We start from the raw sequence: 115,042 nt of genomic DNA, 5'->3' as shown, positions 1-115,042 counted from the left end.
CATTGATTTTCTTGCCATCGATGATTCACATTAGGATTTAAAATCTCCATTGGCCCACAAGGACACGCCGTATGAAAAATGGGTTTACCATGCCCAAGCCCCTCTAAAATGACTAATGGTAGTCCTTCAATACTCGATAAGCTCACCACTGCATCTAGTGATGGATAGATGATTTTTACATCATCAACATAACCATAAAATTGAATCACATTCTGTGCTAAAAATCCTGCAGCGTAATCTTTCAATCGCGCATACTCTGGACCATCACCATAAATTTTTAATGTTAAAAATCCTGCCGGATATTGCTTTGCAACAGCAGCAAACACCTTAATTAAAACATCAATATTTTTACTTTCATGTAAGCGTGCGATACATCCAAATGAAAACTGCTTCTTTTGTACTGGTCCTTGCCCATTGTTTTCCATAGGATCAATAAACTCATCCACTAAATTATAAATGGTCAGCACATCACTTAAATTAAAATAGGTTTGTGCACGCTCTGCTGCCTCATAAGAGACAAAAACCATTTTTTCATTTCGAATACAATGGATCAGTAATCGTAAAACACCTTTTTTAAACCATGAACACTGCTGATAAAACCCTACGAGATCCGTATGGATCACATTAATTTTGCATGATTGCAATCTCATAATGCGTAAGCAAATGCCCATTAAAATTGCAGGAAAATGCATTAAAATCAATACATCAAACTTCCGCAATGTTCTAAAAAACCTCACATAGCTTTGTAAAAAACCAAACTTCCCAGAGGGGATATAAAATGCTGTAGCATTTTCCCCCTGCCCCACTAGTGCAGTGGTTAATCTTTCAGTAGATTTTGCTAAGCCGCCATATCCTTCTGAGTCAGCAATGAGTGCAATTTTTTTGATCCCCTGACCCATTATAAATGTCTCCACTTCTTAAGAGCATAGGCAAATATTCTGGGCATGAGTAAAAATGCAACGGACACTATGGTGTATTTAGACATCAAACCGTAATGATGAATGATATTTTTTATCGAAATCAATCTTGTCTCTAATTTCATGAGAATATCATCTCGATATACACGAGCATCACCTTTATAATGACACACTTGTAACGCCATACTATACAGACAATACTTAATATAACCTCGTTGATAATAATCCTTATATTGATCGAACAATCCTTCTCTCACTAAGAACTTGTGATATTGCCCATAAATATATTGCAAACTGTTCAGCGTATTTTGATGATAAGAATTCATGATCGATCCTGTGCGCTGCACATAACAATACAGCGCTGTTTTTAAAACCACCATTTTCTTATGATATAACAAGATGCCCATCAGCTCTTTGTCTTCATAAATCAAGCCTGTCACAAATCTACGATGCTGCCAAACACTCTGTCGATACATTTTATTCCATACCGAGAAATTAATGGTTTCATTGAGCAACAATATATCTTGTTGAGCATAATATGCCTGTAGATCTGGCATCATATGGTGCTGAATATTTCCCTGCTCATTCACAACCTCTATGCCGAATAAAACAACGTCTACATCTGGCTGAAATGCTGTGCAACATAATTGAAACGTTGTGGGTTTTAACCAATCATCTGAATCTAAAAAAGCAATATAATCACCCGTTGCGTGATCTAAGCCATAATTTCGGGCACTGGATAATCCACCATTTTCTTTTTCTAAGAAAATAAAACGCGGATCATTCCCCACCATTTCTTTAGCAATGTCAATCGATCGATCAGGACTGCCATCATCCACAATTAAAGCTTCAAAATTGGTATGGGTTTGATCTAATAAACTTTGTATGCATTTGCCAATATATTTTTCGACCTTATAGACAGGCACAATCACCGATATTTTCATATTTTCACCCGCTCAACCCCAACCGCATCGAGCACTGCATAAATGTCTCGATCAATCGCATCAACATCAATGGCATATGTTTTGACAAATGGATAATGGGCAACATTGACCAACACAGAGCTGAAAAATGAATAGACATTGATCACCGCCACATCATGGGTTTGATACAAATTTGCAACGTACGCTTCAAAAATGAGCGGCGAATCCATCACATTAACCATATGATTCAAAACATAGTTTTCTCTCGGGTGCGGAAAATAGTATTCAATCTTTAAGGCGTCAATCACCTGTTCCATAAAGGCTTGATCACATTGCGGATACATTTCATACAATGGTTGCCCAAGCAAAATATTGATCTGCCCTGTGCGTGGCTGATCATCCATTTCAATGGGAAATAATGTCAATGGCTCAATCTTCTCAATAATGTTCGGATGATTTGCATAAATCGTCCAATGCTTTTTACTCAATGCCCGCATTTCGCGCGTTGAATGTTTGCCCACTAAATATTGCCACACTCTTTTTTTATAGCCCTGCGTACAATCATCCGCGTAATAATGGGAATGCGGATAGATGTTTGCTAAACCATCATCAAACGTATGTAAAGCCTCAAAAGGCAGACGGTACACCAATGCTTGTAGATACGGATGGCTAATCGATGCCAAATAGAGCGTATCAATCGTATACATTGACAATGCTTGCAGCATCTTTTGTCTAAAGGCTCGCACGGCACGAATCACCGACAATCCATGCAATCCTGTGGGCTGTACATAATGGTGATGCCAGATTGCATTCTTTGTTAAACGCTCAAAATAATATTTATGCTTCGATTCATCTGCAAAAATGCCAAGCACGCCATAGCGCTGAATGTTATTGTTACGAATGATGGCTTCTGCAATCACCATCTGTAATGGCGTCAAACAGATGAACACCGCTTCTAATGTTTCTTTACGCATCGCACTAAATACCCAATTAAAAAGAGGTTACTGAAAATCAAAGCAAACGGAATCCATTGCATGGAAAACTGTCCAAAAATCAGCAGCAATCCTAAGTACACCACCGCGCTCATCAAGCTACCGGCGGCGATCTGTTTATTTAAACCTAAATAAAATAGATAATTGACCACAATTAAGTAAGGCACCGTCAATCCATATCCTAAAAGATAAAATACGGTGTAATATTGGCTCTCGCCATAATGCTCCCCTAAAAACCATAGATACAAACTGTTTGGCAGTGCCGCAGCAATCATTGCTGGTAAACATACGCCGCCTAAACTGATCACAAAATAACGAGGGAGTTTTGCCCGCACGGCAGCTTGATTACGTTTAAGGCTGCCATAAAAATGGGGCAATAATGCCTTATTCACGGCCATCAATAAAATGGGGAGAATCGCAGCAAGTTGTACACCTGCTGAATAAACCCCAAGCTCAGAGGACTCATAATGTTGATAAATGAAAAAGCGATCCACCTGCCCTTTGACAAAAAAACTCAGATGATGAAAAATCAACGGCACACCAAATGCCAAAATGTATTGCAAACCTAAGCGCAATTGCCGAAAGGATGGACGAATGCGCATGTTTAATGTTTGCCTGCCCCATCTGATCGCCACCATAAAGGCAATACCATTGGCCAATAACATTGCCAACAAACGATCATTGACGAGCGTTGCTGTCGGTTGCCACACATGCAAGAAAAACAGCGTCAGTGCAACATTGCTGAGAGAAAATAGACTTTGAATGGTAATGTAAGCCACGCTTTGTCGCTGGCATTGCCGCAAAGAAAGCTGCACGCCCAATGCCGTTTGCAATAAAGCGATCAGCGTTAAATAAATGCCAACGGCTGAGCCATAACTGATGGCGATGATCATCAGTACCAATGCCGCAGCCCCGCTCATTAAGTAGCCCGCCCACATCACCATCGGCAGTGCACGACGCCCATAAAAATAGTAATACCGAGCAATCGCACCCTCTTGACTCATGCTCATGCCAATAGTGATGAGTGCTAACCACACCATGTAATAAGAGAGCTCACCAAATCCTTCTGTGCCAAGGGCGCGCGTTAAATAGGGCAACAATAAAAATGGCAGCGCTTTACTGATCAATTCTCCGCCTAAATAAATGCTGCTCTCTTTCAATAAAGTAGACTTCATGGCACCGCCTGCTGCAATAAAAACTCTGCATATGCCAGATCCAATGGCGTGTCGATGTCCACGCTGCTCAGTGCATCCATCTCATAAATGGCCAATGGCTCTGCAAAAAAGCTCTGCGCCTTTAAAAAAGCAGCCACTTGGCAGATATATATGGCACCATTGATGTGATGTGTCTCGGGCAATTGTTGCCTTGGCATGCTCAAATGCGCCCAATCAAACAACGGCTGATAATCATCCCCAACCTTCACCAAACATTTATGAGGCGGATGCGTTGTGGCACATACACTCACCAAAACTGCAGCTGATTGACTCTGATAACACTCAATGGCGGCACAAATATGCGCCGCTGTACGTAGGGGTGATGTGGGTTGAAGCAGCATAAAATCTTCTGTCTCAGGAATTTGGCAAGCAGATAAAACATGTGCAACCGTATCAACACTGCTTGCCGTGTCCGTGGCCAGTAATGCAGGACGCAACACCACCTCAACAGGATATGCTGCACACACATCCGCAATGGCAGCACAATCAGTGGACACAATGATGCGCGTGAATGCATCAGCATCGATTGCTGCTTGCAATGTATAGACAATCAGTGGTGTGCCGGCTAAGGGCGCAATGTTTTTTTGTACAATGCCTTTGCTGCCGCCACGCGCAGTGATGATGCCAATCATGCTATCCCTCCACCATGACATCATGAAACACTTTTTGCAGCGGCATTTGCCACATTGCCTCATCGGTTAGCATCTGACAAAAGCGTGCCTGACTGTCCCCGGTGCCAAAATACTCACACGCTGCAAAGCGTTCCGTCAATTGATTCACTGTAGCAATCGCCTGCATAATCTCCCTTTGATCATAATCACAATCGATGATGGATTCACTCTTAAAGCGCAAGCTTTGACGCGTGCCAATATTGATGGAAGGTACACCAAAAATCGGCGCTTCCCGAATGCCCGCACTTGAATTACCAATGATGGAAACCGCATGATGAATCAATGTTAAAAAATATTCAAAACGCACAGAAGGATAAATTTTAATGCGTGGATTGCCTTGTAAACGCTCGTATTCACGTAAAATGTCATGGGTGCCATTGTCATTGTTTGGATAAATCACAATGAATGCATCGCTAGATGCCAATAATGCATCCACCAATGCCCGCGCATGTTGTGCCATCTGCTCAACTTCTGTGGTCACAGGATGAAAGAGAACTATGTGATAGCGATCAAAAGGAATGTCATAACGATCTTTGACTTCTGTTAAGTTGGGCAATTGCTCAGGATTCATATAATCAATGTCCGCAGAACCCATCACATAAATGGATTTCGCAGCTTCACCTAACTGTATCACGCGTGCTTTTGCCTCTGCATTGGCCACGCAATGTACATGGGATAACTTAGTAATGGCATGGCGCAATGAATCATCAATGGTGCCACTTCGCTCTCCACCTTCAATGTGAATCACACGGATGTTGCTGATGCTGCCCACAATTGCGCCTGCAAGCGCTTCCACACGATCCCCATGAATGACAATGGCATCTGGCCGCATCTCATGCACATAACGCGACAAGCCATTGATGGTATTAGCTAAAATGAGATCCATCGGCTCATTGGGGTATTGATTACAATATTTTTCCATTGTAAAGCCAGATTTTTCGATCTCCCGATACGTATGACCATAACGTGCCATCATGTGCATGCCCGTCACAAATAGACGATACTCAAACCCTTCTAGCATGTCTGTGGCTTGAATAAGGGCTTTTAACTTGCCAAAATCTGCACGCGTACCAGTCACAAATAAGATGACTTTAGCCATCGATGTCACTCCAACGCAACTGCTCATCCAAGGCAATGTCACGCGTTGCTTTTTTACCCAGTAAACTTTTAAAGTGCTCTGCTTTAATGTCACCCGTACCAGGACGCTTGACCCATACATTGTCCATCGTCAATGTTTCACCTTTAGCGATGTTACGAATGCTGACAACCGTGGCAAAGGCAAAATCAATGGTCACTTGCTCTTCAGGTACCGCTTTTTTCTCCCCGCCTCGCATTTGATGAATGAGGCGACTGCCATGAATGAGTTCAGACAATTCTTGGGCATCCATCGAATTGATAATGTCTGGCCCAGGGCGTGACTTATGATCCGTAAAGTGGCGCTCTAACAGCGTAGCGCCCAGTGCCACCGCAGCAAAACAAGCCAAATTTGAGGTGGTGTGATCAGAAAGCCCAAACGGTGCATTGACAAATGCATCGGCCAGTACCTCCATCGCCCCTAAACGCACCAGATGTGCAGGCGTTGGATACAAATTGGTGGTGTGCAGCAAAGCATACGGCACCCCATGGGCCTCAAAAATTGCCACAGCTTTTTGCACACTTGCCAAATCATTCATGCCCGTACTTAAAATGATGGGCTTACCAAATTTTGCAATGTGTTCAAGCAATGGATAATTATTGCATTCACCTGACCCAATTTTATACGCGGGCACATTCATACGTTCTAAACGATCAGCGGCCGCCCGTGAAAAAGGCGTGCTGATAAAGACCATCCCCTTAGATTCCACATAATCTTTTAATGCCCGCTCATCTTGCTCATTGAGCGCACAGCGCGCCATAATGTCGTAAATTGACACATCTGCATTGCCAGGGATGACAGATTTAGCCGCTTGACTCATCTCATCTTCCACAATATGGGTTTGATGTTTGATGATTTGTGCACCTGCCTGATGGGCGGCATCCACCATTTCACAGGCTGTACGTAATGAACCTTCATGATTGATGCCAATTTCCACAATCACAATCGGCTGACTCGTGCGACTGATCTCTAAATGACCAATTTTCATAATGATTCCTTGGAAAATAAAAACAAAAAACGGTGACACATACAATCATTATATCTCTTTAAACTGAATCATTAAGTGATTAATAGAGTGGTAAAAATTGTATGTGTCACCGCCATTTGGTGGCATTATAAACAAATGTTATAATCCAGGGATATTAATTTATTTTATTGTCAAACATTTATCCATGTCAAACCACCTAAAATCCTGGCAGCCCTTCCTACAATCAGAAGGCAAAAAGCCCTATTGCCAACACATTTATGCATATTTAAATGCTGAATTAAATGCCGGAAAAACCATCTATCCAACAGAGGCTAAGCGCTACAGTGCCTATCAACTGACGCCGCCTGATCAAGTGAAAGTCGTGATTTTAGGGCAAGATCCTTATCATGGGCCGAATCAAGCCAATGGCCTTGCTTTTTCTGTGCATCATGGCATTAAAGTACCACCTTCGCTTCGCAACATCTATCAAGAGCTCAGCACAGACATTGAAGGATTTACGCCGCCCGCTCATGGCTCACTCATCAATTGGGCAAAGCAAGGAGTGTTTTTATTGAATACTTCTCTATCTGTTGAAGCTGCAAAAGCCGCTTCCCATGCGCACATTGGCTGGCAGCAATTAACGGACGAAACCATCCGCATGATCAATCAAAACTGTGAGCATGTCGTATTTATCTTATGGGGCAGCCATGCGCAAAAGAAACGCGCCCTCATAGATGAGTCAAAGCACTGCGTAATTGCCTCTGTGCATCCCTCACCTTTGTCGGCATATCGTGGATTTTTTGGCTCGCGCCCATTTTCCAAGGCAAATGCCTACCTCATCGCACATGGGAAAACGCCGATTGATTGGGCAGACTTAAGCTAGTTTTTTCACCATATGAATGTGCGGCTCGCCATCTTCTAGATAAATCTCACCTTCCGCCACAAAGCCTAATTTTTCATAAAAGGCAATGGCATGCACTTGTGACGAGAGCGCAAGTGATGTGATGGGCAATTGTTTTGCCTGCGTCATGAGCGCCTGCATCAGAAGCAATCCTATGCCCTGCCCACGATGAGACTTTAACACCGCAACGCGCCCTATTTTACCAATATTCCCCAAAGGAATGAGGCGCGCTGTGGCAATGGCTTGATCACCCTGATACACAATCACATGATGGGCAATGTCATCATAATCATCGATGTCAATCTCTGCGGCGTAGCCTTGCTCTTGTGTAAATACAGCATCACGAATGGCAAAAGCCTCCGCAATCGTTGGGTCTGTGCGACCCTTAATGATGATGTGGTGCATAATTTCCTGAAAGTGATAAATGTTCAGCTAAATAACGAGCTTCCGCCTCAGAGACATCTAGCCAACCGCGGCGCAATAAAAAATGAAGCATCACCCAAGCTGTGTTTGGTTTAAATTGATCAGGCTTTTTCAAAATTGCCCATAATTCTGGCAAAGGCAAACGCATAAAGCGTGCCACTTCACCATCTTGATTGTGGGGCATAAAATCAATGGGCAGCTCAATGTCAAAGGCATGAAGCATGTCATTGCGAATGCCAAAGCCATCTTCAGCGGGCGTTAGATATTGCAAGCTGCCAAAGGGTTGAGCAGTACGCGCCACCACTTCAGGAATGCCGGCTTCTTCCCCGGCTTCTTTACAAACATTCTCAAGCAACGTGAGATCGGCAGGCAAGCCACCTGCCACCAATTGATCCAACTTTAAAGGGGCAATCGGGCGCGTTGCTGAGCGCTCTGCAATCCAAATGTGCGGCTCACCTTCGATGAAAGTGAAACCATTTAAATGCACACCGTGCGCTTGTAACCCAAGCACTGGCAACACACCCCGCTCGATTTGAAAGAGTGGCAAAGTGCGCGCAGCATCTAAATACACAGTAAAGAGTTCATCTCGCCAATTAGGCACCACATGATTCGCCTTTAAATCATGACTGACGATCTCAAGCAATGCAGAACGCTTTGCAATGTCGAGCGCTAAAAACTCATCCGTAAAGCGCATGGATTGCCCATCCACATCTTGAAAAATATGTGGATATTTTGCCAACAATGGCACAATGCGCGCATGCATACAGCCCACAGCATGATGTTGCCACTTTAACGGCACAAACTCTGAAAAATCTGGCGCGGGCAACGCCTCAATGATGTGTTGATACTGCATGATGGCCTTTATGATTGTGTCGTAATATCGCGGATGATCTCTGGCAATAAACGCGTTAACGCTCTGTTATAAGCCGCAACGCCGCCCTCTGCATTTAAGCTTTCGACAGGCTCTTTAATGCTGTATTTTTTCGAGAACACCAATTTTTGCTGGCTGTTATTGAGTAAACGCACCATCAAACTCAACTCCACATAACTGTGGCCATTGTCAAAATATTGCTGCATTTTTTGAATGGTGGTGTCCACTTTATACGCGCCCGTCAATGACGTCGGTGACACCACCACATCACGATACGCATTCGATGCCATCAAACCATTGGCAATTGCCACTTGAATCTGCTGAACAGGCGGCTCGACCCATGCACTTTTCGTATAGACCTCCACTGTATTGGCATCACGTGAATAGGTCATGTCCACATTGTTGCCCATGCCAAAACTTTTCACATCACCCACCACAATGCCATAAGGCTTTTGATGCGCTGTTTCAACAATGTTTGCGCCCTCAGTGGCTAAGGTGTATTGCGTTTTATACGGCGCAGAAGAACACCCTGCCATCACAAGCATTGCCGCCATTAAACCTGTTAATTTCATCTTCATCATCACTCCTTATTCACCTGGGCCTGGTTTTGGTTTGCCTTTACCCATGATCAATGAGTTCGGCTGATTGTTCAGTTGCGTGATCAACAATGACATTTGATACAACACATTGTTGAGCTCTGTAAATGTTGAATTTAAATTTGGCACTTGCGAGCGCACAGATTGCCCAAAGTTACGCCATTCCACCGCTGTTGCACCCCATGCTTTTAAGGTGCTGTCTGCATTGTCAAGCGTTGAGGTTAAGCCATCGGAGGCTGTTTTCACATTTTCTGCAATGGCACTGAAAGAATCAATCGCTGACAATGCTCTGTCAATCTTCGGCTCTAAACCACGGAAGAATTTACTGGCATCATCTACCATCTCTTTTAAATCTTCTGAGCTTTCTGCAAAGTTACTGGTGACCACATCAAGGTTACGCAAAATATTGTTCACATGCTCAGCATTTTGTGTGGTGAGCACCATGTCCAACTTTTCAGAAACGCCGCTCAATGCGCGTGTGGCATCATTAAATGCCGTGTCTAAACGCTGCGATAACGAAGGGCCATTTTTGATCTCTGGCACAGGATCACTTTCAGTGGGCACCACATTTGGCGCACTCTCTGTGCCACCACGCAAGCTCACGCCCACCAATCCCGTGATGCCGCGGCTGGTTAATACGGCTTCTGTATCCGATTTAATCGGTGTGCCTGCCGCAATGTCAAGGGAGATGATCACATAACGGGGATCTAAGTCATTGAGCTCAATTTTACGCACAACGCCCACATCCACGCCTTTATAATCCACCACAGAATTGACAGATAGACCAGACACTGACTCATTGGTCACCACTTTATAAGGCAGATATTTGACCTTATCGGTTCCCACGGTGAGCCACACCACAAGCGCTAACAGCGCAATGCTAAAGCCCACCACAAATACGCCAACGGCGGCAAAACTGAATTTATTTTCCATAAGCTTCCTCTGTTGCTCGGCCCCTTGGCCCTTGAAAATACTTTTGAATCAATGGATGTGGGTCTTTCACCAACTCTGGCATCGGTTGATAGGCCAAAATTTTCTTTTCACCCAAAAATGCCACTTTATCCGTCACAGCCCACAATGAATCAAGGTCGTGTGTCACCATCATGATGGTCAATGAAAGCGAGTCTTTGAGCTGATTCATCAAATCATCAAACTCCCCTGCCCCCACAGGATCAAGCCCTGCGGTCGGTTCATCTAAAAAGAGTAATTGCGGATCAAGTGCTAATGCACGCGCAAGGGATGCACGCTTAATCATCCCGCCTGACAACTCACGGGGATAGAGATTGGCCGCATGGGCAGGCAAGCCAGAGAGCACAATTTTAAGCTCTGCCAGCTCCTTCATCTCCGCTGTTGAGAGCTTTAAATGTTCTTTCATCGGCACCATGACATTTTCTAACACCGTTAAAGAGCTGAACAACGCCCCACTTTGAAAGAGCATGCCAAAGCGCTTACGCAGCTGCATTTGTTGCTGATTGCTGATGCCCCAAATCGGCTCACCAAACATATACACTTGCCCTGAATAGGGTTTTAGCAGCATGATGATCGAGCGCAGCAACGTGGTTTTCCCTGAGCCTGAACCGCCCACCAATGCCACCAATTCACCCTTTTGCACCGTCATATTGAGATCTTCATGCACTGAATGGGTGCCAAAGCGGTTATAAAGGTGCTCAATCTCGATGGCAATGTTATTGTCTACTGTTTCTGTCATTAGATCGGCACATTCCTTGTAATAATGGAGAAAATCGCATCGCAAATGATCACTAAAAAGATCGATTGCACCACAGAAATGGTGGTTTGTTGCCCAACGCTATCTGCGCCACCACTGACGCGAAAGCCTTGATAGCAACCCGTCAATGAAATGATGATGGCAAACAACGGTGTTTTCGCTAAGCCCACCAATAACGTATCCACCGTCATCACTTGCGGAATGCGCTCGACGAAGGTGCTAAAAGAGACATCTAAATAAGTATTCGCGAGCACCATGCCGCCAAACACGCTGCACACGTCTGCAAATACGGTTAAAAATGGAAGCGCGATGATGAGCGCTAACATCTTTGGCACCACCAATTGATCGAGTGGATTAATGCCAATGGTGCTCAGTGCATCCACCTCTTCATTGACCACCATGGTGCCAATTTGCGCCGCGATCGCAGAACCTGTCCGCCCGGCTACAATGATGGCCGTCATCAATGGTGCCAATTCTCTGAGCATCGAGATCGAAATCAACTCAACCACAAAGATGTTCGCACCATATTGCTTTAACAACGCACCGCCCTGATAAGCAATCACGATGCCGATCAAAAAGTTCAATAAACCGATGATAAAGAGTGCTTGTACGCCGCCCGTTTGCACATTTGACCACATGGTTTTCCAGCGGATCGACCAAGGATGGGCGAGATTTTTAAACGTCACCATCGCCACTTGGCCAATAAAGTCAAAAAAGCGATAGGTTTGATCTTTCGCCAAATAGGTGCGCTTCCCCACCGCCACAAAGAAAGGATCTTTTTTCGGATCATCTAAAGCATCGGGCTCAAAGGCATTCATCTTATCGGAGATGAAATTCACCAAGTTCGCAAATTCACCATGAAACGCAGTTAAATTTGCTTGACCATTTTTGGCTTTTAACGCTTTGACAATCGTGCCCATCCAATAAGCACCGCTTGTGTCTAATGAGGTTAAAGCGCTGCCATTGATCTCAATGGCATTGGATAAGTCGAGCTTCGTCCAATCAATCGCCGCAATGGATTTTTCAATGACGGGCGTATTGCCAATTGTCCATTCGCCCTCAAGCATCAACTGATTATTGTTTTGCGTCAGCATCATCATTTTTCATTCTCAACAACGCATGTGGTCAAAGCTTCAGGCATTTTGATGGCGGGCAAACGTGCCGTTAAACCACCAGAAGCCTGAATGATCAATGTCCCCACATCCATGAATCGGCTCAGGAAGCCTTTTTTAATGTGAAAGGCATCCACATGTAAACGCGGAAATTCAACGCGCTGTGGGCGAAAAAGCCCTGTCACCACTAAAATGCGTTGATCTGTCACCATCACTTTAGTGGTTAAAAATGTTAACGTTGCTCGCACTAAGCGATACAACGCATAAAGCAGCACCAATTGGCTGAGCCACTTGCGCGGATGCAAGCGGATGCCATTTAAAAATTCATACATCGAGTGTGGTAGATGCGCTTGCACCACTTCTGATCCCATCGCAAGATAGCTTTGCACCGTATAACTGAGCCCTGTGCCACTTTGTGGCGCTGGCCACATCAACAACGAATAAAGAGAAAACGAGCCATGGAGCGCAGCATTCAATGCTAAATAAATGCCTGCCAACAGCCATAAACCTGGCACGACAAAAATCCACCAATGTGTGTATTGTGACAAAAGGAGGGATTCGTTGTGGGCTAATTCTTCTTCTCGATGATTTAAAAACATATCTATACCAAATGATTTACGGATGCAGCCGCCGCCATTGTTCGGGTTGTTGTTGCGCGCCAGCTGTTTGCCAAATGCCTAATCGGGACATTTTAGCGCGTTTTTGTGCATTTATGTAGTCTTGATCATGATTATAGCGTGCATAGACCACCGCAGCGCCTGCTTCCACCATCTCAAGCCCCACATCCTGCGCTTGAATAAACAGTTTAGCCAATAATCGGCCATATTGATCTTTTGCCATCACCTGAAGTTCAATCGATCGATGTGCACCGATGATCTTTGTCAGGGTTTGCGTGGCCATTTTACCCCACGGCTTTTGCCCTGTTTCTGGGGCATCAATCCCCCAGATGCGCACAGAGCGGCGCGATGTTTCACGTGGATCATGGGCTTTTGGGCATTGCATAACGACTGTATCCCCATCAATGATGCGCTCTAATTGGCAAGTGATAACAATGGGATAAACATCATACGCTTCATCATCATATCTCTGCCCTTTCGGCACATAAAAGCTGGAGATGATGAGCAGCGCAATGCAGCAAATTGGCACCAATAAATGCTGATAAAAGCGCGGATTGCTGCGCGCTTTACCGATTCGCCATCGAACATAACGCCCGATGCGTTTAGCTAAGCACCGCATAACCCCAAAGGATCAAATGAATGCTGATCAATGCCATGATGCCAGCTAATACATCGTCCACCATGATGCCAATGCCACCTTTCATCTTTTGATCCACCCATTGAATGGGCCAAGGTTTGATCACATCAAAAATGCGAAAGAGCACAAAGCCCAAAATCGCCGTATAAATGTTCACAGGCACTAAAAACATCGTAATGAAAAAGCCCACAAATTCATCGATCACAATGCCGCCATGATCATGCACATTGAGCTCACGGCTCGCTTGATCACTGACGATGCAACCTAACACAAAAACAAACGCTGTGATCACGGCATACCATAAATCTGGTAAATATGTCATCGCAAACCAAAATGGCACCGCTGCCAATGTCCCAAAAGTGCCGGGCGCCACCGGTGCACAGCCTGAACCAAAACCGGACGCTAAAAATTGCGCGGGCGTTTTAATCGTCATCTTGACAGAGTGATCATGTTTGCTGTGCATCGTGCGCTCCTCGATTAATGTTGTTGTAAATAATGGGTGCGGTAGAACTTCAATTCGCCAATCGATTCACGGATGTCATCTAAGGCTTTGTGTGTATTTTGTTTTTCATACATCGCGCCATCCGGATACCAACGCTTGATCATCTCTTTAAATGAGCTCACATCCACATTGCGATAATGCAGATATTGATCAATGTGGGGCATGTAGCGCTTTAAGAATCGGCGATCAGTGCCAATGCTGTTGCCACACAAAGGCGATGAACCTTTTGCGATCCATAAACGTAAGAATTCATACGTCATCTCTTCGGCTTCAGCAAGGCCAATATTGCTTTCACGCACGCGCTCAATCAAGCCAGATTCACCATGCGTTTTTTGATTCCAGTCATCCATCAAATCCAACACATCATCCGGCTGATGAATGGCGATCACAGGACCTTCGGCCACAACATTTAAGTCGCTGTCCGTTACGATGGAGGCAATTTCTATGATGTGATCTAGGTTCTCTTCTAAACCGGTCATCTCTAAATCTACCCAAAACAAATAACGATCTGACTGCATGTTCTACCTTTTCAATAATTGATTCAATAAAGCTGCCATTTTATCACGGCTGCTTTGTGCTGTGTGCCCTTGCGTGATGGTTATTTTTTATCAAGCACCGCCAAAACATCCTCAACAGAATCCACCATGTGCAGCCAATCAAATGTATCTGTGCTGATGAGTTTTTTATCCAGCAATGTGGTTTTAAACCATTCAAACACAGGCGCCCAAAAGCCACTGTCATACAAAATCACCGGTGAACGCTGTAATTTACCTGTTTGCACAAGCGTCATCACTTCAAAGAGCTCATCGAGTGTGCCAAAACCGCCCGGCATACAAATGTACGCACATGAATAATTGAAAAAACTCATTTTACGTGGATAAAACTGAGAAAATCGCAATGAGCGGGTTTGATAAGGATTCGGGTGCTGTTCACGAGGCAAGATAATGTTTAAACCCACAGATTCTGCGCCACCTTCCACCGCGCCTTGATTTGCCGCGGCCATGATGCCAGGGCCACCGCCAGAAATAATGGCGTAACCTTGTTGTGCGATCGCTTTGGCAACATTGACCGTTGCCACATAATAAGGATCATCCTCAGGAATGCGTGCAGAGCCAAAAATGGTAACCGCGCGCCCTAAATCATTGAGTACACGTTTTGCTTCTTTCAATTCCGAATCGATTTGATGCACATCCCACAACATGTTTGCCCTCTTCTTTTGATTTTGTCTGTTCACGGGCGGGGAATTATAACAGACCATTTTCATTAATGTTATAATCGATTTTTTTGGATGAGATCAGTGGGCATGCAATTTCAAGATTTACGAGAATTCATCGATTATTTAGAAAAAAACAACAAACTACAGCGTGTTACCCATGAAATGGACACGAATTTAGAGATGACAGAATTCTCTGATCATGTGCTGCGCCAAGGTGGCCCTGCCCTGTTATTTGAACATCCAAAAGATCATACCATTCCTGTGCTGACCAATTTATTTGGCACACCTGAGCGCGTTGCCCTCGCCATTGGCGAAACAGATCCTGCCCGTTTAAGAGACATCGGCAAATTGCTCGCCTTTTTAAAAGAGCCCACACCGCCCGAAAGCCTACGCAGCATGATCAAGCAGTTCCCAATCTTTAAAAAAGTGCTCGCCATGAAATCAAAAACCTTATCATCGCCGCCTTGCCGCGATGTGGTGATTGAAAAAGAGGATGTGGATTTAAGCACGCTGCCCATTCAAAAATGTTGGCCAAAAGATGCAGCGCCCTTGATCACTTGGGGATTGACCATCACCAAAGGTCCGCATAAAAAACGTCAAAACATCGGGATTTATCGTCAGCAGGTGATTGGTAAAAATCGCATCATCATGCGTTGGCTCGCGCACCGTGGTGGCGCATTGGATTTTCGTGAATTTCAACTGAAAAATCCAGGTAAACCGTTTCCGGTTGCCGTGGCTTTAGGTGCAGATCCTGCCACCATCATTGCTGCCGTCACACCCATTCCAGACACTTTATCTGAATACGCATTTGCAGGTTTGTTGCGCGGTAAAAAAACCTATGTGGCACCCTCGCTCATCTCCGATGAATTGACCGTGCCCGCTTATGCTGAAATCGTGTTAGAGGGTTACATTTATCCTGATGACATGGCGCCAGAAGGTCCTTACGGTGATCATACCGGTTACTATAATGAGGTGGATCATTTCCCTGTGATGACGGTCGAGCGCATCACGCATCGTAAAAATCCCATTTATCACTCCACATATACAGGACGCCCACCGGATGAGCCTGCTATGCTTGGCGTTGCTTTAAATGAAGTGTTTGTGCCCATCATCCAAAAACAATTTCCTGAGATTGTGGACTTTTATCTACCGCCCGAAGGCTGCTCTTATCGCATGGCGGTGGTGAGTATTAAAAAACAGTATCCGGGGCATGCCAAACGCGTGATGCTCGGTGTATGGTCATTCTTGCGTCAATTTATGTACACTAAATTTGTCATCATTGTGGATGAGGACATCAATTGCCGCGATTGGAATGATGTGATGTGGGCGATCACCACACGCATGGACCCGATTCGCGATACGGTCATGGTGGACAATACACCCATCGATTATTTAGATTTTGCCTCCCCCATTTCTGGGCTTGGCTCTAAAATGGGTTTAGATGCCACCAATAAATGGCCGGGCGAAACGGATCGTGAATGGGGCGAACCCATTGAAATGACGCCAGAAGTGGTGGATAAAGTGAGTACAATTTTAAAAGAGTACGGATATGAAAGATAACATCATTGCACAAATTGAAGCATCGATTGCCACAAAAGCTGCCATTTTAGAAGATGCCAATCTCATTGCCACCCTAGAAAACGTGGCTGAAACATTGATCGACGTCTATCGCGAGCAAGGCAAAATCCTCATTGTGGGCAATGGCGGCTCAGCGGCTGATGCTCAGCACATGGCCGCAGAATTGGTCGGGCGCTTTGAGTTAGAGCGCGAAGGTTTACCGGCCATTGCGCTCACCACAGACACCTCCATTTTAACAGCCGTTGGCAATGATTATGGTTACCATTATACCTTTGCCCGCCAAGTTGAAGCCCTCGGGCAACCAAATGATGCATTGATTGCCATTTCCACCTCCGGCAACTCTGAAAGCATTGTCAATGCCGTAAAAGCTGCCCGCAAAAAAGGCATTTACACCATCGGCTTAACCGGCAGCCGAGCCTGTACGATGGATGAATTGTGTGATGTGATGATCAAAATTCCCTCAACGCACACGCCACGCATTCAAGAATCCCATTTACTGGTGGAACACATGCTCTGCCAATTGATCGAAACGGCGCTCTTTGCCCCATCATGATAAGAACGAGAGAACCATGAAAAAAATCTTCCAAATTTTACCTTTAACATTCGTATTAGCGGCGTGTTCATCCACGTTTGGCTCTGCGGCAAAAGATGCTTTAACGTATGAAGCGGCCGTTTCACAGCCAGCAAAAGCCATTTTAGGCAAAAAAATGATTGTGGGCGGCCCTGTGATTGCGTATCAATATTCGCCCTCACAAACACAAATTGAGATCGCAAGCGCACCACTCAATGAAGAGTCCGCGCCGGCTAAGATTGCCAACAACAAAGATCGCGCGATTGTCATCGTCAATGGTTACATTCCGCCAGAGGAACTCGATAACGTGCGTTTTTCTGCCATTGGCCGCATCACCGATGTTGCACAGATCGAACGCTATGGCAAAAGCACTGTCATCATGATCACCGCCGATGATTATCGCATTTGGCGTGCCTCTCAGCCGATGTTCAGCCCAAGCAGCAAACCACGCTATGGGTATAAATACGATCTCTAACCCTTTCTCATGAAGATTCTGCAAATTCTGCCCGCCCTCAATCAAGGGGGCGTGGAATATTATGTGCTCGAAAACTGTGCCCACATTGCCACGTATGCTGAAAGTTACGTGATTTCAAGCGGTGGGCGCTTGGTTTCACGCCTAGAAAAAGCCGGTTCAACGCACTTTACTTTACCCATTGAAAAAAAGAATCTGCGCTCAGTGCTGCAAATTGGCAAACTTGCCAAGCTCATTGATGAGATTGCGCCGGACATCATTCACATTCATTCACGTTTGCAAGCATGGCTGGTGCATTTTGCATTAAAGCGCGTCAAGATTCGCCCGCACATTGTCACCACTGTGCATGGTTTCAATTCCATCAGCCGCTACAGTGAACAGATGCTCAAGGCTGATCGCGTGATTGTGGTGTCGAAAGCGCTAGAAGATTATTTAATCAATGCTTATCCACGCGCGGATGTGAATCGCTTTGCCATCATCACCCAAGGCATTGACCCAAATATCTTTCATCGAAATGTTAAAGTGCCAGATGCAATGAAATCGCATCTTCAAACCCTTGGCATCACTGAGCAGGATCAAATTTTGCTGCTCGCGGGGCGCATCACTCGCATTAAAGGCATTCCCCTTTTAATTGAGCTCATGGCAAAGCTTAAGGATAATGGCATTTCGCATGTTAAAGCCTTAATTGTGGGCGGTTATGATGCACGCAATCGCCCATTTTATGAAGAGATGAAGGCACTCATTGCCGCAAAAGGGCTCACAGAATCCATCCTTTGGTATGGCACTTGTGATGAGATGGCTGCGATTTATACACGGGCCAACATCACATTATCCCTCACCACAAAGCCTGAATCGTATGGACGAACGGTGCTCGAAGCCCTTGCCTGCGGCACGCCCGTGATTGGTTTTAATTATGGCGGCGTTGGGGAAAATTTATCGCGCTTTTATGAAAATGGGCGCATTTCACCCAATCATTTGCCTGAACTTTATCACAAAGTCCTAGAGATTCTGAGCACACCGAAAGATCAAGCCCAGATTGCACCGATCACCGATACCATCGAATTGAGTCAGGAAAAATTACGCGACTTATATCAATCCCTCTAACGATCGTTTTCTTTTAGATGTAGAATGGCGTAAAATTTGCTAAGATATGCAACTTTTACGAATTCACTCTTTCTATTATTCAAACCACCAATGACAGTAATAGCTCTCGGCATCAATCACAAGGCTGCTCCCGTTGAAATTCGCGAGCAAGCTTCCGTATTGCCTGAAAAAGTGCCACAATTTTTACACACACTCAAAAATAATGGGTGGGCGACCGGCGCTGTCATTCTTTCCACATGTAACCGCACAGAATTTTATATTGATGATTTAACTGTGCCCGTGCAGGACTTTTTTGCCCTCTGGACAGAGCATGCAAAAATCTCCATGGAAACCATCGAACAGTATCACTATTACTATGAAAATAACGACGCTGTGGCGCATTTGTTGCGCGTCACCGCTGGGTTAGACTCCCTTATTTTAGGCGAGCCGCAAATCATGGGGCAGCTTCGCAATGCTTTTGAGTACTCAAAGCAAGCCGATGCCTTATGCAAAACCCTCAATCGGCTCTTTCAGCTCGCTTTTCAGACGGCTAAAAAAATCCGCACAGAAACCAACATTGGTGCATACACCATTTCTGTTGCGTACACCGCTGTGCAAATGGCAAAGCAGATCTTTGATCTCTCTGAGCAGCGCGCGCTCTTAGTTGGCGCTGGTGAAACCATTGAATTAGTCGCAGAGCATTTGATTGAAGCGAACATTCAATCCTTAGCCATTGCCAACCGCACAGAAAGCCGCGCAAAAGAGATGAGCGCACGTTTAGCGATTCCCTCCACCGTGCATCCTTTAGAAGCCATTCCCGAATTATTAGAAAAGGCGGACATTGTCATCGCCTCAACAGGCGCGCCTTTTTCCCTCATTTCTAAAGAGATGGCAGCACGTGCTTTAAAAGCCCGTCGCAATAAACCCATTTTAATGGTGGACATTGCTGTGCCCCGCGACATTGATGCAAACGTCAATGAGCTCGATGACATTTACTTATATTCCGTTGATGATCTCAATAAGATCGTTGAAAAGAACTATCAATCACGCGAAGCTGCGGCAAAAGAAGCTGAAACCTACATTCAACGCAGTGTGTCTGAATGGGACGATTGGCTGCAACTGGCAGACTTATCGGTTCATTTACAAGCCATCTTCCACTATGTGGATGAGCAAAAAGGCGTCACGTTGCGTAAAGCGAAGCAACTGACTCACCGTGAACAGACTCAGCCGATGGACGATGTGATTGACCAAGTGGTCACACAAATGAGCAATCGTGTCCTGCATCCTCTGATCAACCTGCTCAAAACTCTTGAGCAAGAAGGCGACAGCGAAACCGTCAATAAAATTTTGGCGCACTACACCGCTGCCCCGAAACACAAAATTCGTTAGTTTAATCATCTAAATAGGTAAAATTCATGTCAAATCCCGACAATAAGGCGCAACAAATCCTTGCGAACTCCGAAGAAATCATCTCAGCTCAAGCGGTTAATGATGCGCTTGATCAAATGGCTGTGGTGATCGAAAAAGATCTCCATGATGCAGATCCTGTGGTGTTAGTGGTGATGAATGGTGCGCTGATTCCGGGCGGTTTATTGTTATCTCGTTTAAATTTCCCATTTAGAATTGGTTATTTACATGCCACCCGTTATCGCGGTGAAACCACTGGCGGTGAATTACATTGGGTAGCACCGCCAAGCATTCCTGTAGCAGGTCGCCCTGTATTGCTCGTCGATGACATCTTTGATGAAGGCAATACATTAGAAGCGATCACACACGCTTTAACAGATATGGGCGCAACAAAAGTGTACACTGCCACATTATTTAATAAAGTGCACACTCGTAAACCTAAAAACTTTAAAGTAGACTATATTGGATTAGATGTGCCGGATCGCTACGTTTTTGGTTGCGGTATGGATTGCCACGAATACTGGCGCAATCTCAGCAGCATCTGGGCTCTTAACGAATCATAAAATCATCTCAAGGGGTGTAACAATGAAAAAACATGTCGTCAAACTCTCATTTTGGTTGTTCTTCTCGCTGTTATCTTTGATCACCTTAAGTCATGCCCAATTAAAAATTCAGGTGACGAAATCAGCGAGTAACGCCATTCCGATTGTGCTTTACTCAAATGATCAACTCGGTAACTTTGTTGAGCAAGTGGCAGGTGGTGACTTAGCACGCTCTGGGCGCTTCATTGCATTGCCTTCTAAAAACTCACCGGAACCCACAGCCGGCCCTGCGGCCATCAATAGCGAAGCTTGGATGCAGCGCGGCGTGCAATATGCAGTGTTTTTAACGGTGCGTGGCAATCAGATTTCTGTGGATTTAGTGAATACATTCTCTAAGCAATCGATGCTTCAGCGTGTATACACAGTGGGTGCAAACAATGAACGCCAATGGCGTAAAACCGCACACCAAGTGGCCGATGCCATTTATGAGAAGATCTTAGGTGTCAAAGGTTCCTTTGATACGAAAGTGGCGTATGTTGCGAAAAATGGTCGTCAATATCAATTGATTGTTTCAGATGCAGATGGCGCATATCCAAGCACCATCTTTAACTCTAACGAACCCATTTTATCGCCTGCATGGTCTCCTGATGGTCGCTCAATTGCTTACTCTTCATTAGAAGGTAAGAAAAGTAAAATCGTGGTGCAAGATGTTTACTCAGGCAAGCGTCACGTTGTGTTAGATTTACCGGGCATCAATGGTGCACCTTCATGGTCGCCAGATGGTTCACGTTTAGTATTCACTTTGTCTAAAGATGGTAACCCTGAAATTTACACCTCTGACATTTATGGTAAAGGTTTAACACGTTTAACCAACAATGCAAGCATTGATACAGAACCAGTTTGGGGTAAAGACAACATGATTTACTTTACTTCCGACAGAACAGGCGCACCACAAATTTATCGCATGACGCCAAATGGTGGCACACCGACACGTGTTTCCACTTCAGGCAACTACAATGCGAGCCCTTCCATTTCCAATGATGGTCGCTATTTAGCAGTGATGAATCGTGGCAGTGGCGGCAATGGCTTTGGGATTGCCATCATCGACTTACAAACCGGCGCAACCAAACGCTTAACCAATGGCGGCAAAGATGAAGCACCAAGCTTCTCTAGCAATGGTCACATGATCATTTATGCCAATGGTGTGGGCGGTTTGAACGCTGTGTCTAACGATGGCAGTGTCACGCAAAAATTCTCAAGCAACGCTTCAGATGTTCGAGAGCCAGCTTGGTCTAATTAATCACGAAAATGTACCGATCAATTATTTAATTGGGAGAAACCATGAAAAAAAGTAGTCTCAAGCTTTTGGGCATCGTTTGCCTTTCTACCTTCATTGCTGCTTGTTCTTCCACATCAGGCAGTGGTGAGAATGGATATGGCGATGGTGGTTATGGCAGCGTCAATGGCGGCGCTGGCACAGGCTACAATGGCGAACAGGCAAGCACCTACTATGATTCTATGTATGGTAAACGCGGCACAGAAGATCGCATCATCTACTTTGACTTTGACTCCGACCGTTTACGCCAAGAGTCTTACAATGTCGTGAGTGCGCATGCAGCTGAGCTTCGTAAAAACCCATCACGTGGCATTATCTTAGAAGGCCACACCGATGATCGCGGATCCCGCGAATACAACATCGGCTTAGGTGAACGCCGTGCAAAAGCGGTGTCCACATTGATGACGTCAGAAGGCGTCAATCCCAACCAAATCCGCATCGTCAGCTATGGCAAAGAGCGCCCTGCTGTGGGTGGTTCAGGTGAAGGTTCTTGGGCACAAAACCGCCGCGTAGAGATCATCTACTAAGCCTTTTTGCACAATTTCAAGCAAAATCAAAGCGCACCGGAAGATTCTTTCAGTGCGCTTTTGCTATCTGTGGCATAATTATTTTATTTTGATGCCCCAGAATTATGCAAACCTCGAGTCTTCAACTATATAAACGCTTATTGACCTACACCAGTCAGCGCAAAGGCATTTTGATCTTCGCATTGGTGGCCATCGCTTTATCCGGCATGCTCGAAGCGGGACTTTTTGCCCTTTTAAAGCCCATTTTAGATCAAGGTTTTTTTGATAAAGACCCTGAATTCATTAAAATGATGCCGTTCATTTTAATCGGCGTTTTCCTCATTAAAAGCGCCTTTGGCTTTTTTGGGAATGTCGGGATGCAATTCATTGCCCAAAAAGTGATTAAAACGCTGCGCCAACAGATGTTTGATCGCCTGATCACCTTACCGATTGCCGAATACAATAAAACAAGCTCAGGCGCCCTACTCTCTAAACTGACGTTTGACGTCAATCAGCTTTTGACCATCAGCTCCTTTGCTTTAGTGACGCTCATTAAAGACAGCGCTGCGATCATCGGTTTACTCTTTGTGATGTTTTATAACAGCTGGCAGATCAGTTTAGTGATGTTCATCGTTGCGCCCTTCATTGCCATTACGCTTCGCATTGTCTCTAAGCGCTTGCGTAAACTCTCTCACCGCGCGCAATCTGAAATGGGCGAACTCAATCACATCACCGAAGAGACCATTCGCGGCAATAAAGAGATCAAACTGTTTAACGCTTATGATTTTACGCGCGAACGCTTTGAGAAAACCAACGAGCAGTTGCAACGCGTGAATGTGAAAATCATGGTGGCTTCTGAAATCGCAAGCCCACTTGTGCAGCTACTGATTGTGTTTTGTATTGCATTCATCATCAGTTATGCGGCGCATCAAGTGAGCCCTGATGGTTTAACGCCCGGTGCATTTTTAACCACCCTTGGCGCAATGGTGGGTTTACTCAACCCGATTAAACGTTTAACGCGCTTAAATGAATCGTTACAACGCGGTTTAGCGGGTGCAGAAAGTGTCTTTAGCCTCATTGATGCACCAATTGAAAAGGACGTAGCGACTCATCACAATCCTGAGCATTTGCCGTTACACATCTCTGGCGACATTCGCTTTGATCATGTGGGCTTTCGTTATGGGGATGATTTGGCGCACATCTTTAAAGATCTTTCCATCAAAATTCGCCCGAAAGAGACGGTTGCCCTTGTCGGTGCTTCTGGCAGCGGAAAAAGCACCTTTGCCAATCTCCTTGCCGGCTTTTATACACCAACGGAAGGTAAAGTCTTGGTGGATGGTTATAATGTGGCTGAACTCTCTTTACGCGATTATCGTCAACACATCAGTTATGTGAGCCAGCATGTGGTGCTCTTTGCCGATACATTAGCAAACAACATTGCCTTAGGTGATCCTAATCCTGATTGGCAGCGCATCGAAGCAGCGGCTAAAAATGCCAATGCTTGGGGATTCATCAGCGCGATGCCAGAAGGTTTACACACACATGTGGGTGAAAATGGCGCCAAACTCTCTGGCGGGCAGCGTCAGCGCATTGCCATTGCGCGCGCCTTATATAAGAAAGCGCCGATTTTGATCCTCGATGAAGCCACAAGCAGCTTAGATACGAAGAGCGAATTTGACATTCAAGAGAGCATTAAAGTGCTCAGTGAAGATACAACCACCATCATCATTGCGCACCGTTTGAGCACCATCGAACAAGCCGATCGGATTGTTGTTTTTGAACAAGGTAAAATTGTCGAAATGGGCACACACCAAGAATTGTTGGAAAAAAACAACATTTATGCGTCACTTTATCGTTTAGGAGAAGAATCGGCGTAAAACCAATAATTCACTGAAAACCATACAAATTTTATAAAATCATGCCATTCTACTGAAAAGTGATTCTAAAAATTTGTATGATTCAGGATAATATATTTTCATTTTTGACACAAAAGTGTATTTTTTTTNTCAAAAATGCGGTATCATTCTGACATCAGTTGTGTTATTCTTGCGCTGAATATATTTACACTTATAACTAGTGTTGATTTTTTATTTAGTTTAAGTCCTTATTGGAGGTTAAATATGAAAAAGCAATTAACTACATTAGTAATTGCTGGGCTTGTTGCTTCTACATCAGCAATGGCTCAACTAGAAGGTTTGGTTGACAGACAAGGTGATTTCGTAAGAGATCGTCAAGGCGAATGCGTATTAGTATTAGATGGTACTCCTGGCTGTGGTGCTAGAAGTGTTTCTTTAAGCGCGGATACTTTCTTTGATTTTGACAAAGCTGTATTAAAACCAGCGGGTAAAGCAGAATTGAACAAATTAGCAGCTCAAATCAAACAAGATGGCGCTAAAGTTAGATCAATCTCTTTAGCAGGTTACACAGACGGTATCGGTAGCCAACAATACAACTTAGGTTTGTCTGAGCGTCGTGCTAAAGCTGTTGAAGCTTACTTAGTAGAAAATGGTGTTTCTCCAAGCATCATCACTACAAAAGGTTACGGTAAAGAAAACCCAATCGCTACAAACGAAACAGCTGAAGGCCGTGCGAAAAACCGCCGCGTTGACGTTGTGATCAATGGCGTTGTTGGTAAATAACTGAGTTTTTCAGTTATTTAAAACACCTAGCTTGCTAGGTGTTTTTTTATGTCTGTCATTTGGTGGAAAAATCTATAATTCCACTTGGAGAAATGAAATAATCCATCGGCACATCATGTGCTTGACGCTCAATGGTTTCGCTCACCCTTTGGCAATCAAATCCCACCCCTATTTTAATGATGGATGCGGGAAGATTCGCTAAATAACGATCATAATAGCCTTTGCCCATGCCAATGCGCGTTCCCCATTGATCAATCGCCACCAGTGGAATGATGAAGGCTTCAGGCAATATTGCCACCTCTTTTGAAGTCGGCTCAGGAATACCAAATGCGCCCTTTGCCCACAATTCATCTGCTTGATCTGCCACAAACACCAATTGATTGTGAGAATTAATTTTAGGTAAGGCAATCGCTTTATCAGTCGCCCTTAACACATCCACCGAAATTTCCCCACGCACAGCACAATAGATGCCAAGGGATGAAAATCGTTGACAAAATGATGATAAATGTTGATTAAATGCCACTTGCTGCTGATGCCGAGTGTTGGCATCTAAGTGGTTGCGCTCTTTGATGATTCGCGCACGAATCGTAGCTTGCTGATTCATAGATTGGAGTGGATCCCAAAGTACCGTTAAGTATGTCATACCCTTGAACCGAACGGTTCAAATGGATATAAGTTTAAATGCCTTAGGCTTCTGATTCGAGATCAGCCTGCTCACCGGCATCTAGTAATATATCTTCGATATATACTTAGGATCAAGGGGACTTAGACATATTGAACACGAATGCTCCAGAAATCCACCCACCAACAAAGTATACCATTTTTTCATGCTTTCGCAATCACCAATGCGGTTACAGTTTGCGCACCGGCATCTTTTAATGCACGCGCCGCATGCTGCAAGGTTTTCCCTGTGGTCATCACATCATCGAGGAGCAATAAATGCCCACTGACTGCATTTGCAGACAATGCATCGGTTAAATTCGTCAAACGCGCCTGCCGATTGAGCCCACTTTGCGGAATGGTCAATGCACGTTTATGGAGTACATTCGATAAAATCGGAGCTTGTAACGCAGGCTGCAGTGCTTTGGCAATCTCATGGACTTGATTAAAGCCCCTTCCTGCTAAACGCACGCGATCAACTGGCATCGGCACAATGGCATCAACGGTTGATAACCAGCCTTGATGCATCAAAATCACGCCATTCATCCATTCACTGAGTGCTCTGACCATATAGAGCTGACGATTGAATTTTAAGCCCACAATCGCAGTGCGCACCGCATCCTGATAATGATAACCCATGATGATGTGATCAATGGCGGGCTGCGACTCATCACTACAGTGCAAACAACCAACATCCGCAATTAAATCGCCGCCGCAAGTCGTGCAATAATCTGCAACTGGCCACAACGTGCCATGGCAAGATGCGCACACATAGCGCTCTAATGTCATTGTTTCATGACAGATCAAACACCGTTTCGGATACAGCCCATGAAATATTTTGGCAACGCGTGACATTTAAACATCCTTCACCTGCGAATAATTTGGAATGACCAAGCGCCCATCAGGGTCTTTAAGACGCAGCGGTAAATCCGCCTCAAATGCATCAGGATTTAAGCGCTGCACCGCTCTGACAATATCATTGATGTGCACGCCATAACTGTTTGCTAAACTTTGAAACACCGGCACAAGTTTTTCATCAATGTCGAATGCTTCCACAATGGGTACAGCACGCTCACCGATCATGCGCCGCGGACGCAAAATCATCTCGGTACTGTAACGGCTGCTGTTGAGCATTGGGCGATAGCCAACCAATCCATATCGATTAAGCTGCAATGGTAGCGTCACAAACGTGGCTTTATAGCTTGGTGCAGATGCCACATGATGATTCTCTTCAGTGATCTTTTGCACCTCTTCTTGAATGATGGTGATTTCACCTTCAGAGTTGAGACGCTCAATGCGATCAATCGGTTTTGGAATGGGTGTTTCTCGCGCGGCAATGCGCACATTATTCGGCAACAACCAACCGATAGAGACTTCATACTCCATCAAGCCTTCTAACATCTTTTGGGCAGACTCAGAACCTTTCTCTAAATCCTCTTTCGTCAATTTTGTGGCCAAAGCATCACGATACGCCACCAAATCACTCGCGCCATGGCGCGCTGCAATCACAGACCAAGCATACGCTTCACTCATGTCTTTTGCTTGCCCGATGCCTAAACGCAACAGTGTGGAATAATTAAAGGCCGCATCCACGTGCCCAGCTGCCGCTGCTTTTTGATAGAGCTCTGCCGCCTTGACATAATTGCGTGGCACACCGCGCCCTGTTTGATAAAGCGTGGCAAGATTATTGCTTGCATCCACATGCCCAAGGGCGGACAATTCACTGAACAAATGCGCGGCTTCCACATCATCATGGCGATCATAAGCGGCGATGGCATCCTCAAAGCTATCTGCATAGCTGATGCCAAGCGCGAGCAGCAATGTCATCATCACTTTGAACATAATTGCCCCGTCATTAAAATCGGATCGTGGTCGCTGTAGCGGCGTTCATTCATTGGATCAGTATTGATGTGTGCAATGGCACCTTCGACATCCGTAAAATGTTCATTGTACAAAATATAATCGAGTAAAATCGGTTTTTTCTGATACTTATATGTATAGATTTGATATTTCAATTGTGCATGCACACTCTCAAATCCAAGCTTTGCGATCGCTTGCACGGTTTTACTGTTAAATGTGTCATTCATGTCGCCGGCAATGATCAGCGGATGGGCTTTGAGATCATGGGCTTCTATGAATTCTGCCACCACTTTTGATTGCTGATTGCGCTGCTTTTTTGCCTGCTTTTTCGTTTGATTTTTTAAGCTCATGGATTTGAGGTGGCAATTGATGATGTAAATCACATCATTTTGATACACAAATTCGCCCACAAGCGGTAAACGCGATGCCACACAATCGAGTTCATCACTGCCAATGAAAAAAGGTGAATCCGCGCCAATTTGCTGCAAACTTCTGAGCTCCACAGGTGCGCGATACAAAAAGCCACAGCGAATGTTCATATTTTCAGCGCCGCCCGTGGTTTCTGGCATTGGGGCAATGTCCGCATAATGATACGTCCATTGATGGGCGGCTAATTTTTGAATGATGGTATCGGCAACCAGCGCTTTGACCGGTTCATCACCCATTGCCGCTGCCCCAATCTCTTGAATGGCGATGATCAAAGGTGCGCCTAAATCCATCACCATCGACGTCACAAAGGCATCAATGCGCGATTCATCAGACCATTCACCTAAATTTGCCGCATTGATGGATGCAAAAGAAAATTCACTCATACATCATTCAAAATATAACGAGCGGCAATCGGCCAGCAGCTTCGATTTCACAGGATCATTCGCATATTCAGCGACTTTAGCCGTGTACACAGCTTGCTGTTCACAAAGCGTGCGCTCACGGCGTGCATCACAGTACGCTTCCCATTCTTGATACTCTTCACTCGTTAAGCTCATCGGAAAGTTTTTTGCACGATACAAAAAGAGCAACGGCGCAATGCGTGCATCTTTAAATTGATAATGGCTATTTTTCAACGCTTCTTCGGATAAATAAGGAATCTCTTCCATGATTTTTTTATCGCTGAATTCAAAAAAGCCATCATACAACATCGATTCTACACGGGACAATAACGGCTGATCATCATAAGAGGGCGCAGTTGTTGGCGCAAAAATTTCGCGCGCTTTTCGTTCAAGCTCCGCATGGTGACCATTGACAATGGCGACTTTATCAAGCGCGGCATTGAGGTCTAACCCATATAAATTTTTTGTGTATTTTAAAACATTCACAGGTGAAATGATCGGGCATTTATTAAGATGAATGAGCTTTAATGGCACGCGGCTTCTGCCTTCGCCAAGATCTTCATTCGCTGTGTACATCGCCGCTTTAATCTCTTCAGCGCTGTAATTGAGCAACTCATCTAAATCGCCGCGTAAATCCACAACCACAACAGCATTCTTATTCCAAGGATGCATAGTAAGTGGCACAACGACAGAGAGATAACCATTGTGTTCCCCAAACATGCCAGAAACATGCACCAACGGTCGCCCAAAATGCTGCTCAATGATGGGCACGAGATCTTTAGCGCGGCGGTGCTGATAGAAATAATCATAAAAGCGCGGCTGCTTCTCTTTGATGAGCTTGAGTACATCAATCGTGGCATAAACATCACTTAAGGCATCGTGAGCATTGTCATGATTTAAACCATTCGCTTTTGTGAGCGATTCTAATTTTAAACTGGTTTTACCATCAATCTTTGGCCACTCAATCCCTTCAGGACGAAGGGCATACACACCACGCACTAAATCTAAAGCATCCCAGCGGCTGTTGCCATTTTTCCATGCATATGCATAGGGATCAAAAAAGTTACGATAAAAGAGATAACGGGTCATCTCATCATCAAAGCGGATGGAGTTAAATCCCATCACGCAAGTATCAGGCTTCATGAACTCATCATAAATCCTGCGGGCAAATTCATGTTCAGGCAAACCGTGCTCATTACAATAATCTGGCGTAATGCCCGTGATTAAAATGGCTTCAGGCGAGGGGACATAATCGTCCGCTTGCTGACAATAAATATTGATGGGTTCACCAATGATGTTGAAATTGCTGTCCGTGCGGATTGCCGCAAATTGCGCAATGCGATCATATTTTGGTGAAATCCCGAAGGTTTCATAATCGTAAAAGAGAAATTCAGCCATGATTACAGTGAGAAATTATCCCCTAAATAGGCAGTGCGCACGATCTGATTGTCTAAAAGCTCAGCTGTTGAACCTTCGGCAATCACCTGCCCACCGCTTAAAATGTACGAACGCTGACAGATACTGAGCGTTTCACGAATGTTATGATCTGTGATCAAAACCCCAATGCCGCGCGCGGACAGCTCTAAAATAATGGTCTGAATGTCCGCAACCGATAAAGGATCAACCCCGGCAAAGGGCTCATCTAACAGTAAAAATTTGGGATTGAGCGCAAGGCTTCTTGCGATCTCCACGCGGCGACGTTCCCCGCCTGACAACGACATGCCAAGCGAGTTGGCAATGTGCGTCACTTTAAAATCTTCCAGCAACTGATCGGCCAATTCGTGCTGTTCTTTTTTCGTCAAATCTTTACGGGTTTGGCAGATGGCTAAAATATTATCGCGCGAGGTCATTTTACGGAAAATGGAGGCTTCTTGTGGCAAATAACCAATGCCACGATGGGCGCGCTCATGCATCGGTAATTTTGTGATGTCGTGCTCGCCTAAAAATACATGCCCTTCATCGGCAACAATCAACCCAACAGTCATGTAAAAGCTTGTGGTTTTCCCTGCACCATTTGGGCCAAGCAAACCCACAATCTCACCGCTGTCCACATGGAATGAAGCCCCATTGACCACGGTGCGTTTTTTAAAACGCTTAACGAGTTCTTTGGCTCTCAATTGCATGCTATTTTCCTTTTGGCTTGATTTCAAAGAAGACGCGATCAGATTTTTGATTGCTCAATGCGCGCACTTTTTTATTGACAGTATCATATTCAATGCGATTGGCTTCCACCACATCATCTTCTTGGGTGAGTTTTGCGCGTTGGCTAAGCACCAATAGATTTTTCTTAGGATAATATTCTAAGCGCTCACCTTCCCCAAACACCCAAGGTTTATTGGCTTCAGGGAGATATTTAATTTTGATGAGATTGCCTTTAGCAATCACCTCTTCAAGTTCATCATTGACCATTTTAAACTGAGCATGATCGGCATGAATCTCTAATGTGCCTTGCACCATCACCACATTGCCATCATAAAAGCCTTCGTTGATCTGATGATCATAACCGCCCGTATCTGAGGTGATTTTAATGGGTTCAGCACTGTCTTCTGGCAAGGCATGCGCCATCGTGCACAATCCAAAAGCCACGAGCAAACTACTGAGTGTTTTCATCTTGAATGGTTTCATAATAACTGTGAACATCCTTTAATAAGTTGAACTGCCCGAGATTCGGATAGCCAATGAGGCCAATGCCTTCGATGGTGTTGTTCGGATAAGAGCGGATTTTGGTCCACACATCATTGGTGACTTTTTCGCCCTTATTATGGACATACAATTGCGAGGTGTTCAATACGGTGGTTTTCGCATTCTCAGCATTGTATTTTGTGAGCACCACGTTTTCATTCATCGTAATCAAGGATTGATCTTCATTGACGATCGCTTCATCGCTGCGCGCCGTCCAATCAATGCCACCTTGATCAGTAAAATGGGTTAAAAACGGATGCTGTAATGTCGAGCCCCGATCATCGTCATAATGCTCTAACTCAGGGCCCTTAATCGTATAAATGCGATCACCTTTTGCATCAAAACGCACCAAATCATACCCTTTGATCTCAAAGAGTGGAAACGGTGATTTTTCCGAAGTCAGCGCATTGTTTTCGTTGTACAACGTCATCGAAACATAGGCTAAACCGCCAATGGCCACCACAAAAAATGCGTTTTGAAGAAAAGATTTGGGTAGCACTTATTTTGCCTCAATCACTTGAACGCCATTGTCAGTCGCTAGTACTAACACATCTGCTGGGCGATGGGCAAAAATACCGTTGGTCACCACGCCCACGATTTGATTAATGTGGGTTTCAAGGGCAACGGGATCTGTAATCTCTAAGCCAAACACATCAATGATCGGATTGCCATTGTCTGTGATCACGCCTTCACGCACGCGCGCATCACCTAATTTGTTCAACTCGCGTTGCACATGGCCAAGCGCCATCGGAATCACTTCCACAGGCAATGGGAATTTACCCAATACATCCACATATTTAGATTGATCGGCAATACAAATGAAGCGATCTGCATGCGCTGCCACGATTTTTTCACGCGTCAAAGCGGCACCACCACCTTTGATCATCTGTAATTTGTCATTAATTTCATCGGCGCCATCAATGTACAATGTGAGCGATTCCACATCCGTCATTGGCAACACTTTAAATCCTAATTCAAGCAATTGTTCTGTTGAGCGTTCAGAGCTTGAAACCACCACATCAATGTGATGACGAACCTCTGGTAATAACGCAATTAAGCAGTCAACAGTGGAGCCTGTGCCCACACCTAAACGCTCGCCTTTTGAAATGTATGTCAACGCTTTTTCGGCGGCTAACTGCTTTAATGTTTTTTGACTCATTGATAATCCCCTACACAAAAACTATTGCCATTATAGGTGTTTTTATCCCTAAAAGGGAGCTTATTTATGACAAAAAGCAACGATTGCATCTAGTTGTTGGCAACTGTTTGCTGTATAGTGAGAGACTTATAAACCGAAAAACTGAAAGGATTTTATAATGAGCATTGCACCGAATAAAGTGGTATCTGTTTTCTATACATTAACAGACGACCAAGGTAATGTGATCGACAGCAACAAAGGTCAAGAGCAACCATTAACTTACATCCACGGCGCTGGCATGATGATCCCTGGCTTTGAAAAATCTTTAGCCGGTGTAGAAGCTGGTCAAAACATCGCATTTAGCGTGACACCTGAAGAAGGTTACGGGCTTCGCAGCGATGAAAACGTATTTGTGATCAGCCGCAGCCAACATTTTAAAGATTCTGATGACATTCAAGCAGGCGGCATGATCGCAGCAGAAGAAAATGGTCATCAACGTCATTTTGTGATCTTAAGCGTAGAAGGCGATGACATCACTTTAGATGCGAACCATTTCTTAGCGGGCAAAACATTGAACTTTGACGTTGATGTTGTGGATGTTCGTGATGCAACAGAACAAGAATTGGCACATGGTCACGTCCATGCAGGTGGTCACGATCACTAATTAGGATTTATTCTTCATGTCTAAACCTTGTTTTCAATTGAAGGGCGGTCTATTCACTTTGACCGTTCTTCATTTACAGTCAAACGACTTAAAAGATTTTGAACAGTCTCTGAATGCAAAAGTTTCAGAGTCTGCTGAGTTTTTTCAACAATTGCCCATCATTGTTGATTTAAGCCAATTACCGGAAAACACGCACCACTTAGATTTTGCGTGGCTCAAGAATTTATTGACGAACCAAGGCATCATTCCGGTGGCACTCCATAACATTCCAAAAAATTTGCTCGCACAAGCTAAACGCAGCGGCTGGCCCATTTTCCCGAACATTCAACCAAGATACGACAAAGCCGAACAAGATAAAAAAGCGGCACAAGAAAAGGTTGAAGCGGCTAAAGTGGCAGAAAAAACTGTTGAAGTGGCGACTGATCCTGTTAAATTGATCTCAAGCCACATTCGTTCAGGTCAGCAGGTGTATCACCATGGTGATTTAGTGATCATCAATACCGTCAATACAGGCGCTGAAGTTCTAGCAGATGGCAACATTCACATTTATGGCCCTTTGCGTGGCCGCGCATTAGCGGGCGTTAAAGGCAACACTTTGGCTAGAATTTTTTGTCAATCGTTAGAAGCTGAGCTTGTTTCCATCGCCGGAAAATATAAAGTGATCGAAGAACTCACCGAAGATTGGCGTGGCAAGGCGGTACAAATTTATTTGGATAAAGATGAATTGATCATTGAACCATTGACCAAAGAATTTTAAACATAAAACTTAGGAGTAAAAACGTGGCACGTGTAATAGTTGTAACTTCAGGTAAAGGTGGCGTTGGCAAAACCACAACAAGTGCTAGCATCGCAGCAGGTTTGGCAAAACGCGGTCATAAAACAGCGGTCATCGATTTCGATGTGGGCTTGCGTAACCTTGATTTAATCATGGGCTGTGAGCGTCGCGTTGTTTATGACTTTGTGAATGTGGTCAATGATGAAGCGACCCTTCAACAAACCCTCATTAAAGATAAGCGTCTTGAAAATCTTTTCATTTTGCCAGCTTCCCAAACTCGTGATAAAGATGCTTTATCCACAGAAGGCGTAGAAAAAGTCATCAATGGCTTAAAAGAGATGGATTTTAAATTCATCATCTGTGATTCGCCTGCGGGCATCGAAAAAGGTGCGCAACTTGCGATGTATTATGCAGATGATGCCATTGTGACCACAAACCCAGAAGTTTCCTCTGTGCGAGATTCTGACCGCATCTTAGGCATTTTAGCAAGCAAAACCAAAAAAGCTGAAAATGGTGAAGAGGTCAAACAACATCTTGTGTTAAACCGCTACAGCCCTGAGCGCGCAGAATCTGGCGACATGCTCTCTGTGACCGACGTGTTAGAAATTCTTGGCATTCCACTCCTTGGCGTTGTGCCAGAGTCAGAAGCCGTATTACAGTGCTCGAATGCGGGTACACCTGTCATTTTAGAAACTGAATCCGATGCCGGACAAGCGTACGAAGATATCGTGGCACGCTTCCTTGGCGAAGATAAGCCCCATCGCTTCATTGAAGCGACGAAAAAAGGTTTCTTCCAAAGACTGTTTGGAGGTTAAAGCATGTTCAGCGCGTTATTTAAAAGAAGAAAGAAAACAGCCTCAGCATCCATCGCTAAAGAGCGTTTACAAATCATCGTCGCCCATGAGCGCAACCAAAACTCACCGTCTCAGCAACCGGATTTCTTAAAAGCGTTGCAGCAAGACATTTTAGAAGTGGTGCGTAAATACATGTCCATTGATGGTGATCAAATCAAAGTGGCAATGGATAAAGAAGATGGTTTTGATGTCCTTGAACTCAACATCACTTTGTCTGAAAAAGAAGAAGAGGCATTAGAAGCGCAAGCAGCTGATGCTGAAGAAACTTCTTCACAAGCAGAGCCGAGCCATGAGACTCGATAAATGGTTATGGGCGGCGCGTTTTTATAAGACGCGTCGTTTAGCAGTCGAAGCGATTGAAAAACACCAAGTGAGCGTCAATGGTGACAATGCCAAACCTGCCCGCCTGATTAAAATCGGGGATACGCTTGTCATCGAAAAAGCGGGCGAAACATTTGTCATCATCATTGATGATTTGAGTGAAGTGCGCGGCCCTGCCCCAAAAGCTCAGCTTTTGTATCACGAAACCGAAGAGAGTTTAGCCAAACGCTTAGCTGATCGTGAAATGCGTAAGCTTGTGCACACGCCAAAGCCTGACAAAGCCCCGGATAAAAAAGATCGTCAATTGTTGCGCAACATGCGCCACAGCTATGAGTAATTTACAGCTTACCATTGATGATTTCTTAGCCAAGTTTGCCCAGCGCTACCGCGAACGTAGCGTTGAGGCGAAAGCCTTAGCACTCCATCAATTAGCGCGCCATCTAGAAGATCAAGGGCTGACAGAATGGGTGCAATGCGACCAGCAATTATTGCAAAAGTACATCATCTACCGCAACAAAGGCGATAAAAAGCATGAGTGTTTTCAGCGCCCTTTAGCCTTAACGAGTTTAAAAACTCATTTAGCGGGCATCCGTGTCTTTTTTGACCATTTAGTGGAGGAAGCCATTCTCACGGCCAATCCTGCACGCTTAGTGAAAATGCCAAAAGTACAGCAATCGCTGCCCAAAGTGATTGCGGTAGATACCATCACGCAAATGCTCGATCAAACAGCAGAGACTGAACTTGAAACCCGTGATTTTGCCATCTGTGAGCTTTTTTACAGCACCGGTTTGCGTTTATCTGAATTGACGCAATTAGATCTCAATCATGTCTCTTTAAGCAATCTTGAGGTGAAAGTCATCGATGGTAAAGGCGGCAAAGGACGCATTGTGCCCCTTGGCTCAAAAGCGAAAGAGGCAATTGAGCAATGGTTGATGCTCAGAGCCACATGGAAAAACTTAGATGAAGCTCTCTTCATCACCAAACGTGGCACACGCATGACTGCCCGCCAAGTGAGCAATCGGGTCAAACACATTGCCGATAAGATGGGGAAAAGCCTGAAAGTCCATCCGCACATGTTTCGTCACTCCATGGCGACCCATGTTTTAGAGTCAAGCCAAGACATTCGCTCTGTGCAAGAGCTCCTTGGGCATGCGGACATCTCCACAACGCAAATCTATACCCATTTAGATTTTGGGCATTTATCGAAAATCTTTGATGCGGCTCATCCACGGGCGAAAAAAAAGCCACGCAAATAGCGTGGCTCATATTCAGTGTGGAACGAAAACTTATAAAGTTTCGCCGCCCACTTGACGGTTACATGGGCATAATTCGTCAGTTTGTAACGCATCTAAAATACGTAAAACTTCTGAAGGGTTACGACCTACGTTCAAACCGTTTACAGATACGTGTTGGATAACGTTGTCAGGATCTACGATGAAAGTTGCGCGAAGTGCAACGCCAGCTTCTTGATCACGAATACCTAACATATCAACCAATTCACCTTTCACATCAGCGAAAGAGTAGTGACCTAATTTGTCTAAATCTTTATGATCACGTCTCCAAGCGAGTTTACAGAATTCGTTGTCTACGCTACCGCCCATTAATACAGCATCACGGTCTTCGAAATCTTTTGCTAATTTGTCAAAAGCAACGATTTCAGTTGGACATACGAATGTAAAATCTTTTGGATAGAAATAGATCACTTTCCATTTACCTGGGAAAGATTTTTCATTGATTGTTTCAAAAGCAGATACGCCGTTTTCTTCGTGGTGGTTAAAGCCTGGTTTTACGCCAACAACTTCAAACGCATCTAAACGATCACCAACAGTTTTTGAGTTACCAAAAGTGAAATCAACATCCATGTTAATACTCCTTTTAAGTTAATTGAAAGAACATACTTGACGCATTCATACTATATATTTACGGCCATATATTCAAGGATATTACCCATTAAAATACTAAACTCGAACCATTAATATTTTTAATTGCATGAGTTACTTAATGTAACTTCGTGGCGCACTATCTTTGCTATCGCCTTCATAATTATAGTATACACGGTTTATGATTGCGGCGTACCTTTTGATAAATTTATCACCTTCTCAAAAGTCTTACGCAATAACAACGGCACAGATCGCATGCCACGCAGCCTTGCGTGATCACACACAGCAATGGCCAAATCTGGCTTTGATGTTTTTTGCACCGCCCTTTGAATGATCTCATGCACGGGTTTATCCACAAAATCATCAGAACCATAAGCAATCTCTTTGTACACGCGGCTAAAGCCCTTTTGAAAGAGGAAATTTTCAATGTCTCGCGCAGGCAATCGCGTCACATGGCGGTAATACTCATCTTTATTTTTACAGTGCGTGCGCACCAATTTTGCATAATGTTTACCGGCCGCATCGCCATCAGCCATCACATACCATTCAATGCCCATCGCTTGTGCATACTCCACAAGCGGCATTACACCACATTGGGCAAATTCCACCAGCGTAATGCCTTCTGCACTGAGATTATAGCCGCACACTTCAGCCAATTCTTTTAAGAGCCAAATTTCTGTCTCGCCTTCCACTAAAAACCAACAACGGGCAAACAGCGCAATCGGGCGACGATGAAAAATATGAAACGTCACTTTGCGCTGCGTGCTTTTTGATAAAACATTTGGCAGCACTTGATTGACCACGATTTCATTGTCCGCACGAGAAATCCTCAACACATTGTGCAAAGAGACAATCGGAATTAAATCACTGCTGTTGCTCGTTAGAATTTTCTGAATGGGCAAATTGCCAAGCAAGCGCATGCCCACAGACATGATGGTCGGATGAATGCTGCCACCAAAATCTTTTAAAAACAGAATCGGCAATGCATGTTCAGACAATGAATAACCCATGCGATGGAAAATTACGCTCGTAAAAAAGCGCATCATCACATTGCGCGCCGCCGAGTTATCAAGTTGATCCAATAAATCATTGATTTTATCCAGCACCTGCCAATCTTCTAACGTCGGTTTACGGATGTGCTCTTCTGTACTTTTGTGACTCACCAAATAATAGGTTAAAAGAAGCGTTGCGGCATATAAGCCCTGCTCTAACTCGCGATCGGTCAATTGATGAGTGTCTTTCGTCAATTGCTGCACCAAAAGATTGTAATACGACTCGATGCGCTCATTATCTTTACGCGTCACCGCTTCATAGGCCGCGCTGCCTCGCAAAATCAACAATGGATTGAGGTCAATCAAACATTGCAAACGCGCTTCAAAATCATCCACCACAATCGGTTCACGCATGCCATCGACAAAACAATGCTGCGTGATGACAGTGTCCTGCATTTTACGAGCGCTCACTTCATAACAGATGCGTGGCGCGTCGCCTTCGTCTAGATAACTGATGGCTTTAAGCTCAGGATAAATCGGCAAAATCGGCTTTTCTGTCGGATGCTCTTGATAAATAAAACGCACGCGCAGGCAATCATTTGGGCAATCGCGCTCCTCAAAAAAGTCATACGGTTGGCATTGATAGAGAAAGTTCTCTTTTGTGATCATGGCAAGGGCTGAAATGAGGCTCGATGACCCCCAGCTATTTTCGCCAATTAAAACGCTCACATCATCATTGAGGTTGATCGTTAATTCACGAATCCCTTTGAATCCTTGGATTTCGATGGAATGCAGTAACATTCACGCTCCTTTATTATCATCATAATGATTCATCTTTAAAGAATATAGGAAAGTGACCGTTTCCCAAAGTCTTATTGTATTGAAAGCTTCAGAAATGTCCCCATCATGGTAGGATATAAGATCATTTTTTTTAACACACGGACACACTTATGCTCTCTATTTTTAACAGCTTAACGCGCCAACAAGAAGATTTCATCCCCATTGAGCCCAATAAAATTCGCATGTACGTGTGCGGCATGACGGTGTATGACTATTGTCACATTGGCCATGCGCGCTCTTTGATCGCCTTTGACATGATCCGCCGTTACTTGATGCACAAAGGGTTTGATGTGCACTTTGTGCGTAACATTACAGACATTGATGACAAAATCATCAAGCGTGCGAATGAGCGCGGCATCACCATCCATGAATTGACCGATGAATTCATCAACGCAATGCATGAAGACTGCGCAAAACTCAATGTATTAACGCCAGATTCAGAGCCGCGTGCCACAGATGCCATCGCAGGCATGATTGAACTCATTGAGGGATTGATCAGCAAAGGGCTTGCGTATGCTGTGCCCGATGGCGATGTGTATTATCGCGTACGTAGTTTTAAAGATTACGGCAAATTGTCCAACCAAAACATTGATGAATTGCGCTCAGGTGAACGCGTTGAAGTGCAATCTGACAAAGAAGATCCTTTAGACTTTGTGCTCTGGAAACGTGCTAAAGCTGGTGAACCTTACTGGGATTCGCCTTGGGGACAAGGTCGCCCAGGTTGGCACATTGAGTGTTCTGTGATGAGTAAAGAGACTCTTGGCAACCATTTTGACATTCATGGCGGCGGCATGGACTTAAAATTCCCCCATCATGAATGTGAAATCGCCCAATCTGAAGGTTACCATGAAGAGCCCATGGCCAATTACTGGATGCACAATGGCTTTATCAACATCAACAACGAAAAAATGAGTAAATCCCTTGGGAATTTCTTCACCATTCGTGATGTGCTCAAATATTTTCCGGCAGAAGTATTGCGCTTTTTCATGCTCAACAGCCATTATCGCACCCATGTGAACTATTCAGATGATTTGCTCAATCAAGCTTGGAATGGTTTACGCCGTTTATACACAGCCCTGAATGATGCACCTGAGGAATTGCCAGCCTTTGACCCAAATCATCCAATTGCTGTGCGTTTTAGCAAAGTGATGGATGATGATTTCAATACACCACAAGCCATTGATTTATTGTTTGAAGCGGCCAATCTTTATAATAAACATCATGATCCTAAAGATTATGTGGTGCTCAAAACTTTAGGCAATGTACTAGGCTTATTAGAAGCAAACCCGGATCACTTCTTAAAAAGTGCCCCTAACCAAAGCGATGATGACACTGATTTAATCGAAGCCTTGATTGCTGAACGCAATGAAGCCCGTGCCAATAAAAACTGGGCAGAATCAGATCGCATCCGCGATGAACTCAAAGCGCGCAATGTTGTCCTTGAAGATAAGCAAGGCAAAACCACATGGCGCCGCGAAACACAATAATTGAACAATAGGAGATACTGATGATCAATCCTGAAACCAAACAACCGTTGGTGGATTTTCCAACGCACTTTTTATTCAAAATTACGGGTAAAAATGAGCCAAACTTTGAGTCAGACATTATTGCCTTACTTAAAAAAGTTGATCCGACGATTGATGACTCTAAAATCACACGCAAATTAAGCTCATCGGATAAATATTTATCTTTATCCGTCAATGTGTGGGTGACAAAGCAAGAGGAGATTGATGAAGTCTACTCACTGTTAAAAGCTGAACCGCGCGTTGTGTGGGCACTGTAAACATCGATCCCTTAGCATGCTAAGGGATTTTTTTTGGCATTTTGTCACAATTAGATTATAGTGATTGAGCCATCATTAACCATTGATAATAACGAGGATACCTATGAAAATACTAAAATTTTCTTCTCTATTGATCGCCGGTGCCATTTTATCTGCCTGCGCCACAACGCCTGCGGAAAAAGCTGCCCAACAAAAACAGTTATTAGACACACAAGTAAGTTTAGCGCAGCAATGTAATCCAAAAACCGCAGAGTTAATGGCACAATTGCCCGCAGCACAAAACTTGCCAGAGGCTGAGAAAAAAGCCTTTGAAAAAGCTTATGTCAAACAAGTGAATAACCCTGTGTTCCAAGCCTGTTATAAGATGGCGTGGACAAGCTACAAAGAGCAAAATCAATTAGAAATTGCGCGCATGCAAGCGTGGGATGCTGAAAATGCTTGGGATTGGGACAATGGCTTTTTCTACAATGATCCATGGGCATTTAACATCTACGATTAACGATAATAACGCGTTTGCGTCGTCGATTGTCGCTCAGCAGCTTGGCGCAACGGTTCGTTGAACAAGCCGCCTAACAGCAAGAGCACCAATAAAATCAGCACACCGTACCACGGTCCTTGTGGTACGGGTCTGCCATACTCGTTTTCTTCACTTGAGCCTGGCATCAGCATCACAAAGAGTAAAAATGCGACATTGAGCGCTGGAATAAAATAAAAAATCACCCACCAACCGCTTAAATTAATGTCGTGCAAACGCAACACCATGATGCGAATTGAGGCAATCATCGTCAGCACAAGCAAAACTAAGATGAATAACGTTGGTAAAAAGAGCATGCTCACCACCATTGCGAGCATCAATACGCCATAAAAAATCACCCATGCATTGATGAAGTTTAAGCGGCCATAACGGCCATCAAAGGATAAAGAAAAGAACTCTGGCACCGCATCTTGCCCATCTTCATAACGATCAATGCGCTGTGGCGCTAGGCTCTGTTTACGCTCAATCTCTGCCTGCATGCGCTCGATGCGCTGATAATCATAGGGATCTTTTTCTGTCGTCACCGGTGAAGGCTCAAGCTTTGGCGGCGGTTCTGGCACATCAAAAGAGAGGTTCATCATGGATTCAGAGCTCATCTCCATCATGAGCCCCAAATTCTCTAAACGATTTTTGAGCGTCAATGCATCATTCATCGAGAGATGCTTTTTCAATGGAATGGTTTTGCCTGAAAAAAATGCAGGGATTTGCTCCGCTGGCACTTTAAGTTTTTGCTGAACATCTCGCTTGACGATGTCAATGTCAAATCCCGGAATCACTTGACCGGTAAAAGAGACCGTATATTGATCCTGCATTGCTTCTCCTTGATGATTTATCGTTATTATTCATGTACAAAACGACTACATGTTATACAAGAAACGTGATGGAAAATCAAAATATTCAATGAAGTGCAAAGATAAAAAAGCCGCCCGAAGGCGGCTCTGTCTTTAAAGGCTCCACGGCTTATTTGTGCGCTGCATCCTCATGGTTTTTCTCATAAATGGCATGCTCTTTTTGACCAAAGCGCTTGCCGATTAAAGAGAAGAAGACCGGCGCATAAAAGAGCACCAATAATGTCCCGCCGATCATCCCGCCAATCACGGTACGACCCACAACGTTCTGTGCACCAGAACCTGCACCATTGCTGAGTGCCATTGGCAATACACCAAAACCAAAGGCAAGAGACGTCATGATGATCGGACGCAAACGAAGATGCGCCGCTTCCACTGTTGCTTCCACAATGTTTTTGCCTTGTAAGAGCAAATCTTTGGCAAACTCAATGATCAAGATGGCATTTTTCGAGGTCAAGCCCAGCACCGTCAATAAGCCCACTTGGAAATAGACGTCATTTTGAATGTCCACCAAGTTTGCAGCCGCAACCGCGCCAATGACACCCACTGGTAATGTGAAGATCACCGCAAATGGAATCGACCAAGATTCATACAATGCAGCCAAGCTTAGGAAGATTACGAAAATGGAGATGATGTAGAGATAAATCTGCATGTTCCCTGTTTTGCGCTCTTCATAGGATGTGTCTGTCCATTGCACTTGTACGCCATCTAAATATTGCTGCGTGAAGGCTTCGATCTCATTCATCACCTCACCCGTACTGAAACCATGTTTTGCTTCAATGGAAAATGGGAAGGCAGAATAACCATCAAAACGATTCAATTGAGGCGAACCTTGTGTCCAACGAGTGCTGGCAAAGGCGCTAAATGGCACCATTTGACCCACTTTATTGCGCACATACCATTTATCAAAGTCTTCTGGCTGCATGCGATACTCTGCATCCCCTTGCAATAATACTTTCTTAATGCGACCACGATCCACAAAGTCATTCACATACAAACTCCCCCATGCAATGGCTAATGAGCTGTTAATGTCACCCACCGTGATTTGTAACGCACGCGCTTTTTCTTGGTCAATGTCCACATGCAATTGTGGCCCATCAAACTGACCACTTGGGCGCAATGTTTGTACATTCATGGTTTTCGATTGCGTGGCCACAATGCCCATAAACTTCATCACTTCACCCATGAACTGTTCATGCGGCAATCCCGTCACATTTTGCAATGTGAACGAAACACCAGATGCTGTGCCTAACTCAATGATGGCAGGGGGTGCAAAGACGAAACCTTGAGTGCTTGGAATGGTTTGCAAATACTCTGCTAAGCGCTTTTGAATCGCCGCTAACTTCTGCGCCGGATCCTTACGCTCACTCCAATCTTTAAGCTTTAAGAAGAATAAGCCATGCTGACCACCGCGACCACCAAAACTAAACCCGGAAATCGCCATGATGGCATCAATGGAGTTTTTCTCTTCCGTCAATACATGATTTGAGATTTGCTCTAAGATCTCGCTTGTGATGTCAAGCGCTGTACCATCTGGCCCAATGGTCATCCCGATCAAAATGCCTTGATCTTCATCGGGTAAAAAGCTCGTTGGTAAACGAGAGAAACCATAATAGATCAACGCAAGCATGGCAAAAAATGCCACCAAATAACGTTTAGGATGCGTCACCGCATGGGTTGCCCCGCCACGATAACGTTGATTCATGCGATCAAACCAGTTGTTAAACTTCGTCACTGGCCAATCCACAACACGACCCACCGCGGCAAAAAGTTTGCCAATGCCTTTAGGTTCAGTTTTGTCATGTGGTGATTTTAAAATCGTGGCACACAATGCAGATGTGAAGATGATCGCACACACCACAGATAAAGACATCGCTGTAATGATGGTGATGGAGAACTGACGATAAATTACGCCCGATGCACCACTTAAGAAGGCCATCGGCACAAATACCGCCGACAATACAACCGCAATCCCCACCAATGCACTGGTGATTTGATCCATCGATTTACGGGTTGCTTCAATTGGGGATAACCCCTCTTCTTCCATAATGCGCTCAACGTTTTCCACCACAACAATCGCATCATCCACCAGCAAGCCGATGGCGAGCACCATCGCAAAGAGCGTCAGTGTATTGAGGGTAAAACCAAACACATCTAACACTGCAAATGTGCCGAGCAACACCACAGGAATCGCCAACGTTGGGATGATGGTGGCGCGAATGTTACGCAAAAAGAGATACATCACCACAAACACCAAAGCCACCGCTTCAATCAATGTTTTGACAACATTGTGAATGGAGATCTCAACAAATGGTGTGGTGTCATATGGGAATGCGTAATCAATGCCTTCTGGCAATAACACAGATAAACGCTTTAAAGTGTCTTTGACATCATGCGCCGTATCTAAAGCGTTCGCACCAGAGGCTAAACTTAAACCAAGCGCCGCTGACGATTGATTATTATATTTAGCATCAAATGCGGTGGACTCTGCGGCCAGTTCAATGCGCGCCACATCCGCTAAACGCACTTGGCTACCATCTTCATTCACTCGCAATTGAATGTCTTCAAACTGCCCAACCGATTCAAGCTGTGTTTGTGCGGTGATGGTAAAGTTAATCTCTTGACCAGGCACTGTGGGCGTTGCCCCTAATTGCCCAAATGCCACCTGCGTATTTTGCTCTTTAATCGCCGATAACACATCCATCGGTGTCATGCCATATTTATTGAGCAAATAAGGATCGAGCCAAACACGCATCGCATATCCTGAACCAAAGAACTGAATATCCCCAAGCCCATTAATACGACTGATGGTATCTTTAATGTTGGTGTTGATGAAATCGCCAATGTCCGCATTACTGTATTTGCCATCTTTAGAGTAGAAACTCACCACCATAAAGAAGGAACCGGAGGATTTTTGTACCGTCACCCCTTGGCGCTGTACATCCTCTGGCAATGTGGATAAAGCCGTTTGAATCTTATTTTGCACCTGAACCTGTGCCATGTCAGGATCGACCCCTTGATTGAAGGTCAATGTGATCTGAAAGCTCCCTTGGCTCGTGCTCGATGAGTTCATGTAACGGAAACCATCTAAACCCGATAAGTTCTGCTCGATCACCTGCGTGACGCTGTTTTCAATCGTGGTGGCATTAGCCCCAGGATACATCCCGACAATGGAGACTTGAGGCGGTGCGATCTCAGGATATTGTGCCACTGGCAAGGAGCGCAGCGACAAAATCCCTAAGAACATGGTTAAGATCGCAAGCACCCATGCAAAGATGGGTCGATCTATAAAAAAGCGAGCCATATGTATTCCCTTCCCTGTTAGTGAGTTTGTGTCGGTGCATCATTGGCAATGTTGAGCGGCACTTTATCCGTACGGCGCATCATACTTTGCACTTGTTGAATGCCTTCAACCACCACTTTTTCACCGGCATTTAAACCTTTAGAAATGAGCCAGTTATTGCCATTGGCATGCTCAATTTCCACAGGACGCACCTCAGCAATGTTGCCTTCGCCCACCACAATCACAAACGATTGTCCTTTAGGATCACGGTAAATGGCTTTTTGTGGAATCTGAATGGCATCTTTTTGAACGCCTTGATCAACAATTGAACGCACAAACATGCCGGGCAATAATAATTGATCAGGATTGGGGAATTCCGCTTGAATTAAAATCGAGCCTGTTGTGGGGTCTACGGTTCGATCCGAGAACTTCACAATACCGGCTTGAGGATAGATTGAGCCATCATCCATCACTAAATGAACCGTAAAATTATTGTCATCAATGGCGCCCGGCACAGGATTGATCAATGTGCCATCGCGGAATTTTTTCTGCATGCGGGTAAAATCTTTTGCAGAATAGGTAATGTCCACACGCATCGGATCATTTTGCTGAATCACCGCCATTTCCATTGCTTGACCTGCCGTCACCAACGCACCTTGCGTATAGTTAGAGCGACCAATTTGCCCACTGATCGGCGCCAACATTTTGGTGTAATTTAAGCTGATTTCAGCATTATTGACTTCTGCTTTTGCAGCGGCAACTTGTGCATTTGCTTGGATTAATGCTGCATTGGCATCATCAACATCTTGTTTGCTCACCGCTTTAGACGAGGACAATGCATTGATGCGTTTTGCTTTTTCAGCGGCGGCATATTGATTCGCTTTTGCTTGCTCTAATTTTGCTTCGGCAATTTGTAAAGCCGCATCGTAAATGGCCGGATCAATTTGATACAGGGTTGTGCCCTCTTCAACATAAGAGCCTTCCACAAAGTGACGATTTAAAATGATGCCGCCCACTTGTGGACGCACTTCGGCAATTTTTGAGGCTTTTGTGCGCCCCGGCAATTCTGCTTTGACCAACACATCTTGAGCTTGAGTGGTATAAGTCACCACTTTCACAGGCGGTACGCTCGCAGCTTGCTGAGCACTTTTATCGTCAGAACATGCCGATAGCGCCAATGCGCCCGCCATGACCAACAGCCATTTCTGATTGGACAACAATTTTCTCATCATATCTACAGTCTCGATTAATAGTACTAAAGCTTGGTTAAGTGAATCATGATCTTCATGGCATTTTCGATCTCAGCATTGCTGAAATCTTTCATTGAATTGAGCATCCATTCCCCGTAGATCTCATCAAGCACACGCTGACACAATGCCTCGCCTTGATCGGATAAACAATAATAAGGGGAACGTTTGTCGCTCTCATTCTCTTTAATGCAGATTAAACCTTCATCTAACAATGACTTCATGTGCTTTTGGACAGCTTGGCGAGTAATGAGTAAATCTGCGGCCAACGCAGCCGTTGTCATGCCTTGTTTTTCATATTTTTCATGCGTGGCAATGTGAATGACCAATTGCCAAGACGGAAAATTCAGCCCTGTTGGCTCAATCAACCGTTGGTTGATCTTCATTAAATTGGTTCGGGCTTTAAAATAATAAGTAAAAAACTCATGAATTGTATCGAAACGCTCTGCCATCATGACCTAAATAACACACAAAAGAAGATGACCTATATTAATGTTCGACAACAAGGTTGTCAAACATTAATCGAGACTATAAATTGTTTCTATAAGGGGGGAAATTAGACTTTCACCACCAATACATCGCACGGTGAATCATTGATGATTGAACCGGATGTTGAGCCTAATAAAAGCGCTAAGCCTTGGCGTGTGTGTGCACCGACCACCACCAATTCAACTTGCAAGGATTCTGCTGTTTTGATGATGCCCTCTTTGGTTGAAAAAGCAGAGACCACATGTGTATCGGCATCCGGAATGCCTAAGCGATCGGCTAAAGCACGAGCATTTTTCTTCGCTTCTGCCACCACTTCTGAATCTGTTTGCTCAGAGATGATCGGCATCAATTCATAGCCAAGGGCAATGTTAATGTCTTCTAACACATGCAGTAATGTGATTTTTGCATGGTTACGTTCTGCCACCACCATCGCTTGTTTAACGATTTTCTCTGAATCGGCAGAGTGATCAATGGCCACTAATACATGTTTATATTCATTACTCATAATTATTCCTCTAGGGTTAGGGTTTGATGCTTTAGATTTATCATAACATTCTATGACCGAATGGGATAAAATAGCCATTTTATTATTAATCTAAATCATGGCAAGTCTCTTTTTTATTGTGCCAGCAGGTGGTGTTGGCGCACGCATGCAAGCGGATCGTCCGAAGCAATATTTGATGCTGACAGAGTCGCAATCTGTCCTTGCAGCCACGTTATCGCTCCTTAAAAGCCAAGGTGAGCATACGATTGCTGTAGGGATTTCTGCCGATGATGGTTATTTTAAGCGCCTTACTTTACCCAAAGATTTACTGCGCTATGATGCTGGCCCTAATCGCTCTGATACGGTGCGTTTAGGCTTACAAGCCATTGAGCATTTAGCACAAAATGATGATTGGGTGATTGTCCATGATGCAGCGCGCCCAGGTTTAACGCCAAAAGAGCTTCAGCACTTCATCCATCAAGTGATGACAGAACCTAATTCCATCGGCGGCATCATGGCATTGCCTGCGGTCGATACCGTTAAACACGTCAATGCTCGCCAAATCACACACACCATTGATCGGAACACCATTCATTTAGCACAAACGCCGCAAATGTTTCGCTATGGTGTTTTAAAAGCAGCTTATGAACATGCGTTGAGACATGATTTAGCAGTGACAGATGAAGCCTCTGCCGTGGAAGCGCTTGGGCATCATCCATTTGTGTATCAAGGTTATCCCCATAATTTTAAAATCACGCATCCGACCGATTTACGATTGATGCAATTTTTATTTTCAGAGAGGACGTTATGCGAGTAGGCATTGGTTTTGATGTTCACGCCTTTACAGAAGGTGATCATGTCATTTTAGCGGGTGAAAAAATCCCCCATCACAAAGCATTTTTAGCCCATTCTGACGGCGATGTGGTTTTGCATGCATTAACCGATGCCATTTTAGGCGCGGCAAAATGTGGTGACATTGGCATGCTCTTTCCCGATACAGATCCTGCCTATAAAGGCGCGGACAGCATGATTTTATTGCAAAAAGCGTACGAAAAAGTCCAAGCAAAAGGCTGGTGCATTGGCAATATTGACATCACCATCATGGCAGAGCGCCCCAAACTGATGCCCCATAAAGAGAAAATGGCCGCAAACATTGCCAAAGCTTTAAATTTACCGGAAGATGATGTCAATGTGAAAGCCACCACGATGGAAAAACTCGGCTTTGTGGGCCGTGAAGAAGGCATCGCTGCACAAGCCATCGTGCTACTGAATCCTTGTCAAGATTAAAGTTAATATAAGTCGTGTAGAGTGCTACACTATTTCATTCGTTTTATTTTTCATTGAGAGCAAAACAACATGTCGATAGAGAAACGCAAGTTATTCATTACCAATGCACTTCCGTATGCCAATGGCGATATACACTTAGGTCATTTGTTAGGTTACATCCAAGGTGATATTTGGGCGCGTTTCCATCGGATGTGTGGCTCTGAAGTGCATTTCATTTGTGCAGATGATGCCCACGGCACGCCCATCATGATCCGCGCACAAAATTTAGGCATCACACCTGAAGAGCTCATTGCCAAAGCACAAAAAGCGCACTTAGAAGATTTCGTGGATTTCCACATCGAGTTTGATAATTATTACACCACAAACAGCGAAGAAAATCGCCAACTCGTTGAAGACATCTATTTGAAATTAAAAGATGCAGGTTTGATCGAAACCCGTGAAATTCAGCAATTTTTCGATGAAGAGAAACAGATGTTCCTCCCTGATCGCTTCATTAAAGGCGAATGCCCAAAATGTCATGCCAAAGATCAATACGGGGACAACTGCGAAGCCTGTGGCGGCGTGTATCATCCAACTGAATTGATCAATCCATTCTCTGTTGTGTCTGGTAAAACACCAGTGATGAAAGGCTCTGAGCACTTCTTCTTTAAATTATCGGATGAGCGCTGCGTGACCTTCTTGCGTGATTTCTTAGCAAACAGTGATCGCTTACAACCTGAAGCTGCCAACAAAATGAAAGAGTGGCTCGGCACTGATGAAGACAATAAACTCTCTGATTGGGACATCTCTCGCGATGCACCTTATTTTGGCTTCCCGATTCCAAATGCGCCCAATAAATACTTCTATGTATGGTTAGATGCGCCGGTTGGTTACTTTGCTTCATTGTCTAACTACATCTCGCGCCATCCTGAATTTTCTTTAAATGATTTCATCGAGCGTGATGCAGCAGAACAAGCGGGCACAGAAATGGTGCATTTCATTGGTAAAGACATCATGTATTTCCATACATTGTTCTGGCCTGCGATGCTCAATTTCTCCGGTTATCGCTTGCCCACACAATATGCGGTCAATGGTTTTATCACCGTCAATGGCGCAAAAATGAGTAAATCACGCGGCACATTCATCACAGCGCGCTCTTACTTAGATGAACAATTGAATCCTGAATGGTTGCGCTATTACTTTGCCGCAAAATCATCAGGCGCGATTGATGACCTGGATTTAAACCTAGAAGATTTAGTCAGCCGCGTCAATTCTGACTTGGTGGGTAAATTTGTGAACATCGCTTCTCGTACGAGCCGCTTTGTCTCTAACTTATTCAACAATCAGCTCAGCACTTTTGCCGAAGACACCACAGAGTTATTGGCAACGATCCGCACAATGCAAGCGAACATCATCAATCATTATGAAGATCGTAACTTTGCGGCTGCCATGCGCGAAGTGGCACGCGGTTGTGATTTGGTCAATGAACACTTTGACACCACAAAACCTTGGGAATTGGCGAAAAATGAAGCCGATCATGCACGCTTACAATCCTTGTGCACAAGCTATCTAGAAGCCTTTAGATTATTAAGCATCTATTTGTACCCCATCTTGCCACAAACGGTGAAAAGCATTGCCGCTTACCTTAATAGCGATCTTTCTACGTTTGATGCCACGCGCAAAAACCTCGAAAATGCCACCATCAACAATTATGAACACTTGATGAAACGCGTTGAGATCAAGCAGCTCAATCAATTGGTGGATCGCAATAAAGCGTCCCTCAAAGCCGCTGAGCCACAAAAGACAGCAGAAAAAACTGAGAAAAAAGAGAAGAAAAAAGCTGACGTGATCGTGCCTGAAGACTGCATCAACATCGATGATTTCTCTAAAGTGGATCTGCGCTTAGGGAAAGTTTTAAGCTGCGAATTTGTGGAAGGCTCGGATAAATTGCTCGCCTTTACAGTGGATTTAGGTGAAGAGAAGCCTCGCAATATTTTCTCTGGCATTCGCTCTGCTTACGGTGAACCCCATTTATTGGTGGGCAAATATGTGATTGTGGTGGCAAACTTAGCGCCACGCAAAATGCGCTTTGGCGTCAGTGAAGGCATGATTTTATCAGCATCCATTGATGGCGATTTAGCATTATTGACCACATTGAGCGAATTAAAACCGGGTGCGAAGATTTCTTAATGCACATCAACAAAGCTTGGGTTTCCCCAAGCTTTTGTTTTATTTATCATCATGCTTTGCTATATTAAAGATGCACCATAAACATTTTCATCAATAAAGGAGATAACAATGAACGAACATAAAAAAGATATTCATGAATTAAAATCCTGGGCAAAAGCACATGAGTCCACTTCTTTAGAGATCGCTGAAGCCATTTTTGAGTTGGCAAAAGGTGATGATGCTTTAGCAGAAAAAATCTGGAGCGAAGCACAAGATGAAGTGTTACCTTTAGCATTCTCAAAAACCGATGCAGACCATTTGTTCTGGGGTTTACAGCGCATCGATCGCAAAGATGTTTAAAAGCAGCGAATAACAAAAATCCCCGCTCATGACGGGGATTTTTTATGGCCATCTGTCCACTATTTTTTCTGTGCGGCTTTTGTGATCTTCACCACAATGGTGGAAAGTAAAATCAACGCTAAAATATTCGGCAATACCATTAAACCATTGAACATATCCGCCATATCCCACACCAAATCCACTTTAAAAAATGCGGCAATGAAAATACATGCCACCACCATCATTTGGAAAATGCGGATCGCCACTTCAGAGCCAAAGAGATAGCGCACATTGGTCTCGGCATAATAATACCAACCCACAATGGTGGAAAAGGCAAAGCACAGTAATGCAATGCTCACAAAATAGCCGCCAAATGCACCAAAGACCGATTGATAGGCTTGTTGCGTCACGGCAATGCCCTTCACTTGATAAATCGACAAGAAATTGCCCTGCCCAATCACATTGCCAAGAGCCGCCCAATCTTTGAGCGCAGATGTGATGATCACAAAACCCGTCAATGTCACAATCGTACACACAATGAAGACACCCATCATCGCTAAAAAGGCTTGTTGTTCTGGCGCTGTATCTTTAGCCACCGCATGAGCATGTGGCGTTGAACCCATCCCTGCTTCATTCGAGAATAAACCACGGGCAATACCAAAACGCGCCGCTTGTTGAATCGCAATCCCCGCGCCTGCACCTAACACAGCTTCAGGATCAAACGCCGCCACAAAAATGACGCGGCAAGCATCCCATAAATACGCAGAATTGATGGTTAAAATCACCACAACGCCCAAGAGATAAAAGAGCGCCATCAATGGAATCAATTTTTCCACCACCGCTGCAATGTTCTTAATGCCGCCCATGATCACTAAACCTGTGACGCTCGCTAAAATTAAGCCCATTAACCATGTTGGCGTATTAAATGAGTTGCTAAAAGCTTCGACGATGGAGTTACTTTGCACCATGTTGCCAATTAAGCCTAATGCCATGATGATGAGCACAGCAAACAAGACCGCTAACCACTTCATGCCAAGCCCGCGCTCAATATAATAAGCAGGCCCGCCCACCACTTGTCCATTACGATCTTTAGTTTTGAAATGAATGGCTAAAATGGCTTCTGCATAAATGGTGGCCATGCCTAAAAATGAGGAGACCCAAATCCAAAAAAGTGCACCGGGCCCACCTAAAATGATTGCGGTTGCAGGCCCTGCTAGATTCCCTGTACCCACTTGACCAGCAATCGCTGTTGCCACTGCCTGAAATGAGCTCATCCCGTTTTTCCCAGCTTTTTCACCCTTTAAGGAAACGCCTGAAAAAAACATCTTCATCCCCGAGAAAAACCCTCGCACCTGAATGAATTTTAATCTGAATGTGAAAAAGATACCCACGCCAACGAGCAGGTAAATCAGAATATTGTTCCACAAAATTCCATTAACGGCATTCACGACCGTTTCTAAAGCATGCATGTTACCTCCTTAATACAGCCGTATAGTGTATAATTTTTTTCACAGGTTGTATGGGAATAATTCAAAAAATCTACTACTCTATTCGCTTTATTTCCATTAGAATGTCGCTCTTTTCTCAGCATATTTGAGACCATACATTTCATGATCAACATCGCACGCTTTTTCTTACAGCAGTGACGCACTCACAGAATCTCTAGGTTAGAGATAGGCTCGGGTGTTAATCGTTGATCGCGTGTTGATTGTTAGCACCCGTCTTTTGTCGACCTCAAAAAACAAGGACAGGGTTCAACATGACCACATGGCACACTTTTAAACAAAAATATCTGATTCAATTTTGGAATCCCGTAGCAGCTGTTATAGCGGCTGGGATTTTAGCCACATATTATTTTGGCATCACCGGCACTTTATGGGCTGTCACAGGCGAATTCACGCGCTGGGGCGGACACATTTTGCAAGCCTTTGGCGTGGATCCAAGCGATTGGACCTACTTTAAAATGATTGGCTTTCAAGGCTCGCCTTTAGATCGCACCGATGGTTTATTATTGATCGGCATGTTTGGCGGTTGTATCGCCGCAGCGCTTTGGGCAAATAATATCAAATATCGCAGCTCCCCCCATAAAATCCGCATTTTCCAAGCATTGGTGGGCGGCATCATCGCGGGCTTTGGCGCACGTTTAGCGATGGGTTGTAACTTGGCAGCATTTTTTACTGGCATTCCGCAATTCTCCTTACATGCTTGGTTTTTTGCCATTACAACAGCCATCGGCTCCTATGCAGGCGCTAAAGTGGCATTGCACCCCATTTTTCGCATTCCACTCAAAGTGCAAAAAGTCACCGCCCAAGCACCCCTTAAACAAAACCCAGCCCAAGTCAAACGCCGCTTTATCATTGGTTCCATCGTGTTTGCTGCATTATTCATCACAGGGATTGTGTTACTTTTCATCAAACCATTATTTGGCATCGCATTGATCTTTGGGACAGCTTTTGGCTTACTCATCGAACGTGCACAAATCTGCTTTACTTCAGCATTTCGTGACTTATGGATCACAGGGCGCACACACATGGCTAAAGCCATCATCATTGGTATGATTGTGAGCACCATCGGCACATTTGCATTCATTGAAGCAGGCATTGCACCAAAAATTTATTGGGCAGCGCCAAACGCAATTTTAGGCGGCTTACTCTTTGGCTTTGGCATCGTTTTAGCGGGCGGCTGTGAAACCGGCTGGATGTATCGTGCCGTTGAAGGTCAAGTGCATTATTGGTGGGTGGGCGCAGGTAACATCATTGGCGCCACTGTTTTGGCTTATTACTGGGATGATTTATCCCCTTATTTGGTGGCAGATTTCGATAAAATCGACCTACTCAAATCCATGGGCACTTATGGCGGCTTAATCTTTAACTATGCGCTGATGATGATTTCCCTTGGTCTTATTTTGTGGTGGGAACGCCGCTTTTTCAATCGACGCACCAAAGCGGCTCAAGCTGCCATTACGCGCCCCATTAATGTTGTGAACTCATAAGGATCAATCATGGACAATTCTATTAAAATCGAAGACATCGTACCCACATTACGCCTTGATATGGTGGGCGAACCTTGCCCGTATCCTGCGGTGGCAACCCTTGAAGTAATGCCGCAACTCAATGATGGGGATATTTTAGAGGTGATCAGTGATTGCCCACAATCGATCAATAACATCCCAATTGATGTGAAAAATCATGGCTATGAAGTGCTCTCCATTGAGCAACATGGCCCTACGATTCGTTATTTGATTCGTAAGTAATTTATATTATTAAAAATACATACATAAAAAATAGCCATCTATCGAGATGGCTATTTTATTCATATTTCATGTCTTGAGTATTCTATTCTTTTTCAAAAAAACCTTTCTTAGACAGATTACTTTTAACACCTTCAGAAACATTTCGGGTAGCATCTGCTTCCGATTGTAAAACATCACGTCGTGTTCTCTGTGCTGCTAGTTCTTCTTCAATAAAGGCATCTGCTTGTTTTAACCTTGCTTTTTCAATTGCCGCTTGTCTTTCTGCCTGTGCAGATTCAACTTGGAAATCTAAATCATAATTACGCGCTTTCTGTTCTAGCTCTTTCTTTCTAGCCATCAACTCCATGCGTTTAATTTCCATCTCTAACTCATAGTTTTCATCATCTCGATGATCCATTTTGATTTTTCTTGCTTCATTTTCGGCATCAATTTTTGCCTGACGAGCTGCTCGTTCTGCATCAATCTTTGCTTGCTTCGCAGCCCGTTCTGCATTGATTTTTGCTTGACGCGCAGCTGCAGCTTTTTGTGCTTGCTGTTGTTCGCGATACTTTTGGTTTTGAATACGCTCAATCGCAGCAATATCGTCATCAAGAAACTGAGCATGACTCATGGAAAACATAGAAACCATCGTCAATATGACCACTTTTGTTTTTAGCATAATGCTCACCTTATGTATTTTATTTACAACCACCAGGATTATTTGGTTGGATACGTGTTTCATTCTTACGTGCCGCAATGACCATGGCTTTACCTTTTTTAAATTCACAAGGTTTACCCACTTGAACAGAATTTAAGATATTATTACTATTAGCTTTTTTATAGGTTAAAGACACGCCACTGACAATCGCCTCATCTGAAACCATAGAGCCACCTATTGCACCGGCAGCACCACCAATCACGCCACCTGATGTTGCACCATAACGACCATGATTATTACCGATTAATGCCCCACCTATTGCACCTAATAACGTGCCACCTAATTGAGCTCTTTTTTTGTTCTCTGAATTATCTACAGCAACTTTCGCTGGTGTCACACTTAAAATGGTTACCACTGCAACATTTTGTACTTGGTTCACATCTCCCGCCCTGTAAACATCTGCTCTAAGATTTTCGCCAGTCGTACAAGCGGTTAACAATACGGCTGATGCCGCAATCAGTGACGTCAATTTAAAAGACTTCATTATATTCCTTAATACTATTATTATATTGTTAAATGAGAAATTTATTATTTTCAACCATAATATGGTTTTTACTACACCAGACTTATAATTTTAATATAAATTGTTCCTAAGATTATTTTATCTGAAAAAAAATATTTTCATAGCTTATCTGTATCAAGAATTGTATATAATATTTAATCAAATGTTAATATTTAAAATAAAAAAGCCACTTTCGTGGCTTTTTATTATCGAGGTTTAAACCTGCGTCAATGCATAATCAATGGCATCGGTTGCGATATTCACCATCCATTTGATCTGCTCTTCTGTCACAATGTAAGGCGTATTGAAGTAGACAATTCCGCCCAATGGACGAATGAGTAAACCATGCTTCATGGCATAATCAAACATTTTAAGCCCAATGCGGCTTTCCCATGAAAATGGCGTGCGCGTGGCTTTATCTTTAACCACTTCAATCGCCGTAATCATCCCGGTTTGGCGCACTTGTGCAACATTTGGATGATCTTTTAACGGCGCCGTGTATTTCGCAAAAGCTTGAATCAATTTTTGGTTATTGTTGATCACATCATCCTCTCTAAAAATGGATAATGTTGCCAAAGCCGCACTGCATGCCAGCGCATTGCCCGTATAACTGTGAGAATGCAAAAAGACCGATTCAGGATGATATTCACGATAAAACGCATCATAAACTTTTTTGCTCGTCATACACACAGACATCGGCAAATAACCGCCCGTCAATGCTTTAGATAAGCATAAAAAGTCTGGCACCATATCCGCTTGCTCGTGGGCAAACATTGTGCCTGTGCGCCCAAAACCCACAGCAATTTCATCTAAAATAATGTGCACATTGTATTGATCACACAATGCACGCAATTTCGTTAAATATAAGGGTGAATGCATGCGCATGCCACCGGCACATTGCACCAAAGGCTCGATGATCACCGCTGCGATTTCATGATGATGATCGTGGATTAAGGCTTCCATCTCCGCAAAGCGCTTTAATGTATACGCTTCCTCCGTCTCATCTTCGGCTTTTTCATACAGATCTGGCGCAGTCACTTTAAAGGTATCAAAAAGCATTGATTTATAACTTTGCGTATATAAAGGCGCATCCCCGACAGACATTGCCCCCACAGTTTCACCATGATAACTGTTGGTAAAGGTGACAAATTTATTCTTCGTCGGCTCGCCCACATTGCGCCAATAATGCATGCTCATTTTAAGCGCGGATTCAATGCATGATGAGCCATTGTCCGCATAAAAGCAGTAATCTAGACCATCACGCGTGATGCTGACTAACTCTTCAGACAAGCGAATCATGGGCTCATGGGTAAAACCTGCCATGATCACATGTTCGAGCTGATCTAACTGATCCTTCACCGCTTGATTGATTTTAGGATTCGCATGGCCAAACACATTGACCCACCATGAGCTGATGCCATCTAAATATTTGTTGTCATCAAAGTCATACAGCCAAACCCCTTCCCCCCGTTTAATCGGCACTAAAGGATAGGTTTCATGATCTTTCATTTGCGTACACGGATGCCACACCACGGATAAGTCGCGTTGCATCCATTTTTGATTTTCTGTCATTGTTTATGCGTCCAAAGGAAGGGATAAATAATCGGCGGCGCTTTCATCTGCTTGTAAAAATGGCACCACGCCTAAGCAAGGCGCCGGCATGTGCGCAATGAGGTAATCTAAATTTTCTTGTTGATAAGGCATGTCAGCATCCACGCAATTTGCCACCCAACCTGCCACCGTTAAACCTGCGCGCTCAATCGATTCCACGGTCAATAATGCATGGTTAATGGCACCTAATTTAACGCCCACCACCACAATGACGGGCAAACCTGCTGCTTTGACCCAATCTGAGTAACACTCCGTTTGATTTAATGGCGTGTGCCAACCACCTGCGCCTTCCACTAAGACAAACTCCGCAGGCTCTGATAATGCAGGCTTTAAAGCTTCTGTAATGGTGGCAACAGTGAGGGTAACTTTCTCTTGCTCTGCCACAATGTGGGGCGCAATCGCAGGGGCAAAGCAAAAAGGATTGATGATGTCATACGGGCAAGGATAAGAAGAGGCAGCTTGATGAGCTAACGCATCTTCATTGCGAAGGCCATCGATCGTCATGTCACTGCCACTTGCCACAGGCTTAATGCCCAAAGATTGCAAGCCTGAACGCGCAGCTTTTTCCAATAATCCTGCGGTGATGCGTGTTTTACCAATTTCTGTGTCCGTTCCGGTCACAAAAAAGCGTTGTGCTGTTCTCATATTCACTCTGTTTTGGTTAATCAAACAGGTAAAATTGTAACCCCACAACGCTTTATGTCAAATAATTAAAATAATTTATGGTTTACATAACCACTTAACCAATTGTATTATTTAACTTATTATCGTTCAGATTGATGCACCAAGCTCATAGCAACTGACCCAAAATCGCTGATCCCAAAGGCAACCTTCGCGGTAACTCGCCATCATTGCTTGTTGTAACTCCGTCGATGCATGTGCACCATAATCATCACACACTTCACGTAATTTATGCACAGATTCAGCATGCTCAATGCCTGCATACATGTCAATCCATGCGGTGTACGGATTATTTTCCCGCGCATGATTCGCATAAATGTATTGCCCAAGGCGCTGATACACAATGAAACAAGGTAAAATCCCTGCCAATGCAATCTCGATGGGCGCGTTGCACAATTGATCATAAAAGTTGAGAAAACCTATAAGCGTTTCACTCGCGGCAATGCTAGATAAATCCCGCGTGAGATATTGATCATGCAGCGCTTGCTCACCGGCCATATTTTCCGCCACAAAGCCTTCAAAATAGCGTTGATAACGCGGTTGATCCATGCGCTGTGCAAAGTGCAACAGCACCGTAGAAAAACTCCGTAAATACAAAGCATCTTGCTCAATGTAAAAGGCAAAGCGCTCTTTTGCCAATGTGCCTTTCATCAATTGCTGAATAAAAGGCAACTGCTTTGTGGTTTCATACACAGGCAATTGCGCTTGCCATGCGGCTTCACTCCAACCCATTATTTCGGTTTATACGCACAAATTGCCACGTAATCGCCTTTATCAAAGCCGCTGATGGGTTCTTCAATCTGTAAATCTGAATACACAGGATGCGTGGTTAAGGTTTGATAAAATTCAAAATCCACAAAGCCCACTTTTTCCATGAGATCGATTTTCTCGCCCGTGGTGCGCCAATTTGCTTGATCCACCAATTCAATGGGATAAGGATTGCGTGGATAAACGCCCGTCAATAAGGGATGATCCCAAGATTTCACCGCTTTTGCCAAGTTATACAATAAGCCATAACCGCTCTCTTTTGGGATGTCGATCACGATCACTTTGCCGCCGGGATTCAGGGCATTGAAACTATTGGTCAACGCTTTGCCTAAATCGGTGATGTAACCTGNGCAACCATTGTACAAAATGGTGTCATAGGTGCGGCCAAGATAATCATAATTTTCTGCCGTTTCAATCATCACTTCTAAGCCACGTTTTGCCGCAATCGCCGCCATGTCTTTTGAAGGTTCAACGCCATCTGTGATGTGAATGCCAAACTCTTGGCGCAAAATGGATTCAAATAAACCGCTGCCACAGCCGACAGACACAATGTTCTCACAACCTTCTAAGGTTTTGGCCACCAATTTAACTTCAGACATCAGCACATTGCTGTTGTCTAAAAACCAACTGTCATATTTTTGTGCATATTGATCAAAACTTTTTTTCATGATTATCGTCTCTTAATGGGATTCTGATGGGGCGATTGTAGCATGCACAAAACTGATGCGGGCGCTGTTTTTAATGCGTGCATCCCCGAAAAATTCGCCTTCTGTGGCAAGAATCTGATGATCCGCTAAATCCTGCACAATCGGTTTTCCATACGCTTTATGGTGATCAAGGCGTGTTAAATAGAGATGAAAGCCGCCTTGGGGCACATCAAACCGATAATGCTTGGGCAAAATGCTGCGTAAATGCGCCACACAATGTTGCATGCGCGTTGCTAACGTGGTTCGAAGCAGTTGCTCATGTTGATCGGCATAATGGTTGAGATAATTTTCCGCCATCACTTGCGGCAAGGCGCTCAAACCTGAATCGAGCTGATGACGAATGTTCGCTAAATTATTGACAACTGCCGCCGGCGCAATCATCCAACCAATGCGAATGGAGCGCCCTAAATATTTGGACAATGAGCCCATATAAATCGTATTGCCGTGTTGATCATGCTGCGCAATGGGCGAAACATCGAGCGTTGAATGGAGTTTCAATTGGCTATAGGCATCATCTTCCACGATCGCCAATTTTTTACGATGACAAAAATCCACCAACTGCTTTTTGCGCTGAGCACTCATCACGTAACCTGTGGGATTTTGAAAATTCGGATTCACAAACAGCATTTTCAGAGAATGTTTATGCACCAATTCATCTAATTTATCTATGCAAATGCCTTGCTGATCCACCGGAATCCCATAAATTCGTAGCCCAACTGATTGAAAAATCGGTAGCGCATAAAAATAAGAAGGTTGCTCAATCCCAATGGCATCACCGGGTTTGAGCAAACCTAACGCAATCAATGAAATGGCTTGCTGCGCACCTGATGTGATCAAAATTTGCTCAATGGGCACTTTGTAGCGAAAGCGATCATACAAATAGCGCTGCACCGCTTCACGAAGAGACGCAATGCCAAGGCGCGCGCTGTCATCTTGCAACTCTGCATGGATCAAAGTTTGCCAATCGGTTTCTGGCAACTGTAACGGCGGATAGAGCTCAATCGGTAAATCGCCGCTTCGTAGATCATAACTGTGTTGCTGCGGGCGCACAGAAGATGGGCGCGGCTGAAACAATTGATCCAAACTATTGTGCCGCCAATTGAGGGATGGATGGGTCAACAATCCCCATTTTTGATCATTCACAAAGGTGCCAGAACCCGCACGCTTAATGATGATATTGCGCGCTGCCAATTCATCAAAAGCACGAATGACGGTGGAACGATTGACCATTAATCGTTCACTTAAGGCGCGCTCTGAGGGTAATCTTGCCCCGGCTGGCAATTGGCCATTGATGATGGCCTCTTCAATCATTTCAATGATTTGCTGATAAAAAGGTTTACGATGATCTCGGTCAATCACAAACATGTTGCATCCTTTAAAAAAGTGGATGGTATAAAAAGCAACCAACTGGTTCTATGATGACGGTTTTTCCCTTGGTAGGCTAGTGCTACTTTTAAACAAAACCAAGTCAAAGGGGAAAAAAATGAGTCAAGAAGTTGTGATGCCACCACGCGGCGTAATCATGGATGTTGTGAGTGTTGAAGAAGCTAAAATCGCTGAAGCTGCAGGCGCTGTGGCAGTGATGGCTTTAGAGCGCGTACCGTCAGACATTCGTAAAGAAGGCGGCGTTGCTCGCATGACAGATCCTGAATTGATCCATGCCATCAAAGCCTCTGTGTCCATTCCTGTGATGGCAAAAGTGCGCATTGGCCACATTGCAGAAGCTCGTATTTTAGAAGCCATCGGCATTGATTACATCGATGAGAGTGAAGTATTGACGCCCGCAGATGATGTGTATCACTTACTCAAAAGCGATTACAAAGTACCATTCGTATGTGGTTGCCGCAACTTAGGTGAAGCCCTTCGTCGCATTGGTGAAGGCTCTAAAATGCTTCGCACAAAAGGTGAACCAGGCACAGGCAACATCGTAGAAGCGGTGCGCCACATGCGTCAAGTGAATGAAGAGATCCGTTTATTGACCACAAAATCTGACGATGAATTGATGGTGTATGCGCGTGACATCGGCGCGCCTTATGAACTCATCAAAGAGATCAAGAAAAATGGTCGCTTACCTGTGGTGAACTATGCCGCAGGCGGCGTTGCAACCCCAGCGGATGCGGTATTGATGATGTTATTAGGCGCAGATGGTGTATTTGTGGGCTCAGGTATTTTCAAATCTGAAAACCCTGAAGCTTTTGCCCGCGCAATCGTACAAGCCACGGCAAATTATGAAGATTTCGAATTGTTGGCAAAATTGTCTAGAAACTTAGGCGCGCCAATGAAAGGCATCGAGATTGCCACATTAGACGAAACACAAATCATGGCGGGTCGTTAATTTAACAAATCAATCAAACACACTTCACACTCGTGGTAGATTAATGATCGTAATCAACCACATAAAGAGGGTGAAGTGTGAATTTATCCATTCTTTATACGCGTGCACAAAAGGCGCTCACATCTGAGATTGTTCGCGTTGAAACTCATATCAGCAATGGTTTACCTGCATTTCACATTGTCGGGATGCCAGAAACCGCCGTCAAAGAGAGCAAAGACCGCGTTCGTGCAGCCATCATCAACTCAGGCTTTGAGTTCCCTGCGCGTAAAATCACCGTCAATCTCTCCCCAGCCGATCTGCCTAAAGAAGGCGGACGTTATGATCTTTCCATTGCCCTTGGCGTATTGATCGCCTCAGGACAATTGCAATCGCCCTTAATCGACACACATGAATTCATTGGTGAACTGGCATTAACCGGTGACTTACGTGCCATTCGTGGTTTATTGCCTACGGTGATTGCGGCTGTTTCCCACCATAAAAACATCATCATTCCGAAAGATCGCAGCAATGAAGTGGGCTTTTTAGACAGCTCGCACATCTTAGTGGCGAGCTCCTTAAAAGAAGTGGTGACATTTTTAGAGCAAAAAGCCACGCTGTCCCCACCTGATCAAGCGGACATTCATCACATGCATTCGCACCTTGATATGCTCGACATTAAGGGACAAGTCTTTGCAAAACGTGCGCTGAAAATTGCCGCAAGTGGCGGGCACAATATTTTACTGATTGGCCCACCGGGTACCGGTAAAACTATGTTGGCTTCACGTTTTATGACGATTTTGCCAGACATGACACAAACCGAAGCCATTGAAGCCGCCGCCATTGCCTCCGTCAGCCATCAAGGATTTGACATTGAACAATTTGGCGTGCGCCCATTTCGTGCACCACATCATACAGCCTCTTCTGTTTCTCTTGTGGGCGGTGGATCGAATCCGCGGCCGGGTGAAATTTCCCTTGCCCATCATGGTGTGCTCTTTTTAGATGAGTTACCCGAATTTGATCGCAAAGTTTTAGAAACCCTGCGTGAACCTTTAGAATCTGGGGAAATTCACATTTCACGCGCCACAAGCCAAGCAAAATTCCCCGCACAATTTCAATTGATTGCAGCCATGAATCCCTGTGCTTGCGGATTTTATGGGGATAAAGAAAAAGCATGCCAATGCAGCAATGATGCGGTTGCCCGTTATCGCAATAAAATTTCAGGGCCATTTTTAGATCGCATTGATCTACATGTGGAAGTGCCGCGTTTGATGACATCTGAGCTGCAATCAACGCAACTTGGCGAATCCTCAAGCGAAATGCGAGACAGCGTGCTTAAAGCCCGTGCCCGTCAATTGGCAAGGCGCGGTAAGCACAATGCCTTGCTCTCTGTACGGGAGATTGATGAGGATTGTCATTTAGGCATCAAAGAGCTTGAATTGATGGATAAAGCACAAAAAAGATTAAATTTATCACCGAGAAGTTTTCATCGAATTTTGCGCGTTGCCCGCACCATTGCTGACTTAGAGGGATCTGATGACATTAAAGCCACACATTTAACTGAAGCTTTAGCCTTCCGTGCCATGAATTTTTAAGGTATATATACTACATAACCAACCAAACATATAGGAGAAGATAAAATGGCAGAAGTTGAAAGTTTTACCCTTGATCATGACAAAGTGCTTGCGCCGTATGTGCGCTTAATCGCCAAAGAACATGGCCCTAAAGGCGATGTGATCACCAATTTTGATGTACGCTTGACTCAGCCGAATGAAGTGGCGATCGAAACTTGTGGATTACACACCATGGAGCACATTTTTGCTGATTTGATGCGCAATCATTTAGCAGGCATCATTGACATCTCGCCCTTTGGCTGCCGCACAGGTTTTCATTTGATTGCATGGGGTGAACCGAGCGCAACTGATGTTGCCAAAGCCCTGAAAGCAACGCTTGAAACCATCGTCAAAGATGATTACACCATTGATCAGGTGCAAGGCATTGCGCGTGTTGCCTGCGGTAACTATAAGGATCATTCGCTACATTCTGCAAAAGAATGGGCAAAAATCATCTTAAAACAAGGCATCAGTGAGGATGCATTTGTACGCAAAGTGATCTAAACACTACATAAAAAAAGCGCCTAATTTTAGGCGCTTGCTCAATTATTGTTATGTAACCTTGTTATTTCTCAAACTTGTGCAGTGTCATTCAGTCTGTAGTTGCTTGGTAGGTGATACAATACGCGAAATGATCAGAAAGCTCAAACAAAAATTTACACATGGATAATTTACATACAAAACTTTACTTTTTGATCCAGATCAATGTATTTACGAGACATTTTTGAATTGTTTCACAGAGAATCCAAGCACATGTAGCGTTGCAAAGTAACCCACCAATGCCACCATCATAACCACTACAAGCGCCGCTAAGCGTAGCAATAAGCCTGAATCAAACCAAAAGTCCTGATACGTTGAGACCCAATATAAGAAAAGACCGAGCATAATATTTGCAGGCACAATCACCCACAATTGCCCTGTCCATAGGCGCTGAATGCGATAAATGCCCAAATGATGCAAACCCATCATCAACAGCATTGCATTGACCCACGCCGCAATCGAGGTCGAAAGTGCAAGCCCTGCATGCGCATAATAATGCACCAAGACAAATTGTAAGGCAATGTTCACACCAATGGCCACTAAACCAAATTTCAGAGGTGTTTTGGTGTCTTGTCTTGAGTAATACACGGGCGCTAAAATCTTAATGAGAAAATACGCCACAATGCTTGTGCCATAGGTGACCAAGCTCAAGGCGGACATCTTCACATCATACAAAGTAAAAGCGCCGCGCATGAAAAGCAGCGCCAATAAAGGTTCTGCCAAAATGATCAGCCCAATGCTTGATGGCACACCCAAAACCAGCGCCAATCGAATGCCCCAATTGACGGTTTTTTCAAAGCCTTCACGATCATTTAATGCATTTAAACGGGACAATTTCGGCAACACAACTGTGCCTAACGCAACTGCAACCGTGCCCAATGCAAATTCCACCAAACGATCCGAATAATAGAGCCATGTCACACTGCCTGTTTCTAAACGCGATGCCAATTGTGTGTTAATCAGAATATTAATTTGGCTGCTTGATGAGCCGATTAAAGCGGGCACCATCAACACAATCACCTGCTTTACGCCCGGTGCGCCAAAGGCAACGCGCGGCATTTTCGTCAATAAATTTTGGCGGTGCACACTCATCATTACAATCATGCATTGCAAAATCCCTGCAATCAAAACAGCATAACCTAAGCCCATGATCGGAATCTCTAAAAACTCCACGCTCACAAATGCACCAATGATTAAAGCGATGTTCAACAAACTTGGCAACAATGCAGGCAGCGCAAAACGATCTAATGAGTTTAAAATACTTGAATACATCGCGAGCATGCAAATCAAAAAGACATACGGAATCATGATGCGCACCAAATCCGCCGTTAAGGCAAACTTCTCAGGATCCGCTTTAAAGCCGCTGGCAAACACCGTCACCAATTCTGGTGCAAAAAGAATGCCAAGGGCAGTAATCGCAAGGAGCACAATGCCTAAAGAACCGGAAACCTCTGCCACAAAGAGCGGCAGTTGATTACGCTTTTTCTCATAATATTCACTGAAAACCGGCACAAAAGATTGGTTAAATGCGCCTTCCCCAAAAAATCGGCGAAAGAGATTCGGGATTCTAAACGCCACATTAAAGGCATCCATCATGGCGCTTGCACCAAAGAAGCTTGCAAATACGATGTCACGCACAAGCCCTAAAATGCGTGAAACCAACGTCCATGCGCTGATGGTGAAGAGCGAGCCTAGAAGACCGCGTTTTTTCTTTGTCTGTATTGTTTGTGCCATGATCGTCTGCGTGGTGAATCAAAGGGCAAATTATATCAGGTCATTTGAGAATATTCGCTTTTTACCAAGGGCTGCACTATGATGTCGTTTTTAGCTCAGCAAAATTCATTATGTTAGAACTGTCCGTCATCTCCATTTTATGGTCACTCTCATTTTCCTTGATTGGCCTATACATCGCCCCATTTGTCGATCCTTATTTAGCGGTATTGATCCGCATTATGTGCGGCATCGTGATCTTTTTACCCTTTGTGCGCAAAACATCGCTGCAAGAGATTGGGCAATTGATGCTCGTGGGCGCATGCCAATTTGGTTTGACGTACATTTTTTTATATCAAGCCTTTCATTACATCAGCGTGATTGAAGTGCTGCTCTTTTCCATCACAACGCCGATTTACATTGTCATCATTCGAAGTTTCTTTGACAGAACGTTTCAGGCGCGCGCATTTATGGCGGCATTTTTAGCGGTGATTGGCGCTGCGATCATTCGTTATCAAGCCATTTCCCCATCATTTGTCATGGGATTTGTGCTGATGCAAACGGCAAACTTTGTTTTTGCGTTTGGGCAAACCTATTATCAGCGCACACAAACGCAATCACGCAAAAATTATCAAAGCTTCTTTTGGTTCTTTGCCGGTGCATTTGTGGTGGTTTTCCCCACTTGGTTGCTCCTTGGCACCACAAAATTCACCGTGCAAACCAGCACGCTCCTATCCCTATTTTATGTGGGATTTTTAGCCACAGGGCTTGGGCAATATTTATGGTTGCAAGGGGCGACAAAAGTCTCCGCTGCCACATTATCGGTGATGAATAATTTGCTCATTCCCTTTGGCATTGTGATCAATCTGCTGTTTGGCGGTACGATTGACATGCCCATTGAATTCACGATTGGTTCCACCATCATTTTAATTTCCCTTTGGGTGGCCAAACAACCGAAAAAAGCCTGATAAAATCAGGCTTTGCTTCAAGTAATGCTGACGATTCTTCGATTACATCTTAGGTGGGATAGTGATCGAATCCTCTGAATCGTACAGCGTTACATTCATCGGTAATTCAAGCAAAACAAAGCGGTTTTGCGTGATCCCTTCAATCTTAATGTCTTGTTTATCATCAAAGGCAATGCAATCGCCTTCTGACAATAGATGATCGCGCACTTTAATGTCGCCATAGCACACACGAATGAACACACCATTTTTGGCATCTTTCTTCGTGTAGGTGATTTTTTTCTTAGGATCGACTTCTGAAGCCGCAATCCACGCATCTTGATGAATCACTGCGCGATCCTTACTGATCACATTATCAGGCGCAACAAAGTAATGAAAGCGATTGGCGAACATATCTGTATCCACCGCACACACTTGATGACGGGGCGTTAAACCGCGTCTACGTGGCATCACCCAAATTTTTAGATAATTGACTTCTTCTTTAGGATTCACGCTATTGATGGCATAACTCAAGCCTGTGCCTGCACTCACCACCAATACTTCTTCTTTTTTGACAATCGAACGATGGGCGCGGCTGTCTGTGTATTCAATTTCACCATTTAATGGCATGATGATTACTTCTAAATCACTGTGATGTTGCTGACCAAAACGGCCAGGGCCTGTGAAAAAGTTATTGTTCAATAAACGCAAGGTTCCGAACTGCGTACGATCCGCATCATAAAAGCCGCCATAAGAGAAAAAGCGATGGCTGCGATAATTGCCGCGCTCACACACATTGTATTCATTCGCTCTGTAGACCATATTGGTTTTCATTATCGTTCCCCTTTCTGTTTTTCCATTTGAAAACATGATCGGAACATCTTTAATCAATGCCTAAATCATGAAAATAAGATTACGCCCTTACATAAGTTTACGCAATTTAGTTTATTAAATTAAAGACAGCATCTTAAATGATAATTTCAATAACTTATAAATAATCGTACGCCAATAATATATATTTTTTAAATAAAAACCGTCATTATTTTGCAATACAACACTTACAAATGTTTTCAAATGCATTATGATAGATCCGACATGCCGATCATGTTAAAATAATTTATATTAATTATTAATATATACTTTTTAATAATATTATCAAATATAAGGATGAATAATGACTGCAAATCATCAACAACCGCTGCCCACTATCGTCCTCGTGCATGGACTCTTTATGTCTGGTGTGGTGATGGTGCGCCTTAAGCAATTTTTTAAGCACCAGGATTACCCCGCAGAAATCTTTTCCTATCACACCTTAACGCAATCGACTGAACAAAGCGCAGAGCGCTTAGCCGATTATATTGAAAAGATTGATGGGCCGGTCATTTTAGTGTGCCACAGCTTAGGCGGTTTATTGGCACAAAAAGCGATCGCTATGCTCACTGACATCACACAAGTGAAAAAAGTGGTCACCCTTGGCACACCGTGGCAAGGTGCATCCGTGGTGACATTTGTGCAGCAATATCGTTTAGATGTTTTGATGGGCAAAAGCCTGGCCACCCTCTTGCCTAAGCACAACGAATGGCAATGGCCAATGATTCCATTAGGTTCGATTGCAGGGCATTCGTCAATGGGTGCACGCCTACTCTTTGCGCGTGGCAAAAACATCCCCTCAGATGGCACCGTCACCATTGAAGAAACCAAAATTAAAGGCATGACGGATCACACCATTTTACCGGTGAGCCATACGGGGCTCATTTTCTCTGATGAGTGCGCAAAAAAAATACTTCAGTTCATCAAGGCCAATACCTTTACGACATGAAGCATTTTCAATGATCATTGATGATCTTCAGAAGATGATTATGATTGGCTTTGTGAGTTTTCCTCTTTAATTTTTGAACTCACAAACCAATACATCCATGCAGCAAACCCAATAATGAAAGCCACACCTAATAAACTGAACATCACCGGCATCGTAAACCAACCCATCTTCATCCCCCTTGTTAGTAGAGTTGTAGGAACCACTGAGATCAGTATAGCCTAGCCCTTACCTTCGATCCTTGATCGTAATCAACTAAAATGATTTCAAACATTTATCTCAAGTTTAGGCTGGGTTTTCACGCTCTTTTAAGAGCTTTTCGATCACATCATCCCCCACATGTCGATAATCTTGACCTTTGACAAAATAAAAGACCAATTCGCTGATGTTTTGACAACGAGAACTCACTCGCATGATGGAGCGCGCGCAATTTAACGCGATCAAAATATTGGGGATCGAACGGGGATCTTCCATCATGAATGTCATCATTTGGCGGATCACCAAATCATATTTTTGGGCAATGCGTTTATCTTCTAAATAAACCGTCAAGGCTGCATCCATATCCATGCGCGTAAAAGCATCTAACACATCTTTGAGCATCTTCATGACGCTGTTGCCCATCGTTTCAAGAGAGGTCAATAAGCTCAATTGCTCTGGCGTAAAATCTTGCTTGGCGATTCTACAAATGGCTTCTGCCGAATCGCCAATGCGCTCAAGCTCTGCAATCAGTTTTAAAATCACCATGATCAAACGTAAATCACTGGCCGTTGGCTGGCGCTTTGCGATGATTTTCACACAGGCTTCATCAATCGCCACTTCCATCTGATTGACTTTTTGATCCCCTGCAATCACTTGCTCTGCCAATTCAACATCATGTTCTAAAAGCGTACGAATCGCATGACTGAACTGCTGCTCCACTAAACCGCCCATGGTCATCACTTCACGGCGAATGTGCGCTAAATCGGCATCATATTGCCCTGAAATGTGTTTGCCTAAATAATCCATCACTCGCCCCTTTTAGCCATAACGGCCTGTAATATAATCTTCGGTCTGTTTTTTCATCGGAGAAGTGAAAATGTCATCGGTTTTGCCATATTCCACCAACTCGCCTAAATACATAAATGCTGTGTAATCTGAGCAGCGCGCCGCTTGTTGCATATTGTGCGTCACAATCACCACGGTATAGCTGTCTTTAAGCTCAGTGATGAGCTCTTCAATGCGCCCCGTGGAAATCGGGTCAAGCGCCGAGCATGGTTCATCGAGCAACAACACTTCAGGCTTAATGGCAATGCCGCGCGCAATGCATAAACGCTGCTGTTGTCCGCCTGACAAACTGTTACCACTTTGATGAATTTTATCTTTGACTTCATCCCAAAGCGCCGCCTTCGTCAAAGCCCATTCCACGCGCTCATCCATCTCCACGCGGGATAATTTCTCAAATTGCTTAATGCCAAAGGCAATGTTGTCATAAATGGACATCGGAAAAGGCGTGGGCTTTTGGAACACCATGCCCACTTGCGCACGCAGCAATGAAATGTCACGACGATCCGTTAAAATATTTTGCCCATTGAGCAAAATCTCTCCTTGTGCATGTTGCTCAGGATACAGCTCATACATTTTATTGAATGTGCGCAGCAATGTAGATTTACCGCAACCTGAAGGGCCAATGAACGCAGTCACAGCATTCGCCTTAATGTCGATGGAGATCTCTTTTAAAGCATGAAATTTTTGATAGTAAAAATTCAAGTTGCGCACTTCAATTTTATTGTGTGTTGAATTTTGCGTCATGGATTTACCTTTTCTTCTGACTGAACAATACGCGGGCTAAAATGTTGAGGAACAACACAAACACCGTGATCAATAATACTCCTGCCCAAGCAAGCTCCTGCCACTCTTTAAATGGACTCATGGCGAACTTAAAGATGGTGACCGGTAAGTTTGCAATGGGCGCATTGAGATCGGTGCTCCAAAATTGGTTCGACAATGCGGTAAAGAGTAAAGGCGCTGTTTCCCCTGCAATGCGGGCAATCGCCAATAATACGCCAGTGACAATGCCGGATACCGATGCCTTTAACGTGATGGTTAAAATCATGCGCCAGCGCGGCGTGCCAAGGGCATAGGCTGCTTCTCGTAAATTATTGGGCACCAGTAACAACATATTTTCTGTGGTGCGCACAATGATGGGCAACTGAATCAATGCCAATGCCACAATCCCCGCCCAACCTGAAAAGTGCCCCATGGGCACGATCATGACCATATAAACAAACAAACCAATGATGATCGATGGCGCAGAGAGTAGCACATCATTGATAAAACGAATGATGCTTGCCAACCAATTGTTACGGCCATATTCCGCCAAATAAATGCCCGATAAAATGCCAAGTGGCGTACCAATCAATGTGGCAACCCCCACCAATAATAAGCTCCCCATCATGGCGTTTGCTAAACCGCCGCCTTCAGTGTTTGGCGGTGGCGTCATCTCTGTAAAGACCGCGAGCGACAATCCGCCCATACCTTTTGTGACGGTGGAATATAAAATCCATGTCAGCCACACCAAGCCAAAAAGCACGGCAATCATTGAAATGCCAATGGCTAAGCGATTTTTAATGCGGCGGCGCTTTTGTAAACGCATCGCCATGCTTTCATCTCTCATCAGCGATTCCCCTCTTTTTGACTCAAGCGCAACAACATCAATTTAGACAATGCCAACACAATGAACGTGATCACAAATAGGATCAAACCCAATTCCATCAACGCAGCCGAATGTAAGCCCGGCTCTGACTCCGCAAACTCATTGGCCAAGGATGAGGTGATGGAATTACCCGGCATAAAGAGCGATAAACTGTCTAATTGATACGTATTACCGATGATGAACGTCACCGCCATCGTTTCCCCAAGAGCACGCCCTAAACCAAGCATCACGCCACCAATGACACCATTTTTGGTGTACGGCAACACAATGTAGCGAATGCATTCCCATGTTGTGCAGCCAATGCCATACGCCGCTTCCTTCATTAAAGTCGGCGTTTGCTCAAACACATCGCGCATGACTGATGTGATGTACGGAATGATCATGATCGCTAAGATGAAACCTGCCGCCAATAAACCAATCCCGAACGCTGGGCCTGTAAAGAAGAGATTTAAAATCGGGATGTTGGCAAGAATATCATTCATCGGCATCTGAAAATATTCTGCAAAAATGGGCGCAAATACAAATAAGCCCCACATACCATAAACGATGCTAGGAATGGCTGCCAATAGCTCAATGGCGATCCCAAGCGGACGGCGCAACCATAACGGCGAGAGCTCTGTTAAGAAAAAGGCAATCCCAAAGCTGACGGGCACCGCAATCACCAAAGCAATGATGGAGGTGACAATCGTGCCATAAATGGGCACCAATGCACCATATTCATCCATGGGCGGATCCCAATTTTTATCCCATAAAAATGGTAGCCCAAACTCTTTAATGCTTGGCATCGAGGCGATGATCAAAGAAATAATGATGCCGCTCAACAATAACAGGACGAAAATCCCCGCCACGCGAACGACATTATCAAAGATGAGATCCCCAACCTTCGATGGGGATCTTTGTGTATTTTTCACTTTAGCCATATGTGATGACTCGTCCTATTCAATGAGTGCTTGACCATCTTTGGTTGTGAGCTCTGTTGCCCACGCTTTTTTGATCTCTGCAATCACATTGTCGGGTAACACGGCATAATCTAATGCCACCGCCGCTTGTTGCCCATTTTGATACGCCCAATCAAAGAAGTTCAAGACGGCTTTGCCCTTCTCAGCATTGTCCTGCACCTTTTGTAATAAGATGAAGGTTGTGGATGTAATTGGCCATGCATTGTCACCAGATTGATTCGTTAAATCTTGAGCAAAAGTTTCTGCCCAATTCGCCTTTTTCGCAGCAGCACTGAAGCTCTCAGCCGATGGCGAAATCACTTGTCCATCTGCAGAATAGAGTTTTGTATACGCTAAATTATTCTGTTTAGCATACGCATATTCCACATAACCAATCGATCCCGGTAAACGCTGAACAAATGCCGCAACGCCATCATTGCCTTTACCGCCAACGCCCACAGGCCATTTCACGGTCGTGCTTTTACCCACTTGCTGATTCCATTCAGAATTCACTTTGCTCAAGTAGCTTGTGAATACAAAGGTTGTGCCAGAACCATCCGCGCGGCGCACCACATTAATATCTTGATTCGGCAATGTTACATTCGGGTTCAATTGAGCAATCGCCGCATCGTTCCAGTTTTTGATTTTACCTAAGTAAATGTCCCCAAGGGTTTGACCATCGAGCACCAATTGATTCGACTCAATGCCCTTCACATTCACCGCCACCACAACGCCGCCAATCACAGTTGGGAATTGCATTAAGCCATCTTGTTTCAATTGATCATCGGATAAAGGCGCATCGCTTGCCCCAAAGTCCACCGTTTTTGCATTGATCTGTTTGATTCCGCCTGAAGAGCCAATCGCTTGATAGTTCACTTTCACGCCTGTTTCTTTATGATAAGTGTCTGCCCATTTTGCATACACAGGTGCCGGAAAGGATGCGCCCGCACCTGTAATGTTCACATCTGCGTGTGCTGCATTAAAGGAAACGGCTGCGGTCAATGCGAGGGTCCAACCAATCTTTTTCATGCTTAACTCCTTGTTAGAGATGTTTTTTAATTTAACTGACCTTAGTGTAAAAAATGAATGTGACAAGAAGATGACAACAAATTTTTTATTCCACAATCAAATGTGCAGGAATGACAAAGGAAAACGTTGAACCTCGATTCGGAAAACTCTCAATGCTTAAATCACAACCATGATGACGAAGGGCATGTTTCACAATGGCAAGCCCAAGCCCTGAACTGTTTTTGCGATGCGTGTGTGCGCTGTCCACTTGATAAAAGCGCTCCGTTAAGCGATTCAAATGGTGCCCTGCAATGCCAACGCCGTTATCTTGCACGCTGAACAATACACCCTTTGATGCCCTCGCCCATGTGATCTGAATCTTCGTGCCCGGAGGATTGTGTTTAATGGCATTATCAATCAAATTGCACATCACGCTGTAGAGCTGATCTTGATGCCCCATGATGGAAAGATTTGCCTCAATGTTTGCCACAATCTCATAATCGGGGTGCACCTCTATGATGCTGCTGATCCATTGATCTAACAGTTTAGCCACATTGATTCGATGCATCACCGCATGGGCAGACATATTCTCAATCTTACTTAATAATAAAATCTGCCCGATGAGTGATTCCATCCGCTCGATTTGTGATTGCACCTTTTGCCAAGTTTGCGCCTTTTGATTCTCTGGCACTAAATCTTCTTCGAACATTTCCACATAACCTTTGACGACCGACAGCGGCGTTCTGAGCTCATGGCTTGCGTGCGTGAAAAAGTCTTTGCGCTGCAATTGGGCTAAATAAATGTCATTCACATTGCGCGCCACAATGATATGACGGCTGTGTTCATATGGCAGCACCCGAAATTCCATATAGTGTTTTTGGTGAATTTTTAGGGTTAAGGGCTCGCTAAAATCCTCTTGTTGCAGATAATCTGCCAAAGCCGGATCACGAATCAGATTGACAATGTTTTGCCCTTTATCATCTGGCCAGCGGATGTTGAGCTGTGTTTTCACGCGTTGATTGCACCATTGAATGTTGCCAGCATCATCCACAATCATCAAAGCATCCGGGGATGTTTCCACGCCATGACGAAATAAACGGATGATCTGTGCCAACTCATTTTGCCGTGAACGCAAACGCTGTTGATGCTTATGAAGCCCATAATAAATGATCTCCCAACTGCCAAAACTTTGAGGCGGATACAGAGCATTTTTCTGCCAAATCCAGCACGATAAACGAAACAGATGATAACAATGCCAGCACACCAATCCCACAAAGCCCACCAATAAGCCCAATAAGAAGTGCCCAAACAGTAAGCCAATCATGCCACAAAGAAGCAGTGTTAAAAAGAGTTCAAGTAAAAAGCGTTTAAGGAAGGTTTGTTTGAGCATCATGATCACTCTTTGACTTGGCCAGATAAACGGTAACCCGCGCCGCGCACCGTTTGAATCATTTTGGCAACGCCGCCTTTTTCGAGCTGTTTGCGTAGGCGGCCAATGTGCACATCCACCGTGCGATCATCAATGTATACATCATTGCCCCAAATGTGATCAATGAGCTGATCTCGACTAAAAACGCGCTCTGCACGCTGCATTAAAAAGCTGAGCAATTTATATTCTGTGGGGCCCAACTCCACTTCTTGATCATCGATGAACACGCGATGGGACGCTTCATCAATGGCTAAATTATTGATCATCAAACGTGGTTGATCTTCAGGGTAAATGCGCCGAAGAAGCGCTTTAATGCGTACTAACAACTGCTTATTTGAAAAAGGCTTGGTGACATAATCATCTGCGCCCACATCAAAGCCTTGGACTTGATCATCTTCTGCGGTTTTTGCCGTCAGCATGATCACGGGAATGTGTTTTAAATTTTCATCTTTACGCAGCTGCTTAATCAGTGAAATGCCGCTGCCGCCCGGAATCATCCAATCAATGAGGGCAAGATGCACCGTTTGCGCGTTCAATATTGCTAAGGCGGTGGGCTGATCACGCGCTTCAAGCACTGCAAAACCACTGCTTTGCATCAACATGACCAGCATTTGCCTTAAGGCATCATCATCTTCCACAATCAATATGATTTTCTGCATACATCATCTTCCACCTGAGAAATATGACAATTATGCGTCAATTATATGACAGTTTTATGAATCGACTGATTGATTCCCTCAATCAACGAAAGCCAAAGCGCCAAATGTCCACGCGGCATACGTCCCCTTTCGTTGAGCGCTGACGATCAAGACGGCCTTTTTCGTAATAGAGCTCTGTTTCTAACACATCACGCTCGCCCCAAGTGCGGCACCAACCATCATTGACGCCATCGCTGTAACTCACTTCTGCCACTTTTAGGCCGGTTGGTGCATATTTCACCAATGTACCCTCTTTGCGCCCCTTTTTCGATTGAAAACGGTGACTCACTTCACCTGTGCTGTACCAAGCTTCTGTGGTTAAAATGCCTGTGACATCATCTAATGTTTCACGCATGCGCATCTGCCCTTCAGGATAATAAGACACTGTGCTCACCACTTGTCCATGGTCATACATCACTTCCATCGATGTTTGACCATTTTTGTACCAATGTTTTGTCAAGCCATGCGAAATGCCATCAACAAAATGGGCTTCATTTTTAATCTGGCCATTTGGGTAATGGTTCGTTTGTACTTCATCGGCCAACACTGGTGAAAACAGCGGACTGCAAAGCACCGCACAAAGGGCGATTTTATGGAAGGTCATGTGTGTTCCTTTATTCTATTCGATCATGTGCCCATTCTATAACATGTCATCGTTTATCGCTCACGCAATGCCTCTTTGACGCGCCCAAAGGGTTTCATGAGGTAATCAAAGACGGTTTTTTCACCCGTTTTGATGTCCACCGTTGCAATCATCCCCGGCACAATCGGAAAAGCATGCCCGGTTTTTTTATCCACCAATGAATCTGTGTCCGTCAAAATAAAGACACGATAATAAAACACATCGGGTTTGACTTCATCTTGAATGGTATCTGGCGAAATCACCGTTACATGACCATCTAAGCCCCCAAAAATGGCGTAATCATAGGCGGTGATCTTCACTTTAGCCTCTTGCCCGGGATGAATATAGGCAATGTCACGCGGGGAGATGCGCGCTTCAATCAACAATTGATCATCAAGCGGCACAATGCGCATTAACTCACCATTTGGCGGAACAACACCGCCGCGCGTGGTTAACATCACATTTTTCACAATCCCGCGCACAGGTGAGCGCAACGTTAAGCGGGACAATGAATCCTCTCGCCCACGCACCACAGATTCTAAAGATTCCGCTTCTGCCTGCACGCGGCTTAATTCTTGGCGTGCTTGCACCATGTATTCAGACATTTTATCCGTAATTTGTAGCTCTAAATCCGCCACTTGGCGCTGTAATTTTAAAACATCCACATTACTGGCCGCGCCTTTTTTGGCTAAATTTTCCGTCAATTGTAATTCAGATTTCACCAAATTGAGGGATTGCTCAAGCCCACTTAATGATTGTTGCAAAGCATTTTGACGTGTTTTATATAAACGCGTTTCCGCTTGAATGAGCTCAGGAAAGTCATCTAATTCATCCGGGAACTCTAAATCACTTTGATCCACCTCTGCTTCTAAGCGCGCAATGCTTGCTAAAGCGGCACGATATTTCGCAGCGCTCTCTTCAACAATTGCTTCGGTTTTTGTTAAATCTAACTGCGCCAAGACTTGATCCTTTTCCACAATGTCGCCTTCACGCACATGTAAATCTGCAATGATCCCACCTTCTAGCGATTGAATCACCTGCTCTCTTGATGTGGGCACCACTTTGCCTGAACCTGTGGAAACCTCCACTAAATTCGCAAAATATGACCAAATGATTAATGCCACAATCAAGAAAACAAAACACCAAATGATGCGCGATGATTTCACAATCTCAGCATCCCCAATGTCATCTTTATAACGATGCTGATCCTCATCATGATCAATCAGCAAAATGTGTCTGTTTTGCGTCGCTTTATCCATGCAAACCTCTATGATTTCTTTAAACTGTTGTGCTTATGCTTGGCCTGATAAGCGTTTTAATGCATTCTCTTTGTTGTCATCTAACACAATCTGCCCATCATCAATCACGATGATGCGATCGGCTAAATTCACGATGCTCATTTTATGGGTTGCGATCACCACTGTTTTGCCCTTACGCCACTCATTGAGGGCAGCAATAAACTGTTTTTCAGTCACTTCATCAAGTGCAGAGGTCGGCTCATCAAGCAAAGCAATGTGGGGATTGCGTAAAAATAAGCGAGACAATAAAAGCGATTGGCGCTGCCCACCCGATAAACCACGCCCACCTTCAGCGATCACATAATCTAGCCCTGTGGGAATCTTTTGAATGAAGGACAAAGCCCCCGTCATGTTCAAGGCGCGCATCAATTCATCATCTGTGGCCAATGGTGCCCCTAAGGTTAAATTGTCACGGATGGTGCCATGAAACAACCCTGAGTTTTGCCCCATCAAACCAATGTCACGACGCACATCCGCAGGATCAATGTGCCCAAGGCTCACGCCATCGATGGTCACGGTGCCATCTTTCGGTTCTAATAAACCGGACAACACTTGCAACAATGTCGATTTCCCTGCACCATTGCGCCCTAAAACGGCAATCGTTTCTCCGGGATTGATCTCTAAACTCTTGATGGTGAGCGATGCATTTTGTTGCTCAGCATGATAAGCAAAATGGGCATTTTTAATTTGATAATGCCCCTGCAAGGCGCTTTTATGCACTTTCTTTTGCCCAACAGGATGATCCACCGGCAATTCCATCAATTGATTGATGCCATTTAAGGCAACTTTTGCCTGCTGCCAACGGCTGAGAATTTGTGTAATGCCGGCCATCGGTGCAATCATGCGCCCGCCTAAAATCGAGGCCGCAATCAATGAACCGGTGGAGAGTTCTCCATCCATCACCATAGGCGCCCCAAAGAGCACAATGACCGCAAAGGCAGCTGTTTGCACGCTTTGCGTCCAACTGTTGAGCGTGCTGATTAAAGAGCGAAGACGCAAATTCACATCCGCAGCCACTGCATTGTAGTTATTCCATTGCGCCTGAAAGCGCTGTTCAGCTTGTAGCGTTTTAATGTCTTCATTGCCTTGAATCGCCTCCACAAGCATGGCGTTACGCAACGCACTTTCACGCATGGCTTGATTGGCATATGCGCGCAATTTACCTTGTGCTAAAAGTCCAGGCAATATCATTAAAATTACAGCAGCGATCGGCACCCACACTAAAGAGCCAGCAATGTACCAAAACACAATACAAAATAAGAAGAAAAAGGGCATGTCTGCAAATGCCGTCACGGTTGTGGAGGTCAAAAGCTCACGCACACTGTCCAGTTCACGGATTTGTGAGATGAATGTGCCCGTTGAACGTGGACGATGCGTATTTTTAATGCGAAGCGCATGGCCAAACACGCGATCTGAGATGCGTAAATCTGCGCGCTTACCCAATAAATCAGTGACTCGGGTGCGTAGTTTTCGCATCACAAAACCAAAAATGATCGCCACAAATACACCGCTAAAGAGCACATACAATGTTGGATACGATTCAGCCGGAATCACACGATCATACACTTGGCGCGTGAATAAGATGCCGGCCAATGCCAAAATATTGACCACTAAAGATGCGATGAAAATGTGGCTGTAAGGCTTCCAATCACGCAGTACAATCTTTTTAAACCAATTGCGATCATGCGGCTTGATGTAATCATCAATGCGTGCATCCGACACTGTGTGCGATGGGCGCAGCACCAAGGCAAGCGTCACATTATTTAACAGCTCATCTTGAATGATGCGACTTTTCACGCCTTGATCACCACAATAGGTGATGCCAATGTTGCCTGCGTCATCTAATGCATCAATCACGCCAATTTGCCCTTGCTTAAATTGCACCACTAACGGCAAGCGCCAGACGGTCAGATCATTGTCTGACAGCTCAATCACACTTAAAGTTAAGCCCGCTTGGCGTGCCATGCTGCGCAGTACATCGACGGTGGATTCTTGTTGCAACCACTGACTGGTGAGCAAAATACTCTCTTTTGAACACTCAAGGCGATAATGTTTGGCCACCATTAAAATGGCTTCTATCCAAGGTGCATAGAGATTTCGACCCGTTTGCTGTGTGGAAGATTCCGTTGTCGTTGCGTTATTGTCTTTTGTCTCGTTCACAAATATTGTTCCAATACATTGCTTAGTTATTTCAGGGTATTATATATTTTTTTGCTAAAAGACAATATACAAAACTATACACTTTTCAATAAAAAATCCCCAAACACCTGTTGGGGATTTTTTGACATTCAAAATGTAAAATTTACTTAAGGTGCCACTTGTAATAAATGTCCCAACTTACCTTGATAAAAGGCACAATCCACTTGAGTTTGAACAATGTCTAATTGATTGTTCACAACTTCCATTCGTGCCTGATGATACTCCTGCTCAGAATTGAGCAAATCTAACAATGAGCGCGTACCTAACTCTAAGTACTGCTGTTTATATAATTCTTTAGTGTTTTTAAGATTTTCCACACGACGGGACAATAAATTTGCGCGCTGCTTTAGATTCTCTAAACGCACTTGGGCTTCTGTCATTTTTTGACCAATTTCCAGCTGAACATCGGCTTTACGTGCAGCAGCAGACTCTGCTTGCCCTTGTGCAGCGCGTTTCGATGCAGATAAACTGCCACCTTGATAGACAGGCACCGTCACATTTAAACCCACGGTGGCATCTGTACGCGAACCATAACGAGGTTTCGCATTTAAAGGATGCGATGCATTACCACGAAGCGCGATGGTGGGCAATTCATTAGCACGCGCGCGCTCTAAATCTGCCAAAGCTTGCTCAGCCTCTAATTCAGCAACTGCATATGCTGGCACTTTTTTCCAATCAGGCGCAGTCGAACAGGCTAAAGATAAAGTCGCGGGCAATGCTCCCACTTGAGCCCCCGTGATCTCGCGTTGACCTGTAATGATGCCTAACGTGCGTAATGTACTTTGATATTGTGACACGGTGTCTAACTCTTCAGACAGCACATCATCTAAACGCGAACGCGCCTGATACACATCAGACAAGTTACTCGCGCCCTTGTCATAACGCTGTTCTACCAAGCCACCTAAATCTTTCACACGCGCCACTTGCTCTTTCGCAAGATTGATCATTTTCTGATAACGCTCTGTTGAGATCACCGCTAAGGACGCGGCATGCACCAGCTCTTCATTGGTCATATTTGTATAAGCTTTGGCGCCTAAATAACCATATTCTGCACTTTTAACAGCACTGGAAGTTTTACCAAAGTCATACAATACTTGGTTCACTTCCAGATTTAAATTTTGGATGTAATCTTTGCCGTATCGATCATTGCGAGAGCGATTATTGTTATATTGTGTGCCCAATCCGCCGCTGATCTGTGGATAATATCCTGCTTTGGCAATGTTGATGCGCTCTTGCTCACTGTTTTCATTGCCCTTCGCTTGAGCAACACGTGGATGATATTTCAAAATTTCTTCTGCCGCACGCTGTAGAGAAAGCGCACCATGAATCTGTTTCGAAGGTTGTTCACTTGCTTGCGCTTTTAACACATAATTTGGATCATCTTCTACAGGATCCCATGTGTGTGTCTGATGTCCATCATTCACTGCACAAGATGCAACGGCTAAGCCACATAACAGTGTCACCATATTTTTTTGATACTTGAAACCTTTTTTTATGTGCATTCGCAACTCACTCAGTACAAATTTAATTTAGAAAATCTAAAAAGCTCATTGATATTTATTTAAACTCAATGAAATATTATTAATATCGATCATGATTGCGCTTATGATAACGTCTAAAGACAGACATTGTCACGGGGAAAGTATTCACCATAAAAAGCCCACCAAGGATTGATGGGCTTTTCGACAGGCAACAAAAAACCTGACATAAAGTCAGGTTTTTTGATATATATGGTGCCTAGGGCCGGAATCGAACCGGCACGACCGTTAAGGGTCGGCAGATTTTAAGTCTGCTGCGTCTACCAATTTCGCCACCCAGGCATGGATTGCGTTGAGGTGCGTATAATATCCATTTATAATAAGCTTGGCAAGCATATGCATAAAAATAGATCAACTTTTAGGAGTATCCAATGAATTCCATCTTAAATTTCCGAGATTTTTCACCCCTTAAGACCAGAGAAAATGCGGCCATTCGTGCAAATAAACTTTTTCGAAGCGCCGCACCTGAATATGGCACAAAAGATGACTTTTCACGTTTGCATGCACTCAATTTAGACACAATTATTGATTTTCGGGAAGAAGATGAAAAGCGCCCTGAATTGACACAAACCTTTAATGCACAATTTCCTCGTCAAGCGGCTGCCATTAATGTTGCCAATTTATTTAATCACAACACCTTTGACTTAAACCATTTAACAGAAGAGAACATTGATTTTTATTACCAATGCATCTATGAGAAATTGCCCACGCATTTTCATCATCAATACCGAACGTTAATCGATTGTGCCAATCGCGGTGAAACCATGCTCTTTCATTGCAGTGCAGGGAAAGATCGTACCGGTTTTGGGGCTTATCTATTGCTGAGCGCATTAGATGTCCACATCGATGACATTATGGAAGATTATTTGCGTTCAAATGATTCCGCCGTTGCCCTCTATGAGGCGCGTAAGCATGAACATGAAAAGATGGCAGGGACACAGATCCCTAAAGCAACCATTGAGCGCTTATTTGGCGTGAAAGCAGCGTATTTAGACACTGCATTACACACCATACAAGCCACCCATAAAACGAGCGATCGATATCTCACAGAAGCATTATCCGCGGACATCGATGCCATCCGTGCACACTATTTGCTGTAAACCACAAACAACAGTATCAGCGTCATAGGAATGATGAGCATCATAGCGATTCCTATGCGCTCTAAAGCGGATGATTTTAATAAACTGCGACTCACAATATTAACCCTTTTAACCAAATCACTGTGTTTTTAATCCAAGTGATGAAACCTACATTTTTTTCATAACCATATAAAAAGTACGGCACTAAAATACCCACCGCAGCAAAAATTACCAATGCCAACCATGGGCGGTTGCCTTCTATCGACGTTGCAAATGGCATATGACACTCATCTTCAGTGCGAGTGCCCACCACCATCGTTTTCACCAAATTTTGCCCTTTGACTAAGAAATAGAGCACAATGGCCGCCACATGTAAGCCCACCATCGTATAAATCACATAAAGATTGTATTGATGAATGGTTTTTAACACGCTGCGTGCATCACTGCCCACCCATTGATATAAAGGTGAATCTTGGTGCAAATAGGTATTGTCTGTTAAAAACAGCCCAGTGATTGTTTGTGTAAACAGCACCAACAACATCAAGAGCACCATATAAGCCCCGAGCGGATTGTGCCCTTCTGTCTTTGTGATGCCATAGCGCAAATATTGATACGCAGACATTGGTCCTTTCACAAAGTCCCAAAATTTTGCCGTGGTGCTGCCCAATAACCCCCAAAGCACACGAAAGAGCAATAACACCAATACAAATGTCCCTGCGTATTGATGCGCCGTCACATTGTCCACGTTAATGGTATAGATACAAACAACGATCATCACCACCAAAGACCAGTGAAACAGTCGAATGGGTAGATCCCAAACCTTGATTTTTTTCATAACCACTCCCTTAAATGTCAAGCATCCTTCTATTGTATAAAAAGCATTTTCGGATGGCGAGTTTATTCGGTTTTCAAACTGACAATTAATTGCTATATTTTTCCTTCCGAGCGACGGCTTGTCGCCTTTATTTTGCAGGAGCATTCATGAGGAAACTACTTAATTTTATCAATCAGTACAGCTTGATCCAACAGATCTTTATTGGCCTTATTTTAGGGATCATTATAGGCTTTACTTCCTCAACCACCGCTCACGCATTACAACTTCTTGGGGACATCTTTGTCAATGGTTTAAAAGCCATCGCCCCTGTGTTGGTTTTCTTCTTAATTATGTCGGCCATCTCTAAGTATAAAACCTCCACCGAAAATCAATCTGCGATTCGCCCAATCTTAGTCCTTTACTTACTGGGTACCTTTGCTGCATCCGTTGTGGCTGTGATTGTGAGCTTCATTTTCCCGATCACCATTTCATCCTTGCCTGAAGCGGCTGTGCAATCTTCACCCAGCAATATTTTAGATGTATTGCACTCATTGGTGATGAAAATGGTGGATAACCCTGTCGATGCCCTTGTCTCTGCGAACTACATTGGCATTCTATTTTGGGGCTTGGTGTTTGGTTTTGCCTTGCGTCACACATCCGATACCACTAAAAAAGTGGTGGAAGATGGTGCCGAAGTGGTGACAAAAGCTGTGCGTTTTGTCATCAGCTTTGCGCCTTTAGGTATTTTAGGCTTAGTGGCTTCAACGATTGCCACAACAGGTGCTGAATCTTTATTAGATTACTTGCAATTGGTTTTAGTCTTACTGCTTGCGATGGCGGTTGTCACCTTTGTCATCAATCCCATTTTAGTCTATTGGAAAACCCGTTCAAACCCTTACCCACTCGTTTTTCAATGCCTTCGCGAAAGTGGTTTAACTGCGTTTTTCACACGAAGCTCAGCGGCAAACTTACCCATTAACTTTGCATTGTGTAAAAAATTGGGTGTCAAAGAAGAGACTTACTCCATCTCCATTCCTTTAGGTGCCACCATCAATATGGCGGGCGCGGCTGTCACCATCACCATCTTCACATTGGCTGCGGTGCATACGAAAGGCATTCAAGTGGATTTCTTATCTGCCATCTTATTAAGCTTTGTGGCGGCTGTGGGGGCATGTGGTGCATCTGGCGTTGCAGGCGGCTCATTGTTATTGATTCCCTTAGCTTGCAGCCTCTTTGGCATTGATAACACCGTTGCGATGCAATTGGTTGCCATTGGCTTCATTGTGGGCGTGATCCAAGACTCAGTGGAGACGGCCATCAACTCATCAACCGATGTGCTCTTTACAGTGGCAGCAGATCGCTCTGTGAACGGCAAAGATTAAATCTTCTCAACTTCAGACATAAAAAAACCTGCCAATGGCAGGTTTTTTTGATTTGATGATTCACATCATTAAACTTTACCGATACGACGATAACGTTCAATGGCATCGATTTTTGCACTGATCTCACGTAATTCTGTTTGAGCCTTCGCAAAGTTAAAGTCGCTCTCATGTTTATTCAACATAGATTGAACGCGCTCTTTCGCTGCTTTAGCTTCCGCTTCATCAAGATCATCCGCTCTTTCAGCAGACTCAGCTAGCACGATAATTTGATTCGGTTGAATTTCTAAAATACCGCCAGAAATCCAGAACACATCTTCATTACCTTCAGCTGTCTTTAATCGAACTTGACCAGGAACCAATTGCGTTAACAATGGCAAGTGACCAGGAAATACCCCTAACTCACCTGAAATACTTGTTCCTGCAAAAAAAGTGACATCTCCAGAAAACAATTTTTTTTCTGCGCTTACGATGGCAACATGCATTGTATTCATTGAGACTCCCTATTCAATTAGATTAAAGCGTCGCTGCGCGTGCTTTAGCTTCTTCAATATCGCCAACCATGTAGAAAGCTTGTTCTGGCATAGAGTCACACTCACCGGCCAAAATTGCTTTAAAGCTTGCAATCGTATCTTTCAAGCTCACATATTTACCAGGTGCACCTGTAAATACTTCCGCTACGTGGAAAGGTTGAGATAAGAAACGTTGAATCTTACGAGCACGTTGAACAACCAATTTGTCATCTTCTGACAATTCGTCCATACCCAAGATTGCAATGATGTCTTTCAACTCTTTATAGCGTTGCAATACAGTTTGTACGCCACGAGCAACTTCATAGTGTTCTTTACCGATCACTTGAGGATCTAATTGACGAGACGTTGAATCTAATGGATCTACCGCTGGGTAAATACCTAAAGATGCGATGTCACGAGACAATACGATGGTTGCGTCTAAGTGAGCAAACGTTGTTGCAGGTGATGGATCCGTTAAGTCATCCGCAGGAACGTATACAGCTTGAACTGATGTGATCGAACCTTTCTTCGTAGATGTGATACGCTCTTGAAGCACACCCATCTCTTCAGATAATGTTGGCTGATAACCTACCGCAGAAGGCATACGACCTAACAATGCAGACACTTCAGTACCGGCTAAGGTATAACGATAGATATTATCGATGAACAATAATACGTCTTTACCTTCGTCACGGAAGTATTCAGCCATTGTCAAACCAGTCAAAGCAACACGTAAACGGTTACCAGGTGGTTCATTCATCTGACCATACACCATCGCAACTTTGTCTAATACGTTAGAATCTTTCATTTCGTGATAGAAGTCATTACCTTCACGAGTACGTTCACCAACACCAGCAAACACAGATAAACCTGAGTGCGCTTTAGCGATGTTGTTGATCAATTCCATCATGTTTACAGTTTTACCAACACCGGCACCACCGAACAAACCAACTTTACCACCTTTTGCAAATGGGCAAAGTAAGTCGATTACTTTGATACCAGTTTCTAATAATTCTGTAGAACCTGATTGTTCTTCGTAGCTAGGTGGTTTGCGATGAATACCCCAATGGGCTTCAGTGCTCACTGGACCTGCATGATCCACTGGCTCACCTAATACGTTCATGATACGGCCTAAGGTCGCTGCACCAACAGGTACAGAGATTGGCGCTTTTGTATCAATGACAGTTAAGTCGCGTTGTAAACCGTCTGATGAACCCATCGCGATTGTACGAACTACGCCGTCACCTAATTGTTGTTGAACTTCAAGAACCAAATCTTGGCCTTCAACTTTTAATGCATTATAGATACTAGGCACTGCATCGCGTGGAAATTCTACGTCTACGACAGCCCCTATAATCTGAATAATTTTTCCTGACATATTTAACCTCTAAAAATTACTATTCTCATTCAATCTGCCCAGATTTTAAAGGGCTGCTGCACCGCCAACAATTTCAGAAATTTCCTGAGTAATTGCAGCCTGACGCGCTTTGTTATACACGAGCTGTAAATTATCAACAATGGCTTCAGCATTATCCGTCGCAGCTTGCATTGCCACCATACGGGCAGCCATTTCACATGCGATGTTTGCAATAACACTGTGGTACATTGTCGATTCAAGATAACGATTCAACACCAACTCAACGAGTTTTTTAGGATCCATATCGTAGATATAATCCCACTTCATTGTTTGCGTTAAATCAATAGTCTCAATCTCATCTTTTTCGTCAAACTCAGCTTTCAGCGATTTGAATGTAGATAAGTCTAACGGCAACAACTTCATACCATATGGTTTTTGAACCATTGTATTCACAAAAGCATTCGAGTAGATGTGCAACTCATCGATTTCACCGTCACGATAGGCGGTTAACATCACATTCATTACACCTAACAAGTCAGCCATAGAAGGCTGGTCACCTAAATGACTTGCTGTTGCCAAAATTTTCCCACCATAACGGTTAAAGAAGGTATTCGCTTTATTACCGATGGTCGCGAACTCGACATCAATGCCTTGTTCTGACCATTTAGCCATGTCCGCAGAGAGGAGCTTGAATAAGTTATTATTCAAGCCACCACATAAACCGCGGTCACTACTTACGACAATGATACCAATCTTCTTCACTTCACGTTTAGTGAGGTAGACATGATCAAATTCAACTTCAGCCTGAGAAAGATGAGAAACCAATTTCACGATCTGCTCTGTATATGGTTTAGTAGCAAGCATTCTCGTTTGCGTTTTACGCATCTTGCTCGCTGCAACCATCTGCATTGCACCTGTGATTTTCTGAGTGTTTTTAACACTCTTAATCTTTGTACGTATCTCTTTACCAACGGCCATGAAAGATCCTAATATTTAAATAAAGAAAGAGAAAAATTATTTCACCCAAGCTTCTGTCATTTTGTATGACTTAACGGCTTGTGCAAATTCGCTTTCAATTTCGTCATTGTAACTACCAGTCTCATTGATTTTTTTCATGAGATCAGCTTTTTCAATGTTCATTGTAGTGATTAAACCTTCAGTGAACGGACGAATTTGCTTCACTTCGATATCGTCTAAATAACCTTTTTCTACTGTAAATAACACGATGGCCATTTCAGAAACAGTATAAGGACGATATTGAGCTTGCTTCATCAATTCCATTACACGCTCACCACGCTCTAATTGCTTACGGGTTGCTTCATCTAAGTCAGATGCAAACTGTGAGAACGCTTCCAATTCACGGTATTGAGCCAATGCCAAACGCACACCACCACCCAATTTCTTGATGATTTTAGTTTGTGCAGCACCACCAACACGCGATACAGAGATACCGGCGTTGATCGCAGGACGAACACCCGCATTGAATAAGTCTGATTCTAAGAAGATCTGACCATCTGTAATGGAAATTACGTTTGTTGGAACGAATGCAGAAACGTCACCGGCTTGTGTTTCAATGATTGGCAATGCAGTTAAAGAACCTGTTTTACCTTTCACTTCGCCGTTTGTGAATGCTTCAACATAGTCAGCATTAACACGTGCAGCACGTTCTAATAAACGTGAGTGTAAATAGAATACGTCGCCAGGGAACGCTTCACGGCCTGGAGGACGACGGAGTAACAATGAGATTTGACGATAAGCAACGGCTTGTTTAGATAAGTCATCATAAATGATCAACGCATCTTCACCACGGTCACGGAAGTATTCGCCCATTGTACAACCAGCATATGCTGATAAATATTGCATTGCAGCAGGATCAGCCGCGCTTGAAGCCACAACAATTGTGTGCGCCATCGCGTCGTGCTCTTCTAATTTACGAACGATGTTCGCAATTGTAGAGTTTTTCTGACCAATCGCTACGTAAATACATTTTACGCCAGTATTTTTTTGGTTAATGATGGTGTCGATTGCAATCGCTGTTTTACCCGTTTGACGGTCACCGATGATCAACTCACGTTGGCCACGGCCGATTGGAATCATAGAGTCAACGGCGATGTAACCTGTTTGTAAAGGTTCATCAACGGATTGACGCTCAATCACACCTGGTGCCACTTTTTCGATTGGCGCAGTTAAAGTTGTGTTGATTGGACCTTTACCATCGATTGGCTGACCCAATGCGTTCACAACGCGGCCTAATAATTCAGGACCGATTGGAACTTCCATCACTTTACCTGTACATTTTACAACGTCACCTTCGGATACTTTACCGTAGTCGCCTAAAAGTACAACACCTACTGAATCGCGCTCTAAGTTCAATGCTAAACCACGAACTCCGTGCGGTAATTCAACCATTTCACCTTGCATTACTGCATCTAAGCCATAAACGCTAGCAATACCATCAGTCAAACTAATGACTGTTCCTTCAGTACTTGCTTCTGGCTTAACATCAAATTCTTCAATCTTAGATTTGATAAGATCACTAATTTCTGATGGATTCAATTGCATAATTCAAATCATCCTTTAAAACATAATAAATTCTTTTATCGTTAATTCATTAAGCTGGTTGCACTAAGAAAGAGGTCATTTCCTCTAAACGTCCTTTGACAGATCCATCCATGACCCAGTCGCCAGATTTGACAACCGCACCACCAATTAAACTTGGATCCACAGAAACATTTAATTTAATACTTTTTTGGAAATGCTTTTCTAAAGCCTTAACGAACATTTCGTATTCTGATTCTTGCACTTCAAAAGCTGAGACTAATTCAGCTTCCACAATAGATTCATCTACCAGAACCATTTCGTCAAAGATTTGACGAATCGATGGGAACGCTTCATAGCGTTTAGCATCGAGAATGACCGATAAAAAATTAGCTTCTTGATTCGTTAACTGACGCTTTAAAAGCGCAGCCACTGCTGTTTGCAAAAACTGAGTTTTTTCTTGCAGAGAAAAATCAGGGCGAGTGATAAAATCGCTCGCCTCTACATCGGCACTAATCTCATCGAGTACAGCCAAAAGATTACTCCAGCCAGAAATAGTATTCTCTTCCTTAGCAATCAAAAACACTGCTTTGGCATAGGGACGAGCAACTGTAATATAATCTGTCATGACTAACTATTGCCTTATAAACGTGATGCTAAATCTTTTAACAATGACTCGTGCGTTGCGCGATCAACTTCCTTACCTACGATCTTACTTGCACCTTCAAGTGCGAGTGCAACCACTTCTTGTCTTAGTTTTTCTTTAGCTTGATTAGTTTCAACTAAAATCTGATCTTGAGCGTTCTGAAGTTGCTTGTCTGCCACTTCTTTAGCTTGTGCTCTTGAAGCTTCAACAGCTTCCTCTGCGCGCTTATTCGCAAGTGCAACAATACTTGATGCTTCTTGCTTAGCATCTTTTAAGAGCACTTTGACTTCTGAATCAGCAGCCATTTTTTCAGCAACGCTATCTTCAGCAGCTTTTAAGCCCTCTGCGATTTTAGCACGACGTTCATCGATTGCTTTGATCATTGGTGGCCAGATGAATTTCATCACGAACCAGACCAACGTAAAGAATACGACAAACTGTGCAAATAAAGTAGCATTTAAATTCATGTTGTATCTGCCTGTCTAACTATTCTATGCATAAAAGGCGTTTGATGTGTATCAAACGCCACGATAATGGATGATTACTTGAATACAACCATTGCAAAGAAGATAGCGATACCAACACCGATTAAGAATGCAGCATCTACAAGACCAACAAGAATAAATACTTTAGGTAACAATTTATCCATCATTTCTGGTTGACGCGCTGAAGATTCAACATATTTTGAACCTAAAAGTGCGATACCAATAGCTGCACCAATAGCACCTAAACCAACGATAATTCCACACGCTAAAGCAATCATGCCCATGTCCATTTTTTTCTCCTAAAAATAATTAACTAAACTAACAAAACACCAACCAAAATGATTGAATTCTAATGAGCCTCATGAGCTTGACCAAGGTATACCAAAGTCAAAGTCATAAAGATGTAGCCTTGAAGAACAATGATCAAGATATGGAAAATAGCCCATGCTGATCCTGCTAACCAATGCAACCCAAAACCCCACCACGTGCCTGTTGCACCTAATAATGCAATCAAACAGAAGATCAATTCGCCCGCGAACATATTACCAAAAAGTCGCATGCCTAAAGAGAACGCTTTTGAAATATATTCAACGATATTTAAAATAATATTAAAAGGTAATAACCAGATACCGAAAGGCGCTGTGCATAACTCTTTAAGGAAACCACCCACTTTTTTCACTTTAAATGAGTAGAAGAGAATCAACGCTAATACTGCCATAGACATGCCCAATGGACCGTTCACGTCAGCAGTTGGTAAAATTCTTTGGTGTTGTACATCTAAACCAAATACATTGATTAAGGTCATTGGTAGATCAACTGGCACTAAGTCCATGCAGTTCATCACAATCACCCATAAGAAAATTGTTAAACCTAAAGGTGCAATGTAGCCATTTGGGCCATTGACAAGCGCTTTAGATTGGCTTTCGGCAAATTCTACTAGAATTTCCACAGCGGCTTGGAATCGGGTCGGTACGCCAGCGGATGCTTTGCGAGATGCTCTGAACAAAAAGAATAGAACAATAATACCCGATACAATTGACCAAAGCACCGTATCTATGTTAATCAAACTAAAGTCCACAAAGTTTTCTTGTGGCAAATCTGTCTGAGTCATATTAACGAGGTGATGCTCGATATAACTACTAGCGGTAATCTCTTCTGCTGACATATCTTGTCCCAATCTCTGAATTTTATTACTTACATATCGTGCTTCAAATACTTATAGCCAAACCCTGTAATCACCATTGGTAGAAACACTGTCACCACTATTGCTGCCAAAAATGCCACCCAGTTTGGATCTTTTAAATATAAGACACTGCCCGCAAGCAGTAATGCACTGATAAATTTATTAACAAATGCGCCTAACCAAAATATTGCTTGTTTGCTTTTAATCAAAAAGGATAAAAACACCACAAAAACATTTGGCAAGGTAATGGAAAGTCCTGCCCAAAAGTAAGACCTTCCAACACTTTCCCCTAATACCAGCCAAAGCACAATTGAGGCACTTAGCGTAATGATCAATTGGATCGTTATTACTTGCTTCATCACATCAAAATACCTTTGGCAAAAGTAGCTCGATTATAAGCAGTTAGCCTTTAAAGTCAATCTTTTTAACACTGATATTGAATAAAAAAGTTAACAGATGTCCATTTATTGGTCACGGATCTTTTGCAAAATCCCGTCTAACTGATCAAGAGAATCATAGTGAATAATCATCTTGCCTTTACCTTTCGGATTTGATTGAAATCCAACTTTCGCACCAAAATATTCACTCCAGGCGTTTTCCAATTTTTTCACATCATTGTCCACTTTTTTTGTGGCGGCTTTCTCAGTCTTTTGTGTGCGGGCAGCCACAATGCGTTCAACGTCACGCACTGTTAGATTTTCTGCCATAATGCGCTCAGCTAACTGCACTTGCTCTGCATGTGACAAAGAGAGCATTGCGCGGCCATGCCCCATGTCGAGCAATTTGTCTAATAACCATGTTTGCACTTGAGGCGCTAACTCTAATAAACGCACCACATTGCTCACCGATGAACGCGAACGACCAATCAAATCGCCCACCTCTTGATGGGTTAAATCAAATTCACTGATGAAACGTGCAATCGCTTCTGCCTCTTCAATTGGGCTTAAATCTTCGCGCTGAATGTTTTCAATGAGTGCAACCGCCAATGCTTCTTGATCCGTCAAAGACTGCATGATCACGGGCACTTTTTCAAGTTTAGCAATCTGCGAAGCTCGCCATCTGCGTTCACCGGCTAAGATTTCATATTTTTTCTGACCATCACGCAAAACTTCACGCACCACAAGCGGCTGAATGATCCCTTGAGAGCGAATGGAATCGGCCAAAGTTTCAAGCGCATGGGCATCAAACACTTTACGTGGCTGATAAATCCCCGGCACTAAAAACTCAATCGGCAACTCTTTAATGGCGCCTAAAATGGCTTCTGATGATGGTTTGTCTTTATTATTTGTGTGCGCATCCATGGGTAATTTTGTTTTATTCAACAAAACATCCAATCCGCGACCTAATCCACGCTTTTTCAAATCAGTTTCCTCAGTTTATCTTCGTTTGCTTCGGCGGCTGATCTCTTTCGCCAATTCTGCATATGCCACAGCACCTTTTGATGCTGCATCATATTTGACAATGGATTCACCAAATCCGGGCGCTTCGGCTAAACGCACGTTACGCGGAATGATGGTTTCCAATAATTGATCCCCAAAGTGGGCTTGTAAGTTTTCAGACACTTGTAGTGACAAGGCATTGCGGCCATCGTACATGGTGCGCAAAATCCCCAAAATGGATAAATTTGGATTCGTGGTGCTTTTCACTTCTTCCACCGTGCCCATCAATGCTGACAAACCTTCAAGCGCATAATACTCACATTGCACAGGCACAACCGCATAATCCGCAGCTGTTAACGCATTGAGTGTGAGCATGTTTAAAGAAGGCGGGCAATCGATGATGATGTAGTTAAAGTTACTTTGAATGCTCGCAAGTGCTTCTTTGAGCACAAATGCGCCCTGCTCTCTTTGCGTCAATAACACTTCTGCGCCCGTTAAATCACCATTTGCACCAATTAAGCGAATGGCATTTTCATCAAGCTCAATGATCGCTTCATTGATGGGCACATCGTCTAGTAATAGATCCACAACGCCCAATTCTAATGAATGCTTATCCACGCCCATGCCTGTGGTGGCATTGCCTTGCGGATCTAAGTCTAACAACAAGACATTAGGACGCGCTTTCATGCTTGCTAAAGAAGCCGCTAAGTTAACAGCCGTCGTGGTTTTGCCCACGCCACCTTTTTGATTTGTTACTGCTATGATTGCCACTCGAATATCCTACTCATCAAATTATTAATATTACGCGGGGAGTATATCAAATTACGCGCGCGACAAAAAAACCAAATGTCTGGCATCACTCAATCGCGGCACTTTCAATTCAACCACATTGGTTTGATATTCACCGTTGGCAAACTGCCATTCACTCGGCGTAATGTGACCTTTCATGGCAGCAAATACCCCCTGCCCTGCCAACAAATGCTCTGACCAATGCACCATGTCTTCAGCACTGGCAAAGGCGCGCGATAAAATCACATCAAACAATTCAGTGGGATGATAATCCTGCACACGCGAATGGATGATCTCAACATTTTGAATGCCAAGCTCCATTTTCATCTGCGTCATAAAGCGCGTGCGTTTACTATTGGTGTCTAGCAATGTGAAATGGGATTCAGGCATGGCAATGGCAAGTAAGAAACCTGGTAAACCTGCACCTGTGCCCACATCAATCAAGCGATCATGTTTAATGGCTTCTAAATGCGGTACCAAAACAAGCGAGTCAAACAGATGTTTCACCACCATTTCATCGGGCTCAGTGATTGAGGTTAAGTTATACGCTTTGTTCCATAAACGGATGCCATTTAAGTAATGGGTCCAAGCTTTGACTTTTGCCTCATCAAAGGCAAATCCTTCTGCGCTGAGCGCTTGCTGAATGTATTCAGTTGTGATCATAGTGTGACTTTATATTAATGAATGGGATAAAAATTAAGGGTCATGCCTTCGCTGACGGCCGTATTTGGCGTGATTTCAATTAAGCAATTGGCCACGGCTAAGCCTGATAGCATTGCAGAGCCCTGCCCTTTAGCAATCGTCAAATCAAAGCCGCCATTCGGATTCTCTGTGTACATGCCACGCAAGAATTCGCGGCGCGGCTCTAATTTTTCGCGCTCAAAATGGGCAGTGCCTTTCATAAAAGTGGCAGCGGTTGCGCCAATACTCTGCTGTAAAAATGGATAGACGAAGAGATAAAACGTCACATACGCAGAGACAGGATTGCCCGGCAACATAAAGACATGCGCATTGCCAATTTTGCCCCAACCAAAAGGTTTGCCGGGTTTAATGGCAATCTTCCAACCGTTGAGTTCGCCCACTTCTGCAATGGCTTTGCCCACGTGATCTTCTTCCCCCACTGAAGCGCCGCCACTTAATAAAATGACATCATGCTGCGCTGCTAATGCAAGCAACGTGGCTTTGGTTTCTTCATAATTGTCTTTAATGATGCCGCCATCAAACACATGATGTTGTTTTTTCAACCATGCTTGAAGCATAAAGCGGTTGGCATCATAAATTTTGCCAGGGCTCAATGCTGTTTCTTGGGGAATCAATTCGCTGCCTGTGGATAAGACGGCAATTGACAATCCATCAAACACGGGAATCGTGGCATAACCTTGGGATGCACATAAAGCGATCGTGGCTGCCGTCATTTCGCGGTGTTTTGCCAACAATAAATCGCCCTTTTTCACCTCTTCGCCCTGATAACGAATGTTCATATTCACGCGATAAGGCTCGGCTAAATGGATCTCATCTGCCACACGTTCGACATGCTCTTGCATGATCACCGTGGTGGCGCCTTTTGGCGTGGGTGCGCCTGTAAAAATACGCACCGCTTCCCCTGCTTGCAATGTCATCGGTGCTAAATCACCAGCAGCAATGCGCCCGATCACTTTAAACGCTAATAAATCGCCATTCGGATCACACACGGCGTAACCATCCATCGCGCTGTTATCAAAGAGCGGTGCATCATAATGCGCCACTAAATCTTCGCTCACATAATGGCCTAAACTGTCCACCAATGAAGCTTGACGAGTTTTAGATGGCAACTGAACCGCTTTTGCCAATTCTTCGAGTGCGACATGAAAATCTAACATGTTTTGTCCTTTAAAATTGTTGCGATGCGCTCAAGCGCCGCCGAATCATTGCCATTGATAAAGGCTGTCGGATCGGCAAACGGCACAGCACCGCTGTTCATTTGTGTTAAAAAATCGCGAATTCTACGTTTCTGATTTCTCAATAATTGCGTCAGCTCCGGTAAACATCGCCCCTTGACCATCAATACACCATAATGATCACGCTCGCCATCAGATGGCCACACCGCATCAAGTTGATGCGTGCGTAAATAATCTTGCTGCACAGCCACTAAATCACGCGGCAACAGCGGTAAATCACAAGTCACCACTTGAATGAGATCATCGGCATCCACATACGGGATTAAACTTTGTAAGCCCGCCAGCGGCCCATCACGATAAAATTCAGGCTGATCTTCAATGATGTTTACGCAAATGTTTCGATACTCAGCTTGATCATGATTCGCGGATAAATACACCACATCCACCTGCGGCGCAAGGCGGTCATACACATGCGCCGCCAAAGGTTTACCGGCAATGTCCACCAAGCCTTTATTAACGCCACCTAAACGGCTGCCTGCGCCACCTGATAAAATGAGCCCGATGATTCTACTCATGCCAACGCTGCTTACGCTGTTGATCACTCACTTTTGCTTCCACCCAGTGATCTGTGTTGTCGTTAAACACCTCTTTTTTCCAAAAAGGTGCATCTGCCTTGAGATAATCCATGATGAATTCTGTGGCATGAAACGCCGCTTCACGATGTGACGCAATCGTTGCCACTAATACAATCGGTTCACCCACAGGGATTTCCCCCACGCGATGCACCACACGGCAACCGGTAATCGGCCAGCGCGTTTTGGCAATCTCAATGATGCGTAAAATCTCGCGCTCCGTCAGCCCTGCATAATGCTCTAAAAAGAGTGCACGCAAATCTTTGGCATGATCATGCCCACGCACATAACCCACAAAGCTGCTTGATGCGCCAATGTTATGGGCATCTTTCATCAATCGCGCCAATTCATCATCATGGACAAATTTTTCCGTTTGAATCACCACCGTAAACATTTAGCCTCCTGTCACAGGCGGTAAAATCGCCACGCGATCCCCAGATTGAATGTTGGTGGCTTGATAAATGATCTCATCATTGACCACCACACGAAACACGCGCTCTGGCGCCAATGCCGCTTGCCATTCATCACTTCTGGCACGCAGCGCATTTAATAATGCATCCGTGTCACCATTTGCCCATTCGATGGACTCTTCTGTCACACCTAAACGATCTTTTAACACACCAAAATATTGAATTGTGATCATGTCATCTCCTACGCGGTTTTGTGTTTTAAACGAAACACTCGCGTTAAAATGCCCCCTGATCGACCAAAGAGCAGTGAAAAAAAGTAGATGATGCCCGCCACGCCAATGATGGCAGGTCCACTTGGCACATCTAAATAAAATGAGGACAACAAACCAAAGTATGCGATCAAAAAGCCTAAAATGACGATCACGATGAATAATCCTTCAATGGATCGCACCCATAATTGCCCAATAATGACCGGCAGCATCAATAATCCCACCGCCATCAATGAGCCGAGCGCCTGAAAGCCTGCGATGAGATTAATCACCACGATGAATAAGAAAATGGCGTAATAACTGATGCCGCGAATCTTCATGGATTGTAAAAAAATCGGGTCAATGATGAACAGCACGAGCGGGCGATAAATGATCGCAACGGCTAACAGCGTGATGCACATGATCGCCCATAAAAAGACCAACATTGCGTTATCAATGGTTAACACTGAGCCAAATAAAATGTGCAATAAATCCACTTGGGAGCCAATTTTTGAGATGATCACAACGCCAATGGCCAATGAGATCAAATAAAACGCCGCAAAGCTTGCATCCTCATTAAGCTTTGTAAAGCGCGACACCACAAAAGCCAACAGTGCAATGAGTGCACCAGCAATCACGCCGCCAATGCCCATCGCCACAAGATTAAAACCATAAAACATAAAGCCCAATGCAATCCCCGGCAAAATGCCGTGACTTAAAGCATCCCCCACCAAACTCATGCGGCGCATCACCAAAAAGCTGCCCACAATGCCCGATGAGATCGCCACCATCAAAGAGGCTAACAATGCGCGCTGCATAAAGGGAAACGTGATGAAAGGCGTGATGAAAAAATCCCACATGTTTTATGATTCTCCCGATTGAGGTGTTGAACAAACATCCGCATGATCATCCCAATAGAGGGAGGCTGAATAGGCTTTTTCAAAATTTTGTTCGGTTAATACTGCTTTTGTTGCGCCAAATGCCACTTTCTCACACGCCATCATTAATGTGTAATCAAAATGCTCTTTAGCCACATGAAAATCATGAATCACCGCAATCACTGTTTTGCCCTGTTTGCGCCAATTGTTAATGACGCTGCATAAATCCAAATTTGTTTTTGCATCCACCGCATTAAAGGGCTCATCTAATAAAATCACATCGGCATCTTGCACAATGATGCGCGCAAAAAGCGCACGCTGAAATTGTCCATTTGATAAATTATTAATGGTGCGGTTTTCAAAGCCCGTTAAACCCACAATGGCCAGAGCTTCTGCCACTTTTGCCATCGCCGATTTAGTGATTTTAGCAAATAATGAGCCGTGCGCCAAAAAGCCCGTGGCCACTAAATCTTCAACGGTAATGGGCAATGATCGGTCAATGTCTGATTGCTGCGGCAAATAGCTCACCGTTTCATCATGATGGAAGGTGACTTTGCCTTCATCGGGCGCAAGCATGCCCATCATCACTTTTAAAAGTGTGCTTTTACCTGCACCATTTGGGCCAATGATCGCATTGGTATAACCACAGGGAAAATCTACACTCACATGGTGCACCACAGGATGACGATGATAACTCACCGTCACATTGTCAACAGTAATACAAGGGTCCAACATTTCCGTCATCACTTTTTTATATCGATCGAGTAGTATAATATAAACCACAAACATTCGATAATGACATTTATATCCATATGTTTGCTTTATACCAAATCCATTTAAATCACGTATAATATTGCGATGAAATTTCAGGTTGCGAGTACATAATGAATAAAACAGCATTAATTATAGATGATAGTGCAACAGCTAGAATCGGCATTAAAAACATGCTCCAAAATTTGGGCTACACCGCGCATACGGCCAACAATGGCTTAGATGCCCTTGAGCGTGTGCTCAGCGTTCAACCGGATGTGATTTTATTAGATCTCTCGATGCCCGTTTTAGAAGGCACCGATGTGCTCTCTTTGCTCAAACAGCACTCAACCACACAAAAGATCCCCGTCATCATTTTATCTGGTAAAGAAGGCATTTGTGACCGCATGCGCGCGCAAACATTAGGCGCCGTGGGCTTTTTAGGCAAGCCTTGTAAGGCGGAGTTATTAACCGATCTATTGACTTCTCTCAATTTAACCGCATAAAGGCTGACGCATGAACATTAGAGGCATCGTTTACACCATCGATAACATTCTGTGCATCACCAAGATTGATGACATCTCAGAAGTGGTCCAAGGCATTAAACCTGCACCTGTGCCCTTGACGAAAGAGTGGTTAGTGGGCACGATTCAGTTGCGCGGGAACATCGTCCCCGTGACAGACATTTTAAAGTTTTCCAATCAATCCATCATCAACCGCTCTTCTGAACAGCATAAAAACAACATTTTAATCATTCAGAAAAATGAGTGGCAGTTTGGCATTAAAGTCAATCGTTTGATGGGGATTCGTGTCATCCGCGCAACGCAACAAGAAGCGCATCAATTGCCGCCTGAATTTTCAGGCGTGCCTGAGATTGTTCAAGGGATGTATGAGATCGATGAGGGTTATCTATACAATATCAACCTCACCAAATTGATCGATCATCCACAATTTATGCACCCAGAACTCCTATAGATCACGTTTAATTTAATGAGGCAAGCAACCATGTCCAAATCCAACAGTTTCTTTTCCACCCACATTCCCCACATTCTGTGCGCCATTGCATTGGTTGTGTTTACAGGTCTTAGCATTGCACTCATGATGAGTCAACATGATGAAACCTACGAAAATCGCAACAGCATTTTGCAATCTCAATTGACGAGCAGCCATTTAAATGAGAAAAATACCGTCAAATTGCTCAATGCCATCAAATCTGACAACGATGAGCAAGCCATCGAAGCTTTAGCAGAGCTTCAACAAAGCCTACAGGCACAAAATCAGAGCTTAGCGAACGTCAATCAAAGCCTTAAACAAGAGTCTGACACTGTAGAATTTCACGGCCTTCAATTGCCAAGCTATACCATCTACATTTTATGGGGATTGGCAGCATTGAGCTTGTTGATTTTATTGGTGTTAATGTCCCGCAATAACAACGCCGTTTCTGTGGAAGACACACAATCTTTACACGCACAGCAGCACACGCAGCAAGCTTTACTTGAATTTTTAGAAGTGATTCAAGCCCTCTCTGAAGGTGACTTGACGGTACAAGCCCAAGTCTCCGATGACATCACAGGCACACTCGCAGACTCCTTTAACTACTCCGTTGAAGAGCTTCGTAACCTTGTATCAATGGTGAATCAATCCACAAAGAAACTCTCTGAAGCTGTTGGCGATTCATCAACGGTGGCAGAAGACTTGATCAATGCCTCCACAGAACAGGCACGCCGTATTGCAGAGGCATCAAACACCGTGATTCACGTCACAGAAGCAATGATCGATGTATCGGATCAAACATCCTCTGCGGTTGACATTGCGATGAGCTCCACAGAAGTGGCGCGCTCCGGTTCTGAACGTGTGCGTTCAACCATTTCTGGTATGGATCAAATTCGTGATCACATCCAAGAAACGTCTAAACGCATCAAACGCTTAGGTGAATCGTCTCAAGAGATTGGGGACATTGTTGAACTCATCAACGACATCGCGGACCAAACGCACATTCTCGCATTGAACGCCTCCATTCAAGCGGCGGCAGCCGGTGATGCTGGCCGAGGCTTTGCAGTGGTTGCCGATGAAATCCAACGCTTAGCTGAACGTACGGGTAACGCAACACGCCGCGTTGAAAACATCGTTAAAGCGATCCAAACTGATACCAACGAAGCGATCTTTGCGATGGAAAAAAGCACCAGTGAAGTGGTCAATGGTGCGAACTTAGCAGAACGCGCAGGTGAATCCTTGAACGAAATTGAATCGGTTTCCACACAATTGGCTTCTATGATTCAAAACGTCTCTAAATCTTCACGCGAAGTTTCCTCATTAGGTAACAAAATGAAAGACAGCATTGACTCCATCAAAAAATTGACGGAACAAAACGTAACGAGCACACAAATCACCAATCGTTCAGTTGAAAAAATCAACGAATTGGCCAATGAGTTACGCGAATCCATCAGTGGCTTTAAAATCAAATAAATCAATTGAGCATCCAAAGGGGCATTTGCCCCTTCACATCGAACATAGGAACTAATCAATGGCAGCATTGCGTGATGAGTTAACAACAGCAGTTAAACGTTTACGAGCATTTTTAATTCGTAAGATTTGGAGCACCTCGTCCTCGGAAAAAAACCAACAAGCTGTGGATTCATTTGACATCGAATCACTCCTTCAACTCATTGAACATGATCCTGAACATGCCGCGATTTGGCAGCGCTTTTATGCCTTTCATCAGCGCCGTGATCAGCGTTATTTTCAGCACAATGAGCAAAAGCGGATTCATGCCCTCATCCAATGCCTTAAACAGATCGAGCAGGGTCATTTCCCAAGCAGTGAAGCCATGGTTGCACACTTTGATGCCCTCAACATTGCCCCAATGGTACCGCCTGTGCGTCAAGCCGTTGTGGAAACGATCGAAAGTGCCCCTGAGGTCATCGCAGCGCCTGCACCGATCGATGCTGCCCTTCATGATCTGCCCATCGATGTGTTACAAAAATTGATTTTAGAGATCAATACGCAAGGACAATTGCCAGAAGATGCTAAGGCACTGCTTGCCCCTTATCATGCGGCATTGTCCGACATCTATCCCGATGCTCCCGATATCCATCATGCATCCCCCGAACAGCAATTGATTGCCGTCATTCAATTGGTGGACTTCTTTGAGCATTCAGCTGCCCTTCACCATTATGGCTTTGGGGATCACTTTGCGACAGATCTTGCGGATCGCCAATCCTTAATGACGCACAAGCGTTATTTTGATGCCATTGAACGCTTGAAAAATGCGCCTAAAGAGAACACAAAATATCTCAAAGATGTACATGATTTAGTGAGTGCTGCGCAATCAAAACTCCTATTTGTGCCATCCGATGCCACACTGACGCTTTGTGAACGCTTCATTGATGAGGAAAATGCACAAAATGCTGCGCGCGTTTTATCCGCTTTACACACTGAGTTGAGAGGAATACTGAATGCCTACATTCAAAAGGCTGCACCAGTTGTTGAGGCGCCATCGATGGTTGACACAGCTGTCAGCACAATCTCTGAACACACCAAGCATCCTTATTACATCGCTGGCCGATTAATGCCAACCTTTAAAGAGTGCCCTCAATACGATGATGAATTGATCGCAGAACTGAAAGAGAGCTTCTTAGAAGAGTCTGAAGATGAGATCTTCCCGCTGATTGAAATTGCCGTACAAAATCTACGTGCCAATCCTTATAAAGAAACCGATATTTTGGATCTTCGCCGCTGTTTCCATACATTAAAAGGCAGCGGTTACACCGCATCAATGCCCATCATTGGCGAGATCGGTTGGCAAGTTGAACGCGTCATCAATGGTGTGCGTGATAATCATTATCCTTTCAGTGACGCCATTTTACATCATGCATTAGATGGCTATGATGCCATTCGTGCATTGATCGCCCATCCATCCGAAGACACCACAGAGCTTGAACGCATTGCCTATCAAGCCCAATATTTGATTGATCACAAAGGTCAGGTCGATCCTGCCGATGTCTCAATGCCCTCTGAGGCCATTGAACCCGCGCCCGTCGCTAGCAATGACACCACAGAGCACTTTGAAAACTTTGATGCCATTCCTTTTGGATATGTGTCACCTTATCACCTTGAAGGCAGCGCTGAAGCAGAACCTTCTGAAGCCGCACAATTAGATGAAGATTTAGTTGTGGTACTCAAAGAGAACATGCTCGAAGAGACGCAGCGCGAAATTTTGCCTGCCCTCAATGATGTTTCAAGCGCTTTCTTAAAAGATGCCGCCACACAAAGTGATTTTGAACGTGCACGCCGCGCCTTTCATACCATTAAAGGCAATGCCCGCATGATCGGGCTCAATGTGCTTGGTGAAATCACAGGCACGGCAGAAAAATTGTTGGATAAAATCCTATCGGGCGCCCATAAATTAACACCCGCCACCACCGCGCATTTAGCGGACATTTACTTGATGGTGAAGGCACAAATTTCCAATCAAACCGTGCCAGATGAAGAGATTGCGCGCTTACTCAATCAAGGCAACATGCTCTTAGCCCACAAAGGGGATTTATCAGCGTTTTTAAATGTCGCGCCGCCTGTTGTCAGCATCGTGCCAGAAGTCATCAACGAGGCTGAAACCGATCCAAACCCTGCCTCCACAGAGGACCTCATCTCAGAAAAACGTCAAGCGATGTTTGAGAACATTCAAAGCGTGATCGAACAGAGCGAAATGCATGAGCGTGACTATAAGCTTCATGATGAAGAGCTCAATCTCACCAATGAAGAACTCAGCCAAAAACTGATCTCAGGCTTCACCAAGTGCGAAACGCGTACCTACTCAACCTTAAAACGCTACAGCCAAGATGTGGGCTTATGTTTGTTGCATCCGAATTTCTCACAAGAATTTCCGCTGCATCAATCCCTCATTTCAGCCTATCATAAGCATCTACTCTTGTTCCGTGCCCATGGCTTGACACCATTAGATGAACGTTTGATCTTCTGGGGTAAAGTGCTGACGGCCGTTTTAACCATCATCAAAACCAATACCATTGATGCAAAAATCGCGCAAAACTACATCGATGAGTTGCAAAAGCCGATTTTAACCATCGAGCAAGCCGAGGCATCGCCTGCGCCACAACCCATCGCAGAGACGCAAGAAGAAATTGACCCTGAAATCATGCAAGCCTTCACAGAAGAAGCCCATGAAGTGCTTGAACAGGCCGATGAACTCATTCAAGCGTGGCAAGGCGAAAACTTTAACCCACAATCGGATCTCATTTCTGAATTGCGCCGCCAAATGCACACCTTAAAAGGAGGTGCGCGCATGGTGGGCAAAGAGGGCTTAGGTCAGCTCAGTCATGCCCTTGAATCCTTGTTAGACGCCAATTACATCACGCTCTTTGACTCCGATCCTAAACGATTTGAAGTGTTACAGCGCGCCCTTGATCATTTGCAAGTGTTGCTTGAAAGCCCCGCAAAAACTTTAGATCGCGAAGGCTTTAACCTTCTCTCTGCCCTTCATCTGCTCCTTGGCCATGAGAATCCGCCCGAGATGAACATTGAAGGCGAGGTCATCACAGAGAGCAATGCCACCGTGGTTTCTGAACAAACGGCCATTGCTGCACAGGCAGAACTCAGTACCTTAAAAATCACGCCGATGCAGTTATCACGCATCAGTGAAAAAGTCTCTGAAAATAACATCCTCACCACGCAGTATAATAATGCCGTTTCTAGCATCATCAATACGCTCTCTGAGCTGACGCGCACCATGCAATATCTGAATATGACGGCGCGAAACATTGAGATTGAAACAGAAGCACAAATGATCTCTCGCCATGCCAAAGCCTCACAAAATAAAGAGAGTTTTGACCCATTAGAACTTGATCAATTCTCTGAATTACAGCATTTGGCGCGCTCGATCTCTGAATCGATTGAAGATGTGAACGAATTCCACCGCCACATTGCTGAATCTGTAGAATCCATGAATGCGTCTTTGTCGAAATTCTCCGGCAATCAGACGTTGATTTCAGACACCTTAACCGACATCGGTACAGTGAGCTTTAATCACATTGTGCCGCGTTTACGCCGCATCGTGCGTCAGGTGAGTAAATCTAACAATAAACAGGTGGATTTAGTGGCCATTGGCGCCGATACGCAGGTGGAGCGCTTGGTGCTTGAGCAAATGACCGCGGCCTTTGAACACATGATCCGCAACGCCATTGTCCATGGCATTGAATCACCTGAAGAGCGCATCAATGCAGGCAAATCACCGAATGGCACCATCACGTTACGCGTCATGAAAACCGGCTCTGATTTGTCGATTGAAATCAGTGATGATGGCCGCGGTTTTAATGTGGAAAAAATCCGTGAAAAGGCCATTGCACAAGGATTGGTGACAGAAGCGCACACCTTAACAGATCATGATCTGGTGAATTTGATCATGTTGCCAGGCTTTACCACTGCCACTAAACTCTCGCAAGATGCAGGGCGCGGCGTGGGGCTCGATGTTTTAGCCAAAGCGATGACGATCCTCAAAGGCAATGCAGAATTATCCTTTGTGCCCAATCAAGGTGTGACCTTTAAAATATCCATTCCTGCCACCTTAATGATTGTGCAATCCTTGATCGTGAGCGCAGATGGACAAAAATATGCCATTCCGATTGATGACATCATTGGCGTGACGCAAGAGAAAGATGTGATCTTTGATCGCAAGCGCACGCACTTTGTTTATCACAATGAAAAATATGATGTCTATGACCTTGACCGCATCTATTCAGGCGCCCATGCTGGTCATTTAAACTATATTTATCTGCTCTTTGAATTCAATGGCCAGCCGATTGCGCTCGGCGCTGAATCCATCATCTCGCAGCTTGAGGTGATCATGCATCCACTCAATCCACAAATCGCCCACATTCCCGGTTTAACAGGCAGCGCAGTGACGCCAGATGGGGAAACCATTTTCACGGTGGACATTTCTGCCTTTACGAAAACGGACTTCAAACAAGCCCACAAGCGCGATCATGTCCAAGAGAAGATTCAAGAGAGCAAAGAAGCTCAACCGCACAAACCGCTTGTGATGGTGGTTGATGACTCAATTACCATGCGCCGCGTCAGTCAGCGCATGCTTGAACGCGCAGGTTATGAGGTGATTTTAGCCAAAGATGGTTTAGAGGCGATTGAAACACTCGTCAATGTCACGCCAGACTTAATCATGCTCGACATTGAGATGCCGCGCATGGATGGATTTGAGGTCTTAACCCGCATCCGCGAGACAGAAAAGCTTATGAAAACCCCTGTGATGATGGTAACATCTCGCTCAGGTGAGAAGCACCGCATGCGTGCATTTGACATTGGCGCTAATGAATATTGCGGCAAGCCGTATCAAGAGGAAGAGATCCTCAAAGTCATCGATCAATTATTGAATGCCAAAGCTTAAGGAGCTGATATGAGTGTTAAGCAAATGCAGCTAGAGTTCAAAGATTTTGAACAAGTTGCCAACGTTTATATGGATTTTGTGGTCGGCGGTGGTTTCTTCATCCCGATGCAAACTGTCAATTATCAATTGGGCGATGAAATCTTCATCGCGCTGATTTTACCGGATGATCCTGGCAAGCGTAATCCTGCCGCTACAAAAGTTGTTTGGATCAATACTGAAAATTCGCGCAAAGGAAAACCTGGGATCGGTGTACAATTAACGGGTATGAATGCAGGCCCTTTAAATGAGCGTTTGAAAAAATGCGTGGGTTCTGCCAAGAAAAAATCCCCGTTTACCTTAACGATGTAGTGATATGTTAATAGATTCCCATTGCCACTTAGATCGCATTGATCTGACCACATTTGACCATAACTTTGCCCATTTGATGCAAGCGAACCGCGAGGCGGACATCAGCCACATGCTGTGTGTGGCTGTGCATCCTGATGATTGGCAAAACATGGCGGATTTAACCGCGCCTTATGAAAATGTTTTTCTCTCCTTTGGCATTCATCCCGGGGACATTAAAGCAAAAGATTTAGATTTTGATGTGGCACAATTTGCGCCTTTTATGCAAGATTCCCGCGTCATCGCAGTGGGTGAGACAGGGCTTGATTACCATTATGGTGACAATCCTCAAGAGCAGCAAACGCTGTTTGCACGCCAAATTGAAGTGGCCAATTTACACAACAAACCCCTCATCATTCACACACGTGATGCAAGAGAAGATACAATTGCCATCATGAAGGAAAATCATGCCGATCGCTGTGGCGGCGTCATGCATTGCTTTACTGAGAATTGGGCAATGGCAAAAGCAGCATTGGATTTGGGCTTTTACATCTCCTTTTCAGGCATTGTGACCTTTAATAATGCACAAGAGTTGCGTGAGGTTGCCAAAAAAGTGCCCCTCGACCGTTTATTGGTGGAAACAGATTCCCCTTATTTGACGCCTGTGCCGTATCGCGGAAAAGTGAACTACCCTACCCGCGTGCATCACGTGGCACAAAAATTGGCGGATTTAAAAGAAGTGAGCTTTGACACCATGGCCAATGCAACGACAGAAAATTTTAAAACCCTATTTAAAGTGCTTGGGGGTTAATGATGAGCCAAGCTTTGATCACTGTGATTGGCGATTTAATGCTCGATCGCTATTGGTTTGGCGCTGCAAAACGCATCTCACCTGAAGCGCCGATTCCCGTCATCAACATTCAAGAGACAGAAGATCGTTTAGGCGGTGCGGCAAACGTTGCTTTAAACTTACGCTCACTCGATCAATCTGTGGTGCTTGCCGGTGCCATTGGCCATGATGCCGATGGTGAGCGCTTTATGGCATTGTGCGATGCGCATCACATTCCCACAGAATGCTGGACAAACCATGCACACCCAACCATCACAAAGCTTCGTATCATCAGCCGTCAGCAACATATGTTGCGCTGTGATTTTGAGGAAGCAGGCATCACCCATCAAACAGATGCAGCGTATCATGCGCGCTTACTCAAATGGATTGAGCAATCGGCCATTGTGATTTTATCGGATTATCAAAAAGGTTTTTTGAGTGATCCGGCCACTTATATCGCACATGCTAAAGCCCACAATATTCCTGTGATCATTGATCCAAAAGGATTGGACTTCACAAAATACCGCGGCGCAACACTCTTGACGCCGAATCGCTCTGAATTTGAAGCGATTGTTGGCATTTGTCCAACGGAAGAAGTATTCATTAAAAAAGCCGAAGCGCTGCGTGCAGAACTTGACTTAACTGCCCTACTCATCACACGCAGTGAAGAAGGCATGACGCTCATTCAAGCCGATGAAGCGCCCTTTACCATTCCAGCGAAAGCGCAAGATGTCTATGATGTCACAGGTGCTGGCGATACTGTGATTGCAACCCTTGCCGCCATGCTCGCCGAAGGCAAACCATTGACGGAAGCTTCTGTGATTGCCAACATTGCCGCCTCCATTGTGGTGGGTAAACTTGGCGCATCACAAGTGACGGTTGATGAACTCAATGCTGCCATCACGTCTCTTGAACGCGCACATCACTTAGTCTTAACGCTCGATGAGTTGCAAGCTGAGTTAAAAGCCGCCCGTGCCAATAATGAAACCATCGTGATGACCAATGGCTGCTTTGACATTTTGCACAAAGGGCATGTGACTTATTTAAATGAAGCCAGACAATTGGGCGATCGCCTCATTGTGGCGCTCAATTCTGATCGCTCCATCAAAGCACTGAAAGGCGACAATCGCCCCATTATGGATCAAGAGAGCCGCGCCACTGTGCTTGCCTCTTTAAGTGCCGTGGATTGGGTGATCATTTTTGATGAAGAGACGCCAGAAAACCTCATCAATGCATTGCTGCCCGATGTTTTGGTCAAAGGCAGTGATTACACTGTGGATCAAATTGCAGGGGCAAACGCCGTCCTCAATAATGGTGGACGTGTTGAATTGTTAAGCTTTGTGGACGGTTACTCCACCACAAAAGCGATCGAAAAAATAAAACATAACTCAAAGTAATATCACTATTTCTTGGTTATATTTATGTTATAATCGTTGTTAAATCTTTCTAATAATAAGGGTGACTTCAATGGATGAGAATAAACGCAAAGCACTCCAAGCCGCGCTTGGTCAAATTGATAAGCAGTTTGGTAAAGGCTCAGTGATGCGCTTTGGCGATCAAACTGAGAACACAGACATTATCCCTGTTTCCACAGGCTCATTAGGTTTAGACATCGCCCTTGGCATTGGTGGTTTACCTCGTGGTCGCATCATTGAAATTTATGGTCCTGAATCTTCAGGTAAAACCACATTGACTTTACACGCGATTGCAGAAGCACAAAAAGCCGGCGGTATGGCAGCATTCATTGATGCTGAACATGCGTTAGATCCTGTGTATGCGGCTAAATTGGGCGTGGATGTTGAGAACCTCTACATTTCTCAACCTGACAATGGTGAACAAGCCCTTGAAATCGCCGATACATTGGTGCGCTCTGGCGCCCTTGACATCGTGGTGATTGACTCTGTTGCTGCATTGACGCCAAAAGCGGAAATCGAAGGCGACATGGGGGATTCACACATGGGTTTACAAGCACGCTTGATGAGTCAAGCATTGCGTAAACTCACCGCAAACATCAAAAAATCCAATACATTGGTGATTTTCATCAACCAAATTCGTATGAAGATTGGTGTGATGTTTGGTAACCCTGAAACCACAACCGGTGGTAATGCCCTTAAATTCTATGCATCTGTCCGCTTAGACATTCGCCGCATTGGGTCGATCAAAAAAGGCGATGAAGTGATCGGTGCAGAAACGCGTGTGAAAGTGGTGAAAAACAAAGTCTCTCCACCATTTAAACAAACAGAATTTGACATCATGTATGGTGAAGGCATCTCTCGCGTGGGTGAAATCATTGATTTGGCTGTAAAAGCAGACATCATTGAAAAATCCGGTTCTTGGTACAGCTATGGTGACAAACGCATCGGCCAAGGTAAAGAGAATGTGAAACAATTCTTAAAAGACAATGCCGACATTGCACAAACAATTGAAAATCAAGTGCGTGAATACTTCCTTGCGCGCCCACTAGATGGCATAATGCTTGCGACCGATGAAGATGGTTTTGAAGCAGCCCTTGATGATTAATCCTTAATCATTCATACGCATACAAAAGCCACCGTCATCGGTGGCTTCCTTAATTTTGAGTACTGAAATTTATGTCTAATCCTGAAGAAACCCGCACACAAGTCCGCTTTGAAACTGTCAATGAACACCAAGATGGGCAACGTGTTGACAATTTTTTAATGGCACAATTTCGCACCTTACCGAAAAGTCGCATCTATCAAATGATCCGCAAAGGCGAAGTGCGTGTGAATAAAGGCCGCATCAAACCCGAAAGTCGCTTATCAGTCGGCGATGTGGTGCGCATTCCCCCAGTCTCCATCAATCCGGAAGCCGCCAATGAGATTCCTGCCTTCTGGAAAGAACGTTTACGCAACAGCATCATCCATGAGGATGATCGTTTACTCGTCATCAATAAGCCTTCTGGCATTGCGGTGCATAAAGGCAGCGGTTTGCCCTACGGTGTGATTGAAGTCTTGCGCGCGGCGCGTCCTGAACTTGAATTTTTAGAGTTGGTGCACCGCTTAGATAAAGACACCAGCGGCTGTTTAGTGTTGGCAAAAACGGGCAAGATTTTGCGCGAATTGCAAAAAGCCACCATGAAAAAACGTTATTTGTGCTTAGTCAAAGGCTTTTGGGACAAAGGCCGCTTTGATCAGCATGCCAAATTAGACATCGAAAACCGTGAACACGGCGAGCGTCATGTGGTGGTTTCTCCTAAAGGGAAAGACGCCCATACGCGCTTTAACATCATTGAGCATTATCCAAAATCTTCATTGTTAGAAGCAGAACTCTTTACCGGCCGCACGCATCAAATTCGTGTGCATGCCGCAAGTTTAGGTTTTCCATTGCTTGGGGATGATCGCTATGGGGATGTTGATGCCAACAAACGCATGAAGCAATATGGCTTAAACCGCATCTTTTTACATGCTCACAGCCTAATGATCGACATGCCGCCGTATGATTATGCTTTTAGTGCACCTTTACCGGATGAATTGAATCAATTCTTAAACAATATGCGCTAATCACACAAACAACAAAGCCCTGAATCTCAGGGCTTTATCTTATTCGGATTTTAAAATTTGCACTTGCCCTGCGGCCACCAATGGAATGGGCTCAGGATTAGGCAAGAACGAACACGCTGCATCTGCGCATTTACCGCAGCACGTGGCAACGCCTAAAGACATTTGGAGATCAGACAATTGTGTTGCACCGTTTGCAACTGCATCTTTAATCTCTGTATCAGTGATACCATTACAAATACAAATATACATACACAACCTCAATCAACTGGATTGATGAAATGATAGTGATAATCATTGCTATTTGCAAGTACTTTATTTATGAGATGCTTTTATCTTTTAAATCATCCGCCATTTAAAGGCGATGAATCCCATCAGCCACTTGATTTTCAATGAGCTGGCGATCATACACAGCTTTGACGGTGTGGCCATTCATCACGCCTTTATCGATCAACGGTTCGGCTAAATGTCCTTGGCGGATCAATGTCTCCTGAAGCGCGCGTACCTCATATCCTTCTGAGCCCATCAATAAGCGATCCGCTTGCCAACCTTGTGCAATGGCAGACAAATGACGCACATGCATCAACAAATATTGATACGGTAAATGAATCTCTAATTCTGACGGCACGGCAGATTGCCCAGCTAAAATACGAAATTGTTGATATTGCCCTGTGGGCATCGGTGTTTGATGAAAGCCTGAAATCACTTGGCAGCCTGCGGATAGAAAATCAGTCGATTCTGAACCTGCTGCATGAATGTGATCATTGGGCACGCAGCTGTCAAGCATCACAGCTTCGCCAAAGTCGCGCCAAGCCGGCACAGGAATCATGCGAGTCAGACGAAAAGCACCTTCCTCATTTGGGCGCCCATCGGGTTCATGCGCACCCACAAAATAGTGATACAGCCCTTGAGACAACTGATTGCTGATTTTTTTCAAAGGATATTGGCGCTGCTTTTGCACATTTTTGATGTGTGGCACAGTCGAGCCATTAAACACAGCAATTTTATGCTGCTTTCGATCCCAAATGCCGATCAAGCAACGCATGTGTTCATAATCTAATGTTTGCTCACGCACAGTGATGGCATTGAGCCATTGACCAAGCGGTGCATCGGTTGCGGCAGCACGTAAACCAAAGAGCACCCGATCGCCTTGCAAGCGATAATGGCACTGCTCTGCTAAACGCACCAAATGAGCCGATGACAGGACAAATGGCGCCTCACCATAGCCAAACGGTAAATGTTGGGTATCAATCTCACCCATAAATGGTGCTGTCATCGTGCTCTCCTTCTTACGCTTTTTTCATGAATTCAGATTTCAGTTGTAAACTTGTGCCATTCACTTTGCAATCTAAATTGTGATCGCCTTCAACGATGCGAATGTTTTTGATCATTGTGCCTTGTTTGACCACCATCGATGAACCACGCACTTTGAGATCTTTAATCACGGTGACAGAATCACCATCATGCAGTTCATTGCCATGAGCATCGCGCGCCGTTAACACATCTTCAGCATCATCCGCATCTGACCATTCATATGCACATTCTGGGCACACATAGTGCTCACCATCTTGGTAGGTATATTCCGAGTGACATTTCGGGCAATTGGGCATTGTCATAATATTTCTCCTAAAAAAGCCACCATAAAGCATGGACAGCCATTCTAAGCGGTTTGCCCAACATTAACAACCTGGGAAAACTCCCCATCACATGAGTGGAATGTAGTATCATAATCCTTTGTTCATTTCATTGATCGTTGTTGAATTCACCATGCTGACTTACAAACACATTCCTGATTATTTAAAATTGATCCGCTTTGATAAACCCATTGGCACGCTGTTATTGCTGTGGCCAACGGTTTGGGCTTTGTGGATTGCCAGTGATGGTGCGCCAGATCTTGGCATTTTAATCATCTTTGTGCTTGGCGTGTTCATCATGCGTTCAGCCGGTTGCATCATGAATGACATTGCCGATAAAGATTTTGACCCGCATGTTGAACGCACAAAAGATCGACCCTTAGCCGCGCGCCGTGTGACGGTCAAAGAGGCTTATCAGCTGTTACTCCTTTTTGTGGTTGTGGCATTTTTGCTGGCATTGATGCTCTCTTGGCAGACGATTTTGCTTTCCATTCCAGCCTTGATTTTGGCGCTCTCTTACCCATTTGCAAAACGCTATCACTCGCTGCCCCAAGCCCATTTAGGCATCGCATTTTCCTTTGGCATTCCGATGGCATTTATGCAAATCACCGGTTCAGTCCCGTTAGAGGCCTGGCTGATTTTTACCATGAACATTTTATGGACCCTCGCGTATGACACAGAATATGCCATGAGTGATCGTGAGGATGACAAATCCATCAACATTAAATCCAGTGCCTTATTGTTTGAACGTTTGCTTGGATCCCATGATTATTTCATCATCATCGGCATGCAAGTGGTGATCATTGCGCTTTTGATCACGCTTGGCATTTACCTACACTTTTCATGGCCTTGGTGGTGCACAGTTGCTGTTGTGGCGGGTTTATTCATCCATCACATTAATATGATCAAAGATCATGATCGCCTGCGCTGCTTTCAAGCCTTTTTACATAATAACTGGGTGGGTGCTGCGATTTTCTTGGGTTTAGTGGCGCAATATGCCTTGAATGCGGGATAATGTATGGGCAGTCGTTTATCTAAAATTGTGACAAAAACAGGCGATCATGGCGAAACTGGATTGATGGGCACAACGCGCGTCCTGAAAGATCATCCGCGCATTGAAGCCATTGGCTCAGCCGATGAGCTCAATGCCCAAGTTGGGCTATTGATGGCACATTTACCAGAATCCCTCAGAGAGATTCATCAAGAATTATTGATCATTCAGCACCATCTATTTAATGTTGGGGGTGAATTGGTGATGCCTGAATATGCCATGATGACAGCTGAAATGGTCACATGGCTAGAAACTCGCATTGTTCATTACAATGAGGCACTGCCCCATTTAAAAGAGTTTATTTTGCCGAGCGGATCATTGCCCACATGCCATGCTCATGTGTGTAGAACCGTCGCGCGCCGTTTAGAACGTACGATGGTGACACTCCATCAAGCGGAGCCTTTAAATGCTGAAATCCTTCAGTACATCAATCGTTTATCCGATTACTTTTTTGTGCTCGCGCGCACCCTTGCCTGCCACACACAAGATCATGAAGTGCTGTGGAACAAAGCTTTGACTGAATAATCTATGACGCAATGCATCATTACGTTGCCCATCAATGCTGATACACTCAATTGGGCACTGACTCATTATCCTACACAACAAGTGACGCAGTTTTCTGAGCGACGCAATCAATATTTACATCTGAGTCGCGCGATGCTGCGCCATTTATTGAGCAAGCATTTTGGCATTGATGCCTTACCGTCCATTGCTTATGGTGAACATGGCAAACCTTATTTTCAAGCGATACCCCACATTCACTTTAACATTAGCCACACCGATCATATGATGGCCATTGTCATCACAGACACGGGATGCGTGGGCATCGACATCGAGTGCATCAAAACCCGCCGCAACTTTTCTGGCTTAGCAGAGCGAGTATTCACAGCACATGAACGCGCATATTTAGCAGCTGCCAACAATTATCAGCAATGTTTTTTTCAGTTGTGGTCTGCAAAAGAAGCTTATCTTAAAGCCACCGGCACAGGATTATCTGGCTTAGTGGGTTTGTCATTAGATTTGACTCAAAATAGAGCCTATGGCGCACTTGAGAAAGGCACCTTATATTTAGCACAGGATGCTGACAAGATGAGCTTTGCACTCTATTTGCCAGAGAAAACAGCGCCCATCGTCCATTATTTCGATGGGCAAACATTCACGCTTGAACACATTTCATGGCATGCATTGATGTGTTCACATCATTAATCGCGAATTAAAAAATCATCCTTTGTTGCACCTTGTTCGATGAGATCACGCATCCAAATAGGCATTTTACCACGTCCGCTCCATTGAATCGACGGATCGGTAGGGTGACGATATTTCATTGGCACTTTGTTACTTCTAACGCCCATATCTTTTTCTGTATACACATCATCTAAACTTAAACCTGACTCTTGTAACAGATTCTCAATTTTCTGACGGATACTTTCAGCTTCTAGCTTCTTGCGCTCTTCAATCTCTTGGCTCACTTCCATCAAGATGCCTTCTAACTGAAGTAAAGAATACTTCTTATAATAAATTTTCATAAACTACCTGTTGATTTGGATCAAAACTACACATTATATAATACATAGAATATTATGTATTAATGCCATTTATTATACATAAATATACAACTCAATCTATAGTTTACAGTAGAATATTTCAGTAACTCATTCATAGAAAACAATAAATTGTTCATTGCCTAACTAAGTGTTACGAAATAATTATATATAAAATCGGACAGAGTTAATATTTATTATTTTAATGAGTTAATCTGTCGCTAAAAGCTGCCAATCGTCTCAACTTTTGCGAAGTTGCCTCATGTTAACAAATGGGAAAGAATCTTAATCATGCATCAATTCATATGAAATGAAAAATTTTATTCCCGCAGAATGGGAGATTAAATAATCATATTTTATCAAGTGATGTCCATCACAGTCTTTTTTGAAAAAGCTCTCAGTAAGCTTCAATATTATATCAAGACATATGATGATGCTATTTCCCCAGACAAATGAAAAAGCCCTCTTCGCTTGAAGAGGGCTATTCATGTTAGGCCCTGGAGATGACCTACTTTCACATGGGGAGGCCCCACACTATCATCGGCGCAGCTACGTTTCACTTCTGAGTTCGGAATGGGATCAGGTGGTTCCATAGCGCTATTGTCTCCAGGAAAACTAGTGGTTGTGTGATTTGATCACAGCAACAGCATTCTTTGGTTTAGTTGGTTCAGTCTAGCGACATCATTTGTTACATTTTTCTGAGACCTATT

At 44.2% G+C, this 115,042-nt stretch carries 122 protein-coding genes, 1 tRNA gene, 1 rRNA gene, 1 other RNA gene and 1 pseudogene (1 of these 126 cut by a window edge); 45 read left to right on the top strand and 81 right to left on the bottom strand.

Annotated features, from left to right (window positions below; genetic code table 11):
* The 7 genes in view from B143_RS0105070 to B143_RS0105040 are tightly spaced (at most 1 nt apart) and all read right to left on the bottom strand, a layout consistent with a single transcriptional unit that may run on beyond the window.
* Positions 1–899: the 5' portion of a glycosyltransferase gene (locus B143_RS0105070; RefSeq protein ID WP_018122458.1), read on the bottom strand. It extends 214 nt beyond the left edge of the window; only the first 899 of its 1,113 coding nucleotides appear in the window; it begins with the start codon at positions 897–899; the stop codon falls past the left edge of the window.
* On the bottom strand, positions 899–1,861 hold the full coding sequence (locus B143_RS09725) for a glycosyltransferase family 2 protein (protein ID WP_018122457.1): 963 nt from the start codon (positions 1,859–1,861) through the stop codon (positions 899–901). The genes B143_RS0105070 and B143_RS09725 overlap by 1 nt, the downstream gene beginning before the upstream one ends.
* Positions 1,858–2,814 carry a glycosyltransferase family 52 gene (locus tag B143_RS0105060; RefSeq protein WP_018122456.1) on the bottom strand — a complete coding sequence of 319 codons (957 nt, stop codon included), beginning with the start codon at positions 2,812–2,814 and terminating at the stop codon, positions 1,858–1,860. The genes B143_RS09725 and B143_RS0105060 overlap by 4 nt, the downstream gene beginning before the upstream one ends.
* Positions 2,796–4,007, bottom strand: a complete 1,212-nt coding sequence (locus tag B143_RS0105055) for an oligosaccharide flippase family protein (protein WP_018122455.1) — start codon at positions 4,005–4,007, stop codon at positions 2,796–2,798. The genes B143_RS0105060 and B143_RS0105055 overlap by 19 nt, the downstream gene beginning before the upstream one ends.
* Positions 4,004–4,678 (bottom strand): acylneuraminate cytidylyltransferase family protein, encoded by a 675-nt coding sequence (locus B143_RS0105050; protein ID WP_018122454.1) that lies wholly within the window; start codon positions 4,676–4,678, stop codon positions 4,004–4,006. The genes B143_RS0105055 and B143_RS0105050 overlap by 4 nt, the downstream gene beginning before the upstream one ends.
* Position 4,679: 1 nt before the next feature.
* Positions 4,680–5,816: a UDP-N-acetylglucosamine 2-epimerase gene (neuC, locus tag B143_RS0105045; RefSeq protein WP_018122453.1), complete on the bottom strand. Its 1,137-nt coding sequence runs from the start codon at positions 5,814–5,816 to the stop codon at positions 4,680–4,682.
* A complete protein-coding gene (locus B143_RS0105040; RefSeq protein ID WP_018122452.1) occupies positions 5,809–6,840 on the bottom strand; it encodes an N-acetylneuraminate synthase family protein in 1,032 nt (343 codons plus the stop codon). The genes neuC and B143_RS0105040 overlap by 8 nt, the downstream gene beginning before the upstream one ends.
* Positions 6,841–7,024: 184 nt before the next feature.
* Here B143_RS0105040 and ung point away from each other — a divergent pair, with 184 nt between their 5' ends.
* Positions 7,025–7,702 (top strand): uracil-DNA glycosylase, encoded by a 678-nt coding sequence (gene ung / locus B143_RS0105035; protein ID WP_018122451.1) that lies wholly within the window; start codon positions 7,025–7,027, stop codon positions 7,700–7,702.
* Here ung and B143_RS0105030 read toward each other — a convergent pair.
* From B143_RS0105030 to B143_RS0104980, 11 genes are all read right to left on the bottom strand, one after another.
* Positions 7,694–8,125 carry a GNAT family N-acetyltransferase gene (locus tag B143_RS0105030; RefSeq protein ID WP_018122450.1) on the bottom strand — a complete coding sequence of 144 codons (432 nt, stop codon included), beginning with the start codon at positions 8,123–8,125 and terminating at the stop codon, positions 7,694–7,696. The two genes, ung and B143_RS0105030, sit on opposite strands and share 9 nt — an antisense overlap.
* Positions 8,106–8,996 (bottom strand): NUDIX hydrolase, encoded by an 891-nt coding sequence (locus B143_RS0105025; RefSeq protein ID WP_018122449.1) that lies wholly within the window; start codon positions 8,994–8,996, stop codon positions 8,106–8,108. Before B143_RS0105025 ends, B143_RS0105030 begins: the two co-directional genes overlap by 20 nt.
* An 8-nt stretch (positions 8,997–9,004) precedes the next feature.
* Entirely contained in the window at positions 9,005–9,592 is a 588-nt protein-coding gene (locus B143_RS0105020; protein WP_018122448.1) for an ABC-type transport auxiliary lipoprotein family protein, read from the bottom strand.
* Positions 9,593–9,601: 9 nt separating this feature from the next.
* Positions 9,602–10,543: an MlaD family protein gene (locus B143_RS0105015; protein ID WP_018122447.1), complete on the bottom strand. Its 942-nt coding sequence runs from the start codon at positions 10,541–10,543 to the stop codon at positions 9,602–9,604.
* A complete protein-coding gene (locus B143_RS0105010) occupies positions 10,533–11,318 on the bottom strand; it encodes an ABC transporter ATP-binding protein (protein WP_008316242.1) in 786 nt (261 codons plus the stop codon). The genes B143_RS0105015 and B143_RS0105010 overlap by 11 nt, the downstream gene beginning before the upstream one ends.
* Positions 11,318–12,436, bottom strand: a complete 1,119-nt coding sequence (locus B143_RS0105005) for an MlaE family ABC transporter permease (RefSeq protein WP_248647504.1) — start codon at positions 12,434–12,436, stop codon at positions 11,318–11,320. The genes B143_RS0105010 and B143_RS0105005 overlap by 1 nt, the downstream gene beginning before the upstream one ends.
* Positions 12,433–13,047, bottom strand: a complete 615-nt coding sequence (locus B143_RS0105000) for a PH domain-containing protein (RefSeq protein ID WP_018122445.1) — start codon at positions 13,045–13,047, stop codon at positions 12,433–12,435. Before B143_RS0105000 ends, B143_RS0105005 begins: the two co-directional genes overlap by 4 nt.
* A gap of 16 nt (positions 13,048–13,063) precedes the next feature.
* Positions 13,064–13,684, bottom strand: coding sequence for a thermonuclease family protein (locus B143_RS0104995; protein WP_248647503.1), 621 nt, complete (start codon positions 13,682–13,684; stop codon positions 13,064–13,066).
* Positions 13,668–14,165 (bottom strand): phosphatidylglycerophosphatase A family protein, encoded by a 498-nt coding sequence (locus B143_RS0104990; RefSeq protein ID WP_008316238.1) that lies wholly within the window; start codon positions 14,163–14,165, stop codon positions 13,668–13,670. Before B143_RS0104990 ends, B143_RS0104995 begins: the two co-directional genes overlap by 17 nt.
* A gap of 14 nt (positions 14,166–14,179) precedes the next feature.
* Positions 14,180–14,722 (bottom strand): oligoribonuclease, encoded by a 543-nt coding sequence (gene orn / locus B143_RS0104985; protein ID WP_018122443.1) that lies wholly within the window; start codon positions 14,720–14,722, stop codon positions 14,180–14,182.
* An 80-nt stretch (positions 14,723–14,802) separates the two neighbouring features.
* Complete coding sequence (locus B143_RS0104980) at positions 14,803–15,405, bottom strand: LOG family protein (RefSeq protein WP_018122442.1); 603 nt, start codon at positions 15,403–15,405, stop codon at positions 14,803–14,805.
* 102 nt (positions 15,406–15,507) lie between these two features.
* On the opposite strand from B143_RS0104980, the gene ubiD reads away from it, so the two are divergent.
* The 10 genes from ubiD (at position 15,508) to B143_RS0104930 (ending at position 25,554) form a co-directional block, all read left to right on the top strand.
* A complete protein-coding gene (ubiD, locus tag B143_RS0104975; protein ID WP_026165712.1) occupies positions 15,508–16,980 on the top strand; it encodes a 4-hydroxy-3-polyprenylbenzoate decarboxylase in 1,473 nt (490 codons plus the stop codon).
* The gene (locus B143_RS0104970) at positions 16,970–17,551 is read left to right on the top strand and encodes a D-sedoheptulose-7-phosphate isomerase (protein ID WP_018122440.1); all 582 of its coding nucleotides are present in this window, start codon (positions 16,970–16,972) and stop codon (positions 17,549–17,551) included. The genes ubiD and B143_RS0104970 overlap by 11 nt, the downstream gene beginning before the upstream one ends.
* A gap of 16 nt (positions 17,552–17,567) precedes the next feature.
* Positions 17,568–18,044, top strand: coding sequence for a Slp family lipoprotein (locus B143_RS0104965; protein ID WP_018122439.1), 477 nt, complete (start codon positions 17,568–17,570; stop codon positions 18,042–18,044).
* A 9-nt stretch (positions 18,045–18,053) separates the two neighbouring features.
* The gene (locus tag B143_RS0104960) at positions 18,054–19,145 is read left to right on the top strand and encodes a glycosyltransferase (RefSeq protein WP_018122438.1); all 1,092 of its coding nucleotides are present in this window, start codon (positions 18,054–18,056) and stop codon (positions 19,143–19,145) included.
* A gap of 90 nt (positions 19,146–19,235) precedes the next feature.
* Positions 19,236–20,513, top strand: a complete 1,278-nt coding sequence (hemA, locus tag B143_RS0104955; RefSeq protein ID WP_081601016.1) for a glutamyl-tRNA reductase — start codon at positions 19,236–19,238, stop codon at positions 20,511–20,513.
* 26 nt (positions 20,514–20,539) lie between these two features.
* Entirely contained in the window at positions 20,540–21,094 is a 555-nt protein-coding gene (locus B143_RS0104950; RefSeq protein ID WP_018122436.1) for a hypoxanthine-guanine phosphoribosyltransferase, read from the top strand.
* Positions 21,095–21,116: 22 nt separating this feature from the next.
* A complete protein-coding gene (tolB, locus tag B143_RS0104945; RefSeq protein WP_018122435.1) occupies positions 21,117–22,373 on the top strand; it encodes a Tol-Pal system beta propeller repeat protein TolB in 1,257 nt (418 codons plus the stop codon).
* Between the two features lie 41 nt (positions 22,374–22,414).
* The gene (gene pal / locus B143_RS0104940) at positions 22,415–22,936 is read left to right on the top strand and encodes a peptidoglycan-associated lipoprotein Pal (protein ID WP_018122434.1); all 522 of its coding nucleotides are present in this window, start codon (positions 22,415–22,417) and stop codon (positions 22,934–22,936) included.
* A 104-nt stretch (positions 22,937–23,040) separates the two neighbouring features.
* A complete protein-coding gene (msbA, locus tag B143_RS0104935; RefSeq protein WP_018122433.1) occupies positions 23,041–24,792 on the top strand; it encodes a lipid A export permease/ATP-binding protein MsbA in 1,752 nt (583 codons plus the stop codon).
* A gap of 243 nt (positions 24,793–25,035) precedes the next feature.
* Positions 25,036–25,554, top strand: coding sequence for an OmpA family protein (locus B143_RS0104930; protein WP_008316219.1), 519 nt, complete (start codon positions 25,036–25,038; stop codon positions 25,552–25,554).
* 55 nt (positions 25,555–25,609) lie between these two features.
* Here B143_RS0104930 and B143_RS0104925 read toward each other — a convergent pair whose 3' ends face one another.
* From B143_RS0104925 to rpiA, 10 genes are all read right to left on the bottom strand, one after another.
* Complete coding sequence (locus B143_RS0104925) at positions 25,610–26,158, bottom strand: 5-formyltetrahydrofolate cyclo-ligase (protein WP_018122432.1); 549 nt, start codon at positions 26,156–26,158, stop codon at positions 25,610–25,612.
* A gap of 8 nt (positions 26,159–26,166) precedes the next feature.
* Positions 26,167–26,353, bottom strand: a non-coding RNA gene (ssrS, locus tag B143_RS09865) — 6S RNA.
* Between the two features lie 26 nt (positions 26,354–26,379).
* Positions 26,380–27,069, bottom strand: coding sequence for a ComF family protein (locus B143_RS0104920; RefSeq protein WP_018122431.1), 690 nt, complete (start codon positions 27,067–27,069; stop codon positions 26,380–26,382).
* On the bottom strand, positions 27,070–28,056 hold the full coding sequence (locus B143_RS0104915) for a tetratricopeptide repeat protein (RefSeq protein ID WP_018122430.1): 987 nt from the start codon (positions 28,054–28,056) through the stop codon (positions 27,070–27,072).
* Complete coding sequence (locus B143_RS0104910) at positions 28,044–28,886, bottom strand: endonuclease/exonuclease/phosphatase family protein (RefSeq protein ID WP_018122429.1); 843 nt, start codon at positions 28,884–28,886, stop codon at positions 28,044–28,046. The genes B143_RS0104915 and B143_RS0104910 overlap by 13 nt, the downstream gene beginning before the upstream one ends.
* A gap of 3 nt (positions 28,887–28,889) precedes the next feature.
* The gene (gene sbcB, locus B143_RS0104905; RefSeq protein ID WP_018122428.1) at positions 28,890–30,302 is read right to left on the bottom strand and encodes an exodeoxyribonuclease I; all 1,413 of its coding nucleotides are present in this window, start codon (positions 30,300–30,302) and stop codon (positions 28,890–28,892) included.
* Between the two features lie 2 nt (positions 30,303–30,304).
* Positions 30,305–31,027: an LPS export ABC transporter ATP-binding protein gene (lptB, locus tag B143_RS0104900; protein ID WP_008316211.1), complete on the bottom strand. Its 723-nt coding sequence runs from the start codon at positions 31,025–31,027 to the stop codon at positions 30,305–30,307.
* A gap of 1 nt (position 31,028) precedes the next feature.
* On the bottom strand, positions 31,029–31,514 hold the full coding sequence (gene lptA / locus B143_RS0104895) for a lipopolysaccharide transport periplasmic protein LptA (protein WP_018122427.1): 486 nt from the start codon (positions 31,512–31,514) through the stop codon (positions 31,029–31,031).
* Positions 31,498–32,085, bottom strand: coding sequence for an LPS export ABC transporter periplasmic protein LptC (lptC, locus tag B143_RS0104890; RefSeq protein ID WP_008316209.1), 588 nt, complete (start codon positions 32,083–32,085; stop codon positions 31,498–31,500). The genes lptA and lptC overlap by 17 nt, the downstream gene beginning before the upstream one ends.
* A complete protein-coding gene (rpiA, locus tag B143_RS0104885; protein ID WP_018122426.1) occupies positions 32,086–32,745 on the bottom strand; it encodes a ribose-5-phosphate isomerase RpiA in 660 nt (219 codons plus the stop codon). It lies immediately after the preceding gene.
* A 157-nt stretch (positions 32,746–32,902) separates the two neighbouring features.
* On the opposite strand from rpiA, the gene B143_RS0104880 reads away from it, so the two are divergent.
* From B143_RS0104880 to B143_RS0104855, 6 genes and pseudogenes are all read left to right on the top strand, one after another.
* Positions 32,903–33,388, top strand: coding sequence for an FKBP-type peptidyl-prolyl cis-trans isomerase (locus tag B143_RS0104880; RefSeq protein WP_008316206.1), 486 nt, complete (start codon positions 32,903–32,905; stop codon positions 33,386–33,388).
* A gap of 16 nt (positions 33,389–33,404) precedes the next feature.
* Positions 33,405–34,145: a septum site-determining protein MinC gene (gene minC / locus B143_RS0104875; protein ID WP_018122425.1), complete on the top strand. Its 741-nt coding sequence runs from the start codon at positions 33,405–33,407 to the stop codon at positions 34,143–34,145.
* A gap of 23 nt (positions 34,146–34,168) precedes the next feature.
* Positions 34,169–34,978 (top strand): septum site-determining protein MinD, encoded by an 810-nt coding sequence (minD, locus tag B143_RS0104870; protein WP_008316202.1) that lies wholly within the window; start codon positions 34,169–34,171, stop codon positions 34,976–34,978.
* A 3-nt stretch (positions 34,979–34,981) separates the two neighbouring features.
* Positions 34,982–35,239 (top strand): annotated as a pseudogene (gene minE, locus B143_RS0104865) (cell division topological specificity factor MinE); the annotation flags it as partial.
* Positions 35,240–35,306: 67 nt separating this feature from the next.
* A complete protein-coding gene (locus B143_RS0104860; protein ID WP_018122424.1) occupies positions 35,307–35,675 on the top strand; it encodes an RNA-binding S4 domain-containing protein in 369 nt (122 codons plus the stop codon).
* On the top strand, positions 35,668–36,594 hold the full coding sequence (locus tag B143_RS0104855) for a tyrosine recombinase XerC (protein ID WP_018122423.1): 927 nt from the start codon (positions 35,668–35,670) through the stop codon (positions 36,592–36,594). Before B143_RS0104860 ends, B143_RS0104855 begins: the two co-directional genes overlap by 8 nt.
* Positions 36,595–36,624: 30 nt before the next feature.
* Here the strand turns inward: B143_RS0104855 and B143_RS0104850 are convergent, their stop codons facing one another.
* Together B143_RS0104850 and B143_RS0104845 are read right to left on the bottom strand one after the other, a co-directional pair.
* Positions 36,625–37,200, bottom strand: coding sequence for a peroxiredoxin (locus B143_RS0104850; protein WP_008316196.1), 576 nt, complete (start codon positions 37,198–37,200; stop codon positions 36,625–36,627).
* Between the two features lie 197 nt (positions 37,201–37,397).
* Positions 37,398–39,011, bottom strand: a complete 1,614-nt coding sequence (locus tag B143_RS0104845) for a DUF2813 domain-containing protein (protein WP_018122422.1) — start codon at positions 39,009–39,011, stop codon at positions 37,398–37,400.
* Between the two features lie 149 nt (positions 39,012–39,160).
* Here B143_RS0104845 and cysS point away from each other — a divergent pair, with 149 nt between their 5' ends.
* The 3 genes from cysS to B143_RS0104830 all read left to right on the top strand — a co-directional run bounded on the left by cysS (position 39,161) and on the right by B143_RS0104830 (position 41,332).
* Positions 39,161–40,537: a cysteine--tRNA ligase gene (cysS, locus tag B143_RS0104840; RefSeq protein WP_018122421.1), complete on the top strand. Its 1,377-nt coding sequence runs from the start codon at positions 39,161–39,163 to the stop codon at positions 40,535–40,537.
* Between the two features lie 20 nt (positions 40,538–40,557).
* Positions 40,558–40,833, top strand: a complete 276-nt coding sequence (locus tag B143_RS0104835; RefSeq protein ID WP_008316193.1) for a DUF493 domain-containing protein — start codon at positions 40,558–40,560, stop codon at positions 40,831–40,833.
* Between the two features lie 103 nt (positions 40,834–40,936).
* On the top strand, positions 40,937–41,332 hold the full coding sequence (locus B143_RS0104830; protein WP_026165711.1) for a hypothetical protein: 396 nt from the start codon (positions 40,937–40,939) through the stop codon (positions 41,330–41,332).
* Here the strand turns inward: B143_RS0104830 and B143_RS0104825 are convergent.
* The 5 genes from B143_RS0104825 to B143_RS0104805 all read right to left on the bottom strand — a co-directional run bounded on the left by B143_RS0104825 (position 41,329) and on the right by B143_RS0104805 (position 47,740).
* Positions 41,329–42,180: a DUF805 domain-containing protein gene (locus tag B143_RS0104825; RefSeq protein WP_018122419.1), complete on the bottom strand. Its 852-nt coding sequence runs from the start codon at positions 42,178–42,180 to the stop codon at positions 41,329–41,331. The two genes, B143_RS0104830 and B143_RS0104825, sit on opposite strands and share 4 nt — an antisense overlap.
* Before the next feature lie 148 nt (positions 42,181–42,328).
* Positions 42,329–45,520 (bottom strand): efflux RND transporter permease subunit, encoded by a 3,192-nt coding sequence (locus tag B143_RS0104820; RefSeq protein ID WP_018122418.1) that lies wholly within the window; start codon positions 45,518–45,520, stop codon positions 42,329–42,331.
* 17 nt (positions 45,521–45,537) lie between these two features.
* Positions 45,538–46,731, bottom strand: a complete 1,194-nt coding sequence (locus tag B143_RS0104815; RefSeq protein WP_008316186.1) for an efflux RND transporter periplasmic adaptor subunit — start codon at positions 46,729–46,731, stop codon at positions 45,538–45,540.
* Positions 46,732–46,754: 23 nt separating this feature from the next.
* Positions 46,755–47,198 (bottom strand): MarR family winged helix-turn-helix transcriptional regulator, encoded by a 444-nt coding sequence (locus B143_RS0104810; protein ID WP_018122417.1) that lies wholly within the window; start codon positions 47,196–47,198, stop codon positions 46,755–46,757.
* Positions 47,199–47,302: 104 nt separating this feature from the next.
* Complete coding sequence (locus tag B143_RS0104805; protein ID WP_008316184.1) at positions 47,303–47,740, bottom strand: universal stress protein; 438 nt, start codon at positions 47,738–47,740, stop codon at positions 47,303–47,305.
* A gap of 97 nt (positions 47,741–47,837) precedes the next feature.
* On the opposite strand from B143_RS0104805, the gene B143_RS0104800 reads away from it, so the two are divergent.
* From B143_RS0104800 to B143_RS0104785, 4 genes are all read left to right on the top strand, one after another.
* Complete coding sequence (locus tag B143_RS0104800) at positions 47,838–48,536, top strand: IspD/TarI family cytidylyltransferase (RefSeq protein ID WP_018122416.1); 699 nt, start codon at positions 47,838–47,840, stop codon at positions 48,534–48,536.
* On the top strand, positions 48,527–49,006 hold the full coding sequence (ispF, locus tag B143_RS0104795; RefSeq protein ID WP_008316182.1) for a 2-C-methyl-D-erythritol 2,4-cyclodiphosphate synthase: 480 nt from the start codon (positions 48,527–48,529) through the stop codon (positions 49,004–49,006). Before B143_RS0104800 ends, ispF begins: the two co-directional genes overlap by 10 nt.
* 69 nt (positions 49,007–49,075) lie before the next feature.
* The gene (gene metG / locus B143_RS0104790) at positions 49,076–51,175 is read left to right on the top strand and encodes a methionine--tRNA ligase (RefSeq protein WP_018122415.1); all 2,100 of its coding nucleotides are present in this window, start codon (positions 49,076–49,078) and stop codon (positions 51,173–51,175) included.
* A gap of 108 nt (positions 51,176–51,283) precedes the next feature.
* Positions 51,284–51,514, top strand: a complete 231-nt coding sequence (locus B143_RS0104785) for a YccJ family protein (protein ID WP_008316180.1) — start codon at positions 51,284–51,286, stop codon at positions 51,512–51,514.
* A gap of 59 nt (positions 51,515–51,573) precedes the next feature.
* On the opposite strand, the gene B143_RS0104780 is transcribed toward B143_RS0104785, so the two are convergent.
* Complete coding sequence (locus B143_RS0104780; protein ID WP_018122414.1) at positions 51,574–52,962, bottom strand: alanine/glycine:cation symporter family protein; 1,389 nt, start codon at positions 52,960–52,962, stop codon at positions 51,574–51,576.
* Positions 52,963–53,252: 290 nt separating this feature from the next.
* Between B143_RS0104780 and yedE the strand changes: the two genes are divergently transcribed.
* Positions 53,253–54,485, top strand: a complete 1,233-nt coding sequence (gene yedE / locus B143_RS0104775) for a selenium metabolism membrane protein YedE/FdhT (protein ID WP_018122413.1) — start codon at positions 53,253–53,255, stop codon at positions 54,483–54,485.
* A gap of 27 nt (positions 54,486–54,512) precedes the next feature.
* The gene (gene yedF, locus B143_RS0104770) at positions 54,513–54,746 is read left to right on the top strand and encodes a sulfurtransferase-like selenium metabolism protein YedF (protein ID WP_026165709.1); all 234 of its coding nucleotides are present in this window, start codon (positions 54,513–54,515) and stop codon (positions 54,744–54,746) included.
* An 82-nt stretch (positions 54,747–54,828) separates the two neighbouring features.
* Here yedF and B143_RS0104765 read toward each other — a convergent pair whose 3' ends face one another.
* The 7 genes from B143_RS0104765 to B143_RS0104735 form a co-directional block, all read right to left on the bottom strand.
* Entirely contained in the window at positions 54,829–55,404 is a 576-nt protein-coding gene (locus tag B143_RS0104765; protein WP_008316176.1) for a DUF5384 family protein, read from the bottom strand.
* 19 nt (positions 55,405–55,423) lie between these two features.
* Entirely contained in the window at positions 55,424–55,927 is a 504-nt protein-coding gene (locus B143_RS0104760) for a hypothetical protein (RefSeq protein WP_018122411.1), read from the bottom strand.
* Between the two features lie 234 nt (positions 55,928–56,161).
* Positions 56,162–57,517 carry an adenosylmethionine--8-amino-7-oxononanoate transaminase gene (locus tag B143_RS0104755; RefSeq protein ID WP_008316171.1) on the bottom strand — a complete coding sequence of 452 codons (1,356 nt, stop codon included), beginning with the start codon at positions 57,515–57,517 and terminating at the stop codon, positions 56,162–56,164.
* Positions 57,518–57,520: 3 nt separating this feature from the next.
* Complete coding sequence (bioD, locus tag B143_RS0104750) at positions 57,521–58,201, bottom strand: dethiobiotin synthase (protein WP_018122410.1); 681 nt, start codon at positions 58,199–58,201, stop codon at positions 57,521–57,523.
* A gap of 126 nt (positions 58,202–58,327) precedes the next feature.
* Entirely contained in the window at positions 58,328–58,969 is a 642-nt protein-coding gene (locus tag B143_RS0104745) for a TenA family protein (RefSeq protein ID WP_018122409.1), read from the bottom strand.
* Positions 58,969–59,673 carry a class I SAM-dependent DNA methyltransferase gene (locus B143_RS0104740; RefSeq protein WP_018122408.1) on the bottom strand — a complete coding sequence of 235 codons (705 nt, stop codon included), beginning with the start codon at positions 59,671–59,673 and terminating at the stop codon, positions 58,969–58,971. Before B143_RS0104740 ends, B143_RS0104745 begins: the two co-directional genes overlap by 1 nt.
* Before the next feature lie 12 nt (positions 59,674–59,685).
* Positions 59,686–61,077, bottom strand: a complete 1,392-nt coding sequence (locus tag B143_RS0104735; RefSeq protein ID WP_018122407.1) for an aminotransferase-like domain-containing protein — start codon at positions 61,075–61,077, stop codon at positions 59,686–59,688.
* Positions 61,078–61,195: 118 nt separating this feature from the next.
* On the opposite strand from B143_RS0104735, the gene pdxS reads away from it, so the two are divergent.
* The 3 genes from pdxS to B143_RS0104720 all read left to right on the top strand — a co-directional run bounded on the left by pdxS (position 61,196) and on the right by B143_RS0104720 (position 64,140).
* Positions 61,196–62,047: a pyridoxal 5'-phosphate synthase lyase subunit PdxS gene (pdxS, locus tag B143_RS0104730; protein WP_008316163.1), complete on the top strand. Its 852-nt coding sequence runs from the start codon at positions 61,196–61,198 to the stop codon at positions 62,045–62,047.
* A 77-nt stretch (positions 62,048–62,124) separates the two neighbouring features.
* Positions 62,125–63,618, top strand: coding sequence for a YifB family Mg chelatase-like AAA ATPase (locus B143_RS0104725; RefSeq protein WP_018122406.1), 1,494 nt, complete (start codon positions 62,125–62,127; stop codon positions 63,616–63,618).
* A gap of 45 nt (positions 63,619–63,663) precedes the next feature.
* Positions 63,664–64,140 carry an S-ribosylhomocysteine lyase gene (locus tag B143_RS0104720; RefSeq protein ID WP_018122405.1) on the top strand — a complete coding sequence of 159 codons (477 nt, stop codon included), beginning with the start codon at positions 63,664–63,666 and terminating at the stop codon, positions 64,138–64,140.
* 207 nt (positions 64,141–64,347) lie between these two features.
* On the opposite strand, the gene murJ is transcribed toward B143_RS0104720, so the two are convergent.
* The gene (gene murJ / locus B143_RS0104715) at positions 64,348–65,910 is read right to left on the bottom strand and encodes a murein biosynthesis integral membrane protein MurJ (RefSeq protein WP_018122404.1); all 1,563 of its coding nucleotides are present in this window, start codon (positions 65,908–65,910) and stop codon (positions 64,348–64,350) included.
* Positions 65,911–66,020: 110 nt separating this feature from the next.
* Here murJ and B143_RS0104710 point away from each other — a divergent pair, with 110 nt between their 5' ends.
* Positions 66,021–66,854: an EamA family transporter gene (locus B143_RS0104710; RefSeq protein WP_018122403.1), complete on the top strand. Its 834-nt coding sequence runs from the start codon at positions 66,021–66,023 to the stop codon at positions 66,852–66,854.
* A gap of 42 nt (positions 66,855–66,896) precedes the next feature.
* Here B143_RS0104710 and B143_RS0104705 read toward each other — a convergent pair whose 3' ends face one another.
* A complete protein-coding gene (locus tag B143_RS0104705; protein WP_018122402.1) occupies positions 66,897–67,664 on the bottom strand; it encodes a pirin family protein in 768 nt (255 codons plus the stop codon).
* A 340-nt stretch (positions 67,665–68,004) separates the two neighbouring features.
* Here B143_RS0104705 and B143_RS0104700 point away from each other — a divergent pair, with 340 nt between their 5' ends.
* Positions 68,005–68,649, top strand: coding sequence for an alpha/beta fold hydrolase (locus tag B143_RS0104700; protein ID WP_018122401.1), 645 nt, complete (start codon positions 68,005–68,007; stop codon positions 68,647–68,649).
* 282 nt (positions 68,650–68,931) lie between these two features.
* Here B143_RS0104700 and phoU read toward each other — a convergent pair whose 3' ends face one another.
* From phoU to B143_RS0104635, 12 genes are all read right to left on the bottom strand, one after another.
* Entirely contained in the window at positions 68,932–69,651 is a 720-nt protein-coding gene (gene phoU / locus B143_RS0104690; RefSeq protein ID WP_008316155.1) for a phosphate signaling complex protein PhoU, read from the bottom strand.
* 12 nt (positions 69,652–69,663) lie between these two features.
* Positions 69,664–70,434 carry a phosphate ABC transporter ATP-binding protein PstB gene (gene pstB / locus B143_RS0104685; protein WP_018122400.1) on the bottom strand — a complete coding sequence of 257 codons (771 nt, stop codon included), beginning with the start codon at positions 70,432–70,434 and terminating at the stop codon, positions 69,664–69,666.
* Positions 70,435–70,438: 4 nt separating this feature from the next.
* Positions 70,439–71,299: a phosphate ABC transporter permease PstA gene (gene pstA / locus B143_RS0104680; protein WP_018122399.1), complete on the bottom strand. Its 861-nt coding sequence runs from the start codon at positions 71,297–71,299 to the stop codon at positions 70,439–70,441.
* On the bottom strand, positions 71,299–72,258 hold the full coding sequence (gene pstC, locus B143_RS0104675) for a phosphate ABC transporter permease PstC (RefSeq protein WP_018122398.1): 960 nt from the start codon (positions 72,256–72,258) through the stop codon (positions 71,299–71,301). Before pstC ends, pstA begins: the two co-directional genes overlap by 1 nt.
* A gap of 15 nt (positions 72,259–72,273) precedes the next feature.
* A complete protein-coding gene (pstS, locus tag B143_RS0104670) occupies positions 72,274–73,305 on the bottom strand; it encodes a phosphate ABC transporter substrate-binding protein PstS (RefSeq protein WP_018122397.1) in 1,032 nt (343 codons plus the stop codon).
* A gap of 85 nt (positions 73,306–73,390) precedes the next feature.
* The gene (gene phoR, locus B143_RS0104665; protein WP_018122396.1) at positions 73,391–74,677 is read right to left on the bottom strand and encodes a phosphate regulon sensor histidine kinase PhoR; all 1,287 of its coding nucleotides are present in this window, start codon (positions 74,675–74,677) and stop codon (positions 73,391–73,393) included.
* Between the two features lie 2 nt (positions 74,678–74,679).
* Positions 74,680–75,372: a phosphate regulon transcriptional regulator PhoB gene (gene phoB, locus B143_RS0104660; protein WP_018122395.1), complete on the bottom strand. Its 693-nt coding sequence runs from the start codon at positions 75,370–75,372 to the stop codon at positions 74,680–74,682.
* 82 nt (positions 75,373–75,454) lie between these two features.
* Positions 75,455–76,015: a toxin-antitoxin system YwqK family antitoxin gene (locus B143_RS0104655; protein WP_018122394.1), complete on the bottom strand. Its 561-nt coding sequence runs from the start codon at positions 76,013–76,015 to the stop codon at positions 75,455–75,457.
* A 53-nt stretch (positions 76,016–76,068) separates the two neighbouring features.
* Positions 76,069–77,292, bottom strand: a complete 1,224-nt coding sequence (locus B143_RS0104650; protein WP_008316142.1) for a beta-barrel domain-containing protein — start codon at positions 77,290–77,292, stop codon at positions 76,069–76,071.
* Positions 77,293–77,325: 33 nt separating this feature from the next.
* Positions 77,326–79,491: a type I secretion system permease/ATPase gene (locus tag B143_RS0104645; RefSeq protein WP_018122393.1), complete on the bottom strand. Its 2,166-nt coding sequence runs from the start codon at positions 79,489–79,491 to the stop codon at positions 77,326–77,328.
* 146 nt (positions 79,492–79,637) lie between these two features.
* Positions 79,638–81,032: a TolC family protein gene (locus B143_RS0104640; RefSeq protein WP_018122392.1), complete on the bottom strand. Its 1,395-nt coding sequence runs from the start codon at positions 81,030–81,032 to the stop codon at positions 79,638–79,640.
* 229 nt (positions 81,033–81,261) lie between these two features.
* Positions 81,262–81,350 (bottom strand) — tRNA-Leu (locus B143_RS0104635).
* 89 nt (positions 81,351–81,439) lie between these two features.
* Between B143_RS0104635 and B143_RS0104630 the strand changes: the two genes are divergently transcribed.
* Positions 81,440–82,168, top strand: coding sequence for a tyrosine-protein phosphatase (locus B143_RS0104630; RefSeq protein WP_018122391.1), 729 nt, complete (start codon positions 81,440–81,442; stop codon positions 82,166–82,168).
* Between the two features lie 91 nt (positions 82,169–82,259).
* On the opposite strand, the gene B143_RS0104625 is transcribed toward B143_RS0104630, so the two are convergent.
* A complete protein-coding gene (locus B143_RS0104625; protein ID WP_018122390.1) occupies positions 82,260–82,982 on the bottom strand; it encodes a cytochrome b/b6 domain-containing protein in 723 nt (240 codons plus the stop codon).
* Between the two features lie 146 nt (positions 82,983–83,128).
* On the opposite strand from B143_RS0104625, the gene sstT reads away from it, so the two are divergent.
* A complete protein-coding gene (gene sstT, locus B143_RS0104620) occupies positions 83,129–84,343 on the top strand; it encodes a serine/threonine transporter SstT (protein WP_018122389.1) in 1,215 nt (404 codons plus the stop codon).
* Positions 84,344–84,411: 68 nt separating this feature from the next.
* Here sstT and B143_RS0104615 read toward each other — a convergent pair whose 3' ends face one another.
* The 18 genes from B143_RS0104615 to B143_RS0104530 all read right to left on the bottom strand — a co-directional run bounded on the left by B143_RS0104615 (position 84,412) and on the right by B143_RS0104530 (position 98,009).
* Positions 84,412–84,834, bottom strand: coding sequence for a F0F1 ATP synthase subunit epsilon (locus tag B143_RS0104615; protein ID WP_008316842.1), 423 nt, complete (start codon positions 84,832–84,834; stop codon positions 84,412–84,414).
* A gap of 22 nt (positions 84,835–84,856) precedes the next feature.
* Complete coding sequence (gene atpD, locus B143_RS0104610) at positions 84,857–86,230, bottom strand: F0F1 ATP synthase subunit beta (RefSeq protein WP_008316840.1); 1,374 nt, start codon at positions 86,228–86,230, stop codon at positions 84,857–84,859.
* A 45-nt stretch (positions 86,231–86,275) separates the two neighbouring features.
* A complete protein-coding gene (gene atpG, locus B143_RS0104605) occupies positions 86,276–87,187 on the bottom strand; it encodes a F0F1 ATP synthase subunit gamma (protein WP_008316838.1) in 912 nt (303 codons plus the stop codon).
* Positions 87,188–87,223: 36 nt separating this feature from the next.
* Positions 87,224–88,771, bottom strand: coding sequence for a F0F1 ATP synthase subunit alpha (gene atpA, locus B143_RS0104600; protein WP_008316835.1), 1,548 nt, complete (start codon positions 88,769–88,771; stop codon positions 87,224–87,226).
* Positions 88,772–88,820: 49 nt separating this feature from the next.
* Positions 88,821–89,375, bottom strand: coding sequence for a F0F1 ATP synthase subunit delta (locus tag B143_RS0104595; protein ID WP_008316834.1), 555 nt, complete (start codon positions 89,373–89,375; stop codon positions 88,821–88,823).
* Positions 89,376–89,389: 14 nt separating this feature from the next.
* Positions 89,390–89,860: a F0F1 ATP synthase subunit B gene (locus B143_RS0104590; RefSeq protein WP_008316831.1), complete on the bottom strand. Its 471-nt coding sequence runs from the start codon at positions 89,858–89,860 to the stop codon at positions 89,390–89,392.
* A 74-nt stretch (positions 89,861–89,934) separates the two neighbouring features.
* On the bottom strand, positions 89,935–90,168 hold the full coding sequence (gene atpE / locus B143_RS0104585) for a F0F1 ATP synthase subunit C (RefSeq protein WP_008316830.1): 234 nt from the start codon (positions 90,166–90,168) through the stop codon (positions 89,935–89,937).
* A 59-nt stretch (positions 90,169–90,227) separates the two neighbouring features.
* Complete coding sequence (gene atpB, locus B143_RS0104580) at positions 90,228–91,043, bottom strand: F0F1 ATP synthase subunit A (RefSeq protein WP_018122387.1); 816 nt, start codon at positions 91,041–91,043, stop codon at positions 90,228–90,230.
* A gap of 29 nt (positions 91,044–91,072) precedes the next feature.
* Positions 91,073–91,420 carry a hypothetical protein gene (locus B143_RS0104575; RefSeq protein ID WP_008316826.1) on the bottom strand — a complete coding sequence of 116 codons (348 nt, stop codon included), beginning with the start codon at positions 91,418–91,420 and terminating at the stop codon, positions 91,073–91,075.
* A 105-nt stretch (positions 91,421–91,525) separates the two neighbouring features.
* Positions 91,526–92,422, bottom strand: coding sequence for a ParB/RepB/Spo0J family partition protein (locus B143_RS0104570; protein ID WP_008316825.1), 897 nt, complete (start codon positions 92,420–92,422; stop codon positions 91,526–91,528).
* 15 nt (positions 92,423–92,437) lie between these two features.
* Positions 92,438–93,211 carry a ParA family protein gene (locus B143_RS0104565; RefSeq protein ID WP_008316824.1) on the bottom strand — a complete coding sequence of 258 codons (774 nt, stop codon included), beginning with the start codon at positions 93,209–93,211 and terminating at the stop codon, positions 92,438–92,440.
* Between the two features lie 51 nt (positions 93,212–93,262).
* A complete protein-coding gene (gene rsmG, locus B143_RS0104560) occupies positions 93,263–93,892 on the bottom strand; it encodes a 16S rRNA (guanine(527)-N(7))-methyltransferase RsmG (RefSeq protein WP_018122386.1) in 630 nt (209 codons plus the stop codon).
* Positions 93,893–93,906: 14 nt separating this feature from the next.
* Positions 93,907–95,088, bottom strand: coding sequence for a molybdopterin molybdotransferase MoeA (locus B143_RS0104555; RefSeq protein WP_018122385.1), 1,182 nt, complete (start codon positions 95,086–95,088; stop codon positions 93,907–93,909).
* Positions 95,082–95,681 (bottom strand): molybdenum cofactor guanylyltransferase, encoded by a 600-nt coding sequence (mobA, locus tag B143_RS0104550; protein WP_018122384.1) that lies wholly within the window; start codon positions 95,679–95,681, stop codon positions 95,082–95,084. The genes B143_RS0104555 and mobA overlap by 7 nt, the downstream gene beginning before the upstream one ends.
* On the bottom strand, positions 95,674–96,132 hold the full coding sequence (locus B143_RS0104545; protein ID WP_018122383.1) for a molybdenum cofactor biosynthesis protein MoaE: 459 nt from the start codon (positions 96,130–96,132) through the stop codon (positions 95,674–95,676). The genes mobA and B143_RS0104545 overlap by 8 nt, the downstream gene beginning before the upstream one ends.
* On the bottom strand, positions 96,133–96,381 hold the full coding sequence (locus tag B143_RS0104540) for a MoaD/ThiS family protein (protein WP_018122382.1): 249 nt from the start codon (positions 96,379–96,381) through the stop codon (positions 96,133–96,135).
* Positions 96,382–96,389: 8 nt separating this feature from the next.
* Positions 96,390–97,256: a metal ABC transporter permease gene (locus B143_RS0104535; RefSeq protein ID WP_008316818.1), complete on the bottom strand. Its 867-nt coding sequence runs from the start codon at positions 97,254–97,256 to the stop codon at positions 96,390–96,392.
* Positions 97,257–97,259: 3 nt separating this feature from the next.
* Positions 97,260–98,009, bottom strand: coding sequence for a metal ABC transporter ATP-binding protein (locus tag B143_RS0104530; RefSeq protein ID WP_018122381.1), 750 nt, complete (start codon positions 98,007–98,009; stop codon positions 97,260–97,262).
* Positions 98,010–98,158: 149 nt separating this feature from the next.
* Between B143_RS0104530 and B143_RS0104525 the strand changes: the two genes are divergently transcribed.
* From B143_RS0104525 to B143_RS0104485, 9 genes are all read left to right on the top strand, one after another.
* A complete protein-coding gene (locus B143_RS0104525; protein ID WP_008316815.1) occupies positions 98,159–98,530 on the top strand; it encodes a response regulator in 372 nt (123 codons plus the stop codon).
* A gap of 10 nt (positions 98,531–98,540) precedes the next feature.
* On the top strand, positions 98,541–98,999 hold the full coding sequence (locus B143_RS0104520; protein WP_008316814.1) for a chemotaxis protein CheW: 459 nt from the start codon (positions 98,541–98,543) through the stop codon (positions 98,997–98,999).
* Between the two features lie 30 nt (positions 99,000–99,029).
* Positions 99,030–100,490 carry a methyl-accepting chemotaxis protein gene (locus tag B143_RS0104515; RefSeq protein WP_018122380.1) on the top strand — a complete coding sequence of 487 codons (1,461 nt, stop codon included), beginning with the start codon at positions 99,030–99,032 and terminating at the stop codon, positions 100,488–100,490.
* A 58-nt stretch (positions 100,491–100,548) separates the two neighbouring features.
* Positions 100,549–105,435, top strand: a complete 4,887-nt coding sequence (locus B143_RS0104510; protein WP_018122379.1) for an Hpt domain-containing protein — start codon at positions 100,549–100,551, stop codon at positions 105,433–105,435.
* 9 nt (positions 105,436–105,444) lie between these two features.
* Positions 105,445–105,783: a PilZ domain-containing protein gene (locus tag B143_RS0104505; RefSeq protein WP_008316807.1), complete on the top strand. Its 339-nt coding sequence runs from the start codon at positions 105,445–105,447 to the stop codon at positions 105,781–105,783.
* Between the two features lie 4 nt (positions 105,784–105,787).
* Positions 105,788–106,570 carry a TatD family hydrolase gene (locus B143_RS0104500; RefSeq protein ID WP_018122378.1) on the top strand — a complete coding sequence of 261 codons (783 nt, stop codon included), beginning with the start codon at positions 105,788–105,790 and terminating at the stop codon, positions 106,568–106,570.
* On the top strand, positions 106,570–107,985 hold the full coding sequence (gene hldE, locus B143_RS0104495) for a bifunctional D-glycero-beta-D-manno-heptose-7-phosphate kinase/D-glycero-beta-D-manno-heptose 1-phosphate adenylyltransferase HldE (protein WP_018122377.1): 1,416 nt from the start codon (positions 106,570–106,572) through the stop codon (positions 107,983–107,985). Before B143_RS0104500 ends, hldE begins: the two co-directional genes overlap by 1 nt.
* Positions 107,986–108,055: 70 nt before the next feature.
* Positions 108,056–109,108: a recombinase RecA gene (recA, locus tag B143_RS0104490; protein ID WP_008316802.1), complete on the top strand. Its 1,053-nt coding sequence runs from the start codon at positions 108,056–108,058 to the stop codon at positions 109,106–109,108.
* Between the two features lie 71 nt (positions 109,109–109,179).
* The gene (locus B143_RS0104485) at positions 109,180–110,109 is read left to right on the top strand and encodes an RluA family pseudouridine synthase (protein ID WP_008316801.1); all 930 of its coding nucleotides are present in this window, start codon (positions 109,180–109,182) and stop codon (positions 110,107–110,109) included.
* A gap of 39 nt (positions 110,110–110,148) precedes the next feature.
* Here the strand turns inward: B143_RS0104485 and B143_RS0104480 are convergent, their stop codons facing one another.
* From B143_RS0104480 to B143_RS0104470, 3 genes are all read right to left on the bottom strand, one after another.
* Positions 110,149–110,358 (bottom strand): bacterioferritin-associated ferredoxin, encoded by a 210-nt coding sequence (locus tag B143_RS0104480; protein WP_008316800.1) that lies wholly within the window; start codon positions 110,356–110,358, stop codon positions 110,149–110,151.
* A gap of 103 nt (positions 110,359–110,461) precedes the next feature.
* Positions 110,462–111,382 carry a hypothetical protein gene (locus B143_RS0104475; RefSeq protein ID WP_018122376.1) on the bottom strand — a complete coding sequence of 307 codons (921 nt, stop codon included), beginning with the start codon at positions 111,380–111,382 and terminating at the stop codon, positions 110,462–110,464.
* Between the two features lie 13 nt (positions 111,383–111,395).
* A complete protein-coding gene (locus B143_RS0104470; RefSeq protein WP_018122375.1) occupies positions 111,396–111,722 on the bottom strand; it encodes a zinc ribbon domain-containing protein YjdM in 327 nt (108 codons plus the stop codon).
* A gap of 151 nt (positions 111,723–111,873) precedes the next feature.
* On the opposite strand from B143_RS0104470, the gene ubiA reads away from it, so the two are divergent.
* From ubiA to B143_RS0104455, 3 genes are read left to right on the top strand one after another with little or no spacing between them, the layout of a single operon-like run.
* A complete protein-coding gene (gene ubiA, locus B143_RS0104465) occupies positions 111,874–112,755 on the top strand; it encodes a 4-hydroxybenzoate octaprenyltransferase (RefSeq protein WP_026165707.1) in 882 nt (293 codons plus the stop codon).
* 3 nt (positions 112,756–112,758) lie between these two features.
* Positions 112,759–113,316: a cob(I)yrinic acid a,c-diamide adenosyltransferase gene (locus B143_RS0104460; protein ID WP_018122373.1), complete on the top strand. Its 558-nt coding sequence runs from the start codon at positions 112,759–112,761 to the stop codon at positions 113,314–113,316.
* A gap of 3 nt (positions 113,317–113,319) precedes the next feature.
* A complete protein-coding gene (locus B143_RS0104455; protein WP_018122372.1) occupies positions 113,320–113,997 on the top strand; it encodes a 4'-phosphopantetheinyl transferase family protein in 678 nt (225 codons plus the stop codon).
* Here the strand turns inward: B143_RS0104455 and B143_RS0104450 are convergent.
* Both B143_RS0104450 and rrf read right to left on the bottom strand, forming a co-directional pair.
* Positions 113,994–114,317: an H-NS histone family protein gene (locus B143_RS0104450; protein WP_018122371.1), complete on the bottom strand. Its 324-nt coding sequence runs from the start codon at positions 114,315–114,317 to the stop codon at positions 113,994–113,996. The two genes, B143_RS0104455 and B143_RS0104450, sit on opposite strands and share 4 nt — an antisense overlap.
* Before the next feature lie 510 nt (positions 114,318–114,827).
* Positions 114,828–114,943 (bottom strand): 5S ribosomal RNA (gene rrf / locus B143_RS0104440).
* Between the last annotated feature and the right edge of the window lie 99 nt (positions 114,944–115,042).

It is taken from the genome of Wohlfahrtiimonas chitiniclastica DSM 18708, assembly GCF_000375345.1.
Taxonomy (GTDB): Bacteria; Pseudomonadota; Gammaproteobacteria; order Cardiobacteriales; family Wohlfahrtiimonadaceae; genus Wohlfahrtiimonas; species Wohlfahrtiimonas chitiniclastica.
The sequence above is the reverse complement of the archived record's forward strand: the minus strand, read 5'-3'. Positions and strand labels throughout refer to the sequence as shown.

Bases quoted from the DNA above. Each gene is read 5' to 3' on its own strand.
- B143_RS0105025 (WP_018122449.1), bottom strand. From the start codon at position 8,996: ATGCAGTATCAACACATCATTGAGGCGTTGCCCGCGCCAGATTTTTCA.
- ubiA (WP_026165707.1), top strand. From the start codon at position 111,874: ATGCTGACTTACAAACACATTCCTGATTATTTAAAATTGATCCGCTTT.
- pal (WP_018122434.1), top strand. From the start codon at position 22,415: ATGAAAAAAAGTAGTCTCAAGCTTTTGGGCATCGTTTGCCTTTCTACC.
- B143_RS0104880 (WP_008316206.1), top strand. From the start codon at position 32,903: ATGAGCATTGCACCGAATAAAGTGGTATCTGTTTTCTATACATTAACA.
- B143_RS0104525 (WP_008316815.1), top strand. From the start codon at position 98,159: ATGAATAAAACAGCATTAATTATAGATGATAGTGCAACAGCTAGAATC.
- B143_RS0104820 (WP_018122418.1), bottom strand. From the start codon at position 45,520: ATGGCTCGCTTTTTTATAGATCGACCCATCTTTGCATGGGTGCTTGCG.
- B143_RS0104500 (WP_018122378.1), top strand. From the start codon at position 105,788: ATGTTAATAGATTCCCATTGCCACTTAGATCGCATTGATCTGACCACA.
- B143_RS0104590 (WP_008316831.1), bottom strand. From the start codon at position 89,860: ATGAATTTAAATGCTACTTTATTTGCACAGTTTGTCGTATTCTTTACG.
- hldE (WP_018122377.1), top strand. From the start codon at position 106,570: ATGATGAGCCAAGCTTTGATCACTGTGATTGGCGATTTAATGCTCGAT.
- pstB (WP_018122400.1), bottom strand. From the start codon at position 70,434: ATGACGCAAAATTCAACACACAATAAAATTGAAGTGCGCAACTTGAAT.
- ispF (WP_008316182.1), top strand. From the start codon at position 48,527: ATGCGAGTAGGCATTGGTTTTGATGTTCACGCCTTTACAGAAGGTGAT.
- B143_RS0104815 (WP_008316186.1), bottom strand. From the start codon at position 46,731: ATGATGAGAAAATTGTTGTCCAATCAGAAATGGCTGTTGGTCATGGCG.
- B143_RS0104575 (WP_008316826.1), bottom strand. From the start codon at position 91,420: ATGAAGCAAGTAATAACGATCCAATTGATCATTACGCTAAGTGCCTCA.
- B143_RS0104625 (WP_018122390.1), bottom strand. From the start codon at position 82,982: ATGAAAAAAATCAAGGTTTGGGATCTACCCATTCGACTGTTTCACTGG.
- B143_RS0104855 (WP_018122423.1), top strand. From the start codon at position 35,668: ATGAGTAATTTACAGCTTACCATTGATGATTTCTTAGCCAAGTTTGCC.
- B143_RS0104755 (WP_008316171.1), bottom strand. From the start codon at position 57,517: ATGACAGAAAATCAAAAATGGATGCAACGCGACTTATCCGTGGTGTGG.
- B143_RS0104915 (WP_018122430.1), bottom strand. From the start codon at position 28,056: ATGTTCAAAGTGATGATGACATTGCTGCTCGCGCTTGGCATCAGCTAT.
- B143_RS0104540 (WP_018122382.1), bottom strand. From the start codon at position 96,381: ATGATCACAATTCAATATTTTGGTGTGTTAAAAGATCGTTTAGGTGTG.
- B143_RS0104745 (WP_018122409.1), bottom strand. From the start codon at position 58,969: ATGGGTTGGAGTGAAGCCGCATGGCAAGCGCAATTGCCTGTGTATGAA.
- B143_RS0105050 (WP_018122454.1), bottom strand. From the start codon at position 4,678: ATGATTGGCATCATCACTGCGCGTGGCGGCAGCAAAGGCATTGTACAA.
- B143_RS0104450 (WP_018122371.1), bottom strand. From the start codon at position 114,317: ATGAAAATTTATTATAAGAAGTATTCTTTACTTCAGTTAGAAGGCATC.
- pstA (WP_018122399.1), bottom strand. From the start codon at position 71,299: ATGAGAGATGAAAGCATGGCGATGCGTTTACAAAAGCGCCGCCGCATT.
- B143_RS0104710 (WP_018122403.1), top strand. From the start codon at position 66,021: ATGTTAGAACTGTCCGTCATCTCCATTTTATGGTCACTCTCATTTTCC.
- B143_RS0104970 (WP_018122440.1), top strand. From the start codon at position 16,970: ATGAAAGATAACATCATTGCACAAATTGAAGCATCGATTGCCACAAAA.
- B143_RS0104705 (WP_018122402.1), bottom strand. From the start codon at position 67,664: ATGAAAACCAATATGGTCTACAGAGCGAATGAATACAATGTGTGTGAG.
- B143_RS0104700 (WP_018122401.1), top strand. From the start codon at position 68,005: ATGACTGCAAATCATCAACAACCGCTGCCCACTATCGTCCTCGTGCAT.
- B143_RS0104845 (WP_018122422.1), bottom strand. From the start codon at position 39,011: ATGTTACTGCATTCCATCGAAATCCAAGGATTCAAAGGGATTCGTGAA.
- B143_RS0104860 (WP_018122424.1), top strand. From the start codon at position 35,307: ATGAGACTCGATAAATGGTTATGGGCGGCGCGTTTTTATAAGACGCGT.
- B143_RS0104765 (WP_008316176.1), bottom strand. From the start codon at position 55,404: ATGCTAAAAACAAAAGTGGTCATATTGACGATGGTTTCTATGTTTTCC.
- B143_RS0104780 (WP_018122414.1), bottom strand. From the start codon at position 52,962: ATGCATGCTTTAGAAACGGTCGTGAATGCCGTTAATGGAATTTTGTGG.
- B143_RS0104925 (WP_018122432.1), bottom strand. From the start codon at position 26,158: ATGAATCAGCAAGCTACGATTCGTGCGCGAATCATCAAAGAGCGCAAC.
- phoU (WP_008316155.1), bottom strand. From the start codon at position 69,651: ATGGATTATTTAGGCAAACACATTTCAGGGCAATATGATGCCGATTTA.
- B143_RS0104595 (WP_008316834.1), bottom strand. From the start codon at position 89,375: ATGACAGATTATATTACAGTTGCTCGTCCCTATGCCAAAGCAGTGTTT.
- B143_RS0104555 (WP_018122385.1), bottom strand. From the start codon at position 95,088: ATGTTAGATTTTCATGTCGCACTCGAAGAATTGGCAAAAGCGGTTCAG.
- yedE (WP_018122413.1), top strand. From the start codon at position 53,253: ATGACCACATGGCACACTTTTAAACAAAAATATCTGATTCAATTTTGG.
- neuC (WP_018122453.1), bottom strand. From the start codon at position 5,816: ATGGCTAAAGTCATCTTATTTGTGACTGGTACGCGTGCAGATTTTGGC.
- atpE (WP_008316830.1), bottom strand. From the start codon at position 90,168: ATGGACATGGGCATGATTGCTTTAGCGTGTGGAATTATCGTTGGTTTA.
- ubiD (WP_026165712.1), top strand. From the start codon at position 15,508: ATGCAATTTCAAGATTTACGAGAATTCATCGATTATTTAGAAAAAAAC.
- B143_RS0104510 (WP_018122379.1), top strand. From the start codon at position 100,549: ATGGCAGCATTGCGTGATGAGTTAACAACAGCAGTTAAACGTTTACGA.
- B143_RS0104920 (WP_018122431.1), bottom strand. From the start codon at position 27,069: ATGTCACGCGTTGCCAAAATATTTCATGGGCTGTATCCGAAACGGTGT.
- B143_RS0104800 (WP_018122416.1), top strand. From the start codon at position 47,838: ATGGCAAGTCTCTTTTTTATTGTGCCAGCAGGTGGTGTTGGCGCACGC.
- rsmG (WP_018122386.1), bottom strand. From the start codon at position 93,892: ATGATCACAACTGAATACATTCAGCAAGCGCTCAGCGCAGAAGGATTT.
- B143_RS0104615 (WP_008316842.1), bottom strand. From the start codon at position 84,834: ATGAATACAATGCATGTTGCCATCGTAAGCGCAGAAAAAAAATTGTTT.
- atpB (WP_018122387.1), bottom strand. From the start codon at position 91,043: ATGTCAGCAGAAGAGATTACCGCTAGTAGTTATATCGAGCATCACCTC.
- B143_RS0105060 (WP_018122456.1), bottom strand. From the start codon at position 2,814: ATGCGTAAAGAAACATTAGAAGCGGTGTTCATCTGTTTGACGCCATTA.
- B143_RS0104825 (WP_018122419.1), bottom strand. From the start codon at position 42,180: ATGCAGGATCAATATACGGTCTCTTTTACCGGTCAAGTGATTCCGGGA.
- B143_RS0104835 (WP_008316193.1), top strand. From the start codon at position 40,558: ATGATCAATCCTGAAACCAAACAACCGTTGGTGGATTTTCCAACGCAC.
- orn (WP_018122443.1), bottom strand. From the start codon at position 14,722: ATGCAGTCAGATCGTTATTTGTTTTGGGTAGATTTAGAGATGACCGGT.
- B143_RS0104960 (WP_018122438.1), top strand. From the start codon at position 18,054: ATGAAGATTCTGCAAATTCTGCCCGCCCTCAATCAAGGGGGCGTGGAA.
- B143_RS0104470 (WP_018122375.1), bottom strand. From the start codon at position 111,722: ATGACAATGCCCAATTGCCCGAAATGTCACTCGGAATATACCTACCAA.
- B143_RS0105000 (WP_018122445.1), bottom strand. From the start codon at position 13,047: ATGTTTTTAAATCATCGAGAAGAAGAATTAGCCCACAACGAATCCCTC.
- B143_RS0104535 (WP_008316818.1), bottom strand. From the start codon at position 97,256: ATGTGGGATTTTTTCATCACGCCTTTCATCACGTTTCCCTTTATGCAG.
- B143_RS0104655 (WP_018122394.1), bottom strand. From the start codon at position 76,015: ATGACCTTCCATAAAATCGCCCTTTGTGCGGTGCTTTGCAGTCCGCTG.
- B143_RS0105040 (WP_018122452.1), bottom strand. From the start codon at position 6,840: ATGAAAATTGGTCATTTAGAGATCAGTCGCACGAGTCAGCCGATTGTG.
- B143_RS09725 (WP_018122457.1), bottom strand. From the start codon at position 1,861: ATGAAAATATCGGTGATTGTGCCTGTCTATAAGGTCGAAAAATATATT.
- B143_RS0104965 (WP_018122439.1), top strand. From the start codon at position 17,568: ATGAAAAAAATCTTCCAAATTTTACCTTTAACATTCGTATTAGCGGCG.
- bioD (WP_018122410.1), bottom strand. From the start codon at position 58,201: ATGAGAACAGCACAACGCTTTTTTGTGACCGGAACGGACACAGAAATT.
- B143_RS0104930 (WP_008316219.1), top strand. From the start codon at position 25,036: ATGAAAAAGCAATTAACTACATTAGTAATTGCTGGGCTTGTTGCTTCT.
- B143_RS0105015 (WP_018122447.1), bottom strand. From the start codon at position 10,543: ATGGAAAATAAATTCAGTTTTGCCGCCGTTGGCGTATTTGTGGTGGGC.
- phoB (WP_018122395.1), bottom strand. From the start codon at position 75,372: ATGCAGAAAATCATATTGATTGTGGAAGATGATGATGCCTTAAGGCAA.
- mobA (WP_018122384.1), bottom strand. From the start codon at position 95,681: ATGAGTAGAATCATCGGGCTCATTTTATCAGGTGGCGCAGGCAGCCGT.
- B143_RS0104720 (WP_018122405.1), top strand. From the start codon at position 63,664: ATGGCAGAAGTTGAAAGTTTTACCCTTGATCATGACAAAGTGCTTGCG.
- B143_RS0104735 (WP_018122407.1), bottom strand. From the start codon at position 61,077: ATGTTTGTGATTGACCGAGATCATCGTAAACCTTTTTATCAGCAAATC.
- B143_RS0105010 (WP_008316242.1), bottom strand. From the start codon at position 11,318: ATGACAGAAACAGTAGACAATAACATTGCCATCGAGATTGAGCACCTT.
- B143_RS0104460 (WP_018122373.1), top strand. From the start codon at position 112,759: ATGGGCAGTCGTTTATCTAAAATTGTGACAAAAACAGGCGATCATGGC.
- B143_RS0105030 (WP_018122450.1), bottom strand. From the start codon at position 8,125: ATGCACCACATCATCATTAAGGGTCGCACAGACCCAACGATTGCGGAG.
- B143_RS0105055 (WP_018122455.1), bottom strand. From the start codon at position 4,007: ATGAAGTCTACTTTATTGAAAGAGAGCAGCATTTATTTAGGCGGAGAA.
- B143_RS0104530 (WP_018122381.1), bottom strand. From the start codon at position 98,009: ATGTTGGACCCTTGTATTACTGTTGACAATGTGACGGTGAGTTATCAT.
- B143_RS0104650 (WP_008316142.1), bottom strand. From the start codon at position 77,292: ATGGATAAAGCGACGCAAAACAGACACATTTTGCTGATTGATCATGAT.
- sstT (WP_018122389.1), top strand. From the start codon at position 83,129: ATGAGGAAACTACTTAATTTTATCAATCAGTACAGCTTGATCCAACAG.
- pdxS (WP_008316163.1), top strand. From the start codon at position 61,196: ATGAGTCAAGAAGTTGTGATGCCACCACGCGGCGTAATCATGGATGTT.
- cysS (WP_018122421.1), top strand. From the start codon at position 39,161: ATGCTCTCTATTTTTAACAGCTTAACGCGCCAACAAGAAGATTTCATC.
- B143_RS0105020 (WP_018122448.1), bottom strand. From the start codon at position 9,592: ATGAAGATGAAATTAACAGGTTTAATGGCGGCAATGCTTGTGATGGCA.
- B143_RS0104850 (WP_008316196.1), bottom strand. From the start codon at position 37,200: ATGGATGTTGATTTCACTTTTGGTAACTCAAAAACTGTTGGTGATCGT.
- B143_RS0104805 (WP_008316184.1), bottom strand. From the start codon at position 47,740: ATGAGTAATGAATATAAACATGTATTAGTGGCCATTGATCACTCTGCC.
- rpiA (WP_018122426.1), bottom strand. From the start codon at position 32,745: ATGAGTCAAAAAACATTAAAGCAGTTAGCCGCCGAAAAAGCGTTGACA.
- B143_RS0104640 (WP_018122392.1), bottom strand. From the start codon at position 81,032: ATGCACATAAAAAAAGGTTTCAAGTATCAAAAAAATATGGTGACACTG.
- B143_RS0104455 (WP_018122372.1), top strand. From the start codon at position 113,320: ATGACGCAATGCATCATTACGTTGCCCATCAATGCTGATACACTCAAT.
- phoR (WP_018122396.1), bottom strand. From the start codon at position 74,677: ATGATGCTCAAACAAACCTTCCTTAAACGCTTTTTACTTGAACTCTTT.
- lptB (WP_008316211.1), bottom strand. From the start codon at position 31,027: ATGCAATTGAGAGCCAAAGAACTCGTTAAGCGTTTTAAAAAACGCACC.
- B143_RS0104485 (WP_008316801.1), top strand. From the start codon at position 109,180: ATGTCTAATCCTGAAGAAACCCGCACACAAGTCCGCTTTGAAACTGTC.
- B143_RS0104980 (WP_018122442.1), bottom strand. From the start codon at position 15,405: ATGTTGTGGGATGTGCATCAAATCGATTCGGAATTGAAAGAAGCAAAA.
- sbcB (WP_018122428.1), bottom strand. From the start codon at position 30,302: ATGGCTGAATTTCTCTTTTACGATTATGAAACCTTCGGGATTTCACCA.
- B143_RS0104515 (WP_018122380.1), top strand. From the start codon at position 99,030: ATGTCCAAATCCAACAGTTTCTTTTCCACCCACATTCCCCACATTCTG.
- lptA (WP_018122427.1), bottom strand. From the start codon at position 31,514: ATGAAAACACTCAGTAGTTTGCTCGTGGCTTTTGGATTGTGCACGATG.
- tolB (WP_018122435.1), top strand. From the start codon at position 21,117: ATGAAAAAACATGTCGTCAAACTCTCATTTTGGTTGTTCTTCTCGCTG.
- B143_RS0104630 (WP_018122391.1), top strand. From the start codon at position 81,440: ATGAATTCCATCTTAAATTTCCGAGATTTTTCACCCCTTAAGACCAGA.
- msbA (WP_018122433.1), top strand. From the start codon at position 23,041: ATGCAAACCTCGAGTCTTCAACTATATAAACGCTTATTGACCTACACC.
- pstS (WP_018122397.1), bottom strand. From the start codon at position 73,305: ATGAAAAAGATTGGTTGGACCCTCGCATTGACCGCAGCCGTTTCCTTT.
- B143_RS0104995 (WP_248647503.1), bottom strand. From the start codon at position 13,684: ATGCGGTGCTTAGCTAAACGCATCGGGCGTTATGTTCGATGGCGAATC.
- B143_RS0104910 (WP_018122429.1), bottom strand. From the start codon at position 28,886: ATGAGTGAATTTTCTTTTGCATCCATCAATGCGGCAAATTTAGGTGAA.
- hemA (WP_081601016.1), top strand. From the start codon at position 19,236: ATGACAGTAATAGCTCTCGGCATCAATCACAAGGCTGCTCCCGTTGAA.
- B143_RS0104480 (WP_008316800.1), bottom strand. From the start codon at position 110,358: ATGTATATTTGTATTTGTAATGGTATCACTGATACAGAGATTAAAGAT.
- atpG (WP_008316838.1), bottom strand. From the start codon at position 87,187: ATGGCCGTTGGTAAAGAGATACGTACAAAGATTAAGAGTGTTAAAAAC.
- ung (WP_018122451.1), top strand. From the start codon at position 7,025: ATGTCAAACCACCTAAAATCCTGGCAGCCCTTCCTACAATCAGAAGGC.
- minC (WP_018122425.1), top strand. From the start codon at position 33,405: ATGTCTAAACCTTGTTTTCAATTGAAGGGCGGTCTATTCACTTTGACC.
- B143_RS0104520 (WP_008316814.1), top strand. From the start codon at position 98,541: ATGAACATTAGAGGCATCGTTTACACCATCGATAACATTCTGTGCATC.
- B143_RS0104505 (WP_008316807.1), top strand. From the start codon at position 105,445: ATGAGTGTTAAGCAAATGCAGCTAGAGTTCAAAGATTTTGAACAAGTT.
- murJ (WP_018122404.1), bottom strand. From the start codon at position 65,910: ATGGCACAAACAATACAGACAAAGAAAAAACGCGGTCTTCTAGGCTCG.
- atpD (WP_008316840.1), bottom strand. From the start codon at position 86,230: ATGTCAGGAAAAATTATTCAGATTATAGGGGCTGTCGTAGACGTAGAA.
- B143_RS0104810 (WP_018122417.1), bottom strand. From the start codon at position 47,198: ATGGCAGAGCGTTTCGATACAATTCATGAGTTTTTTACTTATTATTTT.
- atpA (WP_008316835.1), bottom strand. From the start codon at position 88,771: ATGCAATTGAATCCATCAGAAATTAGTGATCTTATCAAATCTAAGATT.
- recA (WP_008316802.1), top strand. From the start codon at position 108,056: ATGGATGAGAATAAACGCAAAGCACTCCAAGCCGCGCTTGGTCAAATT.
- B143_RS0104950 (WP_018122436.1), top strand. From the start codon at position 20,540: ATGTCAAATCCCGACAATAAGGCGCAACAAATCCTTGCGAACTCCGAA.
- B143_RS0105005 (WP_248647504.1), bottom strand. From the start codon at position 12,436: ATGATGATGCTGACGCAAAACAATAATCAGTTGATGCTTGAGGGCGAA.
- B143_RS0104990 (WP_008316238.1), bottom strand. From the start codon at position 14,165: ATGCACAGCAAACATGATCACTCTGTCAAGATGACGATTAAAACGCCC.
- B143_RS0104830 (WP_026165711.1), top strand. From the start codon at position 40,937: ATGAAAATACTAAAATTTTCTTCTCTATTGATCGCCGGTGCCATTTTA.
- B143_RS0104475 (WP_018122376.1), bottom strand. From the start codon at position 111,382: ATGACAGCACCATTTATGGGTGAGATTGATACCCAACATTTACCGTTT.
- B143_RS0104785 (WP_008316180.1), top strand. From the start codon at position 51,284: ATGAACGAACATAAAAAAGATATTCATGAATTAAAATCCTGGGCAAAA.
- B143_RS0104545 (WP_018122383.1), bottom strand. From the start codon at position 96,132: ATGTTTACGGTGGTGATTCAAACGGAAAAATTTGTCCATGATGATGAA.
- metG (WP_018122415.1), top strand. From the start codon at position 49,076: ATGTCGATAGAGAAACGCAAGTTATTCATTACCAATGCACTTCCGTAT.
- pstC (WP_018122398.1), bottom strand. From the start codon at position 72,258: ATGGCTAAAGTGAAAAATACACAAAGATCCCCATCGAAGGTTGGGGAT.
- B143_RS0104760 (WP_018122411.1), bottom strand. From the start codon at position 55,927: ATGAAGTCTTTTAAATTGACGTCACTGATTGCGGCATCAGCCGTATTG.